We start from the raw sequence: 115,343 nt of genomic DNA, 5'->3' as shown, positions 1-115,343 counted from the left end.
AGTCCCTTAAACAATGCCTGTACTGTTGAATTAAATCCGTTATCTGCCATTATAATACCTCCCTTATACTCTTATAACTTTTCTTAAACTCTTTTAGTTCTTCACAAAAATAAACTTTTATCAATATCTTAAGCAGGACAAATACTGTTACTCTGCCTTTTATTTCTATATCACTTTCAAATACCCGTTTTTCAAAATCAGGTGTGACACACGGCATTATTCCTGCCGCACCGCAGAATGCTGCTATAACTCCGAGCACCTGTCCCGTCACCGCCGGGTCATCAAAACCTATAGTCATATCAATTCTTAAAAGCTTTGGTTTTATATGTCTCCATAAATGTAACACATTATCCCTCACAACGCAAACAAAATCAAGACACTCCCTGCCAAAGACAAACTCCTTTACAAGAACGGCTTTTTCCTTACCGCTCCTTACGGCTGCAAATATTTTTTTTACGGCATCTGATACTTTCTTAAATGTATTTGCGATTTTTTTAGGAATCTGCATCAAACCTTTTAACTTTGATACGATATTTTTCCACAAAGATTTTTTTTGCTTATCTTTATTTTTCTGCTTATTGTTCTTTTTATTTTGTTTAATGTCTTTTTTTGTTTCTGTTTTATTTTCGATAATTTCAATGTTATTCTGTATTTCTGTTTTATTTTCAGTAATCCCCGTGTTGTGCTCTGTCTCTGTTTTATTTTCGCCTAGTTCAATATCCGGTTTTATATTTTCCTTATTTTCGTTTATCTCAATATCAGGTTCTCTCTCTGCTGTTTTCAAAGGATATGTTTTATCTTCTATGTCTTTTTTTAAGTCAACTTTCTGCACATCTTCCAGCTTTTCCTCTCCTGCATCTGCTCTGTCCGCATCATTTTTTCTTAAAAAATCTTTACCGCTCTTTACAACACTATCTTTGCTTTCATTTTCTGCGGTAGTCTTGTTACTCTTTCGAGTAGTCGTTTTATTTTTATGTTTTGCCCCCGCTTTTTGTTTACCTTTCCGCTCCTGTTTCTCTTTTATTTTTCCCGGCAGTATCTTTATCCCTGCTATCCTTAGTATATACGGTGTTTTACCGTCCCTATACAAAAATCTCAATGAGATAAAATGAATAAGCCACGAAGCTTCACCATCTGCCCTTATATCATCTCCATGATAACTGCCGCTAAAATCATATCTGACCGGAACGAATAGGACAAGCCCTGTGACAAGTAAAACAAGCAATAAAAGAAAGAGCAATATTTTTAATATCGTCAGTAATATTTTTCCTATTATCGCCAATATCGTAAAAAACATTGCTCTTTCCCCCTTTATCTAAAATATTCGGATACTGTTTTTGAATTAAACTCCCCTTTTTCACTTATTATGTCAGATACTATTCTTTCAACCAATCCTACCGCCCCGTTATAATCGGCTGCAAGACCTACTATTTCTATCCCAATTTCAGCCTGGTATTTGAACCAGAATTCCCTTGATGAATATATGTCAAGTGCATTTTCATTATTTGCCGGAAGTGATATACAAAAACATTCAGGTATAAGTTTTCCTCTTTCTATCCGTCGTCTGTACTTTATCGGCTCTCTGTGCACTTTTTCATCCATATATATCTTTTTGTTCCATATCACTGAAGAATTTTTGTTTTTCTGTCTTTTTATCATAGCTAAAATCCTTCCCGGGCAATAAATTAGAACATCATTTCCATAATAAGCTGTTTTGACGCATATTTCTCCGCCTCATCGTCACACTGTTCAAGCGACATTGTGACATACTCTGCTACCTCCTGCGGACTATTAAAAAATACCGGAAGCTTGTCTATCGTATTTGCCATAATTGCACGCCTTACCATACGGCTGCTTTTCTTTAAGTGCTCCTTTATCTCGACCGTAAGTTCATCTGATATTTTCAAAACATCATCTGCCGTCACTTTACTGTCATCTGCAGCTCCGTTTATCTCGGCAAAAATACTGTTTGAGCCAAGCTGTGACATCTGTTTTAAATAGTTAAATTCATCGGTCAGTGAAAGCTCCTTAATAACATCTTTCTGGGTGTCCATAGTCTCCTCAAGTATCGCACCTGCCATGTTCATCCCCTCAAAAAGCTGTTCCTGTATTCCCTCTATCTGTGGGAAAAACTCTCCAAGCCAGTAAAGTTTTGCCTCCTCGTCAGATAAATCTTCTTTAGACAAATTCCAGATATCACTCTGTTTTTCCATAAACAATGAGTTTATCCCCCTTATAACAATCTGCTGTGGAGTGTTTTTCTCTGTTTTTTCAACATATTTTGACGACACAGTAATGATATAAAGCTCATTTATTATCTGTCCAAGCTGCATATACAAATCTGAAATATCGTTGAGCTTTACAGCATTGTTTGTTATCTTTTCGGCATAAATATCATACATTTCTTTTGTGATATTTTCGTAATCAAGCTTTGAGAGTTCATCAAGCACCGGAACAAACTCCGTAAAATACTTATCCATATCACCATTTTTGTAAAGCATAGCATTTGTTCTGAACATATATATGAAACTTTCAAGCGAACTCATATCGCTTCCATCATATACAGATATTGCATTTCTTATTATATCTATATATCTCGATCTCGTCATACGCATTGGAAGCTGCCCTATTATCTCATGTATGCTGTCATTTATGGCAACATTGTCTTTTGAGCCAAAAATAAACTTTACAACATCCTGTGCAAATTCAGTATCATCGGGAAGTTTCTTCATCTCCTCAAATCTGTATTGAATCCTGTTCAATATGTACTCATACACAACAAAGCAATCAACATATGCAGTGAGCACCTGCATTTTGTCCATAACAATCTGTCTTAGTTTTAAAAGCCTTTCTGAAAGTCCTGACCTTTTTTCATCCGTTATGCCACTTTCATATATTTCATATATTATCTCATTGACTGCATCTGTTGTATCTTTTGCAGACTCTATATACGGATTTATCCCCTCCGTTATCATCTCATAATACATATAGTAATGCATCATAAGTTTTAAACCTGCATCCTCATTGTTCATATGCATACATTTATCCACATAGTCAGGAAGCATATTTCTAACATCTTTATTTTCATCCAATGCTTTTACGCACTGTTTTATCGACTTACTCATTCTAATCTCCATTTCCGTAACAATACTCATTTCTAAGTGGCACCGCAAATCTGAAATCTGCGGTTGCCGTAAAAACTGTGTCTGTGCATCTCAACTTTATGCAGACAACTTATTGTTCTTTACCATGTCTGAACAAGAACCCATGTACTGAACCACTTAAGGAATTTATTTGCATAATCCACCGTTATCGGATAACCCGACAATACCGGATAGAACAGTGCAAAAAGTCCTATCGCCACCGCCACATATACATACACGAATTTCTTCATCTTAGGCTTGTACCGGACTATATTATAAAAACTGTAACCGAGCATTACCGTGATAAACGGAACACTTGGAAAATAATGATATATAAATACAGTTCTTGTGACTAAGAGCCACGGTGCATACTGTGACATATATCCCAGTGTAAGAAATGCCGCCTTTTTATCCCTGTCTTTATATATAAGATAGAGCATATAAATAAACGCAGGTATTCCTGCCCACCATACAAGTGGATTTCCAAATGCACTTATCCCCTCTCTAAGATCGTTTGCTGTCACTCCCGAATAATACCACATCGGTCTATACATAATAGGCCACTGATACCATCTTGATGAATACGGATGTGAATCCTTTAAAGCACTGTGATAATTAAACATCGTTTTCTGAGCCTCGATAACCTTTGTTATAAGTCCCCTGTCCGTTCCGTCACTGAATGGTATATACGATAACACATATATTATAACAGGAATCACTACAAAGAATATACAGCAGAACCCTATCGTTTTCATAAACAATTTATAAAAATTGTCGGCTATATATTTATGTTCTATTCCGTCTGAACTGCCCTTTATATTCTTGTTTGCATACTGATATTCCCTGAATCTCTTGAACATCTGCACAAAGAATATCACACAAAGCCCTGCTGACGAATAAATTCCCGTCCATTTACTTGCCCAGCCAAGTCCCATTGCTATACCGCAAAGACCAAGCGGTATAAATGTCTTTTTAAGCGGTGTATCGTAGAAGCTTAATTTCGTGTAGCAATACATAAAATAATATGACAACATTATAAACAATGTTACGAACACATCTATTGTTGCGATTCGTGTCTGGACGAAGTGCATAAAGTCAAACGCAAATAACAATGTCGTTACTATACATATCCATGTCTCATTAAAAAACTTCTTTGCAAAGTTGTAGATTACCGGAAGCATGAGCACACCAAACAGTGTTCCCATAAATCTCCAGCCGAACGGACACATACCAAATATAAGTACACCAACAGCCATTATGACCTTGCCGAGTGGCGGATGTGTATTCTCATAACAATACAGATGATGTATCATCTCGTATGCCGTTCTCGCATGATAGATCTCGTCGAAATATGTTCCGTTAAGATTTGTCGCTCTGCCCTCAAATAAATCCTGTTCATCAAACAGCGCGGCATACTGACCTGAATTTACAGGTGTAAGTTTATTTCCATCAGCATCCGTGAGTACAAGCTCCATAATACTGTCCTCACCGTTGTTTGCCGACGGACTTATCCTGAAATATCTCGCCGTTACATTTATATCCTTTTCATTCCACTTAAATACTGAACCTGCATCCCACTCTGAGCCCTCACCGCACAGTGTTGTCCATGCTCCGTTCGGGTCACTTGTATATTCGATATAGTATGTAGGATTATTCTGGTATCCAAGAAAATCCCATAGTTTTGCGACAGTCACATCCTGTCCCATATCGAGAGTCACCGTGCCCTCTTTTACAACTGAATACGGTGTCTGCGGTGCGTTCATCTCACCGAGCCTTGCAAATGCTATGACTGCATAGACAAGAGTTATCACTCCCAGTGCGATAAAATCTCTTTTTGTCATTTTTGCAAGTATTCCCGATTTTTTGATAGGACTCTGTTTTACTTTGTCTGTCTTTTTCTCTTCTCTTTCTTTTTCAAGCTGTTCTGATACAGCCTTAATCTCCTGTCCCTCATTAGCAGGTGCAAAATATGTCTTTGCAGTCACATAGACCATATACGCAACTGTAAGAAGCAGACCTATCGAGATTGCAATAGGTATCGGTGCTTTAGGGTCAAAGTTATTAACATCATATATAAACAATACATATGCCGCATTGTAAAATACCACTGCACATATAAGCGAATAAAGTATATAAATCTCTTTTCTGAGCCTTACCGCAAAAGCTGCGATAAACATTACCATGGCAGGGAAAAGATACCTCTCGTGCATACGGACCGCAAATGCGAACACAACCGTTACGACAAATCCACCGATATAATAATATTTTCCTGAATTTTTTTTGCATCTGTAACTTATGATAAGTGCTGCTATGACCGTAAGTATTATGGCTATAGTTCCCCATGTCTTATACTGGATACCAAGCAGCTTGTCATACTGGCTTGACCAGTTAAGTCCCAGCATATTCCAAAAATTGTATGCATTTATAGAAGCATATTCGTAAGAACCAAGCGTTCCCGTGTACTGCTTAAGTGCCTCTGAAAATCCGAACGGTATCATAAGTACACCTATCATCAGTATCGCTGCTACTCCAAGACCAAGATTTTTGAAAAACTTTTTCCAGTTAAAATCTTCAAGAAATACCTGGTCTATGATACCGCATATAAGAACCGGAGTGAAAAACAATGACTGCGGTTTTATAAGTATTCCTATCGCAAATACAAAATATGACAGTATAAGTTTTTTCTCACTAATAAGATAACACATAAGAAGCATAAACACGGTAAATACAGAATCAGTCTGTCCCCATACCGCACTGTCGAGAATAATCATAGGACACAAAAGATACAGTGCAGATACAAGAGCTGCACCTGTCTCTCTCATTCGTTTGCAAGCTATCTTATATATAAGCCAGCCCGTTACCATATCTGCGATTATGGCAGGCATTTTTGTGAGAACAATGCTTGCCGTGCTATCCCATGCCCATGAAAACAATGCCCTTATTGCTCCAACAACATAAAGTATATACATATATCCAGGTGGATAATCATGGAATGAATCCGACAAATAAAATTTCTTTAATCCGTCTGTAAACACACTCTGTGACCAGAGCAGGAAACAGTTCATATCAGTCTCATTTCCCTTATATATTGCCGCTGCTATAAGTCTTATGAGCAATGCAACTGCAAACAGAAATATAAATATCATAAATCCTGTTTTTGCATCAGCCGCACCATATGACACAGCAGACTCCTTTTTACCTGAGCCATTTTTCCCGCCATATGCGGCTTCCTTTCCTCTGATAAAGCTGCATACCGGCTTGTAGCATAAAAGCATTGCAATCAGTCCGGCTATCGCAACAAAATTAATAGCTGCCATTTTTTCTTCTCCTTACATAAATTTTTTTACATGCTGATGTGTAAATAAATGATCTGAACAATATTCATAATTGCCGTCACATTTTGAGCAAAATCTGAAATCAAGATTTTCATCATCAAGCTCTGTTCTTCCACAAACTGCACAGCGATGTCTTGGTCCTGCTTTCGGTGCACTCGCTTTTTTCTTGAAACTTCTTCGTCTGTGTATATCCTTAGGCGAAACTCTCCTATAATTTCTTGTGCTAAAAAAGAATATGAGAAAGTTTGCCATAGCGACTATTATCGCAATCCCCATTGAGATGTAAGCACCGCCTCCTGTGCTTTGTCCTGCCCTGAAATATATGATTCCATAATAAAAACTCTGGACTACCTGATAGAGCATATATGCTGCGTCAAGAAGTGCAAGCCACTTTACCTTTATCGGTATGACAAAGTACAGCAAAAACTGCATATCCGGATTTAATGCCGCAAAAGCAAAAAACATCGACCAGTAGATATACTGAAATCCCGAATAATAAATCGCACTGTGCAGCGGTGATATATACAATATAAGTGCAGCTATTATATTAAACAGATAGCCGCTTAAGAAATACATATTAAATCTGAATGTTCCCCATGCCTGCTCTAAAGATCGTCCAAACAAAAAGAACAACTGAACCTGTATCACAAAAAACAAAATACTGAGTAACATTCCCATTCCACTTGAAAAACCGTAAGGCTCAATAAGAAATGTAAACAGTCTCCATATCTGCCCTCTAAACACCGCTGACATATCAAGACAGAGATAATTATAATATATCCGGGGATTTATCATGCCGATGACTGCTCCCGCACAATACAGCACTATAACATATCTGATAAGATCAGGTATCGCATATCTTCCAAACTTTCTTTCAAGTTTATTAAGAAAATTGTTCATAAAATCAAAATATCCTTTCAAAATGTATATTCGGATGCCTATTGCAAAAAACATAAACTTTGCAATATATTAGTAAACATCATGCTTTGATTATAGTTATCGTTTATGCCTTTGTCAAACTATTCTTTCTATCAATAAAGCAGAGGAAACAACCTATATTGCCATCCACATCTTCGTTGTAAACAGCAAAATCCCCTGCTTTATAAATATATTTATTATTTTTGATTTTTATTCATTATTTTTCTTTCACAAAATACACAAGTCCCGGCAGGATATAGATGCCTTTTAAACCATTCTTATTTAAAAATTCATTCAAGTCACATTCAGATTTATTAAACACATCAAACAGCGTATCTCCCGGCTGTGCAACATATTTAACCCATTTATCATCATCTGAAACCTTATTTTCGGACATTCCAGCAGACCTTGCATCCGTCCTTGTTCCCAAAACCTTATCCGGAAGATCCATACTCTCTGACATATCCATACTCTCTGACATATCCATGCTCTCTGACATATCCATATTATCTGACATTCCCATATTTCGTCTGTTTTCTGACATTTCACCTGACATTTCTGTGCTCTGTCTTGTTCCTGTCATATCATCTAACATTCCCATATTTCGTCCTGTCCTTGTCATATTGTCTGACATTCCTGTGCTCTGTCTTGTTCCTGTCATATTGTCTGACATTCCTGTGCTCTGTCTTGTTCCTGTCATATTGTCTGACATTCCTGTGCTCTGTCTTGTTCCTGCCATATTGTCTGGCATTTCTTTGTTTCGTCTCGTTTCTATCGTACCATCTGATACATTAAGATTTCCTGTTATGTTATTTTCCATACCCATACCGTTATTCATGCTGCTGTCATTGTCCTCTGACACACCTCTATTTCCACTGATGCACGGCTTTTTGCAGCATTTTTTCTTCATCGGTATGCATATTGTATCCCCCACATTAAGTCTGTAAACATCTGCATAAGGGTTCGCATGGAGTATCATTGCAAGCGGCACATCATATTTTCTGCTTATTCCATACAATGTATCCCCCTGCTTTATGGTGTATGTCAGCCCATCACAAGTATCATAATTCATAGAAAACCTCTGCGATATAATAAATATAATAAATATGCGTCATAAAACGACCGGCTTCTTCATATTTAATACAAATATCATATTTCATATTTCAAACTTTCTTTATATTATATTCATAAGGATTTAATTTTGACACAAAAAATTTAAGACGGCTGTCAGACACTGCCACTTGAAATAAGAAATAGTTTGTCATATAATAGCAGAATATGGCGACTTTTGGCTATGATATAGAAAGAGGTACACGATGAAATTAGATTTTAACACACTTGGTATTGATATTGGTTCAACTACTGTTAAGATTGCTATATTGAACAAAGACGGCGAGATAATCTTTTCAGATTATCAGAGACATTATGCCAACATTCAGGAAACTTTGGCTAAAATCATAGATGAAGCATATGAGGAGTTTGGAGATATACCTGTCTCACCTATGATAACCGGTTCAGGCGGACTTACTCTGTCTAAGCATATGGAAATTCCTTTTGTACAGGAAGTAGTAGCCGTCGCTACATCTTTAAAAGACTATGCACCAAGAACTGATGTTGCAATAGAGCTTGGTGGCGAGGATGCAAAGATAATCTATTTTACCGGCGGTATCGACCAACGTATGAACGGCATATGTGCAGGCGGTACAGGTTCATTTATCGACCAAATGGCTACTCTTTTAAAGACTGATGCCGCAGGTCTTAATGAATACGCTAAAAATTATAAGGCTATATATCCTATCGCCGCAAGATGCGGTGTATTTGCAAAAACAGATATTCAGCCTCTTATAAATGAAGGTGCAACTAAGGAAGACCTTTCCGCATCCATCTTTCAGGCGGTCGTAAACCAGACTATAAGCGGACTTGCCTGTGGTAAACCTATAAAAGGAAATGTTGCTTTCCTTGGTGGTCCACTTCATTTCCTTACTGAGCTTAAACAGGCATTTATAAGAACGCTCGGACTTGAGGGAGATGCCATAATCGCACCTGAGCACTCACATCTTTTCGCCGCATCCGGTGCTGCAATGAATGCCCATGCAGATGTGCAGTCCTCTCTCGGAGAGTTAAAAGAAAAACTTTCACATAAAATAGAACTTGAATTTGAAGTAACAAGAATGGAGCCTTTGTTTGCTTCTGAAAAAGAATACGAAGATTTCACTGAAAGACATAACAAACACAATGTGAGGAAAGGTGATTTTGCATCATATAAAGGTGACCTTTTCTTAGGTATAGATGCCGGTTCGACTACAACAAAAGTCGCAGTTATCGGCGACGATGGTTCATTATTATACTCATTTTATAGCAGCAACAACGGAAGTCCGTTAAAGACTGCATTAAAAGCAATGAAAGATATATACTCAAAAATGCCTGAGGGTGCAAGAATAGTACGCTCATGCTCAACCGGTTACGGAGAGGCACTTCTTAAATCAGCACTTCTTCTTGACGAGGGCGAAGTAGAAACTGTCGCACATTATACTGCTGCCGCATTCTTTGACCCTAATGTAGACTGTATTCTTGATATAGGCGGTCAGGATATGAAATGTATCAAGATAAAAAATAACTCGGTCGACAAAGTCCAGTTAAATGAAGCATGCTCATCGGGTTGTGGCTCATTTATCGAAACTTTTGCAAAATCACTCAACTATGAGGTAGCTGACTTTGCAAAGATAGCTTTATTTGCCGAAAATCCTATCGACCTCGGTTCAAGATGCACGGTATTTATGAACTCAAAAGTCAAGCAGGCACAGAAAGAGGGAGCAAGTGTTGCCGACATTTCAGCCGGACTTGCATACTCCGTTATCAAAAATGCACTGCTTAAAGTTATCAAACTTACAGACCCTAAAGACCTCGGAAAACAGGTAGTCGTTCAGGGCGGTACTTTCTACAATGATGCCGTACTCAGAAGTTTTGAGCGTATATCAGGCTGTGAAGCGATAAGACCTGACATAGCAGGTATCATGGGTGCTTTTGGTGCAGCACTTATCGCAAAAGACAGATATACGGGACAGAAAAGCACAATGCTTTCATTTAAGGAAATAAATGAGCTTCGTTTTAAAACATCAATGACGAGATGTCAGGGATGTATAAACCATTGTCTGCTCACGGTAAATGAATTTACGGGTGACCGCAGGTTTATTTCAGGAAACCGCTGTGAGAAAGGACTCGGACTTGAAAAGAACAAAGAACAGATTCCAAATCTTTTTGAATATAAAAATGAGCGTGTATTCAGACATTACAAACCACTTAAAAAGGCTGATGCCCCTAGAGGAGTTGTCGGAATCCCACGCGTATTAAATATGTACGAAAATTATCCATTCTGGTTCACATTCTTCACAAAACTCGGTTACAGTGTAAAACTTTCTCCTGTATCAAGCAGAAAGATTTATGAACTCGGTATCGAGTCGATTCCAAGTGAGTCGGAATGTTATCCTGCAAAACTCGCACACGGTCATGTTACATGGCTTATAAGACAGGGACTTGAATACATATTCTACCCTTGTATTCCTTATGAGCGTGTCGAAGTGCCTGACGCAGGAAACCACTACAACTGCCCTATCGTCACATCCTACGGTGAAAATATAAAAAACAATATTGAGGAATTGCGTGATGATAAGATAAAATACCAGAATCCGTTTATCTCTCTTGAGAGTGAGGAAATACTTACAAAGCGTCTTGTGGATTTCTTCCGTAAAGAAAACGGTATCCCTGCCGCTGAGATAAAAGCAGCAGCACACGAGGGCTGGCTTGAAATGCAGGCTGTTCGTGAAGATATGACCAAAAAGGGAAAAGAGGTACTTCAATATCTCAAAGAAACAGGCAGACACGGCATCGTGCTCGCAGGCCGCCCATACCACAGCGACCCTGAGATAAACCATGGTATTCCTGACCTTATCACATCATACGGTGTTGCAGTTCTCACAGAGGACAGCATTTCAGAACTTTCCGAGGTTGACCGTCCTACTATCGTAATGGATCAGTGGATGTATCATTCAAGACTGTATAAGGCAGCTTCATTTGTTGCCAAAAATGACAATCTTGACCTTATACAGTTAAACTCATTTGGCTGCGGTCTTGATGCCGTTACAACAGACCAGGTGAGCGACATTCTCACAAAACAAAATAAGATATACACTGTATTAAAGATAGATGAAGTAAACAACTTAGGTGCGGCAAGAATCCGTATCCGTTCACTCCTCGCCGCCGTAAAAGACAGGGAACGCAAAAAAATCGAGGCTAAGCGTATTGACACTGCACACCACAGAGTTATATTCACGGAACAGATGAGAAAAGACTACACCATACTCGTACCCGATATGTCTCCTATCCACTTTGAGATACTCGAATCTGCACTTGCTTCCTGCGGTTACAAGGTAGAGGTATTAAAGGCAGACAGCAAATGTATAGATTACGGTCTTAAATATGTAAACAATGATGCGTGCTATCCGTCACTTATCGTTGTAGGACAGTTTATGCAGGCACTTTTGTCAGGAAAATACGACCTCCACAAAGTTGCCCTTATCATCACGCAGACAGGTGGCGGCTGCCGTGCAACAAACTATATAGGATTTATCAGACGTGCACTCGAAAAAGCTGGAATGGGTTATATCCCTGTCATCTCAATGAGTGCCGGAATTGAGAAAAATCCAGGCTTAAAGGTAAATCTCGAAATGGCAAACAAGGCACTCCAGGCACTTATATACGGTGATGTGTTCATGCGTGTGCTCTACAAGACAAGACCTTACGAAAAAGTAAAAGGCTCTGCAAATGCACTCCATGAAAAATGGAAAAAGATTGCTATCGAGTCAGTTAAAAAGGCAAATAAGAAGCAATTTAAGAAAAACATCCAGAATATCGTTAAGGAATTTGATGAACTTGAACTTGTTGACATAAAGAAGCCAAAAGTAGGTATTGTAGGTGAGATACTTGTTAAATTCATGCCGCTTGCAAACAACTTTATAGTTGAGCTTCTCGAAGAAGAAGGTGCAGAAGCCGTATGCCCGGATCTTATCGACTTCTTTATGTATAGCTTATACAACGCAAACTTTAAGGCTGAATACCTCGGCAAGAAAAAATCAAGTGCGAAGATAAACAATTTCCTTATATGGTTTATCGAGAGATACCGTAAATGTGCAAATGACGCACTTGCCGCAAGCAAACGCTTCCACCCTACCGTTCCGATTCAGAAACTTGCAGAATACGCTTCACCTATCGTATCATGTGGTAATCAGACAGGTGAGGGATGGTTCCTTACGGGTGAGATGATAGAACTTATAAAATCAGGCGTTCCAAACATAGTCTGCACACAGCCGTTTGGCTGTCTGCCTAACCATGTCGTAGGTAAAGGTGTAATAAAGGAACTCCGTCACCAGTACCCTGACTCAAACATTGTAGCAGTTGACTACGATCCGGGAGCAAGCGAGGTAAACCAGCTTAACAGAATTAAACTTATGCTCTCAACTGCCGGAAAAAACCTGATTGCAGAATCAAAAGATAATGAAGAAACAGCTTAAAAACGGAGTTTTCTAATGAATATACTGATTTGCAGATGGGATATTTTCGTATATCCCGATATACTGGATACTATGAAAAATGAGGGACATCTTTGTGATGTCCTTGATTTTTCTGCAATAAAAATGAGTGATGAAGATATTGCATCTTTTTCCAAAGTGCTTGAAGATAAATTATGTGAAAAAACATCAGAAAAAGAAACAAAATATGATGCTGTTTTTTCAGTAAATTTTTTTTCATATATAGCTGAGGTCTGCCACAGACAAAACATCCGTTATATATGTTACAATGTAGACTCTCCTCTTTTAAATATGCAGCATCCGTCAGTAAATTACAAAACCAACTGTATATATACATTTGACAGCAGTGAAGAAAAACATTTTAACAATAAGGGAACAGATACCGTTCATTACCTGCCACTATGCACTAATACAAAGCGTGTGCAGGCACTTATTGAAAGCAGTCACCATATATCAGATTTAACAGACAATTACTTTATAAAACCAAAAATGTCTGAGTCGACTGCATACGAAAATGTTACTATAAAAAACACAAATTTAAAACAAACAGAAAATTATACAGTTACAAAGTCTGAATACACAAAAAGCTATAAATATAAGTACGATATTTCATTTGTGGGAAATCTCTACGATAAAAACCGCTATGACGAAATGGAGCATATACTCCCCGACTACCTCTGCGGCTACATGGATGCCGCTATCGAAGCACAATTAAATGTAAGTGGAGGTAATCTCTTAAAAAATATGCTCACACCTGAAATTATTGATATGCTCTTGAAATATACAGATATAAAAACGAGCACACAATCCCATGCGGATTTAAAATTCCACTTTGCAACAAGTGTACTCTCACACAAAGCAGCCGCTAAAATGCGTACAATGACACTTAACAGGCTTGCCATGAAATATCCTAAGAATGTCCATCTTTTCACAACAAGCGACACCTCTGCCCTCTTTCCCACGCTCATAAAACATAAAGCCGTGGATTATCTTTTAAAAGCACCGCTTGTTTTTGCAAGTTCTAAAATAAATATAAACATGACAGCACCAAATATCGAAACCGGAATACCTTTAAGAGTATTTGATATACTCGGAGCGGGCGGCTTTCTCATTACTGACTGGAGAGAGGATTTAAAAGACTGTTTCACGATTGGAAAAGACCTTGAAGTTTACGACGGCATAGATGACCTTCTCGAAAAAACGGACTATTATCTGAAACATGAAGATAAACGGACAGCGATTGCAATGCATGGTCTTAAAACGGTGCAAAGCAGGCATGATTATAGTGTGAGGATAAGGGAGATTCTGGGGTAAGAAATACCATCAGGGATGCGTAAATTTATATTTACACATCTATTGATTTCACAACACACTTTTTGTATAATTCATTTAAATAATACATTTTTTGACATTTATTAGTTTAAGTGTTGCCACCATAAATAGTTATAGAAAGGACAGGTGAAATCTATGAAAAAACATCTATCAAAGTTACTTTCATTTTTCTTGTGCATGAGCTTTTTTGTGACAATTTCAAATAAAGCAAATGCAGCAGAAGAAATCATCCCGGTCAACATCTCAGTACAATATGGTCAGACGGAAGCCAGGACAATCCTTGACATGATAAATGAGATGAGAACGAGTGATGATGATGCCTGGTGTTGGGATGAAACCAATACCAAAAAAGAAGTATATTGGGGAGATGCTCTTACTTATGATTATGATTTGGAGAAACTTGCAATGAAGCGTGCAGCGGAACTTGTAATACGGTACGATCATGACAGACCAAATGGTGAATACTTTTCCAGCATTTATAAAGAAGAAAATGTCACTGATTGGCAATCTGTAGGAGAGAATATTGCAATAGGCTATCACTCAGCACAAGCAGTAAATACAGCATGGCGTGAAGATGGTGAAAAATATAACGGACAAGGACACCGCAGAAATATGTTAAATCCTAAGTTTAACTGCGTTGGAATCGGTCATGTAAAATACGATGGCTGTGACTACTGGGTGGAAGAATTTGCATACAGACCTTCTGTCAATACAACTAAAACATCAGCAATTGACAACGAGCAGATTACGGCTATTTCATTAATTAAGAACAAGATTAAAAATATTGAACTATGTTTTGATAAAGATTCATATATTCTTAAAACCGGAGAAACAATAACACCAAATATAAAAACTATGATTAATTATCTGGGAGGTAAGGCATTTGTGGCAGATATACCGGACATTTCTGTCACTGATTCTTCGATTGCCACTTATAGTGATGGGAAAATTTCAGGTGTCAAAGAGGGTAACACAACATTAACGGCATCGTTGTACGGGTTGACAATAACAGATATGCCAACAATAACTGTACATGAATGTGATAATCATTGGAATGATGGTGAAATCACAACAGAACCGACCTGTATAAAAGAAGGCGTAAAAACTTTTACCTGTACCATCTGTGGCGATACTAAAACCGAAACAATAAGCAAGGCAGCAGACAAGCATCTTCACAGCGAAATCCGTGATAAAAAGGACGCTACCTGTAAGGATGAAGGCTATACCGGTGATACTTATTGCACCGATTGCGGTAAGAAAATCTCATCAGGTAAGACGATTGTCAAAACAGACAATCACAACTGGAATACAGGTGAGATTACAACAAGCCCGACCTGTAAAGATACGGGTGTAAAAACTTTTACCTGCACTATCTGTGGCAATACTAAAACTGAAACAGTCAAAAAAACAACAAAACATCTGCATACCGAAATCCGTAATAAAAAGGACGCTACCTGTAAAGATGAGGGTTATACCGGTGATACTTATTGTACCGATTGCGGAAAGAAAATTTCATTAGGTCAGGCGGTTGCCAAAACAAACAATCACAGCTATGATGATGGAAAAATCACAACAGCACCGACCTGCACAAAGAAAGGCACAAAAACTTTTACCTGCACTGTCTGTGGCAATACTAAAACCGAAACAGTCAAGGCAACAGGACATCAGCATACTGAAATCCGCAACAAAAAGGATGCTACCTGTAAGGAAAAAGGTTATACCGGTGATACTTATTGTACCGATTGCGGAAAGAAAATTTCTTCCGGTAAATCGATTGCTAAAACTGAAACTCATAGCTACGATGACGGAAAGATTACAACAAAACCTACCTGCACAAAGAGAGGTACAAAGACATATACCTGCACCATATGTGGCAATACTAAAACTGAAACAGTCAAGGCAACAGGACACAGCTTTGGAGAATACAAGGTTGTAAAAGAACCGACAGCCACTAAAGACGGACTGAAATCCAGAACTTGCACTGTATGTGGAAAAGTAGAGTCTGTTAGAATAGCTAAGACAACTTCTGATAAACAGAATACAAATACTTCAGATAAACAGAATACAAATACTTCAGATAAAAATTCAAATCAAAACACAAATACACAGACAAGCCAAAAGACAAAGACCACGAAAAAGATAAAACTAAACCGCACTAAATTGACTTTGAAAAAGGGTAAAACTTTTAGATTGAAAGTTACTCTAACACCGATAAACAGTCGGGATAAGATTATTTACAAAACTTCAAATAAAAAGATTGTCACTGTCAGCAAAACCGGAAAAATCAAAGCCAAAAGAAAAGGAAAAATCAACATTACGGTAATTTCAGGTAAAAAGAAAATCGTGTGCAAAGTAACAGTAAAATAAAAGACAAATGAATACAAGTATCAATGGCATTTTAACACCCCTGCTTCTCATGATTGAGCGGCAGGGGTGATTTTTGTTTAATAATTTTAAGAAATTGTATTATTGTTTAAATTTATTTGCAGATATAGGAAAAATATTTTCTTCCCTGCTCTTGTTCAGCACCAATTTACGCAACTGCAAAAAATGTCTTATGTGCCATTTTCTTAACAACTCCATTTTCTTCAAAAAAAATCTCATTTTATCAAAAAATGCATTAAATAAAATGGTCTAAACATTAAATTATCTTCCATACCCACATCTTTCTGCGATATTAAATATGCCTTATTAACATTTTGAGAATAAATCGTAGCAGTATTATCATTTGGATGCACAGCAATCTTTTTACCTTCAAATTCTTTATCTAAATAAACATCTATCCTCTTTCTACCTGTATAAAACAATATTGGGAGCAAAGTTATTCTGCCCCCAACTAAAATCACTAATCAGCATATTTCCACGCACTTCTTATATTTTCTAACTTATATTTCTTAAAACAAGATACCTTACGACCCAAAATAATTACTGTCAAAGCCTGTCTTTTCAGGTTCTTTTGGTGCGTTTTTATTTACTTCCGCATTGCTGCTTTCCTGTTCTGCCACTTTGTTATTATTTATGTCGCATCTGTTTTCTCCATCTGCGTTACCGCTGAATATATCTTTTACATCCCTGTTTTTATCATATCCGTTTGGATTTCCAAATATATCGTCACCGGACATTCCCATCTGGCTCTCCATCTCTTTTCTAAGTTCTTCAAATTCAATCTCATTCTGGCTCGGCTGCTCGCTCTTTTCTATAAGTTTTCCTTTGCTGTCAAGGTGTTTGCCTACGATAAATATTGCAATGATAAGCACTATCGTTATCGCAAAACCGCCCTCCATTCCAAAACTTCCACCGTTTATAACAGATGCACCGCCCTCTGCTGATGTCGATGTAAAGATAGAACTTGTAATCTTATTTCCGCTGACGCTTATTCCGTAAAGATTGCCCTGAACAAAATTCCATACACTGTGGAATGCTCCAACTATCCATATATTTTCGCAATCTACAAATAAGAGTGCCGCAAACAATCCATATAAGAAAAGATTAAACATTGCAAGACCGTCAACACCACTGTTCATGCCATGAAGCATTGCAAAGAAAAATGCACTAAATATAGCAGCGTTTATCACATGGTATCTCCTTGTCAATGACACGAATAAATACCCTCTGCAAAGAACTTCCTCTGCCATTCCCTGAATCATATAACCAATAAAATAACCTATGATATAAATTACCGGGATATTTTGTGCTATGCCATCAAAAGTAATGCTTCTTGTGAGGATACAGATAAGGTATGCCACCGAAAATGCGACAAGTGATAAAATCATTCCTTTAAAATAGCTTAAAATTGCACCTTTTTTCTTAAAACCGAGTGTGTTTAATTTTCTCTTTTCAACAAACCTGCAATACAGACATACTACGACTATTATCAACAATTCTGAAATAAGTGTTACTATAGTCATCCACTCAGGCATATTTGATACAAGCTGCATCATCTTGTTTATATCAGGCTGACCTGATGTTATCATATCTATATACTCATTATTTCCAAGCATATTTGCCATCATTGCAGGTACCTGAATAATACCGCCTGCCATAGAGCCGACAATAAATAGTGCTATCGCAATACAGATTTCTGCAAATATTCCATGCCCTCTTTTTACTGCTGCCGCCTGCATAAATTTAGGTTTTCTGATTTCTTTCATAATGTTAAAACTTTTGTTCCTCTCTTTAAATTTACTTTTTTACTTTAACCTTCTTAACCGTTGACCACTTACCATACAAACGCTTTCCTTTTTTCAGCGTATAACCTCTTACTTTTATATAATAAGTTTTTTTCTTCTTTAGCCCTGACAAAGTGTAAGAACATTTCATTGTTGCTTTTGTCTTTGGTTTTCTAAAGCTTTTATAAATAGAATATTTAACCTGATAGACAAGTGCTTTGCTCTGTTTTTTCCATGTAAGCTTTATCTTCTTTTTTGATACATTTTTTGCCTTTGTTATCTTAACTTTTCCCGGTGCAACAATTTTTTTGTCAACAACAGTTATGCTTTTTTTAGTCGTTACAACCGTAGGCTTTGTAGTTGGTGCATTTGTCACCGTCACATCTGCTCCAGGTGTTGTCCTCGGTGTAAGCGTCGGAGCCGGATTTGTCGGCACCGGATTTGTTGTAGCAGGTGTATATGTAACAGACGGTGAAGTTGACGGCATAGTCGTTTTGTCAGGATTAGCCGGTTCTTCCGTTGAAATGACTGTTGCTGTCGGCTCTGGTGTAAATATTGTTGATGGCGTAGTTGTAACTGTCTCCCCCGATGACACGCTTGAACCTGATGTCGCCATTACTTTATAGCTTCCGGTGCTTTCTGCCGCTTTTACACTCCAATCCGGTGCAAACTGTGGCAAAAGACCTAATATAATACAAAATGTCATAAACAATGCTGTTATTTTTTTATCCTTTTTTTTCATAACTGCCTCCGTAAATTCTTTTTTAGTTAGTCCCTCACGCATTTTGCATGGTGCTTTATCTTAAACATTTCCTTCCATATAGCAGGATGGAAAAGTATAAGGAGCGGGAATAATTCAAGTCTTCCTGCAAGCATATCAAATATAAGTACCAGCTTTGACAATACATTAAAATGACCGAAATTGCAAGTCGGTCCCACAAGGGCAAGTCCCGGACCTATATTATTCATTGTTGCCGCTACCGCCGTAAAGTTTGTTATAAGGTCTTTATCTTCAATTGACAATACAAATACCGATGCTGCAAATAATATAAAAAATGTTATAAAAAATACATTTACCGAGCGAACGACCTCGTGCTCTACCGGTTTTTTGTCAATCTGAATTTTTCTTATACATTTAGGATGTATATACGACTCTAAATCTTTTATAATTGTTTTTATGAGTATTATAAATCTCGATACTTTAATTCCTCCGCCTGTACTTCCGGCACACGCACCGCAAAACATCAGAAATACGAGAACAGTTTTACAGGTCTGCGACCACTTGTTGAAATCAATGCTTGAAAATCCGGTTGTTGTGATAATTGAGGCAACCTGGAATGATGCCTGCGTAAGTGCCTCAAAAAAGGACTTTGTTGTATCTATGATATGACAGCATATAATTCCTACTGCCGCTATTATGATAAGAAAATAATACCTTACTTCCTCCATCTTAAATGCTTTTTTAAACTGTTTATACAAAATATAATAATATGCATTGAAATTTACGCCAAATAATATCATAAATATTGTAAGCACCCACTGTATATATGTCGAATAACTTGCTGCACTGTCATTTTTGATACCAAATCCACCTGTTCCTGCTGTTCCAAATGCCGTCGCAAGTGAGTCAAATAAAGGCATCTTTCCTATACATAAGAATATTATCTGAACAACCGTAAGTGTAATATAGATTATATACAATATCTGTGCGGTATGTTTTACTTTAGGCACGAGTTTGCCAACAGATGGACCCGGACTTTCAGCTCTCATAAGATTTATTCTTGAGCCGCCTCCAAGTGGTATTATTGCAAGCAGAAATACAAGTACACCCATTCCACCGAGCCAGTGTGTAAAACTTCGCCACATAAGCGTGCAATGAGAAAGTGCCTCAACATCGCTTAATATGCTCGCTCCCGTTGTCGTAAAACCTGATACCGTCTCAAAAAGTGCATCTATAAGAGATGGTATCTCGCCTGTCAATATAAACGGAATGCATCCAAAAAAACTCATAAATATCCAGCTCAGTGCCGTAGCCACACAGCCCTCTTTAAGATAAAATACAGAACTGTTTGCCTTTTTGTGAGTCATAAGCATACCGAGTAAAAAAGTGACAATGCCAACACCCAGATAGACAAACCCTTCTTTTTCCATGTAACAAAGTGCAACAATGCACGGAAGCAGCATAAATGCTGCTTCCACCTTTAAAACACTGCCTAAAATATATCTTATAATCGACCTGTTCATTTTTTAATCTCCCCGAATTAAAAAATCTTAATTCTTATAAATATTTATACTTTTCAAAATCTGAAAAAACTTAACATACACCAAAAATCACTCTAAAATATCAAGAATAGTATTAAATCCGGTCTGCGTTGTGATTATCATAACGGTGTCATTTACCTGTATAAAGTCTTGCCCTGTCGGTATGATTATCCTGCCGTTTCTGTTTATAAATGAAATAAGCACTCCTTTTTTTATATTTAGATCCATAATTGCTTTATTTGTCACCGCTGAGGCTTCTTCCACTGAAAATTCTATAGCTTCTACTCTTGAATCACAAAGCTGGTAAAGTGTCTGGATATGATTGCTCTTTGAAGCATTTTTCGCCCTTACATAAGCTATTATCGCCTCTGATGTAATATATTGCGGATACATTAAGCTTCCGAGGTCAAGATTGTTTATAACACTTTTAAAATTTGTTCTCGTTATCTTAGTGATAACTTTCGCATTTGAAACCTGCTTTGCATGAAGCGTGAGCATTATGTTCTCTTCATCTATTCCGGTAAGAGGTATAAATGATTCAACATTTTCTATACCCTCCTCAAAGAGCACTTCCTCGTCTGAACCGTCAGCGTTTATTATGACCGCTTTTGGCAGAAGAATACTTAGTTCCTCGCATCTTGCCTTGTTCTGCTCAATTATCTGCACTGAGATTCCCATACCAAGAAGCTGGTTTGCAAGATAATATGCAGCCTTTCCACCGCCTACTATCATCGTATTTTTAACCTGTTTAGTTTTTAATCCGAATTTCTGCATAAAACTCTTTACGGTCTTTCTGTGAGCCACAAATGACAAAATATCACCTTTCTGCATCACAAAATCTCCCCATGGGATATAAACTTCACCGGCTCTTTCTATCACACAGATAAGTACATTTGCAATACCTCTTTTTCCAAACTCCTGTATTGAAATGCCATCGAGCATACTTCCCTCTGTTATTTTCAATTTGATAAGTTCAGCCTGTCCGTGTGCAAATGAGTTTACCTCAAGTGCTGTCGGCAGACAAAGAATCCTTGTCGCTTCTATGGCGGCTTCAAGCTCCGGATTTATTATCATCGTAAGTCCTAACTTTTCCCTTAAATAGCTTGCCTCCGTACTATAATCAGGTGTTCTTACCCTTGCTACCGTATCACACCGGCTTACATGTTTTGCGACTGTGCAGCACAAAAGGTTAAGCTCATCAGAATCCGTGACTGCAATGAGCATATCAGCCGCTTCAATCCCTGCCTCCATCTGTACACTGTAACTGGCTCCATTTCCCGCAAGTCCCATAATATCGTACTGATTTGTTATCTCCATGACCTTTTCACGGCTTCTGTCTATAATGGTAATATCATGTCCCTCTTTGCTAAGTTGTCTTACAAGTGCATTTCCAACCTTTCCACATCCTACGATTATGATGCTGAGTCCTGATTTTACCGGTTTCTTAAATTTCATTATCTTCTTAACTCCTTTTTTAAGATAAACTTTTCAGTCGAATATTCGCAATCCGTTCTGCAATTTGCTCATAACATATGATAGACTTATCCTAGTACATAATATGCGTTTTGTCAAAGCCAAAAATAAGTTTTATGAATATTTCTGTCAATATCCATAAAACTTACCCTTTTTAATACTTTTTATATTTCTTTTCTAATGTATCTATCTCTCCATATACTGTTTCCCTTACCTTTTCACTATCACACTCGATTCCGTTTTTTCCCATAATGAAAATCTTGAAAAAAAGTCCGAGACTTATCGATGCAAATATGTTTATAAGTGAGAGTATCTCATCATCACTTTCCACATTCAGACTGTTTTTATCTATATACTTAAACATTATTCCTTTGGGCGTTTTTGCTTCTTCTAACTTTCCTTTCATCCTGTCACTCACTATCATGTCAAACACCCACGGCTGTGAAAACATTCTTTTCATGCCATTCATTTTTTCGCTAAATCCTGCCGAGATTATACAGTCAATTGCCATTCTCATAAATGCAAATATATCACCATTGCAGTCTTTTATGAAATTTTCAACAAAATCAAATGCTTCATTTTTATGCGTATCAACAATATATAGAAATATATCTTTTTTATCCTCAAAATACTGATAAAAACTTCCTCTTGGTATCGCCGCCTCTTTTATTATTCGGTTTATGGATGCCGCCTCGAATGAATTTTCAAGAAACTCACGCTCGGCAGCAGCCATTATCCTTTCTCTTTTTTCATCAGGCAGCCTGTAAAATGTTTCCTTTGGCATCTTTACTCTCCATCTGTCAGATAATCCTGTGCTTCATCAGGTATATCATCCATATCATCACTTCCTGTATCTATATCCTTTGGCTGTTTACGATATAGAATATCATACATTATAGGCACTATGTAAAGTGTCATAAATGTTGAATAGATAAGACCAAAGCATACGACTATCGCCATACCCTGCTGCATTGCATTTCCTGCATCCTGTGAGAATACCATAACACTCATTGACAGAATTGTCGTAAGTGCCGTCATAAGAATAGGACGCATACGAGTCTTACCTGTTCCTACAAGTGCCGCACGCTTCTCAACACCGCCAATCCTGAGTTTGTTTGCATAATCAACAAACACGATACCATTGTTTACGACTGTTCCCATAAGTATCATAAATCCCATCATAGACATTGCCGAGATTGACTGTCCGAATGCGAGAAGTCCTAACATACCACCCGTAAATGCAAGCGGTATCGTAAAGATAATGATAAATGGCGAGAGTAAACTCTGAAACTGTGCCACCATTACAAGGTATATGAGCAGAAGTCCGAGTGCAAGTGCCTGAACAAGCTGTGCCATCATATCATTTACCTGTGTTGACGAACCGCCTATCTCAGCAGTATATCCATCCGGCATCTTATACTTATCTATCTTTTTCTGAAGTTCTCTTGAGAGAAGTGCCGCATTCTCATTTTCGTCTACATCAGCCGAAACAGTTATCATCTGGGACTGATTTTCTCTTGAAAGAGTCTGTGCGGCCTTTCCCTCATCTTTCTTTGCAAATTTTGTAAGTTTGTAAGTTTTTTTCTTGTCATTACCATTTGAGTCCTTTGTTGTCGCCGTAACTTCGGCTTTCATAAGATTTTCGTATGTAAGTTCATCTGTCTTATTTACAAGTTTTACATCTACATCCGTATCATCAACATTTAATGTTATTGAGGTTTTGTCTGTATTGATGCGTGTCGCAAGCTGCTGGTATATTCCTGCAACCGTAAGTCCTGCGTTTGCAACCTTGTTTTTGTCAAGTGTAAGATGTATCTCTTTGTCTGAGTCCTCAAGACCATTTTTTGCATTACTGCATCCGTCAATGCTGTTTAACATCTTCTTATAGTCATTGCTCAACTCGACAAGTTTATCCATATCGTCACCGTAGATATTGACTTCAAGCCCCTGACTCATCATGCTTCCCATACCTCCGAGTGCTGATGATGAAACCGTAAGTTCCTTACACTTTATGTCTTTTGTGTTTTTCTCAATAGTCTTTCTTATCTTCTTAAACTGCTTTGTAGTCTTAATATCACTCTTTGTTATTATATTGAAAGTAAAACTTGTGTAATTGTCTGATGCCGCACCAAGCGAACCGGACATAGCACTTGCATTTCCGTCCGTAACACCGACTTTGTCAATTCCATCAACTTTCATTATAGCTGCCATAACCTTATCGGCAGTCTTATATGCACTCTTCTTGCTGGTTTTCTTGTCAACTTCAAGACTTACGGAAATCTGGTTACTCTCCATGCTGTCCATCATTACAAGTCCCATTCCTGAAAGTTTCCACACACATACCACTAGAAGCCCTATTGCAATGATAAGCGGTATTGCTTTATGTTTAAGGAAAAATTCAAGCGACTTTCCGTAGGCATCTTTTATTTTATCAAAAAGTTTGTGCTTAGGATTCTTTACTTTCTTAAGCATTATAGAGCCCATAGTAGGTACTACCGTTATCGCAACAAGAAGTGAAGCGATAAGTGAATATGATATTGTGAATGAGAACGGTATGAGCATCTGGCTTACAGTTCCTGATGTATATACCATAGGCAGAAATACACATATAGTTGTTATGGTCGATGCTATGATAGGTCCAAGCACCTGTTTTGTTCCCTGTACTGCTGCCCTCGGTGCTGATAGACCTTTGTTTCTAAGTCGATAGATATTCTCCATAACTACAACCGAGTTGTCAACAAGCATACCTATTCCGAGACAAAGACCTGCAAGCGACATTACATTTATGTTTATTCCGGTGAAGTACATTATAACAAGTGCAAAGAGTACACTGAACGGAATACTAAATGCCACGACTATAGTTGGTCTTACATCCTTAAGGAACAACGCAAGCACGATAATCGCAAGCACCGCACCCATAACAATACTGCTTAAAACACTTGAAATGATATTTTTTATAAAGTCACCCTGATTACTTAACGGTGTTATTGAAAGTCCTTTATATTTTCCCTCAAGTTCCTTAAATGAGTCTGTAAGTGCATTTGTTACATCACTTGTACTCGCCGTACTTGATTTGTATATAGCAAGCATAACTGAATCCTTACCGTTAATCTTTGCATACTGGTCACCCACATTGTCAACTGTAACAACATTTGCAACATCAGATATTCTTATTGAACCAACACCTTTTACTTTTGTGAGCACCATGTTTTTAATCTGTTTTGCATTCTCATAGTTTTCACCTATCTGTATAAGCCACTGGTCATCATTTTTGTCATCAATATATCCGGCAGGCATTGAAAAGTTCTGTGCCGTGATAAGCTGTGACAATGTATCAAGTGTAAGAAGCGAATCAAGATTTGCATTTTCAAGTGCTGCATCTTTTGATTCGTCAAGCTGCTTCTGTGCATCTTTAAGTTCCTTCTTTGCATTTGCTATCTCTTTTTTAGCCGCCTGCATCTGAGCCTGTGCTGAACCAAAGCCCGCTGATGCCTGATAGCCTCCGGCAACTGCCTGCTCCTGTTTTTTATCCATGCCTTTCATCTTCTCATTAATCTTGTCAACCATTGCCTGTGCAACTTTAATCTCAGTCTTTAAGTTGGCAAGTTCCGTGTTTATCTGAGGCATCCTTACTTCAGCAATATCATAAACCTTTTTCATTGATGCAACAGTGAGTTTCTTTACAGAATCTCCCTGACCCATCTTTGTGAGCCAGCTCTTAAATTTGTTAAACTCATCCGGATGGTTTATAGCATCTTTGACACTTGTAGGAATCGTTATATTGCTCCTCTTAGCTGCATCACCTAGTTTTTCGTTAAATGTCTTAAACATTCCATTTAATGATTTATATGTGGCAGGGATTTTTGCATCATTATAAGCTTTTTTCTCAGCCATAAGAGCCGTTTTATTTGCCTTAAGACTTGTGAGTGATGACTCATAAGATGCCTTCATTGCCTGAGCCTGATTCATTGCAACAGAAGCTTTTGCGAGTTTGCTCGTCGTGTTCTCCTGCTTGCTGCTTAAATTTCCCTCCTGCTCTTTTAACTTAGCATTTCCCTCATCTAATTTCTTTTTAGCTTTGTCTATCTTCTTCTGTGCATCCCTCAATTTTTTATTTGTGTGCATCAGAATATCCTCATTGACTTTATCAATCTTTTTCTGGTTTAAGCGTACCTCAATGGTATCATTTATATTTCCTGTCTCCGTGATACTTGCCACACCGTTCTGTCTCTTTAGATACGGAATGACAACTTTGTCGGTAAACGCTGTAACATCTTTAATATCCTTGCCGTCATAACCAACACTTACCGCCATCGTAGCCATCATATCGGCACTTATCTCCATAAGATTCGGCGTGCCGCAATCATCCGGAAGGTCAAGCGAATTAAGTGCCTTAGATACCCTTACAAGAGCGGCATCCATATCGGTATCATCCGAAAACTCAAGCATTGTCATGCCGTAGTTACTGCTTGATGTACTAGACACCTTATTAACACCACTTATCGTTCCAAGTGCATCCTCGACAGGCTTTGTCACATTGTCCTGCACCTTCTGAGGTGAAGCACCCATCTCCGTAGTAATAACTGCAAGATACGGCATCTCCATATCCGGCATAAGATTTGTCTGCATCTTACTGAGGCTGACACCACCAAATGTCAGAACTATAACAATAGCCACCAGCGTAAGATACGGCTTCTTAACAAACATTTTTGTCATGGTCTTTAACTTTCCTTTCTTAATAGGCTACAAAGCGAAACTGTTGTAAGCTGTGTTGATTGAGCAGATATAACATATAATAAAGTAAAATGACAGTTTCGCATATACTTTATAGCATATAAATTAAACACACTATATAGTCTACTTATTTAATCTGCCAATATGACAAGGTGTCATATTCAACAAACGCAATTATATATGACACCCTGTCATATGTCAATAAAAAAAGTGCTAGTTTATCTTAATTTAACAAACTACCACTTTTATTGATATTTTTTTATAATAGGTACTTAAGGTGCGTTTTTTTACATTTATGTACCGCTACGCAGTTCTCCGAGGCGAGAGCCGTCTATTTGTCGTATAATATCCACCTCCCCGGCGTCCGTTGTTCATCAGTCAATCATCTCCCCTATCTCCCGCTCCGTCTTTTTTATCTCCTGCTCAAATTCCCTCGCCGACATCCTGTATGCCCCCGAACCTATTACTATCATCTGCTCCAGTCCATCCGATGTTGCAACTGTTACATTGTGTTTTTTCCCTATCTCATGCGTTACTTTTTCTATATACATATCTGCCGTCTCCGCCTCTTTTGTATAGACCACATTTATATTGTGGTATTTTGATACTTCTCCGGGATTTCCCTTTACTTTGTAAGCATCAAATACAAGTATAAGTTCGCACCCCTTAAACCCCTGATAATTGCATAATATATCCATGAGTTTTGTTCTTGCCGCTTCAAGATTTTCTTTTGACAGGTCATTTAATTCTTTCCACGAGAAAATGATATTATAACCGTCTACGAGAAGATACTGTTTTCCTGATTTTTGGCTTTTTTCATGTCTTTTTAAATACTCCACGCCTCCAGCATCATAAACTGACTCTTTCGGCTTTTTAGACCATTTTTTTCTCTCATAGCCAAATCTGCCCTCAGTGTCACTTCCACCACCTTTTCCAGATGCACTTTTTCCAAATGTTCTCTCGAATATGGCCTCTAGCTCCTTATCCTCCTCTATAGAACCTCCGGTACTCCCTTTAAATGCACCGCTGCGTATTTTTGCTGCCTTATATATCTCCTCATCAGATATAACACTGTCATTCTCATCATCTCCCATATCTACGGCAGCTTCAAGATGCATATAATCTTTTACTTCATACCACGGCACATAAAATCCCGAACCGTGTGCACAGAACACCGAACCAGTCGGATTGTTTATATCAGCATCAGGATCATACATTTTTTCCGCCACTATCGCATCCTGGTCTTTACATGGTCTGTAGCCTTTAAGCGTACAAGTGAGTCTGCCTTTTCCCGCCGTATATGAATTTACCTGCATCATATAACCGCTCATCTGTGCAACTGGAGCTATTCCCGTAAACTCAGAGTTTTCACCCTTTTGGAACGGTCCCTCAAATTTAGCACCCATTCTGTCAAGATCAGTCATTGCTCTGCCTACGCTGTCTGCCGGAACTTCAAGCTTGAATGAATAATAAGGCTCTAAAAGTACATTTTCCGCCTGCATAAGACCTTGTCTTATCGCCCTGTAGGTTGCCTGTCTGAAGTCACCGCCCTCCGTATGCTTTTCATGTGCTCTCCCAGACATAAGCGTTATCTTTATGTCAGTTATAGAAGAACCTGTAAGAACTCCCGGATGTTCCCTCTCGTCTATATGCGTCATTATAAGTCTCTGCCAGTTCTTATCAAGCTTATCCTCGCTCGCCTGCGTTTCAATCGTTATGCCGCTGTCAGGCTCTCCGGGTTCAAGTTTCAAGTGAACTTCCGCATAATGTCTCAACGGTTCAAAGTGTCCTACACCCTCAACCGTGCTTGCTATCGTTTCCTTATAGACTATGCTTCCCTCACCAAACTCAACTCTTGTATGAAATCTGTCCCATATGAGATTTTTGAGTACATCTATCTGAACCTCACCCATTATTCCCGTGTGGATTTCCTGAAGTTCTTCATTCCACACGACATGAAGTCCCGGCTCTTCCTGTTCAAGAGTTTTCATATCATCATAAAGTTTATGTATATCGTCATTTTCCTGCGGTGTGACCTTGTATGTCATAACAGGCTCTAATACAGGCATCTCAGAGTTTGTTTCTATTCCGATGCCCATACCCGGATATGTCTTTTCAAATCCAGTCACCGCACATATCCGACCGGCTCTAACTTCATCAACAGACATGAATTTATTTCCTGAATATATCCTTAACTGATCTGCTTTTTCATCAAGCTGTTCAATATACATTTTTGACTTGAGCACACCACCCGTCACTTTCAGATAAGTTAGCCTTTTATTTTTGTCATCCCTCGAAACTTTATATACTTTTGCTCCAAATTCTTTGGGATATTCTTTTTTTAATGTGTATCTTTCTAGTCCGTCAAGAATTTCCCCGACACCATCAAGTTTCAGAGCTGAACCAAAATAACATGGAAAAAGTTTTCTCTCGGAAATAAGTTTTTTTATATCATCATCATCTATATTTCCGCCATCCATATATTTTTCAAGCACTTCCTCGTCACAGACCGCTATATTCTCAAAAAATGTGTCATTTTTTTCAGCCGAAAAATCCACACATTCACTTCCAAATCTCTCCGTGATACCTGACATTATATCTTCTTTATTGCAATCTCCAATATCCATCTTATTAACAAAGATAAAAACCGGGACATCATATCTTTGTAATAGTCTCCACACAGTCTCCGTATGACTCTGTACTCCGGCAGGTCCGCTTACAACAAGCACCGCATAATCAAGCACTTGCAAAGTTCTCTCCATCTCTGCCGAAAAATCCACATGTCCCGGTGTGTCAAGCAAGGCTATGTCAAGGTCTTTCCACCCAAACATAGCCTGCTTAGAAAATATTGTTATTCCTCTGTCCTTTTCCATAGAATATGTATCAAGAAAAGCATCCTTATGGTCAACCCTGCCGAGCTTTCTTATACTTCCGGAAAGATATAACATAGCCTCCGAAAGAGTTGTCTTGCCCGAATCAACATGGGCAAGCATCGCCAAAACAATATTATTTTCCAAAATATTCCTCCAATTTATCTCAATGTCCTTTTTAATTCAAACCTAACGCTTCTTTTGCAAGCATATCTGCCATATCATTATATTTATCATTTGAATGACCTTTTACTTTTATAAAACGGACATGGAGTTTATCTTTTATGCCGTCATAAAATGCTTTATAAGCCTTTGTCCCCTCTTTATTTGTCTTCCAATCACCGAGACACCATCTTGCAATCCCCTCATAGTCATGATAAATAGCTATATTGTCAAAACCATTTTCAATGGCATAACGCATAGCCGCCTCAGCACCCTTTATCTCCCCTGCAACATTTCTCATCGCTGCAAGCTCTTTATCATTCATTTTTTCGTTAAATTTGATTTCTTTTCCTTCATTTAAAATAACCACACCATACGAAAATTCTTTCGTAACAGAATTATAACTTCCGTCTACATATGCCACAAGTGCTTCAGATGTATCTTCACCTGCAATGCCATCATTCAAATATGCCGTCGCATCCTGCATACTTGTAAAACTTTTATACTTTGCTCCAGAATATCCGTCAACCTGTTTTTTACACTCAGCCCAGCTTGCAAATACTCCGGTACTTCTACCCTCTTTTACTGCATAAAACTTTCCAGCCATACACTACCTTTCTCTTTCTTTCCTTATATAATAAAAAATCTAAAACATTTTACCTGAAATCATCACTCATATGTTCAAGTTCTGCAACAAGTTCCATAGTATCTATAGTCTGCTCATCAAGAAGCCGCCTAAGATTTTTCTGTGTATCATACAAATCGATAACATTTTTCACCCTTTTTTGTACTATCTGCGGATAAAAAGGTTTTGTAATAAAATCACTCACACCATACTCAAATGCTTTCATTTCATTTTCATAATTTGCTTCTACTGTTACAATAATAACCGGTATTTCAGATATAAAGCCATAATCTGACATAAACTCAAGTACATCAAATCCGGATTTTTCAGGCATTATAAGATCTAACAATATCAGGGATATATTTAACTGCTGCTCATCGATTATATCAATAGCTCTCTGTCCGTTTTCAGCCTCAATTATATTGTAATCGTCTTCAAGATACCGTTTAAGTAATACTCTGTTGGTCAATGCATCATCGACTATTAAAATGGTCTTTGTTTCCATAATTTCTCCTATTTTCTCTGACACCGGATGATTTAGCTTTAATTTCTATCCATTTACTATATTATCATAAGTCTTTTTTTCATCAATAAGTCTTTCGTAAGTCGGACTAAGTCCATCAATCATTCCATTTCTCAAGGGCTCAACAAGTTCAACAACTATGTCAAGCATTGAATCAAGTCCCATGTTTGCAGCGAGTCCCTTCAAAGTATGTGCACTTTCAAAAGCAGCTTTTACATTTTTCTGCTCAAGAGCTTCGCCCAGTTCCCTAAAACTTGAATCACCTAACATCTCTATGAGGCACTTTTCATAAAAATCTTCATCACCTAAAAACCTCTCCAAAGTCGTATTCATATCACAACCGCATTTTGAAAGTTCATCCGTAATCCGGCTCATAACATCACCTTCCTTTATCTTTTTGTTCTAAGATACCCGGATATATAAATTATTCCGGGTATCCTTTCTTATGGTATATATAACTTTTACTGTGCGATAACTGCGTTTATCCTCTCGTTCATCTGCTCCTCGCCCATAATGTGTACAATAGACCAAAGGTCAGGTGTATTCACACGGCCTGTAATAGCGATTCGCACTATCTCCGCTATGTCTGAGACATTTCCTTTATATTTTTCAGGATCAGCCTTGTATGCTTTCATATCAGATGCATAACCAAGCTTATCTGCTATCTCTTTAAGTTTGTTAAACCATTGCGAATTGTCATCATCGTGGCTGTAACTTGCCTGATATTCCCTAAGCACTTCATCAACCGTAGCCTTATCTGCCTTAAACTCATCTTTCTCCTGTTGCTGCTCAAGATCAAAGAAATAAGCTATCATCTCAAATACCTGTCTTGCATAAACAAGGTCTTTTCTTCTGCGTTTCATGCCAACACCCATGTAAAGTCTCAATATTGCAAGCATTTTTTCCTTGTCTGCAAACCATACCTTACACTTTTCAGGCTCATTCTCGCAAGCCCAGTCATATAAGAAATCATAAACTTCATCTTCTGAGAGCTTTGAAAGTTCATTCTTGCAAATGTTGTGAAGCTTGTCCTTATCAAACAAAGCACCTGATTTACTCATATTGTCTACTGAGAATGGGAACTCATTTATATCCTTGTCAGGGAATTTGTCATGCCACTCCTCAAAGTTTGAATTGAGAAGAGTGAGAAGATAAACTTTCATGCAATATGGATGGTAACCGTCTTTTCTGTAGTAATCGAGTGAAAGTTCAGGGTCTTTTCTCTTTGAAAGCTTTCTCTTTCCACCTGTCTCCTCATCAAATTTCATAAGATGTGCCGTATGTCCGTACTTTGGCATCTTAAATCCAAGAAGATGGAAAAGCTCATAGTGTGTAGGCACTGATGCGAGCCACTCACCACCTCTGATTACCATGGTAGTTCGCATAAGATGGTCATCAACTGCATGTGCAAAGTGATAAGTAGGAACTCCGTCCTGCTTTAATATGACAATGTCGTGTATATTCTCAGGAAGTTTTATCTCTCCTTTTATGCTGTCGACAAATGTAATCTCTTTGTCAGGCTGTCCCTGTGAGCGGAGTCTTACGACATAAGGTTTGCCATCTTTAATATTCTTTTCAATCTCTTCATATGAGAGATTGCGGCAGGTTGCATATTTTCCGTAATATCCTGTAAGCACCTTGTCTTTTTCCTGCTGTTCTCTTACTTTTGAAAGCTCGTCCTCTGTGCAGAAACAAGGATAAGCAAGCCCTTTCTTCACAAGTTCCTTGACATAAGTGTGATATATCTCAACTCTCTGTCTCTGGAAATAAGGTCCGTAAGCATTGCCCTCGGCTGAATCCTCAAAGCCTGCTCCCTCATCAAATTCAATATCAAAATAGCGAAGTACATTTATGATAGTCTCGACCGCTCCCTCTACTTTTCTCTTTGCGTCAGTATCTTCTATACGAAGATAAAACACTCCTTTTTTTCTGTGTGCGATACGCTCATCGGCAAGTGCACTGTAAAGGTTGCCAAGATGAATAAATCCTGTAGGACTTGGTGCCATTCTCGTTACTTCTGCACCCTTTGGCAGTTTTCTATATGGAAATTTTTCCTCGTAATATTCCGGTGTCTTTAACTCCTCCGGAAATAATAAATCTGCTAATTTCTGATTGTCCATTTTATCTCTCCATTTCTAACTGTTTTAAAATATGCATTATATCTTTTCTCAGATATTTAACTTATATAATTTATATATAATCTATTTTACACATACGCAGGCGGTTTGTAAAGAACGACAGCAAAATCAATGTCCTTTTCTATTTTAGTTTATCCTAATAAAATTTTACGCAGCTTGCAAAATCATAAAGGCAGTGTTGTTTATGTTTCTCATCTATATTGACTTACGATATTTTTGTGGGGTCATACTCATTTTCTCTTTAAACACCCTGTAAAAATAACTCATATTTCTAAAACCACAGTCGTAAGCTATGTCCGTCACACTTTCCTCTGTCTCCCTCAGCCTTGAACACGCATATTCTATTCTTATCGCATTTATATACTCCGTCGGTGTCATATGATATGTTTCTTTAAAAATCCTCAAAAAATGTCTCTGCGAATAACCTGCTTTTTTTGAAAGTTCCTCCACCGATAAATCCTGTCTGAATTTTTTTTCAATCCATGTTATGACCTCGCCGAACTTTAACGGCAGTATCTTCTTTTCATTTTCATCACTGTTTAACCTGTAAATCCTGGAAATCGTCACCAATAACTCCATAAATTTTGAAGTCAGCAATGTTTTATATCCTTCTTTTTTTAATTTATATTCATTGTTCATAACGGCAATCTCTGCCTTTATTTTCTCAAATTCTTCTTTTCCAAGTGACATTCTTCCGGTGAAATGATGATTTTTCACAAGCCCCGGTTCAATATAAAACAACGCCTGAAACCCACTCATCCTGCTTATGTCATATTTTCTCAGATTAAAATATTTCTCCCTGAACATGATATTGCATATCCTGAAATTATGCGTATCAAGATAACCATGCTTCGTATCGCCGTGCACGATAAAAACCTCGCCCTTTTTAACGGTCATCTTCTCATCCTCAACGACATGGCAGGCCTCACCCGAAAGAACTATCGTAAGCTCCGAAAAATCCCGATGACTGTGAACAGACAGACTGTCCTCGTGCCTGCCATACTGGATAAAAAACGGAAAATCACTGTCACTTGTAAACTCACTTAATTCATAAACCTTAAAATTCTCCACTCTAACTCCTCCTTGTGAGATTATCTTAATCTGTTATTAACTTGCACAAACTACAATAAGTTTCGCAGCTTTAAAATTTCATGTCCGATTTGTATATTTTTGTGTCATAATAATTGATGAAAACCTATATTTTAACTGCTATCTTATTTGTATAGTAAGTTTATCTTAAAAATAAAATTTTTACAAGATTTTTCACAAGCGTAACAGTTCAGCCATAAAAAGATAATCAATAATACAATGAGCTTGTTCATTGTATTATTGATTATCTTTTTATGGAAGAATAGCCTTTCATTTATTATATGAAATAAACAAAAGCTGCAAAGCAGCGACTGACAGCTTGCTGGCAGGTTTATGAATGTAATAAATAAAAGGCTGAACTGTTACTCACAAGCAAGATTTGTGTCTGTGCACACTTGACACAAATCTTATATGTGAAATATGACATATTTCACATTATGCACAAAAAATGTGTGCAGAAATGAGGTTTTTATGAAATACTTAAATCCAGTAGTAAGAGGTTTTTATCCTGATCCAAGTATCTGTGCCGCAAACGGAAAATACTACATGGTTTGCAGTTCAATGCACATTTTCCCCGGTGTTCCGCTTTTTGAAAGCACTGACATGGTAAACTGGAAACAGATAGGTCACTGTCTCACAAGAGCTTCACAGATAGACCTTTACAATGTCCGCAGTTCAGGCGGTGTTTTCGCCCCGACAATCAGATACAATAACGGCAGATTTTACATGGTTACGACTAATGACAGCTATCACCAGAATTTCTATGTATATACCGATGATATTTATGGAGAGTGGTCTGAACCTGTTATCGTAGACCAGGACGGCATCGACCCATCGCTTTATTTTGAAGATGACAAATGTTATTTTATAAGCAACGGAAATGACTCAGACGGCAGAGGCTGTATCCAGATGTGCCAGATTGACATTGAGACGGGAAAGAAACTTTCAGAAAGCAAATTCCTCTGGCATGGAACAGGCGGCAGATTTCTTGAAGCACCACATATATATAAATTCGGTGAATATTACTATCTGCTTGAAGCCGAGGGCGGTACAGAGTACGGTCACATGGTAAATTATTCACGCAGTAAAAATATATGGGGTCCTTACACGCCATATCCGAATAACCCTGTTCTCACAAACAGAAACTTAGGCGGTTATCAGATACAGGCAGCAGGTCACGGTGATATACTTGAGGACAACGACGGAAACTGGTGGTTTGCACATCTTGCTTTCAGGCAGATACATATGTGGCAGACATACCACCATCTCGGCAGGGAGGTCTGCCTTGTTCCCGTAAAGTGGAGAGATGACGGCTGGTTTGAGATTGGTGTAAACGGTACGACACCTATCGAAGTTGAACTTCCTGACAATATCAAATTTACCCCTCAGAAATTTTCTTATGACAAAACATTTGAAAATCTTGATGAAAAACTCGACTGGTGCTATATAAGAATACCACACATGGAAAATTATAAATTTGATAAAAACGGTCTTGAACTCAAAGGAACTGATGTGACTATTGATGATGTTGCATCTCCGACTTTTGCAGGTATAAGACAGACTGAATTTGACCTCGATATTAACTGCGATGTAATACCGGGTGCTGAAAAATCAGGCATATCATTTTATATGGATGAGAAACATCACTATGAAGTAGTTGTTGAGAAAAACGAGTCAGGAACATTTGTGTATAGCAGACAGACTATCGGCTGTATATGGCAGGAAAGCAAACATCATAAGATAAATGCGGATAAAGTCACTCTGCATATAAAATCAGAAGCAATGCAATATCATTTCTTCTTTAAAGATGAAAATGGAAATGATGTTTTCATCAGTGATGCGGAAACACGCTATCTCTCATCAGAAGTTGCCGGAGGATTTACAGGAACTATTATCGGACTCTTTGCGGTCAATGAAAAAGGTGACGGAGTCAGCAGATTTGAGAAATTGTCAGTGAAACATGAGGCTTAAGATTTCCTTGATTTAAGTGTGACTAACGGACGGTTATTGGCTAACGGACGCAGAAAAGACAGTAAGTTTTTTTCTTCGGGGACACTTTCGTTTGAAGAACATCGTAGCAGTACATAAGCGGGTAAAATACACCCGCTAAGTGCTGACGATGTTCTAACACCCCTCAGATAATAAATCTTACTGTCTTTTCTGCTGTTTGTTGGCAATATGATATTTAGTTTTAATCATGACTAAAATATTATAGCTATTACTTGCTTTTCTATTGTTTATTAAATTCATAGCTCAATTACTGAAGTTATCAAATACCGGTTTAGTTGTTAAAACTGCTGACAATGTTTTGAGGTCACTGCCATAGTTTTCTGATGGCAGCGGTGCTGTTTTTTTGTCATTATCTTTTTCTTTGTCTTCGTCTATTTTTATTTTCTTTCCTTTTGTTCTTTTTTCCTCCGCTTTTCTATTTGTGTCCGGCAATGCTGCATACTGTGGTGTTTTTCTTATATTCTGTGCTTCATAAGATATTGCCGCCTGTATATATTCTTTCATCGGGTCTTTATCAGACACACTCATGTTATTGCTTACAAGTGTCTGAAATTCTTCTTTTGACTTACAATGTTTTGCCTGTTCTGTAAATCTTTTTCGACACATCTCCACGCGGAGTGCTACCTTATACATCTCAGGGTCATGTATCTGAAGATAATTTTTCTCTGCCGTTGTCAGCCTGCGTCCCTGTTTTAACTTTCTGAGTATTTTGTTGTGATATTCTTTTTCGTCTTCTTCTGACATTTTGCTTGTCGGGTCTAAGATGTCATTTAATGCTTTTTTCCATATCTCAGCCGTGATATTTTGACCGTTTTCTGATTTTTCCGTTGTGTTTTTCTCATTTAACAAGTCATTCTTTAATTTTGCGACACTCTGAATATTTAAAGTTTGCATTTTTATCCTCCCTGCTTATACTAAAAATCTTCTTTAAATATATATCGTATCTGTTTTAAATTTTATGAGCCTGCTTCTGAGTTTGTTTCTCTGCCATACTTATTCTACTCTGCCTTAATCCGCTCTATCAGTATGTCATACTTTTTTCCCTATCCTAGTGCCACATCCAGCACCATCATAAGTGCAAAACCTACTGCCGTCCCTATCGTTCCTATATTACTATGTTCCCCGTTTTGTGCCTCCGGTATCAGTTCTTCTACTACCACATATAGCATTGCTCCTGCCGCAAATGAAAGAAAATATGGAAGTATCGGTGATATTTTTCCTGCAATAAGTATTGTTATAAAACCGCCTATCGGTTCTACAACTCCTGACATGACACCATAGAAAAACGCTTTCTTTTTTCCTATGCCCTCACCGCATAATGGCATTGATATTATCGCTCCCTCCGGAAAGTTCTGTATCGCAATGCCTACCGCAAGTGCAAGTGCCGCCGCCTTTGTGATACCGCTGCCCTCCATTGCCGCTCCCGCAAATGCTACACCGACTGACATTCCTTCCGGAATATTGTGAAGCGTGACAGCAAGAAGCATCATTGTCATTTTTGACGCCCCAAGTGACAATCCCTCCGGCTTATCACTCTCAAGATGAAGATGTGGTATAAGTGTATCAAGCAAAAGTAAAAAAACTATTCCAGCCATAAATCCTACAAGTGCCGGAACCCATTCTATGATATGTTGTTTTTCTGCCATTTCTATTGACGGTATCAGAAGCGACCAAACGGATGCCGCTATCATCACACCTGCCGCAAATCCCAGCAACAACTTTTCAAATTTTGGTGCTATCTGTTTTTTTAAGAAAAATACCATTGCCGCTCCAATCGAAGTTCCCAAAAAAGGAATCGCTAATATTATAAATTCATTCATTATCCTATATGCCCCTTTCCATTTCTAACTTAACTAGGTATTTGCGAAACTATCATAAATCTTGATTAAATTATGCAGATATAACATATAGTTAGTTTCACAAACACCTATCTGACTGAACAACAAAAAAGCATATATACTAAAATATATGCTTTTTATAATATCGTGTTACAGCAACAGTATAGCATTATCTTTTATGTAAACAAGTGAAACTTGCATTGTTGAATAATTTTTTCATAAAAAAAGCGTTTTGCTCCTAGTGCCACACTACTTTATGAACATTTTTCTATAACATAAAATAAAACTCCATGGCTATATCTGATAAAATATAACCATGGAGCATCATTTGCATAATATTAACACATACATGTAAATATTAACATATTTTAATACCCACTTTAAAATTTAAATTTTGAGCATTATTGATTATTTCTGAGGACCTGCTGAAACTAATGCTTTTCCTGCATCATTTCCTTCGTATTTAGCGAAGTTCTTGATAAATCTTTCTGCAAGATCATCAGCCTTCTTTTCCCACTCAGAAGCATCAGCGTATGTGTCACGAGGATCAAGGATACCTGTGTCTACACCATTAAGCTCTGTAGGTACTTCAAAGTTGAATACAGGAATAGTCTTTGTTGGAGCATTGTTAATGTCTCCGTTAAGGATAGCATCAATGATTCCACGAGTATCTTTGATAGAGATACGCTTTCCTGTTCCGTTCCATCCTGTGTTTACGAGATAAGCCTTAGCTCCGCTCTTCTCCATCTTCTTAACAAGCTCTTCAGCATATTTTGTTGGATGAAGTTCAAGGAATGCCTGTCCGAAACAAGCTGAGAATGTAGGTGTTGGCTCTGTAATTCCACGCTCTGTACCTGCAAGCTTAGCTGTAAATCCTGAGAGGAAGTAATACTGTGTCTGCTCAGGTGAAAGAATAGATACCGGTGGGAGAACTCCAAATGCATCTGCTGAAAGGAAGATAACATTCTTTGCTGCTGGTGCAGAAGATATAGGACGAACAATGTTCTTGATATGATCGATAGGATAAGAAACACGAGTGTTCTCTGTTACGCTCTTATCATCGAAATCAATCTTACCATCTTTGTCAAGTGTAACATTCTCAAGAAGAGCATCTCTCTTGATAGCATTGTAGATGTCAGGCTCTGACTCTTTGTCAAGGTTGATAACCTTAGCGTAGCATCCACCTTCAAAGTTGAATACACCCTTGTCATCCCAGCCGTGCTCATCATCACCGATAAGAAGTCTCTTAGGGTCTGTAGAAAGTGTTGTCTTACCTGTTCCTGAAAGACCGAAGAAGATTGCTGTATTCTCACCGTTTAAGTCAGTATTTGCTGAGCAGTGCATAGAAGCCATTCCTTTAAGTGGAAGGAAGTAGTTCATCATAGAGAACATACCTTTCTTCATCTCTCCGCCGTACCATGTATTGATGATAACCTGCTCTTTGCTTGTGATGTTGAATGCTACACAAGTCTCTGAGTTAAGACCTAACTCTTTGTAATTCTCAACTTTAGCTTTTGAAGCATTGTAAACTACAAAATCAGGCTCGAAGTTCTCAAGTTCTTCTGCTGAAGGCTTGATGAACATATTTGTAACGAAATGTGCCTGCCATGCAACTTCAACGATGAAACGGATAGCCATACGAGTATCTTTGTTTGCTCCGCAGAAAGCATCTACTACGAAAAGTTTCTTGTTGCAAAGCTCTTTCTTAGCAATATCCTTAACAACTGCCCATGTATCTTCTGTCATTGGATGGTTGTCATTCTTGTACTCATCTGTTGTCCACCATACAGTGTCTTTTGAGTTCTCATCAACAACGATGTATTTGTCTTTAGGTGAACGACCTGTATAGATACCTGTCATTACGTTTACTGCACCGAGTTCACTTTCCTGACCAACTTCATATCCTTCAAGATCTGCTTTTGTCTCTTCCTTATATAATGTCTCATAAGAAGGGTTGTGTACGATCTCTGTAGTTCCTGTAATGCCATACTTACTTAAATCAATGTTTGCCATCTTTTTAACCTCTTTTCTTAAATTTTGCTTTAATCCATATAATGATATGGAGTTCAGACATATAAGCCTTATATCACAATATGGACTTTTCGCCTACATAAATAATTATATACAAATAGTCGAAAAAAGCAATATAATAGAGACTGTTTTTTTTATTGTACAATAAAAATTCATACTTTGTTTATTTATTTTACATCTTTTTACATTTAAATAAGTCCCCATCCCTGTCTTTTTCCAGGAAGCTCCTCTCCATTTACCCCATCAGCGTACTTAGTTATATATGCAATCAGCTTCTCCCCGTACATATTTTCATCATTTCTATTTACGATTCCCCACTCCATGATACACGCTGCATATCCCGAAACAAGCGGTGCCGCAAATGAAGTTCCCGTTTTTCTCACATACCCTCCTCCGTACCCTGCTGCCAAAACATCAACACCAGCCGCCACGACAAGAGGTACAAGTCTTCCGTCAGCAGTAAATCCTCGTCCCGAAAAAGCTGCCACACTTTCCGTTGTTTGATTATATGCCCCTACTGACAAAACTTTAAATGCCGTCGCCGGAATGGTTGCCGTTGTGTCTGATGACGGTCTTAAAAAGCCTGTTGACAGACCTATTGCTTCTATTGTGGGAAGCCACATATCCACAACTCCACATTTTATTTTACCCGATACCTCAAATTCAATACCCCATATACCGGGCAGCACATAATTTAAGTTTTTTCCTGCTCTAAACTGCACCTCTATAAGCTGTTTTCCATTGTATGGTGTCGGCATCACCATGACGCTGTCTATATTTTCACGCTCCGAATTTATACTCACGCTCTCCAAAATATTTATTCTCTTTCCTGATGGAGTATTTAAAAATATTTCAAATTCATCCTGAAAATATTTCCAGATAAAAAGCCGCATATCTCTTTCATTTTCGCCTATTGCAAACTCCGTCCTGCTATTTTCCGCACTTTTCACTATAGTCCTTACATGATGTCTTGACTCCCCCTCATTTCCTGCCGCAATAACTATCATATTTTTCCAGATACCGTTTATGTCAGCTATATAATTTTCAAACAATGTATTTCCGTCATGTGCTCCCTCGTTCGTGCCGTAGCTTAAGTTTATGACTATTGGTTTTTGCAATTCTATCGCTTTTCTGAGTGTATAATCTATCCCCTCCATTATATCTATAGTTCTTGTATATCCTGTATTTCCATCACCCACTCTTTTTAATTCCACAACGATAAGTTCAGCCCTATAAGCACTTCCTCTTATAATATTTCCCCTGCTGTCCGTTCCATCACCTGCCGCTATCGATGCTACCGCCGTCCCATGTCCACCCATACCATCGCTTGCAGGAACTATCTTCTGTGCAAATTGCCTGTTTTTTGTCTCTATCGCATTGTTTATGTCCGTGCTGTCATATTCCGCACCAAAACCATAACCTGACGGGCTTCTCCCCTCGGCTGCCTCACCCTCTATATTTTGATTCCATAGGTAACTTATCCTCGTCTTTCCATCACTGTCCCTAAATGCCGGATGAAAATAATCAATCCCACCTCGTGTTATATTTTAAATTCACAACTTTCCTGCCGCCACTGTTTTGCTCTTTGGTGCAACTGATAAATCATATATTATATTTTTTCAATAAAGACTGCATTGTCTGCAAATTTATATCTTGTGCTTTTTAATAATATTCCTTATTGTACTCTCATTCCATCTCTTTAGTTCAGCATCCTTTCCACCTTCTGTCATTATTTCACCGCTTTTCATAACTTCTCTACTTTTCAGATATTCACCAGGAGGATTTATCCTTTCCATATAAAGCATATCTGCTATCTCTTTTATGCTTCTTCCATCATCATACATTTTTAGTATCTGCCTGACTATTCGGTATGTCATTTCCTCTCTCCTTAAAACCCTTATATCATTTTCATATACTATCTTATAACCATATGGTGCTCTGCTGCCAAGATAATTACCCTCTCTTTTCTTAAGTTCTTTTGCATATTTTACTTTCACCCCTATATCGTATGCGTATAGTTCATTAACGAGATTTTTAAGATTTACAGCAAACTCCTTCTTTCCAAACATATCCGAAATCGAATCATAACCATCCGACACGGCTATAAAACGCACACCGAGCAGTGGAAATATTTTTTGCAAAAACTCACCCGTATCAATATGATTCCTGCCAAATCTTGACAGATCCTTAACTATCACACAGTCAATTTTCTTTGCAAGAATATCCTCATACATCCGCTTAAAACCCGGTCTGTCATAATTCATGCCGCTCTTGCCAAAATCACTATAACACCCAATAATCTCAATATCATCCGTGACCTTTGCAAACCCTCTGCATATAAGGAACTGATTCTCAATCGACTCAGCCTTTCTCTCACTCCCCCTGACAGAAAGCCTTGCATAAATACCTGCTCTATAAATCTTCATTGCAAACAATTCACCTTTTCAAACAACTCCCTATCCACTATCGCAAGTTCCCTCTTTTCACACCTTATCCTATCTCTCTCCTCCGTCTTAATCATTTTTTTTATCTTATAATTCAGCTTTTTACTTTTTGACTGCACAAGCACACCTGCATATATCTCATTTGTAAGTATTCTTTTTATCATCTGCGGATACCATTTCTTTTTAACACTTTCAGTTTTTTGGAGAGCAAATGGTGTTTTATAAGCACATTCCTTGCTTTTTCTATACTCAAACGGTGTCATTATATTCATTTCATTTAATCTGTCCGCTATCGCCTGCAATGACTTTTTATCTGCCCTTAGCATAAATATCATTTTTATTATGTCTGTTACTTTATCATCAGGTACAAGTTTCTTTTTGTCCTCAGAACTTTTCAGATAACCGTAAGGTGCAAATGCCCCAACATATTCCCCATTCCTCATGCACACCTCAAGACCGGTTCTTACTTTTAACGATATATCCCTTGAATACTCATCATTTACTATGCTTTTCATATACATATAAAACGGCGAATATAGTTCGTTGTCACAATGCTGTGAGTCATAGCCGTCAGCAACCGATATAAAACATACATTTTTTTTATTGAAATAAAACTTTATCATTCTTCCAACTTCTATATAATCTCTGCCAATTCTCGATAAATCTTTTACAATTATACAGTTTATAATTCCGTTTTCAATATCGCACAACAATCTTTTATACTGTGGTCTTTTGGCATCAAGTCCACTATAACCGTCATCTATATAGAAATCCTTTAAAATTATGTCTTTTCTCTTTTTAACATACTCTTCAATTATTTTCTTCTGATTGTATATGCTGTCACTGTAATATCTGTTTTCTTTTCTGTCAGCCTTGCTAAGTCTTATATACCCTGCAGCTTTATATACAATGTATTCATCAGGCACAACATTTTCATTATATATGGCAGTTTTATTATTCAATACATTTTTATCATACTCGGCATTTTTATTACACAAAGAATTTTTACTGTATTCACCTGTTTTATTATTACTAATATATTTTTTAACACAATCCCCCGAATCCACAATCCCCACAAGTACACCTTTGCCGCTAAGCCTGTTTTCCTGTATATTCCCCTGCATTATACCAGGTTCGTTTTGCGTATCTGACGCACTATTTTTTTCCGTGGCAGATATCTTTGTTATTTCTCCCGTTGGATAAACTCTCCTCGGTTCTTCAATATATATCACCTCAGGCACATTTCTTAACTCATCAAGATATGCGGCATCTATATCCACAACTGCATATTGTGCGAGCAGTTCAGACACCTTTACATCATCTGCTATCGCCCGCACACCATCAAGACTTCCATAATATTTGACTATTACTTTCACATCTGCCTCCAAAATATCTTACTTTTTTATACGCCAGTATATGATAACTTTTTCAGGCTCACTGACATATATCCTCTTTACAAATATATTCAGCAACATCTCTCTGTCTACATCTGTTTTTATATTTTGGCAAAGTTTTTCAAAAAGCTCAATCTCTCTGTTTCCTATCTGCCCTGCGGTCTTTTTTTCTCTGTCACCACAACATATCTCACCATAAAATACCACCTTAAGCCTGTCAAAAAAAAGCTGATACAACCTCCCGGTCATTATCAGCTTTTTTTCTTTTCCATTACATTTTCTGCAGCATAGCCAGCCTTTCTTTGCCCTGTCTGAACAAAGAGCATTTCCACATATCCCACATTTTGTAATACCGTGAAAAATATGTCTTGCATTGTTTTTTCTGTGACTTTTTCCATAATATCTCACTATATCATCGGACAGCATCGACTCATCAATGACTGCTATGTCGTTTTTATCATCTGACACCATTTTCCACTGCTCAGGCATTTGTTTTACCCGCCTTTTTAATGGAAGAGACTCGATTTCATATCTGTGCCACACATGAAATCCAAGATATGCTGGCTCATGCAATATCCTCCACACCTGTGATACTGTCATATCATATAATTTCGAGATTTCTTCGTATGTACTTCCCTCCTTACGCCTTTTATAGATATTTCTGATAAGTTCAGCCTTGTCTTTACGACACACTACTTTTGAATCTTTTATCTCATACCCAAACGGCAGTTTCGCTACGGCATACTCTCCCGAACTTTTCTTTGCTTCAAGTGAACACCTGACCTTCCTTGAAATATCACTGCAATAAAATTCATTAAACAGCGTCTTAAACGGATATATTATACCGGTGTTTTCATCACTCAGACTGTCATAGCCGTCAAGCACTGCAATAAACCTTATCTGCTTTAAAGGAAAATATTTTTCCCTCAGTTCAGATATAAGAAGATGATCCCTGCTAAGCCTTGAAAAATCTTTTACTATTACAGTATCTATTTTCTCAAGTTCCACCCATGCAAGCATCTTCATAAATGAAGGTCTTTTCCTGTCTGTTCCACTGTAACCGTCATCCGTAAACTCATGTATATCTTCCTGTTCGCCACAAATGGCATTATCAGAAACATAACTTCTTAAAAGAAACAACTGATTTTCAATAGTATTGCTTACCTTTTGCACTCTCTTATCCTTTTTTGATATACGGGCATATAAGGCTATCACTGTTTTCCTCCGCAATATGTTTCCTTATTATATATTATGTTTTTTAATTATTACTATTACTGTTATCAGATGAATTCTGAGCGTTTCCCAAATTATTGTTATCATCAGGCTTTCCCATCTTTCTATTATCCTCTCTGATAAGTACCTTAGTAACATTATCCCCATCAAATGCGAATCCGATTATACTTCCCTTTTTAATATCCGATACTGTTGCATCTGTTTTCGTCTGATCCATGCCTGACTTCTGAACAGTCACACTACTGCTTATTGTTACTGTTGATTTTTTACCTGTGCTCTTAAACCCCGGTATTCCACCACCTTTTTTCATATCAGGAGCACCACTCCCCTGTGGTTTTTCACCGTTCTTTGCGTCAGGTGCTCCGCTCCCCTGTGGTTTCTGTGGTTTTTCACCATTCTTTGCATCAGGTGCTCCGCTTCCCTGTGGTTTCTGCGGTTTCTCACCGTTCTTTGCATCAGGTGCACCACTTCCCTGTGGCATCTGCGGCTGACTACTGTCTTTTTCTAAGACCTCATAAGTTACTTTGCCGTTGCTTACTTTAGTAACCTTTCCATACACCGTATATTCACTTTCATCTGAATTTGCATTTGTATTATTGTTTGTACTATTGTCTGAATTTGATGAACTATCTGAACCTGTATTTGATGAGGCATCCTCATTTGATGATTCCTCTACTGAAGCAGAAGACTGGCTGCTCTCTGAATCTTTTGAATTTCCACATCCTGTTATCATTGACACAGTAAGCACAAAGCTCATCACTATTGTTAAAAATCTTTTTCTCATATATTTTTTCCACCTTTCTTGTTTTATGATGCAAAGAATCGCTATGCAAACATCTATTGCATATATGCAATGCCACCTGCTTTTGACTTTTACATCATTTTATAAGATGATTTTATATGAACATTTTTAACAAAAAGTGATGAATGTGTGTTTTTTCTGTGTTTTTGAAAGACTATTCTATCAATCTTTTATTTTCTTTCCTCTAATTCAACATATTCTTTATGGTGACCGACATATTTGTATGCAGGTCTTATAATCTTTTCTTTATTTACAAGCTCCTCAAGCCTGTGAGCACTCCAGCCTGAGATTCTTGAAAGTGCAAACAACGGAGTAAACAACTCCTCAGGTATTCCAAGCATTGTATAGATAAGTCCACTATAAAAATCAACATTGGCACATACCGGTTTTATAACATGTCTTCTCGCCATGATAAGTTCAGCCGCTATCCTCTCAACTGTATCGTGAAGTAAAAACTCATCCTGCATTCCCTTTTCATTTGCAAGTTTCTCTGCGAATCCTTTAAGTATCAGCTCTCTTGGATCTGAAATCGTATATACGGCATGTCCCATACCATAGATAAGTCCTGAACCGTCAAATGCTTCTCCCTTAAGAACTTTCTTTAAATATCCCTCAATCTGTGAATCATCTTTAATATCACTTACATTTTTCTTGAGGTCTGCAAACATCTGCTGAACTTTTAAGTTCGCACCACCGTGACGAGGTCCTTTTAGTGAAGCTATAGATGCCGCAACTGCCGAATATGTATCTGTTCCTGATGATGTAACAACATGGTTTGTAAATGTAGAGTTATTTCCACCACCATGCTCCGCATGAAGAACGAGTGCTGCATCAAGAACTCTAGCCTCAAGCTCTGTATATTTTCCGTCAGGCCTTAACATCTGAAGTATATTCTCTGCTGTTGAAAGCCCCTTTACAGGCGGTTTTATTACAAGACTATCTAAAAAGTTAAAGTGTCTGTATGCATGATAATTATATACTGCTATCAATGGAAGTTTTGCAATAAGCTGAAGCGACTGTCTGAGTACATTCGGAATCGAAATATCATCAGGGTTACTGTCATATGAATATAATGTAAGTACACTTTTCTGGAGTCCGTTCATAAGATTTGCACTAGGTGCTTTCATTATAACATCTCTTACAAACTGTCCTGACAACTCCTGAAGGCTTGCAACCACCTCTATAAAGACCTCTAACTGTTCTGCTGTAGGAAGTTTTCCAAAAAGAAGAAGATATGTTGTCTCCTCAAATGCAAACTTCTTTTTTATCCCCTCACCGACGAGTTTCTTGACATCGTACCCCTGATAAAAGAGTTTTCCGTCAGCAGGCTCTTTTACACCATTTACAATATCATAACCTGTAACATCCGAAATTTCAGTAAGACCTGTCAATACACCTTTACCAGAGCTGTCTCTAAGTCCTCTTTTAACATCATACTCCTGATATAAATTCAGATCTATCGCACCTGAAACCAAACAGTTTTCAACAAGACTGTCAAACTCAACTTCAAGCTGTTTACTTAAAGCCATCATAGATTCATTATCCATTATGGCACCTCCATTCACTTTTTCTCATCATTTTACCTCAAAATGATAGTAATCGTCAAGTTTTTCGTCTTGTAAATATTCATATATGATGTATATTTATACATCTAACTCAAATTTTATACATATTTACCATTATGAGGCATTTCGTGTTCGATATTCCAGACGAAGTTTGTCCGTAAGTAAGGCTATAAACTCTGAGTTTGTCGGTTTTGTTTTCTTGGAACATATCGTATTACTGAAAATCTCTTCAAGCACCTGTCTGTTTCCCCTCCTAAAGGCAACTTCTATTGCGTGCCTTATCGTCCTTTCCACGCTGCTGGATGTCGTCTTATACTTCTTTGCAATAGTCGGATAAAGACATTTTGTTATGTAATGAAGCATATTTTTGTCATAAAAAGAAAGCATTATGCCCTCTCTTATATACTGGTAGCCCTTTATATGTGCCGGTATTCCGATTTCCAGAAGCAGATTTGTCACATCAATCTCAAGATTTCCTGAACAAACATTGTTTATTGCCCTTGCCGGCTCATATTCTCTTGCATTTTTTCTAAATATATTTCCTAAACTGCCTTCACTCTCTCTTGTATATCGCTTACTTACGAGCTGCATTACCCTATTTATAAGCATCTGGTTTGATACCGGTTTCATCATATAATAATCAGCTCCAAATTTTATTGCCTGCTCTACCAGGTTTTCCATTCTCAAAGCTGTCTGGATAATGATTATCGGTTTCTTTTCGCAGATATTACGGCTTTCCTCTAAAATTCCTATTCCGTCTACCCCTGACAGAACCATATCCATAACCACGATATCCGCTTTTCCATCATTAATTACTTTAAGCACTTTATTTCCATCTCCTGTCGACAGAATAACTTTCATCCCCCTTGCTTCCATAGAGAGCTGTTTGCTCTCTCTTTCCTGTAGATTGCTGTCTGCTATTACTACTTTTAACTGCGTATTTCTCATTTTCCACTCCTTTTCGATATACTTTTCCTCTACCCACTTTTGTTCTCCCCACCTCTATCAAACAAAATATATGACTGTTTTACAAAAATAAACTTTTTATTCAGTCCTACTATATTATTATACTCACTAAAGTGGAACACTTATGTATTTAAAAAGGAATTGAAATGGAATTTTTAAATATATTTTGACAAAAGTGCCATTCTTTCTTCAGCCCAGCTATACTCTAACATATATTCTCCGAAAAACTTTTCTGCTGCCTTTTCATCACCATCTACAAGATCATAAAAATCGCATCGGAATTCTGAAGTATTTACCCTCTTTATTCCTCTTGCTGATACAAGTATATGCTCTATATTATTTTCTTTTAATTCTTTTTCAAGTGTTTTTCCTATCTTACTGCATAAATTCTGTGTGTATTGGTCATTCAGTCTTTCCTCCCATAAAGTCCCTATTATCTGATCTGTTGTAACTGTCCCACCACGCCTGTCGACAAGCAGTGCCAAAAGTTCTTTTGCTTTATGGCTTTTAAACATGATAGGCTCGTCATCCACAAAAACATCAAAATGTCCAAATGTTCTCACAAAAATTTTTTTCTTTCCTCTTTTTGAAAGAAGTCTCGCTGTTTCAACAGCATACTCAAGCTGTGCACTCGAAAAGGGTTTAACAAGATATGCCGCCGCATGAAGTTTTATTGCTTCATATGCATACTTTTCATAACCTGTTATGTATATTAACATTATTTTGGGATTTAGTCTTCTAAATATGTTTCCGAGATTTATCCCGTCTATCCCATGCATCTCTATGTCAAGTATGGCTATGTCTATTTTATTTTCTTTAACATACTCTACTGCCTCCTCTGCATTTTCAAACAGTCCCTCGACTTCAAGTTCAGGTATGTTCTTTGCCTCCTCCATAAAGGTCATTAATGCAATCTTCTCGTCATCTACTACAATAGTCTTCATATGCATTCCTCCATATCTTCAAGCAATATCCTGACTCTTGTTCCCATGCCTTTTTTACTCTCAATCACAAATTCAGAATGACACAGTTTCATTAGTCTGTATTTAGTATATGATAACCCTCCAAATTCTTCTAAAAATTTTGTATTTTGTTTTTCAAAACCTATACCATTATCTTCAATGTAAATCTCTGCACCATAATCCACAGCCTCTGCCGTTACTTTTACTTCAGCTTTTTTTCCCATATCATTTTTTAGTGGACGAACTCCGTGTTTTATTGAATTCTCCACAATAAACATAAGTGACATTGCCGGTATTTGATAATCTTTAATCTTTTCCGGCACTTCCTTTATATCTATATCAATGTATGAAAATCTTGCCATTTCAAGCCTTGTATATGCTTTTAGATGTCTTATCTCTTCCATAAGACTTACAGTACGGTTGTCATCACGAAGCGTATTCAAACGGTATTGCATATAATCTGACAGATCATTTATCATTGAACAGGTGTTTTCTGAACCCGTAATAACCGCACCTTTTATTGTATTTAAAGCATTAAAAACAAAATGTTGTCCAAGATTATCTAAAATATAATTTTTATTTTTTTCGTCATAATCAGTTTTTTCATTTATAACATTTTTTCCAATCGTATCTTCATCAAAAATCTCATCCTGCTCTTTTATCGTCTCACTTATAAGAGAAAACAATTCTTTATAATTTATGGGTTTTGTAACATAACCATTCATTCCTGAGTCTTTAGCTTTGTTTCTATCCTTTGCAAAGATATTGGCTGACAATGCATATATTGGAACTTTTTCTGCATCATTTCTGCTAAGAACCCTTATTTTTTTTGATACCTCATAACCATTCATGTCGTACATATTTATATCTAAAAATACAATTCTATACTCATTTTCCCCTGAATGTTTAAATCTCGCAATTCCTTCACTTCCGCTTAATGCAGTGTCAACTATAAGTCCTCTGTCCTCTAATATAGTTTTGACAACAAACAGATTTGTATCATTGTCATCAACTATAAGTATCTTTTCATTATTAAAATGTCCATACCCCTCAATTTCATCCTGCAATACATATTTCACATTATTCCCCCTTTTCATATAAATGTACTCTCTGTATCTTCTCAAAACGAAGAATTCCGAGAATACATATAACACTATTTTAATAAAAAAGCATCATAATGGTCAACAATTTTTTTATGCTATATAATTATCCGTATGCCATCTTTCGACAAAATAAAGCCCTTTCCATAAATATTCTGTATGCATCCTCCCTTGCCAGCAAGCTTTCGCCTCAACTCATAAATGGCATTATACAAATTAGATTTTGTCTTTTCGTCATATACTCCCCACATTTCTAAACAGATTTCCTCTGTAGATACTATCTCATCCCTGTTATATAATATTGATATAATATCTGCTTCACGCTTCTTTAAATTTATCTTCTCCTTATCGTATATAATCATAAGTTCTTTTGTATCTATTATCATTTCCCCTGCTTTTTCTATTTTATTTAATAATGCTCTTATTCTCTCAACTATAATAAAAATATTTCTCTTTCTCCATTGAAAATCCACACATCCCTGCCGGATATAATAAATCTCTTCATTATCATCGTTGCTGTCCGATATTACAAACACACTGACCTTTTCAAAAAATATTTTCTCATCGACTGTATTATTTTTTAAATATTCCCTCAGTTCTATTAATGAGCATACAAGCATTATGCTACTTCCGTCTTCCGTTAGTTTATCTTCAATTTCTGCTATACTTTCAACAACCACCGTCTGTATATTCCTATTTATTGCTTCATCTGTAAACTTTTCAGCCCATTTAGAATTGTGGTCGCATAAGACGATGTATCCTCCCATACAATAATTCCTCCTCCGGCACCGGTATATAATCGCCTTTGTCCTGTCCGATTTCAAAACCGCTGTCCACTACTTTTTTCTTTATCCTCTCAACATCATCTCCGGTGAAGTTTTTGAGATGAATTTTTTTATTGTAAACATTGTAATATTCTTTTATATCATCAGTGCAAAGTTCTACATTTATCTCTCCCGCACCTGCTTCTAAAGACTTTTTTCTGCCATCCTGCATTACATCATCAAGTATTGTATCTGCCGTTATCATTGCTCTTGGAAGCATAAGTCTCGCTATAGCCATAAGATATAATGTCATATCACCGTTGCCGCTTCTTTCATGTTCAAATCTTGTATGGATTGTCGGCATAAACGGAACTATATGAACTATCTGTGGGTCAAGCTGTTTTAAAAACAAAAGATCTTCAACAACATCCGCTACCATCTGATATGGAGACCCCACCATAAATCCTGTGCCGACCTGATACCCTATGCTCTTTAATTCCCATAGTGACTGTTTTCTTGTAAGCAGTGACATTTCAGGTGGATGCAGTTTTTTAAAATGATTTTCAGCCGCCGTCTCATGACTTAGTTCATATCTCACCGCACCCGCTTCAAACCATTTCCTGTATGTTTTTTCACTCCTTTGACCTAATGACAACCCTATCTGGCAATCACTAAATTTATCTTTAAGCATGGTTATAAAATCTGCCACTTTTGCTTCAGTGAAATTATAATCATCGCCCCCAACAAGCATAAAAGACCGGACGCCCCTGTCGTATCCTGCCTCACAGAATCCCAACAAATCTTTCTCGTCCAGTCTGTATCTTGGTATAAATATATTATCCCTTCTAAGACCACAATAATAACAGTTATTTTTACAATAATTTGTAAGTTCAACAATGCCTCTCAGATAAATACTCTTTCCATAAAATTTTTCTTTCACAAGTAATGCTTTCTCAAAAAGGTACTCTGTTGTTTCATTGTTTCTAAACTTGAGCAGTTCACTAAACTCATCTTTAGACAAGCTGTTATTTGCAGATAATTTATTCACTAAATCTGTCATGCAATTTCCCATTTAATATCATACTCCATAACATTTTTATTCTAATTTTATTTATAATATCAGATTATCACCTGATTTGTTAAAAGTAAAGAACTTTTATCAAATTTTATAACAATTGTAACAGTTCAGCCATAAAAAGATAAGTCAATAATACATGAGCTTGCTCAATGTATTATTGACTTGTTTTTTGGGGCAGATTAGCGTTTCATTTATGAAATGAAGTAAACTCAAGCTGCATAGCAGCGACTGACATAAGCATTATCATGCTTATATACATTCAAACTGTTTTACAATCCCTTTTATACATTCATTCAAATCAGGTTTTAACTGTTCAAGTGATACCGGCGATGAATATAATATCGCATTGTAACAGGTTGAATTTACAAGCTCAACTATCATAAACATCATCATATCTTCATTTCTGAACTGCCTTCCCGACTTTTCTATAAGTTCATGAAATATATCCATGCAGCTCTGGTTTTCATGCTGTCCTATGCGGATATTTGAAAACATCGCCCAGCTTAAGTTTTTTGAGATAAACCTCATCAAAGCCTGATTGTTGCTAAGCTGTTCAACAATATTATCAGCTATAAACAAAATACAGTCTTCAAGGTTTTTACAATCACTTTTTTCAAGCTCGACATTCGCATTCTCAAAAAGTTTGTCTGCCTTATGCGTGATAAGTCTGTCTCTTATGTCATACTTATCCTTAAAGTAAAGGTAAAATGTTCCCTTTGCCATTTTTGCATTTTTTACTATCTCTGAAATCGATGTATTGTTGATTCCTTTTTCCGTAAATAATTTGAATGCCGATGCAAGTAACGCATCCTGCTTATTTTTCTTTTTTTCTTCTATTTTACTCATCTGCATCACCTGCTTCTGCCGGTCTATTTATCATCATCTTTCTCTATTGATGCTGTTGACATTACGAACTTAACGCTTCCTTCCATTCCGTCTGAAATCTTTGAGAAACTCTTATAGTTATTTGATGCCTTTACTATCTTGTCAAGTCTGTCTCTGAAATCATCACCTGAATCAATAACCTCATTTACTGTTCCTGTAAGTTTTTCGATTCCATCCTCATTAAACTCTACGACGCCATCCTTAAGATCACCTGCTCCATCTGCAAGCTTGCCAATGGCATCTGATACATCACCTGTTTTTGATACAAGTGTTGAAACTCCGTCAAAGAGTTTAACTGCACCTGAAGCAAGTGATTTAGCACCGGTTCTTAATTTATTGCTGCTTGATGTAACTTTCTTTGAGTTCTTTGTGATTGTCTTTTCATTCTTGATAAGCTTATCTGCTGCCTTGTCAAGCTTTTTATTGTTTGATGTAAGCTTTGTTCCTGCTTTATACATCTTCTTTACACTCTCATCAAGTTTCTCAACACTAGGATTAAGCTGCTTGCTGTATGCTGTTGAAAGTGCACTTCCCGCATCTTTAAGCTGTGTGAGTTTATCACTTATTCCGTTAAGCTCTGAATCCTCTGATTTGGTATTTGTGCTTGATTCCATCTGCGTAAGTCCTGCATTTACCTTATCAAGTCCACCGTCTACTCCGTTAAGTCCTGTATCTACTGATGTAAGTCCTGCTGAGACAGTGTCAAGTCCTGTGCTTAGACTATCCATTCCTGCTGAGAGACTGTCAAGTCCTGCTGATGTCTTATCAAGTGTCGAATCCATCGTGTCAAGTCCTTTTACAAGAGCTGATGAGTCGGATGTTGAATCTTCTATTGTTTTTCCTACTGTCTGTGAAGCTTTTACATACTTCTCTATTGCTTCAATCTTTGCCTTGTCTGCGTCTGATGCTGTTGCCTTAAGTGTCTCTAACTCTGCGAGCATAGTATTTACGGTATCATCACTTACCGCGATGTTTTTAGCACCATCATTTATTGCTTTAACTCCTGATTTTACAGAAGATACACCGCCCTTTACGCCTGTTACAGCTTTCTTTAATGTGCTATCTGAGTCGCCTGAAATGCTGTCTTTAGCCCTTTTGACTCCGGCTTTAAGTCCGTTGTCTCCTGTTACACCTGTCTGTAATGCTGAAACTCCGGCTTTAATCTTTTTAACTCCTGCCTTAAGTCCTTCTTCGCCTGTCACACCGTTCTGAAGTGAGACAACTCCACTGTGAAGTGTATCTATTCCCTGCGCAAGTGTGTCAACGCTGTTAAGAGATGTGTTTACCGTAGTAACATATGTGTTAAGGTTCGTATCAAATGTCTTAGAACCCTCTGAAAGCTTTGAAGTTCCTGTCTTTTGGAGTGTTCCCACTGCATCTACTATCTTTTTCGTATTAGAAGAATAAGTTTTTACACTCTTTGAAAATGTCTTTGTTCCTGCAACATATGTGATAACTCCGTCAAGAAGTTTGTCAGTTCCTTTTGTGTAGGTCACGATACCGTTTTTAAGTGTGTTGCTTCCGCTCTTTGCTGAACTTACGCCACTCTTGAGTGTATCCATACCATCTGAGTAATCACCGAACTTATCATTCAATGTATCAAGATTTGTGCTGAGCTTATCTGAACCGTCGATAAGTTTCTGTGTTGCATCTGTAAGGTCATCAAGTTTGTCAGAAAGGTCATCCATATTTCCTATATCATCAAGATCCATGTCTGAGAAGAACTCAGATGTTGCAACTGTGTATGTTGATTTCATCTCAAAGTCAGTAACATCCGCCTTTATAGTAACCGTATCAGTCACTTTATCATTTATCTTGCTAAGGTCTATATCAACATCATCACCGAGGTCAAGATTGTCAAGGTCAAGGCTTTCTGAAAGTCCCGGCATACCATATGCCATTACTATATTGTTCTCACCCTCTGATACTACACTTCCGTTATCTATCGTCAAATTTTTGAAATTGTCAACAGGAAGTATCATACCTGTAACCATAACGAACGGTGTGTAGATATCTACATCTTTTTCACCAATCTTTTCTGTCTTTTTTGAAGTATTAGTATATTTAATCTTCATCTCAAGCTTTCCGCTTTTTCCAGCGAGATCCTTTGCTGCAATTTCCTTGCCGTCAAGTTTGTAGGTTATTGACATTCCGACAGGCATTTCTTTATCAGTTTTTCCCTGATAATAAATATCATCACTTTCGGTATTCCAGTTTACTGTATCTCCGTCCTGTGTGAATTTTTCATCACCCTTTGTATTTGTTATATCTTTAAGGTCTGAAGAATCTTTTACTTCACCCTTATTTGCTGCATTTTTAAGCCAGTCAGAAACTATAACATCTGTTTTCTTTCCATTTGCATCGAGTGTTGCATAAACAGTCTCCTGCTTTGAAACATCTTCTGAATCAAGTCCTGACTTTGAAGAAGTCTTAACATCTTCTTTTACTTTATCTACCTGTTTTGCAACTACTTTGTTTGTAAGAACAAACATATGAGATGCATACTCTACACTACCAACGAGCAGTCCTGCTGCTAAAAGTCCTGTAACACCGATTTTGGCAACTTTTTTAATATTTTTTCTCATGATACTGCCTCCTATATATTCTAATGCGTGTCATATTAATAAACGATTTTATATATTTATGCCGGGGACCTATATGTCTGCCCCATGCATCATTACTCTGTTCTATTTTGCCTCAAGTTTCTTTTGCGCATCATTCTTTGCAACTCCTGCTTTTATCATATCCCATGAACTTCTTATAATGATAGGATCAAATATCCAGAGCATTGCAGGAAGTATGCATATAACAACTATCATACTTATAATCGCACCTCTTGAAAGAAGATTACATATAGCACTTATCATATCAATAGCTGAATATGCCGTTACACCAAATGTTGCGGCGAAGAAACAGAAACCACTTGTAAGTATTGATTTAATTGAAGTTTCATGTGCTATCCTTATCGCATCTTTCTTACTGCATCCGTTTACCGTTCGTTCCTTATGGTATCTGTTTGTCATAAGTATCGCATAATCGACTGTCGCACCAAGCTGGATAGTACCGATAACGATACTTGCAACGAATGCCAGTGACGTATTTGTATAGTATGGAACCGCCATGTTGCAGGCAATCGCAAACTCAATAACCGATACAAGGATGATAGGTATTGAGATTGATTTGAATGTTACAAGTATGATTATAAATATAGCAGCTATAGATATATAATTAACAGTCTTTAAATCTATATCTGTAGTGTCCTGAAGATCCTTCATAAGAGGAGCTTCACCGATAACCATCGCATCTTTCTGATAGCCTTTTACAATTTTCTGCATCTCATCAAGCTGTGCATTTACTTTGTCGGTTGCCGAACTGTAATCTGAGCATACAAACTGTAATTCATATTTATCAGTTTTTAACATACTCTTTACATCTTCAGGTATCATCGTTTCAGGGAAGTTTGGTCCTACAAGTGAGTTAAGACCGATAACCCATTTAACACCGTCAACCTTTTCAATCTTCTTAATCATCTGGTTCTTGTCTTTTGCACTAAGACCGTCTTTTAGGAGAACCATATGAACATTACTCATATTAAAGTGTTCTTTAAGTTTGTCATTTGCTTCTGCACTAGGAATATTCTTTGGAAGTCCCTGGTCAATGTTGTAGTAAATCTTGTAATTGCTGTTTCCGTATATCGCAGGTCCGAGCAGTACAAGAAATACAACGATAGCAATTTTATAATGCTTTACAATAAAGTCAGAAACCTTTGTAAGTGGCGGAATAAGAGCCTTGTGTGTAGTCTTTTCTATTGCATTATCAAATGTAAGAATCATTGCCGGAAGAACTGTTACACAAGTTATAACACCGATTACAACACCTTTAGACATTACGATACCGATATTTGCACCGAGTTTAAATGTCATAAAGCACAGAGCCACGAAACCGGCTATTGTCGTAACAGAACTGCTTGATACTGACTTAAATGTGTTTGATATTGCATGAGCCATTGCTCTCTTTCTGTCATCTGGAAATCTCTTTTTATTCGCTTCATAACTCTCAAGAAGGAATATCGAGTAGTCCATCGTGACCGCAAGCTGAAGTACCGCCGCAAGTGCCTGTGTGATATATGATATTTCACCTAGAAAAATATTACTTCCAAGGTTGAACACTATTGCCATTCCTATATTTGCAAGGAATATAAACGGTGTAAGGAATGAATCCATCGTGATAAGAAGAACCACAAGTGATAAAACTGCTGCGATAACCACATATATCGGCATCTCCTGTAAAGCAAGGTTCTTTATATCAGTAACGATGCCTGACATTCCGCTTGCATAAACATCTTTTCCAACCGTCTTACGGATATTTGTGATGGCATCCATCGTATCGTCCGCTGATGTTGTATCATCAAACAAGGCTATCATCATAGTTGCATTTCCGTTGAAAAACGCTTCTTCAAGATTTTTAGGAAGCATCTCCGTCGGTACGCTTATATCAAGCATATCATCATACCAAAGTACATCTTTAACATGGTCGATACCCTCAATCTTTTTCTCAAGTGCTGCCGCCTGTTTATTCGACATATCCTCAACAACTATCATAGAAAAAGCACCCATTCCAAATTCATCAACAAGTGTATCCTGACCCGATACTGTTTCAAGAGTATTCGGAAGATAAGATAATACATCGTAGTTTACTCGTGTGCTTACATATCCAATCACAGATGGAACAAGCAAAACACACGCAATAAGCAGGATGATGTTCTTATGCCTTGTAATCCATTTTCCTAACATTTTTTCTCGTCCTTTCTTTATCCTGTCCGACTAACAGTAAACAAAGCAGCATACCGAATCGAACCTTAATTGACCGATTTTATCATTTAGTGACCATCGGTCATTTCTATAGTCCATATACTACAACAAAAATGACCAACAGTCAACATCAAATTTGACTATTGGTCATTTTTATCAAAAACACACAAAATTCACATATTTTATGGAATTATTATATCCATAACTCACAAAACAATCATATTTTGTAACAACAATACAAATATCAGACAATCATAATCTTCCATCAAGCTGCTAAAATACAGTTATCAAACAAAACAAACTTATTAACAACTTATCTAAATCTTTTTATCATCAATCTTTTTATCATCGCCAATAAAAGTAAATTGGAGTTTGACACCATAATAAATAATATTAATCGGTATTATGTCGTCGTCAGTACTTAAGGGTGGTATTCTCACCCTTTATGTACTGTTACGAACGACAGCATAACGAAAGCGTACCGATGTTATTATTTATTATGAGGCAAACTCCTCATAATGTGGTTTATTTAGCAAGCAAAAGCATAATCTCATTACTTCTGTTTACAAACTCCGTCATCTCCTCTGCCTTAAGCGGATGGTTCGCAAGTACGGCAAGGTCATAGAGCTGTTTGCAGAACATATCAACATTTTCTGCATCCTTATTATTAAGAATATACTGCACAAGTTTGTTTGATGAGTTGAGTACAAGTGTTGCAGAGTCTCCAAACATATCCATGTCCATTCCTGCTCCGCCTGCACTATACATCTTCATCATATCCTGCATACGGCGTGTCTCCTCTGAGAGTGTGAGCATTGATGAAACATTCTCATTTTTAAGTTTCTCTACTTTTACTTCAAGATTTTCCTTTCCGAGTGCTTTCTTAAAGATTTCGCTAAGTTCCTCGGTCTCTTTCTTGATAGTCTCCTCGTCCGCATCGTCCTTCATCGTATCATTAAGACCTGCATCTATACGCTTGAAGCTTACTTTTAAATCACCCTGCTCAAGCTGTGAAATAAATGCCTGGTCAATATTATGACTCAATATAACTGCATTTATATTCTGCTCCTTGAACATATTTACATACTGGCTCTGCTGCTGCATATCAGTTACATAGTAAACTGTCGTTGGTTCTTCCTCGTTTTCACCGTCTTTATTTTCTGATGCATCTGTGTTTTCCGTATTTTCAGCAGTATTTTCCTTTGTATCTCCGTCTTTTTCTTTGACTGCATCGACATATTCAGGAAGCGTGATATATTTATCATTTAAGTCCTTAAAGATGATATAATCTGACATCTTTTCTCTGAACTTACTGTCTTTTAAGCATCCGTATTTGATGAATGGGCTTATATCTTCCCAGTATTTCTCATAATTTTCTTTGTCTACTTTATACATTCCTGAAAGCTTGTCGGCAACTTTCTTTGTAATATAATCAGAAATCTTCTTTACAAAACCGTCATTTTGCAATGCACTTCTTGAAACATTGAGCGGAAGGTCAGGACAGTCGATAACACCCTTAAGAAGCATCAGGAACTCTGGAATAACTTCCTTGATATTATCAGCGATAAATACCTGATTATTGTAAAGTTTAATAACACCCTCAAGATTGTCATACTCCGTATTTACCTTAGGGAAGTATAAGATACCTTTAAGGTTGAACGGATAATCCATATTCAAATGAATCCAGAAAAGAGGCTCCTTGTAGTCATTAAAGACTGATCTATAAAATTCCTTGTATTCATCATCTGTGCAATCATTAGGATGTTTCATCCAAAGCGGAGTTGTCGTGCTGATAGAAACAGGTCTTTTATTTATCTTTACTTTTTCTTTGCGTGGTGATACCTCGACAACTTCTTTTTCTCCGTTCTCATTTTCTCTTTCCTCTGTCTTTGCTTCCTCGACAATGTTTTCAACTACAACATCATCTTCACGGAGTTCTTCCTTATCTATAGTCTCATACTCCTGCTCGGCTCCCTCTTTTGAAAGGAATATCTCTACAGGCATAAATGAACAGTATTTTGTAAGAACCTCTCTTACACGGTACTCATTTGCAAATTCTAAGCTGTCCTCTGAGAGGTAAAGTGTGATAGTCGTACCTATCTCTTTTTTGTCTCCCTCTGACATTTCAAAGTTGATTCCACCCTCTGACTCCCAGCGTACAGGTGTTGCTCCCTCTTTCCATGACAATGTGTCGATAGTAACTCTGTCGGCTACCATAAATGCTGAATAAAAACCAAGTCCAAAGTGTCCTATTATCTGCTCCTCATTTGCCTTGTCCTTATATTTTTCAAGGAAGTCAGTAGCACCTGAAAATGCGACCTGATTTATGTACTCGTCAACCTCATCCTCAGTCATACCAAGACCGGTATCAGTGAATGAAAGACTCTTTCCTTCAGTATCAACAACAACCTGAATACTTGGCTTGTAATCATCAGGAAGTGTGTATTCTCCCATAATATCAAGCTTTTTAAGCTTTGTAATCGCATCACATCCGTTTGATACAAGCTCACGGATAAATATATCATGGTCTGAATAAAGCCATTTCTTTATAATAGGAAACATATTTTCTGATTCAATTGATAAACTGCCTTTTCTGCTCTGCATAATAAAATCTCTCCTTTACTTTTATATTCACTATAATCAGCCCTTTTCCACAGGACTTTTATCTACGATTTATTTCGTCAGCAATCATTGTCATCGACTGCTAACAGCTTTCACAAAGAGTATAATAATACGATATTAAAAAAATGTCAAGAAAAAATTAGCACTCTTTTGAAAAGAGTGCTAATTTATGTTTTTCTGATTAAAGACGGCTTGTTCCCCGCCTGATTATTATCCTATGCAATATAAACATAAAATTTTCCTAATTGTCTTAAAATAGCGTTGTAACTTCTCCTACAACTTTTTCTCCACAATTCCCCTTAGAATCATATGCAGTAACCGCATACTCGTAAGTAGTACCTGAATTTGCAAAAATATCGTTGTAAGACTGTGCCGTATTTGTGTTGAGCATTGCTATATAAGTCCATGTCTTAGTGCCTTTAACTCGTCTATAAACATTACAGTAAGATGTATATGAATTTGCCATCCAGCTTATCTTTACACCATCCATTGTTGCCTGAAGTCCAGTTATCGCTGCCATTGAATTTTTAGAATATACTGTAAGTTTCTTTTTCCGGCTTCCTACCGTAAATTGAAGCTTTGCGTTAAACACCTGATTTTCCTTAAATTTAACAAGCCATTTATCATATGATATGGCACCGCTCTTGGCATTCACCTTAAGTTTCTTTGTTTTCCATGTTGGAAATATCTTTGCAACAACATTCATATTTTTTACTGCAGTTCGGTTTATCTTGCTTATATCTGTATATCCGTCCTGGCTTACAAGTTTTATTTTAACTTTGGTTGACGGTTTCTTTACATATCCGAGTACATAACATATATTGTTTGCCGCATCTCTTCCAAGTTCATTATACGCAAGCTGTGTATAATGTATTGTACTGTGTATTTGATTTAATGATGTAGGCAGTTTCAATGATTTACTTCTTGTCTTATTATATGAAGTATATTTCGCATTGGTTTTATACTTATTTTTGAAATAACTTTTTACTGTATTATCCGTAAGCCACACTTCTGACAACTGGCTTGCGAGAAAAATGTCCTTATATGCCGCTTTACCTGAATTACACATATAATACTGTGCTTTTCTAGGACCTGTCAGCTCAAGGTCAGCAAGTGATGTCGGTTTTCTGTGCGATCTTACCATAAGTATTCCGCCAAACTCAAGTTTCTTATTTACATACTTATAATCTTTCGCACTGCTTCCCTTAAGCTGTTTCTTTAATGCTCTGTGCATTTTCATATAATATGTGAGATATTTTCCGGCTTTCATCTTAAAATCCTGTTCTCCCTGAAGCCAGAAATATCCTTTATGGCTGAGCTTATAATGTCCGGCTTTTATCTCATTATTAAGGGTACGCTCACAGGCTTTATAAAGTGCTACAGCCTGCCAGAAATTATTATCTTTTCCCGCTTTCGGCTGCCATGTAGTAATAGAACTTCCGCCATGTGCCGCATTTACAACCCATACTTTTTCCTTTAATTTATTTGTCCACTGGTTTGCCAATGCACTGTCAATACCTGATTTTGCCTTTGCCCCGCTTGCAGAAGTAAGATTATTTGTCCTGCACCACTCATAATCCGAACTGTTATCGGTAAGAGATTTTGGAACAAACTTCGATGCATTTGCGACTGAAAGTGCCGGTGATGTTTTACTCCAATTTGCAACTCTTTTATAATGAGAACGACATGACGGACCATATGTATTATAAACTTTTCCTGCACTGTTTAATATGGCATTATTTGTATATTCTGCATTCGTTTTATCATCACTATGGCTTCCCTCCATATTACTCTGACCTATAAGTAACAAAAGACTTATCTTTGCCGGCCTGACTAATACTCCATAAGTTGTTCCATCCTTAAGCTCAACTACAGCTTTTCCACAACCTACCGCAAATATCTTTTTATGGTTGCTGTTTGCCACACTAACAATTTTTCTGTCTTTTTGTCCTGTTGTAGCATTAGTCGATACAACATTTTCTGTAGCTATTCTTCTTATCTCTTTATTAAAGGTATGCCTGTCATCATATTTTAATGTAATTTTCTTTTTTGTCTTGGCATAACTCACTAATGGAGGAAGTGTTGTGTTCTCCGGTTCTGCCGTCGGTTCCGGACTCGCTGTATTCTCCGGATTTTCAGTTTCCGAAGGTTTCTTCGTCTGTACCACTATATCATTATCGGTATCTGCTGATGCCTTTTGGTTATTCAAGATATATCCTGCCACTCCGAATAACATACATATTGCTGCTATTAAAATAATCTGTTTTTTTAATTTCATAATAATATTTAATCCCTATCCCTTTATTTCTTAATTATCATAAATACTGAGGCTGAAATGATATTATCAGCCTCAGCTTGAGTTTAATCTTAGTATATATTTATGTCATTTTTTTGCAAATCATATGACTTTATTTTGCCACTATGTTTTAGTGTTTGCCCCGTGCGGTACAAACACTAAAGATTACAGCCTGTTTTAAATGCATCTTCGATGCATGAGGCTGTAATCTGACAAAAATTTAATTCTTTGGCGTATAGCCTGACAGCAAGTGTCAGGCTTACGGATTTATTTTGCCACTATGTTTACAATTCTTCCCGGTACATAAATTTCTTTGATGATGTTCTTTCCGTCAAGTCTGTCGCCAAGTGCTTCTTTTGCTCTCGCAAGTACATCGTCTTTGGCATCGTCTTTTCCGATTGAAAGTGTTACTTTTGTCTTTCCGTTTATCTGAACGGCTATCTCTACGGTTGACTCTACAGTCTTTGCTTCTTCATACTCAGGCCATGACTGCTCGTAAAGTCTGCCCTCACCTCCTATTATCTCCCAGATTTCTTCTGTTATATGAGGTGCTACAGGATTGAGAAGTGTGATGAGCGTCTTGTACTCGCCAAGTGTAATACTGTTCTTCTTATAAAAGTCATTTATAAGTGCCATCATTGCGGCTATAGCAGTATTGTACTTGAGGTTTTCAAAGTCACTGCTTACTTTCTTTATTGTCTGATGCATCTTTGTCTCAAGGTCTTTTGAATAACCGTCATTGTCTTTATCAAGCATTGTCTGAAGTTTCCATACTCTGTCGAGGAAACGGCGGCATCCTTTTACACCATCATCTGACCAAGATGCACTGAGGTCAAATGCTCCGATGAACATCTCGTAAGTACGAAGTGTATCTGCTCCGTATTCTTTTACAATATCGTCAGGATTGATTACATTTCCGCGTGATTTACTCATCTTCTCGCCGTTTTCACCAAGGATCATACCATGAGATGTTCTCTTCTGGTATGGTTCAGGAGTAGGCACAACACCCTCATCATAGAGGAATTTATGCCAGAAACGGGAGTAGAGAAGATGGAGTGTAGTATGCTCCATACCACCGTTGTACCAGTCAACAGGAAGCCAGTATTTAAGTGCTTCAGGGCTTGCAAGTGCCTCTGTATTTGTCGGGTCAGTATATCTCAAGAAATACCATGATGAACCCGCCCACTGTGGCATTGTATCTGTTTCTCTCTTTGCAGGACCTCCACAGCAAGGGCAAGTTGTATTCACCCAGTCTGTCATTGCCGCAAGCGGTGACTCTCCATTGTCAGTAGGCATATAGCTGTCTACCTCAGGAAGTAAAAGAGGAAGTTCACTCTCATCAAGAGGTACATAACCGCATTTATCACAATGTACGATTGGAATAGGCTCGCCCCAGTATCTCTGTCTTGAGAATACCCAGTCACGGAGTTTATAATTTACCTTGCGGTTACCAATCTTTTTCTCTGTAAGGAAATCTTTTACTTTCTCCTTAGCTTCTTCTACTGTAAGTCCTGTAAGGAAACCTGAATTTATCATCTTTCCTGTTGCCACATCAGTAAATGCAGCCGCATCTATATCCACAGGTCCCTCACTTCCCTCAACAACCTGAATCATAGGAAGTGAGAATTTCTTTGCAAATTCCCAGTCACGGTCATCGTGTGCAGGAACTGCCATGATAGCACCTGTTCCGTATGTCATAAGTACATAATCAGAAATCCAGATAGGAATTTCCGTATCATTTATAGGATTTATAGCTGTAAGTCCATCAAGAACAACACCGGTCTTGTCTTTTGCAAGTTCTGTACGCTCAAAGTCAGACTTTCTTGATGCCATCTCTCTGTATTCCACAATGGCATCCCAGTTTTTAATCTTATCCTTATACTTGTCAATGATAGGATGCTCAGGTGAAACGACCATGTAAGTCGCACCAAAAAGTGTGTCAGGTCTTGTAGTATAAACACGAAGTTTATCCTCTTTATCTTTAATTCTGAAATCAACCTCCGCACCCTCTGAACGGCCAATCCAGTTTCTCTGTGAAGTCTTTACTCGCTCGATATAATCTACATCGTTAAGTCCCTCTAAGAGTTTGTCAGCATAATTTGTAATCTTAAGCATCCACTCACTCTTAACCTTGCGGACTACCGGAGAACCACATCTCTCGCATACACCGTTTACAACTTCCTCATTTGCAAGTCCTACCTTACATGATGTACACCAGTTGATAGGCATTTCTTTTTTATATGCAAGTCCTGCATTAAAGAGTTTGAGAAAAATCCACTGTGTCCATTTGTAATAATCAGGGTCAGTCGTGTTTATCTCTCTGTCCCAGTCAAAAGAATAACCGAGTGAATGAAGCTGCTCTTTAAATCTTGCAACATTCTTCTTAGTAACCTCTTTTGGATGAACTTTATTCTTGATAGCATAGTTTTCAGTAGGAAGACCAAATGCATCCCATCCCATAGGATATAATACATTGTATCCCTGCATTCTGCGTTTTCTTGCTACTATATCAAGAGCCGTATATGGACGAGGATGTCCTACATGAAGTCCCTGTCCTGACGGATAAGGGAACTCAACAAGTGCATAAAACTTTGGCTTTGTATAATCATTTTCTGTCTTAAAAGCCTTTTCGTCGTCCCATATCTTCTGCCATTTTTTCTCCACCGTATGGTGGTTATACATATCTGCCATTTTATCCTCCATTTCTATTTCATGTACTCCCGGAATCATACTACAAAAGTAAAAATATAAACATAGCCATACTGCACACACAACCAATGACTGCACCTGCGATAACATCTTTAGGAAAATGTACTCCCATGATAACCCTGATAATTGCAAGAAACAGTCCCATTATAAGAATTATTGTTCCTAATATCTTATTTATAACCCATATCGAACCGCCTATGACAAATATCGAGAATACATGGCGGCTCGGAAAAGAAAGACCATTTGTATCTTTCTTTATAAGAGGTTTAAAGCCGTACAGTTCATATGGTCTTTTAGCATTTATCTTTTCCCTTAACTTGCTCAGCAAAACAAAGAACAGTGCCGGAACTATGATAAGTCCTGCGACAAGTTTATATTCCCTGCTCACAACAAGCCAGCCTATCTCGACAAAATATAAAAATGCAGTAAGAACCGTAAGTATCTTTCCAAATATATCTATAACTATCGGGACTGCTTTTTTTCTGCCAAGCAGTCCTATTATCTTTTCATATGTCTCTTTTTTCAAAACATCCTCCGGACTCATACTCATATAACAATCTTAATCATTATTGCTGCTCACACACTGCGATGTGACGTTAGCCATATAACATTTAACTGCCATTACTGTTCACACACTGCGATACGACTATCATCATTATAACAACTGCAAATTGTTACCAGAGTAATATCATGCTTACTGTTCCTGCTCCGATTTTGCAATTTCAAGACTGAGTTCCTCAAGCTGCTTGTCATCGACAACATTAGGGGCATCTGTCATAAGACATGACGCATCCTTAATCTTAGGGAATGCAATAACATCTCTGATGCTGTCCTCGTGTGCCATTATCATGACAAGTCTGTCAAGACCATAGGCCAGTCCTGCGTGTGGCGGTACTCCATACTTAAACGCATCGAGAAGGAAACCGAACTGCTCATGTGCTTTCTCATCAGTAAATCCAAGTGCACGAAGCATCTTCTCCTGAACATCATCCTGATGGATACGGATAGAACCTCCACCAATCTCTGTTCCGTTAAGAACAATGTCATATGCTCTCGCACGAACTTTTTCAGGATTTGACTCAAGGTACTGAATATCATCCTCGAACGGCATAGTGAACGGATGGTGCATTGCAAGGTATCTTCCCTGTTCTTCTGAATACTCAAACTCAGGGAACTCTGTAACCCAGAGGAATTTGTAAACATTCTTGTCAAGAAGGTCAAGATTTTTTGCAATCTCAAGTCTTAAGTTTCCAAGTACATCCCATACTATCTTATTCTTGTCGGCTGCAAATAAGAGAAGGTCACCTGGTTCACCCTCCATCGCATCAACAAGAGCCTTAAGCTCATCATCAGTCATAAATTTAGCAAATGATGACTTGTATGTTCCATCCTCATTTATTGCAAGGTATGCAAGACCTTTTGCACCGAAGTCCTTTGCAAACTTAACAAGTGCGTCAATCTTCTTACGAGGCATACCGCCCTGTCCCTTTGCATTGATACCACGGACTGAACCTCCGTTTTCAAGTGCTCCGGTAAATACGCCAAAACCGCATCCCTTAACTACTTCTGAAACATCCTTTAACTCCATTCCGAAGCGGAGGTCAGGCTTGTCTGAACCAAATCTGTCCATAGCCTCCTGCCATGTCATTCTCTGAATAGGAAGCTCTATATCAACATCAAGAATTTCCTTGAAAAGTTTCTGTAAAAGTCTTTCATTTACATCCATAACATCATCTTCATCTACAAATGAAAGCTCCATGTCAACCTGTGTAAACTCAGGCTGTCTGTCTGCTCTAAGGTCCTCATCCCTGAAACATCTTGCAAGCTGGAAATATCTGTCATAGCCAGAACACATAAGAAGCTGCTTAAAAAGCTGTGGTGACTGTGGCAGTGCATAAAATGTTCCCGGATGCACACGGCTTGGCACAAGATAATCTCTTGCACCCTCAGGTGTAGACTTTGTGAGCATAGGTGTCTCTATCTCTAAAAATCCCTCATCGGCAAGAAACTGACGAATCAATGTTGCAACCTTACTTCTCATAATGAGATTTCTCTGAAGATCAGGTCTTCTAAGGTCGAGATAACGGTATTTTAATCTGAGTTCCTCTTTTGTCTTGCTGTCCGCTTCGATAGGGAACGGTGGTGTATCTGACTCAGAAAGAACACGCAGTTCTTCTGCACGAAGCTCGATGGCACCTGTGGCAAGATTTTCATTAACCGCACCTGAACGTGCCGTAACCTTACCTTTAACAGCTATGACAAACTCACTTCTAAGCTTCTCTGCCTTTGCGAAATCAGCTTCATTTATCTCTCCATCTTCAAAGATAACCTGTAATATTCCTGAACGGTCACGCATATCAACAAAGATGATACCACCTTTATTTCTCTGCTTCTGAACCCATCCCATCATAGTGACTTCTTCACCAATATTTTTTTCACTTAACTCGGCACATCTGCAAGTACGCTTCATGCCTCTCATTGATTCAGCCATTTTGTCTTGTCCTCCAATATCTGTAACTCTTAATTGTCTAATAAAACTCTCTAATCTAGCAGTATAACAGATTTTTTACTGTTTGTGAAGTGGCGAGAAATGGATTTTTTAATACAAAAGACTTCTCGTAAATCCTACAAGTTCCTCCCTATATCCGTTTACATAAGCTTCCCACATTGGTGTATCGTACTAATCAACGAACTACTTCACGAGCATTTTTCTATACATTCAAAAAGCCCATTCGATTTACAAATGAGCAAAAACTTTCTAAAATAATAACACTTCTTTCTCAAACATACCCAGTGTTTCCATTTGCAATCCATCTGACATCTCCTGAAGTCTTTTTGTCTCCGGAAAATCATCGGCATGGAATACACGCTGAAACGCAAGAAATACTTCCATATCATAGTCCTCTACTTCATCTATCATTATCGCCATTGCCGTTTTAGGATCAAATGCCTTTCTATAACTTCTGTCTGTTATAAGAGCCGAAAATACATCACAGGTTCTAAGTATCCTAGACATTTCAGGGATATTTTTTCCCTTAAGACCATCTGGATACCCGGAGCCATCATAATTCTCATGGTGATGATATACTGCTTCTATTATATTTTCAGGGTAATCTTCACCTTTTAATATATCTCTGCTGTATGTCGAGTGCATCCTCACATACTTCATTTTCTCAATAACAAGTGTATCATCCTTTTCATCAGAATACACATATCTGTTTACCCTTAACTTCCCTATATCATGCAAGACTCCTGCAACTGCAATATCATCACGGAATTGTTTGTCTTTTCCCAGTTCTTTTGAAATAAGAACAGCCATATTGCTCACCTCAAGTGCATGGTGCATTTCTGAGCAGACTGTTTCTTTTATCTGTTTAGGAATTTTTTTATTCTCCAAAATCCTATCAAAATAGTTTTCCATAGTAATCTTCATTTCTGCACACATTTTTTGTGCATATCAAGTTTGTGTCAAGTGTGCACAGACACAAATCTTGTGTGTAAAAAATTAGATTTTTCACACTAAAACTCCATTTAGTTTCTTGTCATTATGATATTTATTATCTAAACCTCAATTACTCCTCTGAAAATAACTGCCTTTTTCTTTCTATCATCTCATCAACCCTCGATATATAAGATGTAATATCCTTAACATTCTCGCAACGCTTTACTTTCTCATCGGCAAGCATTTTCTTAGTGCTCGCTCCTGCTCCCGCTGCAAGTATTCCCTGCTTTTCCTCCATTATAAGAATATTGTATATACACTCTTTTCCTTTTCTCGCATATCCGATATTTTCCTGACCGCTGCTGCCAAAGTGTCCTGCCGAGTTTTTCTGGCGGTACATATAGTAAGGTTCATATCCCTCACTCTTTGCAAATTTCTGGCCTATATCGAGCATCTTTTCCATAACAGCCGCCTTGTCATTTTCAGATAATATTCCATCTGCCTTGCCGCTGTTTTTCTTTTCTTCTTCATCAAGTACACTGCGAAGCCTTGAAGCCCTTTTTACAACAAGTGAATGTATAGTCAGACTGTCAGGATTTAATTCTTTTATCCGGTGCAGGGTATCTCTGAAATCATCTTCATTCTCCCCCGGAAGCCCGATTATGAGATCCATGTTTATGTTGTCAAATCCAACCTGTCTGGCAAGCCTAAAAGCTTCTATTGTCTGCTCCACCGTATGTTTTCTTCCAATAAGGTCTAATGTCTTTTGCTGCATCGTCTGTGGATTTACTGATATTCTTCTGACACCATGATTATACATTACTTCAAGTTTTTCTCTTGTAATGCTGTCAGGTCTGCCTGCCTCTATCGTAAATTCATATCCAAGTTCCATAGGAAAGTTTTCTTTTATGCAGCTTATAAGTCTGTCTAGCTGCATTGCCGTGAGCGTGGTCGGTGTTCCGCCGCCAACATATATACTTGTCACATTTCTATCTTTATAAATGTTCGCAAGATACTTTATCTCTCTTTCTAACGCATCAAGATATTTTTCCGCAAGATGACCGAATTTTTCATATGGATATGATGTAAATGAACAGTAAAGACAAGTAGTAGGACAGAACGGGATACCTATATAGAGACTGTAACCGGTTTTGTAATCACATTTTTCAAGAATTTCTGCTTCCTTTTTTGCAATTTCAAGACCAAGCTCAATTTTTTCCTCACTACAGCAGTAAGTATCTCTAAGTTCTTTTCTTACTTCATCCTCCATTTTTCCAGACAATAGCTCATTCATGGCTATCTTTGCAGGTCTTACCCCTGTCATTGTCCCCCATAAAGGTATTACTCTCTTTAATAAGTGACCGTCTGATATATCATTGAGTTTTTCAGCCGGTATATCTCTAAGCTGCTCAAAAATGAGCTTTTTCAGTACATTTTTATAATATGTTCTGTACGGATGTGTTGTCTTATCTTTATTTTTATGCCAGTCTTTTTCACCTGTTACCTCTTCCGTTTTCTTTAAGTCGTAATCTCCACAGATAACTTCTACAGCTATCTGTTTCATTGAAAGACTGATATTTACCGTGAGTAAAATATCATCCGCAAACTCATACTCACTTCTTTCCTCACCGCAGATAACCACAGCACTTCTCTGTCCCGGAAAAAAACTGTTTACAAGAGCCTGTATCTCATAGTCAAAATCACGCTCTGACAAATTTATCTCTATCATAATAACACCCTATTCCACGGCAAAAGGATTGAGCATCTTCTCATCCTTAATATTTGTCATCATTCCATGTCCCGTATAAACTCTTACATAATCAGGAAGTACAAAAAGTTTCTCTCTTATAGAACGCACTATCTCACCCATGCTTCCTCCCGGAAAATCTGTTCTTCCGACCGACTGCTGAAAAAGCGTATCTCCTGAGAACAATATTCCACTACCTGTAAAGTAGTAACACATTCCGCCTTTTGTATGACCCGGTGTCAGCAGACATCTTACTTTCTCTCCAAGTAATTCTATCTCCTGACCGTCATTTAAAAACTCATCAGCTTTTACCGTATATCCGCTGCCAAACTGTGATGAGAGGTTTATATCAGGATTTTCGAGTGTTTCTTTTTCCGCTGCTGCGGCATAAACCTTTATGCCATATCTGTTTCTTATCTCATCGACTGCACCGATATGGTCAAAATGACCATGTGTAAGAAGTATCGCAACCGGTTTTAACTCTTTCTTTTCTATAAAGTCTGCTATATTCCCTGCTTCTTCGCCAGGGTCAACTATAACACATTCTCTTGTATCTGTATTACTCAAAAAATAACAGTTTGTCTGAACCGGTCCTACAACCTTAAAATCACATTTTAACTGACTCATCATTATCTCCATTCCACTTATAAAATATATTTCCAAAGCTGCGGCCGTCTGCCACACCCTGAAATAAACAGTACATATCAAAAAACTTGATACAATCCGCTACGCCTGTGTTCTCTGTATATCTTTTATTCCTTCTATCTGTCTTATCTTCTTTGTAACTTCATGTAACGCTTCAACTCCACAGATTGCAAAACCTACATTTATCGTTGCTATTCCCTGTTTGCTCGTTCTTATGTTCATCGACTTTACATCTATCTTCAACTCTGTAAATACTTTTGTTATCTCCAGTAAAAGTCCCATTCTGTCATTTGCATAGATGATTATCTCAGCATCATAAAGCTCATTGTCCTTGCCCTCAGGACTTACCTGCCATTCTGCTTCTATTATACGATGCCTGTCCGCCTCTGAAAGATTCATCATATTTATACAGTCAGTTCTGTGTATCGAAACACCTCGTCCTCTTGTGACAAATCCGATTATCTCATCACCCGGAACCGGATTGCAGCACTTAGAGAATCTTACTGATACATCATCTATTCCCGCAACAACTATACCATTTTTAGAACGAACCGATGCCGCTTTATTTTGCTGTGCTCCAGCAGTTGCCGTACTTCCATTTACAGCTTCAAGTATATCCTTATCAGTAGGTGATGTAGGATTTTTCTTTCTGTAATCACTCTGAAGCTTGTTTATAACCTGACCTTCCTTTAAACCACCATGTCCTACCGCTGCAAGAACTGAATCCCAATCCTTAAATCCATATTTCTTCTTACAGGTATCTGTATATTCAGGTTTTATAAGCTCATACAGGTTTATTCCCTGTGCTTTACAGTAATTTGCAAGCAGCTCTTTTCCTTTTATTATATTTTCTTCTTTGTACTGCGAGCGGAACCACTGGTTTATCTTATTTTTAGCCTGTGTACTCTTTACAATAGAGAGCCAGTCACGACTTGGTCCTCTTGAGTTTTGCGAAGTGATTATCTCCACTCTGTCACCATTTTGTAATTTATACTCAATAGGCACAAGATTTCCATTTACCCTTGCACCAACCATCTTGTTTCCTACAGCACTGTGAACCGCATACGCAAAATCAATAGGTGTAGAATCTGCCGGAAGATTTTTAACATCACCATCTTTGGTAAAACAGTAAACATGGTCTGAGAAAAGATCCAGGTCACTCTTTAAAAGACTTAAAAATTCCTTATTGTCAGACATATCTCTCTGCCACTCAAGAATTCTTCTGAGCCATGCGAGTTTTTCCTCCTCGCTGTCGGCAGTATTGTGTCCGTACTGGTTTTCCTTATATTTCCAATGTGCAGCAATACCGTACTCAGCAGTTCTATGCATCTCATAGGTTCTTATCTGTATCTCAAAAGGCTGACCCTGCGGTCCGATAAGAGTTGTATGAAGTGACTGATAATTATTTGGTTTCGGCATAGCTATATAATCTTTAAAATGCCCTGGAATAGGCTTATATATCTCATGTATGACACCAAGAGCCGTATAACATTCTCTCTCAGTATCTACGATTATCCTCACGGCAAAAAGGTCATATATCTGTTCAAGTTTTTTGTTCTGCGTTATCATCTTTTTGTAGATGCTGAAATAATGCTTTGCCCTGCCATCGATAGTTGCTTCTATACCGGCCTCTTTGATATGTTTATCTACCTCGGAAACTATCTGCTTGATAAATTCCTCTCTCCTGCCCCTGCCCTTATCTATCCTCTCAACAAGGTCATTATATACATCCGGCTCAAGATATTTGAAAGCAAGATCATCAAGTTCAACTTTAACTTTAGAAATACCAAGTCTGTCTGCGATAGGTGCATAGATATCGAGTGTCTCCCTTGATTTTTCCTTCTGCTTTTCAGGCGTCTGATATTGCATTGTTCTCTGATTGTGAAGTCTGTCTGCAAGTTTTATAAGGATAACTCTTATATCCTTTGCCATTGCAAGAAACATCTTTCTTAAGTTCTCTGCCTGAACTTCTACCTTGTCGGCAACATAGTTTAACTGTGTAAGCTTTGTAACTCCATCGACAAGAAGTGCAACCTCGTCACCAAACTCAGCCGCTATCTCCTCACTTGTCATAACCGTATCTTCAACAACATCGTGAAGCATACCTGCAACTATAGTCTCCTTATCAAGCTCCAGTTCGGCAAGTATGATACAGACACACACCGGATGGATGATATATGGCTCACCCGATTTTCTAAGCTGTCCGTCATGTGCTTTATATGCTATCTTATATGCTTTTTCAATCTGTGATATATCTCCTGACGGATGATATCTCTTTATCATGGCTATCAATTTGTCATAAAGAATCTGCGGATCCGTAAAATCTTCCGGTATCATACTGGTTTTTAATTCCCCATTATCTATCTTCAGCTCCATACTCTTTTTATCAGTCTTATCCATATGCTGCCTCCATCCTGTGTAATATAATTTAAACATTCACAAAGCATTTGATTTCTATTCCTGTGAATAACTCCATGCTGCCTTAATCTGCTTTATAATCCTTCCGATACTCCACCGCTTCTTTGAATTGGCGATACTATTCGGATCATTTATAAGAAGCTTTCCTTTAGAATCAATTCCTTTTATTACTATAAAATGTCCCTGGGTCGTAAAATCCCCCGGTGACATACTGCATATCATAGGTCTTTTCTGTTTAAGTTCTGCTTTTATTGAAGCAGCATTTAACGAAACTTTCTTTACTGAAAGTTCAAAGTCCTTTGCCCCCTCCGTCATAAGTGTCCATGATGTTCCTGTATCATCATTATAATAATTATTATTTGAACAATATTCCGCTATATCCGCCGGTGTCATTGCCGTATCTTTTGTTATCCCTGCATAGACCATTGCAAGGCAGGTAGGACCACAGCCATTAACTGCAATCATCGAGTTCCCGTATTTTACATATCCCCATCTGGTATCCCACTGCTGTAATAAAGGTATCCCTTTTTTTAACTCATTTGCACTTATCCTTCCATTTGCTTCAATGTCCTTATCATGCTTAGGGTAGCCTGCCACAAACTCTATAGTTTCGTGATTTTTTATCGCAAGATTTAATAGTTCCTTAGGATATTTTGATATGTTCATAAGTATATCTTCAACACCGTCATATCTGCCCTTTAACCTCACAAGGCTGTTATATAGTTTTTCATACCCATTTGGCACATTTGCAGGTACATCTGCTTCATCATCTGCCGGCTTTGCAGTCGCTTTCTTCTTTTTCACCTCAGGTGTCTGTTTATTTTCTGCTTTTGGTTCATAAGTCTGCTCCGCCATTTTCGGAGTTTCCTTACTGCTCTTTTTTGAACTGCCATGTCCGCCTGTAAGTCCTCTTACTAAAGAAAAAACGCCAAACAAGGCAAAAAGCATAACTATAAGAAGCACAGCTCTTGCTATCATAACCTGCCTTCTTCTTTTTCTTCTTCGTATTCTTCTCTCTAGGTATCTTCTGTACTCTATCTCCTCACGCGTCACTCTATCAAAGCCCCTCTCTGGTTGTCTGTCACACCACGGATGTGAACATTAACCCTCACTTACTTACCCTACATATCAAATTCCATAAGCTTTGCCATAAGCTCATCAAATTCATCTGAAGTGATATTCTCATTCTCAAACTCATCTGTTATAAGTTCCTCTATCTCATCCCACTCATAGCGGCTCTTATTGTCAGCCAATTTATCAATCTCTTTATTCCACTTTCTATAAAAACTGCTCTTATCTTCCTTACCCATATATTTCCTCCGTATCCGTTTCGCTAATCAGACCTTTGTGAAACTGTCTTTATCCTTGATAAATTGCACAAATATAACAAATAATGTTTCACAATAACCTGTGTTTAGATAATAATACATTATACACCCATGTCCGTCAAATTTTCAAACCATTTCATTAAGATAAAACTTATTTTTTTGTAACATATGCTCCCCAAACTGCGAAATCGTCATTTTTTTGTACTTATCATTTCTATTTTCATCACAAAAATCACTTTGTGTATCATTTTTCTCACTGTACTCTGTCACCATACTTTTTCTTCCAAGGTGTATATTCCACTTTCCATTATTTTCTTCTATAAAATCATCTTCTATTTCAACATACATATTCTCTTCACACTCAGTTGTGAACATTTTAACAAAACTTTTTATATTGATTACCCTCGCCATAAGAAGCTCAAATGTCTGTCTTTTTAATATTTTTTGACCCCCTTTAACATTTCTTTCATCATTAAGGATTCTATCGACAAAATATGCCTCATCAAATTTAAGCTTTGATATACCTTTTTTCTGCATATCACCTTTGCGGTATGAATATTCAAAAAGTGCATCAATATATTTTTCTGTACCGTCTCTCTCATCAAATATCACTGTCTCAACAGTCTCCGGATTATCTTCACATATATACATCACATACCCCGTGATTTTACCGGCTTTCACAAAAACAGCCAGCTCACCGCCACAGGCTTTCATCTCACGGTTTTTCTGTTCAAAATAAAACTCATCTCTCTTTACATAACAATCAAATATTTCTGACATTATCTTTTCAGACCTGATTATAAATTCCGACTTCTGTTTTTCTGACAATTCAGCATACCCGATAACCTCAATTTCATTTGATGACATTTCAGCATAAACAGCAGCTTTTATTTCATTTTGTGCTATTTTGTCATACCCTGCCGCCAACAATTTATTGTCAATATTTTTTCTTTCACCATTCCTCGAAACAATCTCAAATGAATTTACCGTATAAACATTTGTAAAATCATATGGGAGATAGATTTTTTCATCAGCCGGCATAAGATAAACAAACGGTGCATCCTTTTCATAAAGATATCTGAAACTCTCTCTTAAGAGTGCATCCATATATCCCCTGTGCCTGTATGCCTTGTCGGTACAAACTCCCACAATATAATATATTGTTTTTTCACTGCCGAAAAGCTGCATACGGTACGGATTCAGATGCAGCATACTCTCTTCACCGTAAATAATCGTCGTGCTCTCTTTCCATCTGTCTGAAAAATAAAACGATATATATTCTGTGCTGTCATCAAAATTATTTTTCCACAACCTCCTGCATACTTCCTCCAGTTTTTTTGTACGCTCACAAGGCTTTATAATTTTCACCTTGGCTTTATCATATCTACTCATGCTTTTTTCCAATCTCCCTGTTTACCATCATATCTAAAAGAATATTTCCAACCGGTCCCTGTCCTGCCTTACAATAGAACATATTTTTCACTCGTTCCCTGTCTTTTCTTCCGTAATCTCCACCGTTTTCAATGACTCCTTTTATCTGTTCAAAAAGTTCGTCAAAATTCTCCGCTTTCTCTCCCGGCGTTACGTCCTCATATTCAAAATACATTTCCCTGTCTTTTTCAAGATAATGCTTATAATCATAGCAATAAAACAGTATAGGTCTGTCAAGCAGCAGATAATCAATATAAATACTTGAATAGTCTGTTATCAGTGCTTTTGATTCGATTGTAAGTATCTGTGTGTCTATATCCTCTCTTGTAATATCAATAATATGAGGATATTTTTCAAGATTTTCAATTTCCTCCCTGTGATAAAAATGTTTCTTTATAACAAGATAATAATCTCTCCCTGCAAGGTATTTTTCAAGTTTATCCAGTTCAAAAATCTTTTCAATATGAATAGGTTCTTTTCCTTCATTTCTATGTGTCGGGCAATAAAGAATTATATTTTTACCCGGAAAATAAGGCTTCGGTTTTTTCTCATCAAAAAAAATATCACTTCGTGGCTGTCCCAGACATATTATCTGGTCTTTTCTTCTTCTAAACGCACTCTGATAAATAGGCACAAACATCTCACTTGTCGCAACAAAGTACATTTTTCCAAGCGGTATATAAATAAGACTGTCTCTTAACTTCTGTTTCGGACTGTCCCAGTTTTTTTCATATTTGTTGTCATAAACTACTTTTTTAAGCGGTACACCATGCCAAAGGTCGATTATTATCGAATTTCCGAGAAATGTATGTTCAAGGTCACTTATACCATTTGAGATAACTGCATATCCTGCACGAAGCTGAACTTTTCTTGCTTCTTTTGTTCCCCACAGGCAAGCCTCATATCCCATTTTTCTTATTTCATCAACAATAGTTTTGTCTTTTGTTATCCATACTGCCCTTATATCATCCCTGTCTGATGCCTCTATAAACAACTGTTTTGAGTTGTCTGCAAACCTCTCCCCAAGCCATGCTCCAAATACACACAGCTTGTAATCTCTGGGCATGAGCATTGTAAGAAACATAACAATATACTTAAATACCACTTTAACTGCTTTTAATACTTTTATCATCACTACCCCCAGATAACCTGCATTATTTTTCTTATAGTTCCATTTTTCCAGATGTGATTTTTCTTATAGAACATAATACGATACAATTTCGCTCTGCTGCCAAGAGAAGCATATCCGCTCATAAGCTCATATTCTTCACAATACTTTTCTGCAGCTAATTCTTTTCTGTATATCTCCACAAAAAATTTCACCTGATTTCTTGATGTTTCCATAGCTTCTTTATAACTTTTTCTGCCATTTGCAAGCCTTTTTAAAAGATATACCGGATTATTATTATTTTTAGCACCGACACTGTTGCCTGAATGCTGCCTGTAACTAAGCAGCGGCTTCTTTATAACTTCTATCTTTCCAAAAACCGATGCATATAATGCTGCAAGATAGTCGTGCATGATTATATATTCAGAAGACGCATATTCTGATATTCCGGCTATAAGTTTTTTGTTACACATCATCGTACATCCGGTCACATGATTTTGTATAAGTATCTGTGGCAGTTTTGAATCTGCATTTATATGTGACATTTCAAACATTGAATCTGCATTTATATTTCCGTTTTCATCAATAACTTCCACATCACCATGAACAAGCAGAGGAAAGTCTCTGCCATATCTTTCCTCTGCCTGTTTCATCTTATTAAATGTAATTTCTATCTTGTCCTTTTTCCAAATATCATCCTGGTCGCAGAACATAACATAATCAGACTCTTTCGCATCATTTATCAAAAGAGCGAAATTATTTTTTGCGGAGCCGCTCGGTTTTTCATTTACTTTAAATATTACTTCCTGCTCAACTTCATCTGAAAACTTTTTAACTATCTCCGCCGTTTTGTCACTACTGCGGTCATCCCTTATGACAAGTCTCCATTCTGTATATGTCTGGTCTTTCAGCGACTCAAGCTGTTCTCTTATATATTCCTGTCCATTATAGACAGCCATTATAATAGTAATCACAATAAATCAATTCTCCATTTCCACATATTTCCTTTATCATATGACTTCCACACCATGTGTGCAGCGGGCAGCCACTTATGGTCTTTCCACGATAGAACCATATGCATCATAACCTGTTGTACGGTTTGCCCATTCCGTACTTAAAACCGGTTTGCCCTTAGATGTAAATCCTGTAACCCTGTAACCCGTAAACATTTCAACATGATATACACCTTTATATCTTCCGTTTTTTGCACCCGGCTTAAAAATAAGATCACCTGCTCTAAATTTCATCTTCTGTATCTGTCCCTCAGTCATTTTTCCACTTACTTTTTTGTGATGTATCATACACCACCTGCATATGTCAGCGGCAACAGGTGCATATGATCTGGCTCCAAAATAAGTTCCATACCTTGAGTAAGCACGCCATACAAGTGAACTGCAGTCATAATAACCTCTCTGCATTCTTTTTGGCTGACTATATGTTCCCTTTGCTATTGATTTTGCCTTTCTTATAACTCTATATGTCTTAGGAGTTACAACGGACACTGCACAGCCTACTTTTGCTCCTCCTATATTTGCAATTATGACTGATGTCCCAACTTTTCTTGCTTTTATCTTTCCTTTGCTGTTTACCTTCACAACAGAAGATTTTAAAGATTTCCACTTAATTCCTTTTGATATTCCCTTTATTGATAATTTTGAGCTTTTTCCTTTTATCAATACAAGATATGTCCTGTTTATTTTTACCTTAATAACATTAATATAAACATTAAAAGTTGCTCCATATATTGTAAATGTAACTGTTGTTTTTCCAGGTTTATATGCCCATATAGAAACAACATTATTTTTTAACTTTGCTGAAACTGACATTGATGAATTTGATGACTTATAATCAAAGTCGATATTTTGATTTTCTCCGTCTAAAGCAATGTCACTTTTCAACTTAAAATCAAATTTTGTATTGTAATCATATGAAGACATATATTTAGTCTGGCTTGAAGACTCAAGCTCAACATTTGACATATCAGGATATACAAAAACACTAAATGTAAGTCTGTCATAATATGTAGACTCATCATATGTATTATCCTCACTGTCGTCTGTATCTTCAGCACTGTCAGATATTATTCCCGTTCCCTTGATTGTAATATCCGCATACACATCAACTTTTCCTGAAGAAAGTGCCTCATACTGTGCACCAAGATTTTCTATATCAGTGACTTTCATAATATTTTCATCACTGACACTCCACTTGACCGATTCGACATCACCTTTTTCACTTGTATAATTTACAAGTGTAAATACACCTGAGTCATGTATCGAAACATTATAATCCTTAATATTCTCAACATCAAACTCAATATTTTTTTCTTCCGCAGCTGCTTTCCTGTAATTTCCCGCAAATGACATCAGACTTACGCACATTACAAACACCAAAAATATACAAATTCCTTTTTTGCTCTTATTATAAACTTCATCCATTTTGTTTTTCAATAATCTGTCCTCCTATAAACTGTCTATTATCTTATCTGCTACCTGAGAAGGAGTACATCCGTCAGTCTCTATCACTATATCCGCAGCCGCATTATATTTTGGTGCCCGCTCCTCCATAAGTTTTTTTATGTATGGTATATTCATATTGCCATTTAAAAGTGGTCTGTTGGTACTGTCTTTCACATGAGAATATATTGTCTCCGGTGTTGCCGTAAGAAGTACCACTTTACCTATTTTTTTCATCTTTTCCACATTTACTTCTCTCATCGCCATACCTCCACCGCAAGAAACGATACACGGTTCAAGTTCGGCCAACTTATCTATAATGCCTGTTTCTGTTTTTCTGAAGTATTCTTCTCCCTCGTCAGCAAAAATCTCTGCAATACTTTTTTTCTCCTGTTTTACAATCATTGCATCAGTATCTTTTTCCTTAACCCCAAGTTTTTTACTGAGAATCCTTGAAGTGCTCGTCTTACCGACCCCCATAAAACCGATCATAAAAATATGTTCCTTTAATCTGTTCATCTGTTCTCTCCCTTTGTCTTTATATTGTAGCCATGCGTTTGCGAAACTGTCATAAATCTTGATTAAATTGTGCAGATATAACAAATAGTGTTAGTCGGAATTTTTGTTGTCATCAGCACTTTGTACTCTAAATGAATGCAATTTTCAAACTAAAAATAATGTATGCTTGCATACAATTATTTTTAATGAAAATTATATGAGTGAAACGAACAGCGAGAAAATTTTATTTTCGAGCTGTAGCATTCATTTATATGGCAGCGTTTTTTGCTGATTTATGTACTGCTACGAACGACAACATAGCGAGAGCGTGCCGACGATATTATTTGTTATATCTGTGCAATTGACACAACATATAGTTAGTTTCGCAATTACCTATTTTATCATAGGATATTTAAAATCGCCCTCAAATCATCAACATTTATCTGCCCCGGTGCACTTGCCTTTCCAAGACAACCAAATGTCACTGCAGAACCAAAACTTTTCCCTGCCACTCTGCTAACTTTGCCATAGTCTCCCATCGACATTGTTATGACCGGCAATCCGACATTTTTACTTACAAAATCCTGCGTCGCTTCCATCAATGTAAATACATCATGCCTGTTTTGCGGCATACAGGCTAGTTTTGGTATCGAAACACCCTGGGATTTCATAAAACATAATCTTTTGATTATCTCATCATAAGACGGTGTCTTGTCAAAATCATGATACGAACCCACAACAACAACATTTTTTTTAAGAGACTTTACAATGTCCTCCGTGTTTTTTTCGTCCATAAAATATACTTCTATATCGACCATATCAATATCACCGCTCTCTGAAATAGCTATAAGCATATCTTTATATGCAGACTCTTCTATCTCTTTGTTTCCGCCCTCGTTCTTTGTACGGAATGTTGCAAGCAGCGGTTTCTTTCCAACGACGGTTCTCAGCAGACTCGCTGTCTGAAGAATTTTTGAAATATCAGAACTTTCATCATAAAAATCTATTCTCCACTCTATAAGGTCAACACCCTTACTTAATGCAAGTTTTTCTCCCTCCTCAAGTATATCCTCCTGTGTCACTTCCACCACAGGTGCACATATCTTTGGACTCCCCTCTCCTATCGTTATATCTCTAACTCTTATCATCGGTCATTTCCTTTCCTGCCGGATTTTATTCATCATCTTTAAGTGTATCTTTAACTCCTGCCGTAACAGCCACTACTGCTGCCACTACTACAACTACCGCTATAACAACGATTCCTATTACTCCTGCTATAAGTACCATATTACTCCTCATTTCTGCACACTTTTTTGTGCATAGTGCGAAAGTTTTTGACTTTCGCACATAAGATTTGTGTCAAGTGTGCGCAGACACAAATCTTGTGTGTGAAAAATCGGATTTTCCACACTAAAATCCTGCATATATGGATTTTCCACACTATCATCCTAAAGTAAAACGGATATTCACAACCTGCTCATAACGCTATTATAAAATAATATTAACTCCTTGTAAAGTTTACATACCCATATTGTCAAAAAAGGAGCACACCGGCATAAAGCGATGTACTCCTTTTATTTATAATCATGTCATATGTACTAATTTATATTATAAGATGCACGCATCATTATATTTCAAAAATTAGTTGTTGATGAGTTTGTCTCCCTCATTGTTCCAGCTATAAAGCTTACGGATTTCTTCTCCGACTTTCTCTGACTGATGCTCAGAAGCAAGTTTTCTCATAGCCTTGAAGTGAACCTGACGTCCTGCCGGTGACATATCGAGAAGGAATTCTTTTGCGAATGTACCATCCTGAATATCCTTAAGAACCTGTTTCATAGCTTTCTTTGTATCTTCTGTTACAATCTTAGGTCCTGTGATGTAATCGCCATACTCTGCTGTGTTAGAGATAGAATATCTCATTCCTGCGAAACCTGACTGGTAGATAAGATCTACGATAAGTTTCATCTCATGGATACACTCAAAGTATGCATTTCTTGGATCATATCCTGCTTCGCAAAGTGTCTCAAAACCAGCCTGCATAAGTGCACAAACACCACCACAAAGTACAGCCTGCTCACCGAAGAGGTCTGTCTCTGTCTCTGTACGGAATGTTGTCTCAAGAACACCAGCTCTTGCTCCACCGATACCAAGTGCATATGCAAGTGCCATGTCAAGTGCCTTACCTGTTGCATCCTGCTCTACTGCTACAAGACAAGGTGTTCCTTTTCCTGCCTGATACTCAGAACGTACTGTATGACCAGGTGCTTTAGGAGCGATCATTGTTACATCTACATCCTTTGGAGGTACGATACATCCAAAGTGAATATTAAATCCATGAGCAAACATAAGCATATTTCCTGCTTCAAGGTTTGGCTCAATGTCGGCTTTATACATATCTGCCTGCTTCTCATCATTGATAAGAATCATGATAATATCAGCCTTCTTTGCAGCTTCTGCTGCTGTATATACTTTAAAGCCCTGCTTTTCAGCCTTTGCCCAAGATTTTGAACCTTCATAAAGACCGATAATGACATCACAACCTGACTCCTTAAGGTTGAGTGCATGAGCATGACCCTGACTACCATATCCGATAATGGCGATTGTCTTGCCATCCAATAAAGATAAATTACAATCATCCTGATAAAAAATTCTTGCTTCTGCCATTTTATTTTCCTCCTGTGAAAATTAATTAATATATGTGAAGTACAGACTATCGCCTGCGCTATCGACAATTTTAATCTGCTTAATCGAAATCATCAAGCATTACCTCAGCACCTCTGCTTAGTCCTGCAATACCTGTTCTCACAAGTTCCTTGATCTCATAACCGTCAAGAAGTTTGATAAATGCATTAAGCTTTGTCTGATTTCCGGTAAGTTCTATCATCATAGTGTCAACTCCGACATCTACTATCTTACCTCTGAATGTATCAGCTATAGCTATTATCTCAGGTCTGTTTGATGCCTCTACACCAACTGTAATCAAAACCAGCTCCCTGCATACTGAATGTCCGCTCTTAAGTTCCTTGACACATCTTACATCCTCAAGCTTTGCAAGCTGTTTTTCAATCTGGTCAAGGATGTGGTCATCTCCCCTGACTACGACAGTCATGCGTGAATACTCAGCATTTTCTGTTTCACCAACCGTGAGACTGTCTATATTGTAACCACGTCTGCTGAACAATCCCGATATACGGCTAAGTACACCTGACGTGTTATCAACCAATATTGATAATACTTTCTTTTTCATAAGTTTCCTCCAAAACAGGATTTTAAATCGATAACAGTCCGTCAATATTTAATATTTATAATCGTGTAAATATTAAATGAACTTTATCTTAACTACCATGTTTCATTTTAGCAATATGACAATGGTTTGTCAATAAACTAAAAAATAAAAAAACATATTTATATCATTCCACTTTTCTTTACTTTGAGCAAACCGCTTTTTACTTTACTTTTTTTAGTATTTTTCACTACATACTTAATTTTACCTGATGAATACTTTAATTGTGTTATATAGTATGAATTTCCGTATTTTTTAACGGGACTCCATATAAGTTTTGCATTTTTTTCTTTGTAGTTAAAAATATAAAGCCTGTTATAAGCCGTATAATAATACTTATTGCTGTTAAACTTTATAAAACAACTGCCTTTTACTTTTAACAGACATTTTGCTTTTCCGGAACTGATATGTGCCCTTTTATATATTCCTGAAGTGTTCATAAACACCCAGTAACTTCCCCTGTAATCAAATGCACTCGTCACTTTCTTAAAATAAGCCGTATCATAAATTTTGCTGTTCACACCAGATGAATCAAACCCTGAATACCCATGATTTTTCATATATTTATCACTCGCAAGAAAATACTTGTGATACACCACTCCATCCTGATTTTTGCCGTTGTCACTGTCAACAGAATCATCCCATGTAACATCAACATTATACCAGTTTGAACCTATCTTAATCTGATTCCACACATGATCCATATACTCCGAATCAACGAAATGCACTGAGAATCCCAGTTTTTCCATAACCGCAGCATATGCAAGTGAATAACCCTGGCAGTTTCCTTTATGTTTTACCAGGACACCATACTCGGTAAGTCTTGAATTATTTGAACCCTTATCCTCATATGAAGTATCCTTTGCTATCTGGTCATGAACAAAAAGAGCCTTGTCAACACTGTTCATCCCAGGCTTTATCTTAGAAGTTATCTTGTTTATCTCTTTATTTAGCTTTGCTGCAGCTTTTTTTATAGCAGCCTCTTTTACTGAACCGTTTGTTTTTTTATATTCTGATGCATAACCAAGTTCTATCTTTGTTATTTTTCCGGTTGTCCCTGTATATTCCAGAGAATAGCTGTGATTGTTATAAAATATCATTGTTGTCTTATTTACAACCTCAGTCATAATCTCTTTTATAGTGCTTTTATCACTGTCAACATAAAGTTCAAAAGAACTTACATCCACTTCTGTTTTATAATTTTTGTATGCCTGTATGACTTTTGTTTTCAACCTTTCATAATCCGTCTTTTCCATTGCCGATACTCTTTGCCCAAGAGCATCTGAAAAACACATGAGCATACATATAAGCATACAGCAGATGTATATACATCTGCTGTGCCTAAAACATATGTCTTTCTTCAACATAAACATATCTGTGATATATTTTTCTCTTTTCTCATTTAATATCTCTTTAGTTCTTATAGCAATACACCTGCCTAACCATTGATAATCCTGCGTGCAGAAATATACCATCTTTTAATCATCTGCAACACCTATAAGATGGTTGATAAACTGCTGCGCCGTACGGCCTGAAATACCGCCGTGGCTTAATTCCCACTTGTTTGCCTCAAGCCTTAACTCGTCCTCTGTAAGCTTAATCTCAGGATATTTCTTTGCAAGATTGATAACAATATCAAAATATTCCTGCTGTGATGGTCTGTAGTAACCAATCGTAACACCAAATCTTGCAACAAGCGATAACTTCTCCTGCATGGTATCTGAGCGGTGAAGTTCATCCTTCGACATATCGGAACGGTCGCTCCATGTCTCTCTTATAAGATGTCTTCTGTTTGAAGTTGCATATATAAGAATATTGTCAGGTTTCGTTTCAAGACCGCCCTCTATAACAGCTTTAAGATATTTATATTCAATCTCAAATTCCTCAAATGAGAGATCATCCATATAGATTATAAATCTATAATTTCTGTTCTTTATCTCAGAGATTATCGTCGAGAGATCTTTAAATTCATGCTTATAAACCTCTATCATTCTAAGTCCCTGACTGTAATATTTATTTAAGATAGCCTTGATACTCGTTGACTTTCCTGTACCTGCATCACCGAAAAGAAGAACATTGTTTGCTTTCTTTCCCTTTACGAATGCCTCAGTGTTTTCAATAAGTTTCTGTTTCTGTGACTCATATCCTATAAGGTCATCAAGTGACATATTTCCCGTTGTCGTGATAGGCTCTAATATCTCACCTGCCTGTCTCGTATTCTCATTGTGATTTACTCTGAATGCCTTATTAAGACCAAACTTTCCGACACCGTAAGTCCTGTAAAAATCTGTTACTATCTTATACATCTCAGACTCATCTTCTGCCTTTTCAATATCAGTGCTAAGCTGCTGGACTTTCTCGCTTACGCTCTTATTAAATATCTGCTCACTTTTAACGATTGCCTTATAATTTAACACGACACTGAAACAGTCGATTCCAAGCTCTTTTTCAATAGCCGAAAAATCATAGTCAAAAAGCTGTTTGAATATGGCAAAATCTCCCTTTGCAAACTCGTTTACCGTACCCTCGTTCGCTCCAACTTTCTCAGAGACGAGAGTGAATGGATTTTCACTCATCGCAAGGAGAAATGCAAGGTAATTATGCCAGAGATTTTTGTCAAAACCGTAGCGTGTTGAAAGGTCAAGAAGATTATGTATCTGGTCATATATCTCCGTAATAAGATCCTCTTTCACATACTGACCTGTTGAAAACCTCTGAAAAATGTCGGCAAGCTTAAATAAAATGCTGTCTTTTCCTATATTTCTGTAAATTACAAGTTTTGATGTCAAACGATACATCGAAAAATCGCCTCCAATTTTTAACTTCTGTTATTTATTTCTAAAACCAACTCTTAGCTGTATATCTTATGCAATTACGATTGCACAAATTTTTAACATCTAATCATAGTTACATTTTAATTTATAAATTTAATTTTTTTACATTCTCTCAGGTGCTTCAAGTCCTAAAAGATCGATAGCTGTTTCAAGAACTTTTCCAACCAATGCACTGAGTTTTATATATGAGTCTCTCTGCTTTTCATTTTCATTTGTCACTATCTTATTTTCATGATAGAACTTATTGAATGTATCTGAAAGTTCATATACGAACTGGCATATCTTGTGCGGTGCGTGCTCCTCAAATGCAGCGTTTACTGTCTCTGACCACTTTGTGAGGGCGAGCATCACATCTGTCTCAGATTTGCTGTCAGCAGGCTCAATAGCTGATTTTTCATCAACAGTTATATTCTGTGCTTTTACTTTTGCAAGAAGTGATTTTGTGCGGACTATCGTATATAAGATATATGGTCCTGTATTTCCCTCAAATGATGTAAATCTGTCAACATCGAATATATAATCTTTTGATGCCTGATTGCTTAAGTCACCGTATTTGATGGCTGCAAGGCTTATCTTAGCTGCCGCATCATCTATCATATCCTTGTCCATATCCCTGTCTTTCATCTTGTCAAGTACCTGTTCATTTACATCTTCAAGAAGTTTTTCAAGCCTTAACACTCCGCCGTCACGAGTCTTAAATGGTTTGCCGTCCTTGCCGTTCATAGTACCGAATCCTACGAACTCAAGTTTTACATCTTCACCGATTATCTTTGTCTTTCTCGCACATCTGAATACCTGCTCGAAGTAAAGCGACTGTCTCTTATCAACTACATAGATTATCTCATCAGGATCAAAAAGTCTGCGTCTCTCAACGATAGTCGCAAGGTCAGTTGTATTGTAAAGAGTTGCTCCGTTTGATTTAAGAATCATACAAGGTGGTATTTCTTTTGTGTCAGTCTCCTCTTTTACATCAACGACAAGTGCCCCCTGATCGATGTGTGCATATCCACCGTCTTTCATATCCTGCACCATCTGTGGAATATATGGCTGTGCATCAGACTCTTTCTTCCAGAGGTCAAACTCTACATTTAACTTTGTATAAATCTTCTTTAAATCTGCAACAGACACATTGATAATGTGCTGCCAGAGTGCAAGATAACCTTTTCTTCCCGACTGGAGTTCGGCTGTTGCTGTCTGTGCTTCCTCTTTATACTCCGGATGCTCTTTTGAATAACCTGATGCATAAGGATATATCTCCTCGAGGTCAGACATTGTAAATGGAGGCTCTGTAGGATATTCCCCGTCAAAACTCTCATCAAAATATACAAGTTCAGGTTTGCGGTGTTTTAACTCTGTAATGATAAGACCTATCTGAAGTCCCCAGTCTCCAAGATGAACATCACCGATTACCTTATGTCCAAGATAACGCGCCGTTCTCTTTATGCTCTCACCGATAACTGCTGAGCGAAGATGCCCCACATGGAGTGGTTTTGCAACATTTGCTCCGCCGTAGTCGATAACTATTGTTTCCGGATTTTCGGCTTTATCAAGACCGAGTGTCTCTGATGCCGCCATCTTATTTATGTAATCAGCAAGAAATCTGTCACTTACACTCATATTTATAAATCCTGGTGCCTGTGCAGCTATCTCCTTAAAACTTTCACTGTCTTTTAAAAATTCAACAACTTCATTTGCCATCTGTATAGGAGCTTTGTGGTACTCTTTAGCTGCCGCAAGCGCTCCGTTACACTGATACTGGCAAAGATCAGGTCTGTTTGAAACACCAACCTTTGCATATTTCTTATCATAGCCCGCTTTTTCAAAAGCAGCACTAAGTTCTTCCTGTAATATCTCGATTACTTTTTTCATTAAAATTTATTCCTCCAATCTGTCTATTTCATCAAAAAATCCCGCAAATGTCTTTTTACAGCACATAGGATTTAATATTGTCATTCCATCACCTGCAAGTCCGGTAACCGCAAATGACATTGCAACTCTGTGGTCATTATATGTCTCTATATTTGTGTTTTTAGGTGTATCGGGATGTATCTTTACACCGTCAGGCAGTTCATTACATAATATCCCCATCTTAGCCAGTTCGTCAACAATAACTTTTATCCTGTCGGATTCCTGACCTCTTATATGTGCTATCCCCGTTATAGTAACTTCCGAGTCAGCAAAAGGTGCTATCGCCGCAAGCGTAAGAGCCTGGTCTGAAAAATCTGACATTTTAACTTCCATTCCTTTTAACTTACCGTCAGGTCCCTTAAGCCAGAGATTTTGTCTGCCATCACGCTCCCAGCTTACAGTGCATCCCATCTTTTCAAGCAGTTTTATAAACTTCATGTCACCCTGAAGCGACTCTTTACGCATACGCTTAACCATAGCCCACTTTCCTGTCGCCGCCGCAAGTGCATAAAAATAACACGCCGCCGATACATCAGGCTCTATATCATAATCTCTTGCAATATAATCTCCACCTCTTACACGGTAGCTGTCATTTTCAAGTTTTTCAACACCCCTATGCCCAAACTGTTTCATCATCTGCTCAGTCATCTCAACATATGACCTTGCCTCTCTCGTCCCTGTCATTTTAATAGTAACATCATCAAATGCAATCGGTAAGACCATCAAAAGTGCACTTAAAAACTGACTGCTCCTGTCTATGTTTAGAGCAACAGCCTTAGGCTCATTTATTCTTTCTATATTTAATAATTTTTTCTTAGGTTCATCTGCCTTATCATTATTTAATTTTACTTTTCCTGATATATCAGTCCTGTTTTTTTCAGGTTCATCCGAATATATCTCAGCTTTTTCTTTAACATCTCCGACAGGATTTCTTCCATATAAAATACCTCTTACTTTCATTGGGAAAGTATATTCTTCACCGAGCCATGTAAACTCTGCCCCAAGACTTTCAAGTGCCTCAAGCAGTTCACGCATAGGCCTTTTTCTCATCTGGTCTGACGAATCAAGCACATACTCACCATCCCCCATTGCCGTAAAAGCCGTAAGAAACCTTGCCGCAGTTCCTGCACTGCCCACATATATCCCGGCAGTTTTATTTGGAATATTTCCTCCATGCCCCTCGATTATGACAGTGCACCTTTTCTCATCAGCTTCAACTTTAAATCCCATACTTTCAAGTGCCTTTAAAAAGTGAACCGAGTCCTCACTAAACGCTGCTCCCTCAAGCCTCGATGTTCCGTCTGCCATCGCAGCGAGCAGAAGTGCCCTGTTTGTCATGCTTTTTGAACCTGGAACTTCTGCCACTATATCTTCTTTTAAATATTTTTTTACTTTGTAACTTGTCATTATCTTAATCCTTGTTTTTATGATGTTTAATGTATTGCATTATTAATATTTTCCAAATAAATTTTTAATCCTCACATCATTTTTATTTATTAGAAATTGCTATCTTATAGTGTACGATACAGCAAAGATTTAGTCAAATTATTTCTTTATAGCTATTATCTTACATAATTTCTCCACCGTTTTTTCTATATTACTCTCTTCGACACCGAGATAATTCATCACAAATATATGCTCTGTTCTGTTTTCTTTCAGATGGTAAAAGCCCGACAGCGGTGACATTTTTATCCCCTCTTTTGCTGCCCGTCTTACAAATTCTTCATCACTGTATTTCGTTTTTATCTCCATCAAAAACTGCAGCCCTGCATCCTCTTCATGCACTGTAACATATTTGTTGAGTTTACTTTTCTTTATAGCCAAAAACAGTTTTTTTCGCTTGTCCGAATAATATTTTCTCATTCTGTTTATATGCTTCTCAAAACACCCCTCGTCTATAAACTTTGCAAGCGTGTACTGTTCAAAATTTGACACTGTACATGAATAGAAAAACAGCGTTTTATAAAATTTATCCAACAATTTTTCCGGCAGTACCATATAACTAATTCTGACTGTTGACGAAAGTGTTTTTGTAAATGTATTTATGTAGATGACTTTCTCCGACACATCTATACTTTGCAATGCAGGTATTGGCTGTCCGTTCAGCCTAAGCTCACTGTCATAATCATCTTCTATTATATATCTTTCTTCATCCTGATTTGCCCATCCTAAAAGTTCATATCTCCTGCTTATCGGCATTACTATTCCTGTCGGGAAATGATGCGACGGTGTGATATGAAGTATGTCTATCTTTTTTTCACTTATCTGCGATGGAATAACACCGTACTCATCCATTCCTATATAATCCTGTTTTACACCGTGACACCTGTAAATTTTTGAAATCTTATCGTATCCGGGATCTTCAACACCATATTTCTTGTCCATTCCAAGAAGCTGTATGATAAGACCATAAAGATACTCAGTACCCGCTCCGACTATTATCTGTTCGGGGGCAACTATCATTCCCCTGAACTCCTTAAGATGCTTTGCTATTGCCCTTCTAAGCTCCATAGCACCACCACTTGGTGGATTTGTCATAAGTGCATTTTGCTGTTCTGATAAAACCTGCCTTATCAGTTTTGTCCATATGGTAAAAGGAAACATATCGGAAATCATTCTGTTTTTTGTAAAATCCGCAATATATCTTCCCTCTGTCCGAGCCTGTGAAATTGCAAATTCCTCATCAATCCTGTCACACATTTTTTCTTTCACAAGATTTATATGCTCAACACCATTTTTAATAGAAGTCTTTTCCCTCTCATTTTCCATTGCACTACTGTCCCAGATATAACCACTTTTAATATCAGAAACATAATAGCCTTTTTTGGAAATCGAATATATATATCCCTCGGCAAGCAACTGGGCATATGCATTCTCAACCGTAATGACGCTTATACCCAGATTTTTTGCAAGACTTCTCTTTGACGGAAGTTTTTCATTTTTCTCCAAGACCCCTTTTTTTATATCATTTTTGATACATTTATATAAATGTTCATAAAGTGAATCTGAACCTATATCTGCAAATGAATATGTAAGCATATCTGTTAATCCTTTCAAACTGACCTTTTTGAATATGTTTATTTTGACGATTTTTTTATATCCAGATACTATTATAATCTTGTGTATGCTGAATGTAAAGAATATTACATTTTAATACAAAGCTGTTGGGGGCAAAAGGTATTTTGACCCTAACTGATGCTCAGGATTGCTTCATTGCTACGCAATTTTCGCAATCCTGCTAACATCATACAAATTTAAAATAAACATTTAAGAAATTTGGAGGAAAAACGATGAATAAAAGATATGAACTTAATAAAGAACTTGCACAAATGTTAAAAGGTGGAGTTATCATGGATGTAACTACTCCTGAACAGGCAAAGATTGCACAGGAAGCCGGTGCCTGTGCTGTTATGGCACTTGAGAGAATCCCTGCTGACATAAGAGCAGCCGGTGGTGTTTCAAGAATGAGTGACCCTAAAATGATAAAAGGTATTCAGGAAGCAGTTTCAATCCCTGTAATGGCAAAATGCCGTATTGGTCACTTTGCAGAAGCCCAGGTACTTGAAGCCATTGAGATTGATTACATAGATGAAAGCGAAGTATTATCGCCAGCCGATGATGTTTACCATATCAATAAGAGAGATTTCAAAGTTCCTTTCGTATGTGGAGCAAAAGACCTTGGCGAGGCACTCAGAAGAATCAACGAAGGCGCATCTATGATTAGAACAAAAGGTGAACCGGGAACAGGTGACATCGTTCAGGCAGTAAGACATATGCGTATGATGAACAGTGCAATAAGAAAGCTCACAAGCCTTAGAGAAGATGAACTTTTTGAAGCAGCAAAACAGTATCAGGTACCTTATGAACTTGTAGAGTATGTTCACGAGAACGGTAAACTTCCTGTTGTAAACTTCGCAGCCGGCGGTGTTGCTACTCCTGCTGATGCAGCACTTATGATGCAGCTTGGTGCTGAAGGTGTATTCGTAGGTTCCGGTATATTCAAATCAGGAAATCCTGCAAAAAGAGCCGCTGCTATCGTAAAGGCAGTAACAAACTATACAGATGCAAAACTTATAGCAGAACTTTCAGAGGATTTAGGAGAAGCAATGGTCGGTATCAATGAACAGGAAATTGCACTTCTTATGGCTGAAAGAGGTAAATAAGGAGAAAAAATCATATACGCAAATTTTTTCACTAAATAAATTTGAAAATCAGAAAAGAGGGATACGGCTATGAATATTGGAGTCTTAGCTTTACAGGGTGCTTTTATTGAGCATGAAAAGGTACTTGATAAACTTGGTGTTGATTATACGGAGCTTCGTCAGAAATCTGACCTTGATACCAAACTTGACGGTATCATTCTTCCCGGCGGTGAGAGTACGGTTCAGGGAAAACTTTTAAGAGAGCTGGATATGTTTGAGAATATAAAAGAACAGATTGAGGATGGTCTTCCCGTTCTCGCCACTTGTGCCGGTATGATTCTTCTTGCTAAGGATATTGAAGATGATGACACTAAACACCTCTCAACACTTCCTATCACAGTTAAAAGAAATGCTTACGGCAGACAGCTCGGAAGTTTTTATACGGAAAGTGATTATGAGGGACTTGGTGAAATCCCGATGACTTTTATACGCGCACCCTTTGTTGCCGAGGCAAAACCGGAAGTCGATGTAACGGCTGTTGTCAATGACAATATCGTAGGAGTTGAATATAAAAATCAAATTGCCATCTCTTTCCATCCTGAACTTGATGAGAGTACGAAAATTCATGAAAGATTTTTGAAAATGTGTGAAAGTCCCACTGTTGCACAAGCATAAATTTGAGATATAATGTAAAATCATCTATACTCAATAAATAAAATACACTTTATGTTGCAAATTAAAAAGCTGCTTGTTTTAATTTTAACAGGCAGCTTTTATTAAAACTGTAAAATTATTAAAATTCTCCCCACTCAAACCCATTTGTTTTTATGATACACAATCTCTCACTTAGTATATTTCTATACATATTATCTTAATACAAAAATATATACACCTGAAATAATTCCGCCCACAATTTTGATGTTAAAATATTACATCCATCTATAATCATGCATCCTGTTTTCTCAACTCCCTGACTTTCTGCATAAACACCGGCTTATTGGCAAATACAAAACTGCGCTTACTGTAATTATAATTTATCACATCAAGCATATCATCTTCCGTTCTCAATATGCAGTCATTTATATCTATGTAAATCTTTTCTCCTGAAAGGTCGTCTATATCAAATATATTATCACATATGACTATCTCTTTTACACCAGCCGCCGCTTTTTCGCACCACTTTATGTCATATCCCAAATTCTTTGCAAGAATTCTTACTCTCTCTGCCATTACGGAATGTTCATTTTCATTTATATAAAAACTGTCTGCACTTTCAAAAAGTTCCCTGAAAGGCTTCTCATTGAAATCAAGTTCAAATATTCTGTTTTCACCTGCTTTTCCGGTAATTCCATGAATGGCATCATCGTATGCGAGCATTACCGTTTTTGCCCGGTTGTATTCGCCATTGTGAAGTCCCTCATATACTATCTGGAACATTGAATTTAAAAATGTGTCTGTCATTCTGTCTAGGTCTTTTTCAGTTGTGTACTTTACAAAGAAATTTATCCAGTTTCTCCACGCATAATATGTAGGAAATGTGTTTACAGTTTCCTTTTTTGCCCCCATTGCATGAAGTGCTTTTGATGTTCCTACAGATGCCACTTTCATTCCTGACTTATTGCAAAGATAACACCACTCCGTATCATCCCAGTAAAGAAAATTTTCTTCAGGCATAAATCCAATCTTATCTATCGTGCTTCTTCTTATCATAAGCGAGCAGGCAGCTACACTGTCTACATAAAGATAATCAGGCATGGATCCATCCTCATACATATCAAGATGAGGTACATCCGTACAGAAATATTCAAAATCTATCGTCTGTCCGAACTGCTGAATATAATCAGGTGCTTCAAGATGATATATCTTTGATGCCGCCATACCCACTTCGTCATGCTCCTCAAGAAATTCATATAGATTTCCTATTGCATTTTCATCGAGCATCGCATCATTGTCAACACACATAAGATATTCATATCCCTCTTTGTATGCCGCACGAAGTCCTGTATTAAATCCGCCCGAACCACCAAGATTTTCTTTATTTACAATAAGTCTTACCTTATCACCGTATTTTTCCTTAATAGCCTCCGGTGCACCATCTGTTGACGCATTGTCAACCACATACAGATCATAATCAGTAAATTTATTTTCAAGGATACACTGAATACATTCAAGCACCTTGTCAACTTTATTAAAATTACATATTACTATACCTATTTTCTTCAATATTATATCCCCTTTCCGATTATTCCTTCCAGTTCATTAAATAACAAACTGTGATATGTGCCTATAGTACCTTTCCCTACACTTTTTATATCGGTCGAAACACCGGTATTCTTTGCTGTTTCTTTCCAGACTTTTCCTGCTGAGTATGCCGTATAAAAATACTTCTCACTTAATCCATGTTTTCTGTCATATTTACTTCCATTTATTCCAGTTTCTGTTTTATTGTCCGCTGTTTCTGCAAATTGAATTTTGCTCCTATCGCCCGCCGCAGATACATGAGACAAATATGCCCCCGCTGCAAACAATGCACAGAGAGCAGACAGCATACATCCCGTTCCGCTGACTTTTCTCATCCTGCTGTCCCCACCATCTATTTTTAACACATTTTCCCCATCGGAGATAATGTCAATATTTCCACTTATAAAAGCAACCGTATTATATTTACCGGCAAGAGCCATTGCTGCTCTTTCCTGTTCCTCCTCCGACAGTTTTATACTACTCTCCACTCCGTTTGATTTGATTTTTATATTTTCTTTATCTTCTGACAACCCTATTTTATTTTCAGAAAAATCACTCTTTAATCTTTCTTTAGTGCTAAAATCTGCTTCTTCTATGTTAAGTTTTTCAAAATCAAATAAATTCTTTGCTTCTCTGCCAAAATTTTTAAATTCAAGCAAAATCTTTGCCTCTTCCTGGTTACATCTTATTATGTCAGGGTGCACATTTGCAAGTATGTCCTTTGCACATTTTTTTCTATAATTACTTGCACCGACTCCGACAGGGTCAAATATCACCGGATGTCCGAGTTTATTTGCAAATTTTCCTGCCGCAATATATGCCGCTATCTTTTCATCAGACGGCACTCCCATATTTAAAAGCGTTGCCGATGTAATCTGCGTTATCTCCTCCATTTCCTTTATGTCCTGTGCCATTATCGCACTTCCACCTGCTGCAAGCAGCATATTTGCAACATCCTGCATAGTCACAACATTTGTAAGGCAGTGCACATTTGGAGCTGTGCTTTTTATATACCCGATATTTTCATTTACTATATTTTCCAGGGCTCGTTTGCTCTTTATGACACTGCTTTTGATACTGCCACTTTTTGTAGTATCATTCTTCGCCTCATCTTTCTTAAACTTTTCACCAAATTTATTTTTTTCATTATCTGAGTCTTTAGACTTTTCATCTATCATCATAATAAACTTCCTTATTTTTATACAATATGTTCATCACATCTACTCAAAAAACTCCGTCACTCCACTCTTTTTAAGTGCAGTCACAAGTACAAATGCAAGAATACTTCCTGCTACAGTTGATATAAGAAACGGAACAACATACACAAACATTCCTATATCCTGAAGTCCCATCGCATATTTTGCCACCGGATAAGCCGCTATTCCACCAAGCACACCTGTTCCAAATGCCTCGGCAACACAGGTAGGAAGCACCTTTTTTGAAAATTTATAGACAAGACCACAGCATAAAGCACCGACCATACTTCCCGGAAATGCAAGAAAACTTCCAAGCCCTAAGATATTTCTGAGCAAACTTGCCACAAAAGCAATACCAACACTGTAACCGGGTCCTAAAAGAACCGCCGACAAAATATTTATCATGTGCTGAACAGGTGCACACTTACTTGATGCAACAGGCACACTAAGCATACTTCCCACCACCGCAAGAGCCGTAAAAACACCTGCCATAGCTAGTTTCTTTGTTGTTTTTGATTTCATTTTTATCCTCTTTTCTTATTATATGTACTCTCGGTATCTCCTCAAAACGAGTCATTTATCCCTCAAAAAAACACTCCCAAAGCAATACTTTTTCGGGTTTAATACAAAATTTACTCATTTACACAAGTCTGGCAGTCACTGTCAAACCATTGAATAAATAACAACCTTTAGGGTATTCACTTTGAGAGTGTATATATTTACTTGTAAATATATTTTTAGACTGTAAACATAAATGTACTTAATGTATCATTGAGCCCGTACACCAATTATATTAAGCCATAAATTCTTTAACTTTTGCGTAGATACCTTCACTGTCAAGACCGTATTTCTTGATAAGTTCTACTGCAGGACCAGACTCGCCGTAAGTATCATTTACACCAATCTTAAGAACCTTAGTTGGTGCTTTTGCACTGAGACAATCACATACTGCACTTCCAAGTCCACCAATAACAGAGTGTTCCTCAATAGTAACAACTTTTCCTGTCTCCTTAGCAGCCGCAACTATGAGTTCCTCATCGAGAGGTTTGATAGTATGAATATTGATAACTTTCGCATCAATTCCATCTGCTGCAAGTTTTTCTGCTGCCGCAAGTGTCTCAGAAACCTCAAGTCCTGTTGCAACAAGTGTTACATCTTTTCCTTCGCGGAGAACAACACCTTTTCCAAGTTCAAATTTGTAATCAGGTCTGTCGTTTATTACAGGTACGGCAAGTCTTCCGAAACGGATATATACCGGACCTTCATGGTCAAGTGCTGCCTTTACTGCTGCTTTTGCTTCAACATCATCTGATGGATTCATAACTACCATTCCCGGAATTGTACGCATAAGTGCAAGGTCTTCACAACACTGATGTGTCGCACCGTCTTCACCTACTGAAATTCCTGCATGAGTTGCACCAATCTTTACATTGAGTTTCGGATATCCTACTGAGTTGCGAACCTGCTCAAAAGCACGTCCTGCTGCAAACATTGCAAATGAACTTACAAATGGGATTTTTCCTGTTGTTGCAAGTCCTGCCGCAATACCCATCATGTTACACTCAGCAATACCACAATCTATATGTCTTTCAGGATAAGCTTTCTTGAAGATACCTGTCTTTGTTGCTGCTGCTAAGTCAGCATCAAGTACAACAAGATTTGGATACTGCTCTGCAAGCTCTGTCAAAGCATTACCATAGCTTTCTCTTGTAGCAATTTTCTTTACTTCTGCCATTTTTTCCTCCTATCTGCTTATTTCAAGCCCTCACCGATTTTTTCAAGGTCAGCCATTGCCTGTGCATACTGCTCATCATTTGGAGCTGTACCATGCCAGCTTACATTGTTCTCCATGAAAGATACACCTTTACCTTTCACACTCTTCATAATGATAGCCGTAGGCATTCCTTTAGTTTCTCTTGCTTTCTTAAATGCATCTGCAATCTGTTCAAAATCGTGTGCATCAATCTCAATAACATTGAAATTAAATGCCTTAAACTTGTCTGTAATAGGATATGGTGAACAAACATCCTCAATCTTTCCGTCAATCTGAAGTCCGTTATTATCAACAATAACACAAAGATTATCAAGTTTTCTTGCTCCGGCAAACATAGAAGCCTCCCAGACCTGTCCTTCCTGAATCTCACCATCACCAAGAAGTGTATATACTCTGTATGATGCATCATCAAGCTTTGCTGAAAGAGCCATACCAACTGCTGCTGATATACCCTGTCCGAGTGAACCGCTTGACATATCAACGCCCGGAATATGCTTCATGTCAGGATGCCCCTGAAGATATGAACCTACATGACGGAGTGTCTTTAAATCTTCAACTGGGAAAAATCCTCTCTGTGCAAGTGTTGAATATAAACCTGGTGCGATATGACCTTTTGATAAAACGAAACGATCTCTGTCTGCTTTCTTAGGATCTTTAGGGTCGATATTCATCTCCTCAAAATATAAATATGTTAAGAGGTCTGCTGCAGATAAAGATCCACCCGGATGTCCTGATTTTGCGCTGTGTACTGCTGTAACAATGCCCTTGCGGACTTCATTTGCAGTTTTCTTTAATGCTAAAATATCCATGATATCTTCCTTTCTCTCAAAATTATTTTTATATGCCATACTCAATCTGTTATTACGGCACTTTCAAGTTTGTGCAAAGCACAAATCTTGTGCATGAAAATTTATTTTCATGCTTTATTCTCCAAAAACAGCTATGCTGTCATTTCCGGTATTCTCAGCTTACTATTTACCAAAGACAGCTATGCTGTCACTTCCGGTATTCTCAGCTTACTATTTACCAAAAACAGCTATGTAGTCCTTCTGGAATTTTTCAATACCCTGATCTGTAAGAGGATGCTTTGTCATCTGTTCTATTACACTGTAAGGAACTGTTGCAATGTCTGCACCTGCAAGTGCACAGTCTGTTACATGGATAGGGTTACGAACGCTTGCTGCAATTATCTCTGTCTTAATCTCAGGATAGTTTGCAAAAATATCTGCAATGCTCTGGATAAGATCGATACCAGGTGTTGAAATATCATCAAGACGGCCGAGGAATGGTGAAACATAAGCTGCACCTGCTCTTGCTGCAAGAAGTGCCTGGTTTGCTGAGAAGATAAGTGTTACATTACATTTAATTCCCTCACTTGAAAGAACTTTTGTTGCCTTAAGACCTTCAACTGTCATAGGAATCTTAACGATCATGTTCTTGTGAAGTTTTGCAATTTCTCTTCCTTCTTTAATCATTCCCTCTGCATCTACTGTTGTAGCTTTAACCTCTCCACTGATAGGTCCGTCAACGATTTCAGCGATTTCTTTTAAAACTTCTTCCTGGCTCTTTCCACCCTCTTTTGCGATAAGTGACGGATTTGTTGTTACACCACAGATAACTCCCATATCATTGGCTTTCTTAATGTCCTCAATCTTTGCTGTGTCTACGAAAAATTTCATACTCTTATTTCCTCCTTAAAATATCATTGTTTATTTTTTTTTAAATTATTATATAAAACTCTAAACGAGTTTGTTAATGTGATTATACAACTTTTACTACCTAAGGTCAACGATATGATTAAATTCATTTGACAAAATTTTAATTTGCCGCATTTTCTCCTCAGCCGGCTTATAACCTTTAACATATATTTTACAGAAAAAATCAATAAAACCAGAAGTTTTTCCAGTCATTCTTATATACCCTGTAAGGTCTGCCGCCGGTTTTAAAGCCTTTTATCAGCTTTCCTGCCGAATCAGTTTCAATAAACTTTCCTTTATCACTGCAGCAATATATATATCTGCTGTCTCCTTTTATTATATTGCCATTATTTGATGTTTTTTCAAAAGCCTTTTTTTCCGAAACACGATAATTTTTTGCAGATTCATTTACCTTAAACTGGTAATAATATGACTTATCATTTGATTTCTTTGCATATTTTCCTGCATTATTGTTCAACATTGTTATCAGAGTGCCTGACGAATTGCTGGTAAGTGCATTTTGTCCATACTGTGATCTAAACGGATCAGGCTTTTTCTTTCCCTGATTTAAAATAGACTCTATACTGTCAGTATCGTCTGTTGCTGAAGGATCTGCAGTTGCCGACTCATCTGCATCATCTTTAGAATATTTCTTAAGAACTTTTTTCTTAAGATTTTTACATTTTGCCCATATGTCCTTATCGGCAATAATGTAATCAAGCTTTGGAAGCAGACTTCCCACATTGCTGACCTTAAATATACTTGACAGCGATTTTGAACTTATAATAAGTTTGTTCGTTCCGCAGACCTGAACTGAATTTATATCTATCCAGTTTGCCTTTTTACCGGATTTTTTATACATCTCTGAAAGAAAATTATCAAAATCAAGTGCAAGACTTACTTTTCCCGTCTCAAGCTCAAGGCTCATTATCCTGCTGTTTCTTGAAGTCTTTTTTCCGAGTGCACTAGCTATAAAATATATATTTCCATAACCGTCATAAGCAAACTCTCCATCCTGCTTATATCCGTTTACCTGATAAATTCTTGTAACCTGACCGAGATCATTTATCCTTGTAAATTTATTTGCTGAACACGGATAAACAATATTGTCATATATTATCTGCATATTTTTTGCCACATTAGCTTCAAGCGGCATCTCACTCCTTAAAACTCCTGAGTTGTCATACATTGCAATAACATTTTTTCTGACTTTCTTTGTAACTGTCTTTTTGACACGCTTTGTTACTTTTTTGCCATTCTTTGTAACTTTTTTTGTAACAATCTTTACTGATTTTTGTGCTGTCGTCCTTCCATTACCAAATACCGTATAAAGACCATTGCTTATTTCCTGTCTGCTTCTTCCATCACATGTTGAAATTCTTGTTTTCGCCTGTGTAGCACTCTTAGGTATATCTACCGCATATACTATACTTTTTGATAACTGGTCTTTTCTGTTGTACAGCTTTAATGTTATGTAATTTCTCATTCCCGGAACAAGACCTATAAGCTGATATTCATGCTCTGTTGATACATTGCCGCTGCCGTCTGCTATAAGTGTTCTCGTAAAATCAGGAATTTTGCGGTCTTTAACGGAAATCGTATATTTACAATAACATCTTCCATCCGTCTTAAAATACACATACATAGAACAATAATTTGTTCCATAAGGATTATATGCCCACAGTGCATCTTCAGGCGTATAATCTTTTGCTTTCTTTTTGATATTTGTGATATTCTCCTCAGCTCTTGCTGAATTGCTCTGATTATAAACATCTTTAATTGATTTATAATTTATCGTAACCACATTTTTATGTCGTCCTGACAGATAAAGATTGTTTATATCAAGCTGCTTTACATCATCTATTGCCTTTCCATGTTGATCGGCAAGCAGGTCTTTTTCTTCTTTTATCTTTGCCTTATCTTCGCCACTAAGTCCGTTTGATATGTCACTCATTTTCCATACGAATATTCCCATACCTGCAAGCATAACTATACTTGTGATCAATATCGTCATCAATTTTTTCTTCATCTTTGTATGCCCTCATTTCTCTAAAACTTAATTTCTGCCGGTCATGCTATAGCCGCAAATGGCAGCACCTAATCTAATACTAAGCAATCTTTATAAATCAACCTCTTCTTTTAATCTTTTATATATATCAGGATAATTTCTTTTTATATTGACTGGTTTCATATCCGCATCAAGCAGACAATGCTCACTTTTTCCCGTTGTGACAAGCTCCCCAGCCTCATTTGTAATATTGTACTCCACACTTAATTTCATACCATTATATTTTACAAGTCTTGAGCTTATAATTGCTTTATCTCCAAAATGAAGCGGTTTAATATATTTACACTCTACTCCAAGCACAGGCATTATAAGTCCCATATCCTCGACTTTTTTATAATCAAGTCCTATTTTCTTTAGATAATCTATTCTCGCTTCTTCAAAAAAGCGTATATAATTAGAATGATGTACTATCCCCATTCTGTCAGTCTCATAATAATTTATTGTGTGCTCATACACAGTACCCTTTTCATCCATAACTTACTGCCTCCCAAAATAATGGTTTTCTTTTGCACCCGCAGTGCTGACAATAACAAATAGTTGTTGCTTTACTTATCCATACCTATTATAATTATAACTTATTAAAAGTTGCTTTGCAATAACAAAGGACATACATTTATAAACTATTAACAAGTGTGCATTACCGATTATTGTTTTGTGACGGCTTTTCTAAAAAATTTACGGCTGTCTTTAACCAAAAACATAAACAATAATCACTCAGTACACGGAAATGAGGATTTTATGAATCTTATTACGGCAGAACATCTCACACATTCATATACCGAAAGGCTTTTACTCGATGATACTTCATTTAGTCTGGGAGAAAACGAAAAAGTCGGTATTATAGGAATAAACGGAACAGGCAAATCAACTCTGCTTAAAATACTCGCCGGAATTGTTGAGCCTGACAGTGGAAAGATAACGATGGGGCGAAACTTAAGAATAGGCTACCTTTCACAGAAACCTGAATTTGCAAACAAAATAACTGCTCTTGAAGCAGCACTTCCGCTAAAAAAGGATATAGCTGATTCTCCGGCAAATTACGAACCACAGGCAAAAAATATGATGAACAAACTCGGTTTTAAAAATCATACCCAGCCGATAGAGGAACTCTCCGGAGGCCAGCGCAAAAGAATTGCTCTTATCAGAACACTTCTCACACCGGCTGATATACTTATTCTTGATGAGCCAACAAACCACCTTGACAGTGCAATGAACGAATGGCTTGAGGATTATCTGAAAAAATACCGCGGTGCACTCATTATGATAACACATGACAGATATTTTCTTGATACTGTTGTAAACCGCATCGTTGAGATAGACAAAGGAAAACTCTACAGCTACGAATGTAATTATCTTGGATTTCTTGAGCGAAAGGCACAGAGAGAAGAAATCGCAAATGCAACCGAGAGAAAAAGACAAAGTCTGTTAAAAACCGAGATTGCATGGATGATGCGTGGTGCAAGAGCGCGTTCCACAAAACAGAAAGCTCACATACAGAGATATGAAAATCTTCGTGACATGAAAGCCCCTGCCACTGACAGCACCATAGAGATAAGTTCAGCTTCGTCAAGACTTGGAAAGACAACGATAGAACTTGAACATATCTCAAAATCATATGACAACATCCCTGTAATTTCCGATTTTACATATTTCTTTTTAAGAAATGACCGTGTAGGTATCATCGGTCCAAATGGCTGCGGCAAATCAACACTTATGAACATCATCACCGGAAATGTCACTCCTGATTCCGGTATCGTCACCATCGGTCAGACCGTAAAAATAGGCTATTTCTCGCAGGAAAATGAAGCGATGGACGAGTCTTTAAGAGTTATTGACTATGTAAGAGAGGGCGGCGAAGTGATACATACGAAAGACGGCACTGTATCAGCATCCGTAATGCTCGAAAGATTCTTATTCCCGCCCGACCAGCAGTATTCCATTATCGGCAAACTGTCGGGCGGTGAAAAAAGACGGTTATATCTTCTTAGAATACTTATGGAAGCACCTAATATACTTATACTCGACGAGCCTACTAACGACCTTGATATAGCTACTCTCACACGACTTGAAGATTATCTCGATTCTTTTGAGGGAATCGTAATCACGGTCTCGCATGACCGCTATTTCCTTGACAGGGTCGTTTCAAGGATATTCTGCTTTGAAAACGGCACGATAAAGCAGTATGAGGGCGGTTACACAGATTATCTCAATCACACAACACATAAACTTGATGTAACTGATGCAGGCATTTCTTCATCTGAGAAAAATTCACCTGATGACGATACAGCAGAGGAAACAGACAAACCTAAAGTGACAAAAGATAACTGGAAAGACGGTCAGACAAAAAAACTTAAAATGTCTTATAAAGAAGAAAAGGAATTTGAAACGATAGAAAACGATATTGCAACACTTGAACAGCAGATTGAAGATACTGACAATGAAATGTTAAAAGCTGCAAATGATTTTGTCAAACTCGGAGAATTATCAGCCAAAAAAGAGGAATTGCAAAAAGAGCTTGAACACAAAATGGATCGCTGGATGTATCTTGAAGAACTTGCAGATAAAATAGCCGGCAACGCGTGAACAACAGATGCCGTTTTTGCGGTAAAATAAAGCATTACAGTGTAAAAATGCGTTGACACTAATCATTTTATATGATAGATTTAATGTGTCGGCGGGTATATAAATCCTCTGACAGCCCAAGTCGTGCCGCCCACGGCATGACACAAATATTTTTTAAAGTTTTAGGAGGCAGTACAATGAAGGGTACAGTTAAGTGGTTTAACGCAAAAAAGGGTTTTGGTTTCATTTCAGATGAGACAGGCAAGGATGTATTTGTACATTACTCAGCACTTCAGATGGATGGTTTCAAAGTTCTTGACGAAGGTGAAGAAGTGGAATTTGACGTAGTAAACGGCGAAAAAGGACCACAGGCTTCAAATGTTGTAAAGATTGGCTAATTCATCTTTACATTTATTATAATCGAAGCATGGATCCATTCTTATTTTTATAGATAAACAAAATTTATTTTAATATTTTTGATTTTTTGACAAGATTATAATGAGACATTAAAAAGGAGCTGCCGCTGATGATGCGACAGTTCCTTTTTAATATTATGATGTTAGGTTCAAAACTATTTAAGTCTCATTCTATAGACAACCGGCTTATCACTCTTTACAAATGGAGCTTTTATTATCATTCTGTCATCTTCCCTGATAAACTCAGGCTGCTCATCATAACCGAGTACGGTAAATTCTTCAATGATACCGTGGAAGTCTTTGCTGTTTTCTCCCATGCTCTTTACGATTATGTCCTCTCCATTCTGCTTCATAGGGATTATGTAGATGCAGTCCGCCTTACAGGTAAATCTTATATCCTCAGATGTAAAGTCTTTTCTGCCCTCCTCCGAGAACATTCCCTCTACTACCTCGGTACTTCCCTCCTCCTGCACTCTCCACGGATGAGTTCCATATATTGCTTCACCGTTTACATCCATCCACTCTCCGATTTCTTCCATTATCTTTATTTCTTCATCACAGATGGTTCCATCTGCTTTCGGTCCTACATTGAGTAAGAGGCAGCCGTTCTTGCTGACAATATCAACAAGATCCTGCAAAATATCACTTGATTTCTTAAATCTGTTCTGCTCAGTATAACACCATGAATTAAATGCCATTGATGTGTCAGCCTGCCAGTAGAATGGCTTTGCTTCTGAAAAGTGACCTCTCTCCATATCAAGTATTCCCGTTCCCAGCATCATTGCATCATGCTTGTATGAAATACCTACTTTCATGTTCCATTCCTCTGCACGATTATAATAATATGCGGCAAATTTCTTTAAATACTCTTTTACTGAATCATGTTGTATCCACCAGTCAAAATAGACCATTGACGGCTTGTATTTTTCAACAAGCTCACAGTTTCTTGCAAGCCAGTCCTCAAGAAATTCCTTTGGAGGTGCAGGACTGAAAAGATCCTGATTGTCAGGTTCAGGCATTGCCGGCCAGTAAAAGTCACCAAGTTTCATAGGCTGTTTTATATCACTCTCAAACTCGCAGCCATGTCCCATAAAGAAAGCGTGCTCAACTCGATGATTTGACTCGCAGAAAACAAGTCCCTCATCCTGTATTGCCTCTTTAAGTTCTCCTAAGACATCCCTTCTCATAGCCTTTTTTACGCTTGTCCACTCACTTATCTCACTGTCATACATCTGAAATCCGTCGTGGTGCTCGGCAACAGGCATAATATATTTTGCCCCTGCTTTTTTGAACAATTTAACCCACTCTTTAGGGTCAAACTTTGGTGCAGTAAACATTGGTATAAAGTCCTTATATCCAAACTTTGTATGCTCACCGAAAGTTTCTCTGTGGTGTTTCCACTCCTCCATATCCTGAATATACATATTTCTTGAATACCATTCATTGTTGAAGGCAGGAACACTGAAGAGTCCCCAGTGGATAAAAATTCCAAACTTTGCATCCCTGAACCACTTTGGTGCTTCATATTCAGACAAGGAAACCCAGTCAGGCTTATAAGGTCCTTTTTCTATTACTTCGTCAACAATCTTTAAATATTTTTCCTGTATTGTCATTCAACTCCTCATTTCTGCACATGCTTTTTTGTGCCTATCAAGTTTGTGTCAAGTGTGCACAGACACTATTCCAAATATTATCTTACACCTTATACAGCCTGCCATACTACATAAATAATTCAAAATATTTTATATTAAATTTATTTGCTCTCTTCTTTAACTCGAATAAGGTTCATAATCTCCGGTTTCTCGCTCAGAAGTATCCTAACAAGTTCTCCCGGATGAGGGCAGCTCTCGACTTTCTCACCTTTTTCATTTTTCATGTCGAGCACTTTTACCATCACATTTTCACCCGATGGCTTCATTATCTCTATCTCATCACCAACACAGAATTTATTTTTCTGTTCAATAAGTGCATATCCTTCTTTATCAATATCCCTTATTATTCCTAAAAATACATATCCCCTTACATATGTGTTATTGTCATATATCTGAGTCTCATGAGTAGTAGGTCCATAGAAAAATCCTGTTGTGAACTGTCTGTAAGTACATTTTGAGATTTCTTCCATATAATATTCTTTCTTTGACTCATAAAGCTTTGGTGACTCAAAATAATCGTCAATCGCCTGACGATATGTTCTTGCAACATCTGCAACATATAATGCTGTTTTCATTCGTCCCTCTATCTTGAAACTGTCGATACCCGCATCTACAAGGTCAGGAATATGTTCTATCATGCAGAGGTCTTTTGAATTAAAGATATATGTTCCTCTCTCATTTTCTTCGATAGGGAGATACTCACCCGGTCTGCTCTCCTCAACAATATGATATTTCCATCTGCAAGGGTGTGTGCAGGCTCCGAGATTTGCATCCCTGCCCGTAAAATAATTGCTCAAAAGACATCTTCCCGAATATGAGATACACATTGCACCATGAACAAACGTTTCTATTTCTAAGTCATCAGGAATATTTGCTCTTATCTCCTTAATCTCTTTTACGGAAAGCTCTCTCGCCGAAACAACTCTCTTTGCACCTAATCTCTGCCAGAAAAGATAATCGGCATAATTTACATTATTTGCCTGTGTGCTTATGTGAATTTCAATCTCAGGACATACTTCCTTTGCTATGGTAAACACACCGGGGTCTGAAATTATAAGTGCATCAGGATTTATCTCTTTTAATTCCTCAAAATATTTTCTGACACCCTCAAGATCTCTGTTGTGTGCCGTGATATTTGCCGTTATAAATACTCTTTTTCCGTACTTGTGTGCAAATTCTATTCCGGCTTTTATATCCTCGTTTGAAAAATTCTTTGCCTTTGCCCTTAATCCATACATTTCTCCGCCGATATATACTGCATCTGCACCATACATAACGGCAACCTTTAAAACATCAAGACTGCTTGCAGGTACAAGCAGCTCCGGTTTTCCATTTGCTAACATATATTTTCCCTGCTAAAATTTATAGCTTTTCCTTTCTTTAAATCTTATGATGTTTGATTTTTTCTCAACTGATGCCAAAGATTATTTTTATCCCTGCATCATTTTGCCAGTTTCCATGTCTTATTCTTTTTTTCTGTCCGCCCGGATTACCTGTGACAAAGCCGCCCCATCACCAACAGGCAATACTACCGTCTTAAACCTTTCCGAATGTGTCAGAAAATAAAGATACTCTCTCATCCTGCCGTGTATCGTCCTGTCACGCTTTGTGATGGCATACCTTGACTGTATTATATCTCCATCCTGAAGTACATTGTCTGTCACTAAAAGTCCATCATCAGTAAGCATATCAAGAACCGGTTCAAGGAAATTAAGATACTGCCCCTTAGCTGCATCCATAAAAATAAAATCATATTTTCTTCCCTCAGCGGCAAGCTTTTTAAGAACATCAACCGCATCTCCCTCATACAAAGTTATCCTGTCATTCTTCCCGTATCTCTCAAAATTTTCTTTAGCACATTTAATCCTTATCGGAACTTTTTCTATCGTATCTATAATTGTATCTTCCGGCACATATTCACTCATAAACATACTTGAAAAACCGACTGCGGTACCTATCTCAAGCACGGCATTCGGTTTTTTCATTTCTAAAAGGAATGATATAAGTGACTGCATCGAACGCCTTATTATAGGCACTTCATCAGCTAATGCCGCTTTTTCAACTTCCTTTAAATATTTTGGTATGTCCCATGATATTGAATCAATATATGTCGATAATCTTTCATCGATGATCAAAATCTTTTCCTCTCTTTTTATTCACTTTGAGTAAGAATGTCAAGTATCTCCTCATATCCCATGCTCGTATTTAATGTATAAATTCCAGGTTTTAACTTAATCTCATCCTTGTCCATCAATCTTGTTCTAGCATAAAATGAATATTTATTTACTATGAGTCCTTTATTATAAAGAGTGTCCGCAACTTTATGCATAGATTCACCTTTTGACACGGAAAACTCTTTATCCGTCCCCGGTGCTTCCTCCACCACAACAGGCCCATATATCTCATAACCAAGATTGTAAAATGCCCTGCAGGCGTGAAAAAGTATAAAAATTATAATCAAAAATACAAGTATATTTACAAGAAGCAGTAAACCTCTGCATAAAAGCTTCAATGCCTGATCTGATTTTTTGTTTTTTTCCATACCTATCCCTCCAAAAAATCAGTCTCGATATTTATCTGTTCGAGATAACGCTCCTGAATTTCTCTTATCATCATACAATATTGATGTTCTGCTGCAAAATATTCATTTGAAAGCCCTATATTTAGCAGATCAGAAAAACGTTTCTGCAGCTCATTATTTTCCTGAATAAAATTTTCATTATCCGAAAGCTGCAGGGCGAGGCTCTGTCTTCTATAATCACATATTCTGCCATATAATTCCGGCTCATTTTTTACTTTATTTAAAAGTGTCTGATACTGATTATATTCTTTTGTTGACTTTATAGTATCTATCAATGTGTTTAAAGCATCCTCAATCTCTCTCATAAAACCTTTTCCTCCCCACAGCTCTAAAATCAGGCTACAATAAAAATGTTACCGTTCGCACCTATGATGCGGGCAATACAAAAATCTACTCAACTTCCATGATTATAGGTAATATCATTGGATTACGCTTCATCTTCTTCCAGAGATAATCACTAAGACTGTCTTTTATCTCTGTCTTTATCTTGCTCCAGTCTGAAACCTTATTGTCAAGGCATCTCTCAAGTGCCGCATAAACGATACTCTTTGCTTCATCCATAAGATACTCTGACTCCCTTACATAGACAAATCCTCTTGAAACAATATCTGGTCCTGCAAGAAGCTGGTTTGTATATTTTTCAAGTGTAAGCACGATAATGATAAGACCATTTTCTGAAAGATGCTGTCTGTCTCGTAAAACGATATTTCCAACATCGCCTACACCGAGTCCGTCAACCATGATTCCCTGTGCCTGTACTTTACCGATGAGTGTTGCTCTCTCCTGTGTGAGTTCAAGAACATCACCTGAAGATAAAACTATTGTATTTTCCTTTGGTATGCCCATCCCCTGTGCAAGCTCTGCATGAGCTTTAAGATGCTGATATTCACCGTGAACCGGAATAGCATACTTAGGTCTTGTAAGAGAATATATAAGTTTTATCTCCTCCTGCGAAGCATGACCCGATACATGAGTATCCTGTACGATTACTTTTGCACCTTTCTGTGCGAGTTCGTTTATAACCTTTGATACATTTTTTTCATTTCCCGGAATTGGTCGTGAACTGAATATAACAGTATCTCCCGGCTCTATGCTGACTTTACGGTGAAGATTTGCTGCCATTCTTGAAAGAGCCGCCATAGCCTCACCCTGACTTCCTGTTGTTATAAGTACAAGTTTTTCCGGCGGATAATTCTTCATCTGCTCCATTTCTATAATTATATTTTTAGGAACATCAAGATAGCCGAGCTCTGCCGCTGTTGAGATAACATTTACCATACTTCGTCCCTCAACGACAACTTTTCTTCCGTATTTTTCGGCTGAATTTATTATCTGCTGTACTCTGTCAACATTTGAAGCAAATGTCGCTACTATAATCCTGTGCTTTTCATTGTCTGCAAAAATATTATCAAATGTCTTTCCCACTGTCCTCTCCGACATTGTGTAACCCGGCTTCATTACATTTGTACTGTCACACATAAGTGCGAGTACACCTTTTTTACCAAGTTCCGCAAATCTCTGAAGATCTATAGTTTCTCCGTTTACAGGAGTATAATCTACCTTAAAGTCTCCGGTGTGAACTACTATTCCTGCCGGTGAGAATATCGCAAGTGCTGCTGCATCTGATATACTGTGGTTCGTTCTGATAAATTCTATTCTGAAACATCCGAGATTTATCGACTGACCGTACTTTACAACTTTTCTCTTAACCGGTTTTGGAAGAACATGCTCCTTTAACTTGTTTTCGATAAGTCCCATAGTCAGCTTTGTCGCATATACAGGTACATTTATCTCTTTAAGCACATAGGGAAGTGCACCTATATGATCCTCGTGTCCGTGTGTTATCACAAAACCTTTAACTTTATCTATATTTTCTTTAAGATATGTTATATCCGGTATAACAAGGTCTATACCAAGCATTTCATCTTCCGGAAATGATAACCCGCAGTCTACTACAACTATGCTGTCATCATACTCAAATGCCGTGATATTCATTCCGATCTGTTCAAGTCCGCCAAGCGGTATTATCTTAAGACCTTTGCCAAGTGGTGCATCTTCTTTTTTCTTTGCTCCCCTTGTCTGTGTTCTTTTTACTGCTGCCGGTTTATCATTAGTTGTCTTTCTTCTTGGTCTTCCCGGTCTTTTGACAACTTTTTCTTCAACTTCAATATTCTCATTTTGAGAATTTTCTGTCTCCGGATTTTTATTATTACTATTCAATCTTTTTCCCTGCCTTTCTGTACTAACCTTCAAAGTCCACATCATCTAATAATTCCGCAAAAACCTTTGAAAGTGCATTTATTTTTTCTTCATCTTCGACCATCTCGTAAAAACTGTCGTTTTCGTTTTCAGAAACTTCTCTAAATATATATGCATCCGCCTCATCTTCCTCACTGTCCGTTACAAGAAGATAATTTTCACCTGCTATCTTAGTTTCTTCTACCACAAAAAAAGGAACTTCCTCTCCCTCATCTGTTGTAAAATAAACAACTTTGCTTTCCTTGTTTTCTTCCATATTTAATTGTATCCTTTCATTAATTCCGTTCTAAACCGTCTAAATAACTCTGTAAGATCAATGATGCCGCCATCTTGTCAATATACTGCTTTCTGTTCTCTTTACGAACTCCTCCCTCAGCAAGTACATTGTCAGCCTGAACGGTCGTAAGCCTCTCATCCTGATAGATAACCTCAAGACCACTTCTTCTCTCCACCATCTCGCCAAACTCTCTCGTCTTTTCGCAGCGGTCACCCTCCTCATTATTGAGTTTTTTAGGCAGACCGATAACAACCTTATCAATATCATAATCTTTCATAAGGCTTTCGATTCTTGCAAGAGTCTGTCTGAGTTTAGCAGGTCGCTCGCGCCGTATCGTTTCGATAGGCTGTGCCGTAAGAAGCATCTCATCACTTATCGCAACACCAACCGTCTTTGCACCATAATCAAGACCCATTATTCTCATAAATTCACCCATTCAATCTTTCTATATATTCAATTTTATAAATTCGCACTCATTATCTGTTTTACGAAGCTTTGCAGAAACTTTTTAATATCTTGTACCTGTTATATGCACTTATACCGAACGAAGTTTCGCAGAAACTTTTTAATATCTTGTACCTGTTATATGCACTTATTCCTAACGAAGTAACGCAGAAACTTTTTAATATCTTGTACCTGTTATATGCACTTATTCCTAACGAAGTAACGCAGAAACTTTTTAATATCTTGTACCTGTTATATGCACTTATTCCTAACGAAGTAACGCAGAAACTTTTTAATATCTTGTACCTGTTATATGCACTTATACTTAACGAAGTTTCGCAGAAACTTCTAATAACAACAACTTTACTTAAAGTTGTTGTTTATATAGTCCTCCAGCAAAAGCTCGATTATCTCATCTCTCTCTACACGCCTGATAAGACTTCTGGCACCCTTGTGGCTTGTGATATATGTCGGATCTCCACTCATGACATAACCGACTATCTGGTTTACAGGGTTGTACCCCTTTTCTGTAAGAGCTTCATATACTCTTGCTATAACATCTTTAACTTCTATTACCTGGTCTTTCTGTACTTTAAAATATTGTGTATTGTTTATTTCCTGCATAAAGGCAACTGCCCTCCATTTCTTTTCACGTTCAAAATATATATTTATATACTAATATATCCCGTAAAAAAAAACAACATAATTTTTTAAATGTTATCATTTATTTTTCCAAGAATTATATCATCATCATCTGCTTTTCCGATGATTTCAACATCAGTTATAGTATTGCATTTACTCTGTGCATCCTTGATTTCATCGGCATTTACGGCAATTCTTATATATCTCTCATTATATCCTATGATATATTTTTTACCGCCAATTTCTGTTATCTCCTCAAACAAAACTTTTTCATTTTTCTTAAGTGCCCTATCCATATATTCATTTTCCAGACGCTTTTCACATTTAAGAAGTCTATCACTTCTCAATGATTTTTCATGTTCGGTTATCTGTCCGTCCATCCTGTCTGCGACAGTCCCCTGTCTTCTTGAATACTTAAACACATGAATCTGTGCAAAACGCACCTCTTTGGCAAACTGAACAGTTTCTAAAAATTCTTCCTCTGTCTCCATCGGAAAACCTACTATTATATCAGTCGTTACTGCCGGATTTTCAAAATATTTTTCTAATATCTTTACACCGTCTAAATATTCCTGTGGTGAATAATGTCTGTTCATCCTCTTCAAAACGCTCTCACTTCCGCTTTGTAGTGAAAGATGAAAGTGAGGACAAATCGTTTTTATCTTAGAAAGTCTGCTTGCAAACCCGTCAGTGATTATCCTCGGTTCAAGCGAGCCAAGTCTTATCCTCTCCACACCCTCAACGCTGTCTATCGTTTCAAGTGCTTCAAGCAGCGGTTTACCGGCTTTTTCAAGAAATTCCCCTAATTTTTTTCCATTTACTCCATATGACGAGAGATGTATTCCGGTTACAACTATCTCTTTATAACCTGCTGCCGCAAGCTTTGTAACCTCATCCCTTATATCCTCAAGAGACTTACTTCTCAATGGTCCTCTCACATATGGGATTATGCAGTATGTGCAATACTGATTGCAGCCATCCTGTATTTTAATATACGCTCTTGTGTGTTCCTCTTTAATTGCTGCTTCAGACATATTTTCATGAACTAAGCTGTTTAACTGTATATCTGCATGACAATTATTTTGAGCATCCTGTTCTAAAGTCTGACCGTTTATCTGATAGAATCTTTCTAAAACTATCTCTACAAGATTATCCTTGTCGCTATTTGATATAAAAAGGTCAACACTCTCATCCACTTCACCCTTTGCCCTTGCAGAATCAACATAACAGCCGGTGGCAACTACGACAGCTTCAGGATTTAAGCGTTTTGCCCGGTGAAGCATTTTTCTGGATTTTCTGTCAGCTATATTAGTAACCGTGCAGGTATTTATTATATAGGCATCTGCTTCCTCATCAAAAGCTACAACGCTGTGACCTTTTTTTTCAAAATTAATCTTCATTTTTTCCGTTTCGTAAGAATTTACCTTACATCCTAATGTTAAAAAAGCTACACGCACTTTTTTCCTCCTGATATTTTATATGTAAACTATTTTTTACAGTTCAACCTCACATTTTTCTGTAAACTCTACTATATTTTTCACCTTATTTTTGTAACATATCACAAATTTTTTTGTTCTTTCCGTATTTATTGTCGTTCTAATGGTAACTATACACACACTACAGACCATTTTTTTGGCAACATTGTATATTGACTTTTCACTGTTCAATGTCTAGTATTATATGTGAACAAAATATAAGGGAGGTAGTTAGTATGAAAACCGTAAAGATTTCTTTAAACTCTATCGACAAAGTAAAGGCATTTGTAAATGATGTAACTAAATTCAACACAGATTTTGATTTAGTTTCAGGAAGATATGTTATCGATGCAAAATCTATCATGGGAATTTTCAGTCTTGACCTTTCAAAGGCTATCGACTTAAACATTCACGATGATGACAACATGGATGATATCCTTAAAACATTAGCACCTTACATCGTTGAGTAAAAGAGTTTGTCAACAATGACACAACAGTTTATACTAAACACCGGGAAGGCTACGCCTTCTCAATTTAAAATTTAAAATGTAATTTCAGAGAACACCTTATGATACATATTATTCATATCTTTGGTGTTCTCTTTTATCTGTTATTCTTTATAATTTTTCTTTATGAATTATATATTATTATTTTCCGATTTCGATTATCTCAATAGTATCAAGAGCTTCTTTTACCATCTCATCAATCTTCTCGGTAAGATTTTCCTCTGATTTGTTTATCGCTTTAAGATTTGGTTTTGTGACAGGATGTTTTGCAACAAATATCGTACAACAGTCTTCGTATGGCTGTATAGAAGTCTCATATGTTCCGATTTTCTCTGAAATGTCAACTATATCCTGCTTGTCAAATGCTATAAGCGGTCTGTAAACCGGTATGTCACAAACTTCATTTGTAGCTGCAAGACTCTGCATAGTCTGGCTTGCAACC

89 protein-coding genes (2 of these 89 cut by a window edge) are annotated in these 115,343 nt (G+C 37.4%); 9 read left to right on the top strand and 80 right to left on the bottom strand.

Features of this window, described 5'->3' with window-relative positions:
• The 7 genes from DWZ63_RS00645 to DWZ63_RS00615 form a co-directional block, all read right to left on the bottom strand.
• A protein-coding gene (locus tag DWZ63_RS00645) for a GerW family sporulation protein (RefSeq protein WP_055943786.1) crosses the window boundary here: on the bottom strand, positions 1–50 show its beginning. Its footprint begins 415 nt before the window's first position; only the first 50 of its 465 coding nucleotides appear in the window; the start codon lies at positions 48–50; the stop codon falls past the left edge of the window.
• Positions 50–1,297, bottom strand: a complete 1,248-nt coding sequence (locus DWZ63_RS00640; protein WP_118498215.1) for a DUF2953 domain-containing protein — start codon at positions 1,295–1,297, stop codon at positions 50–52. Before DWZ63_RS00640 ends, DWZ63_RS00645 begins: the two co-directional genes overlap by 1 nt.
• 14 nt (positions 1,298–1,311) lie before the next feature.
• A complete protein-coding gene (locus DWZ63_RS00635; RefSeq protein WP_022015603.1) occupies positions 1,312–1,659 on the bottom strand; it encodes a hypothetical protein in 348 nt (115 codons plus the stop codon).
• Between the two features lie 26 nt (positions 1,660–1,685).
• Complete coding sequence (locus tag DWZ63_RS00630; protein WP_118498213.1) at positions 1,686–3,125, bottom strand: hypothetical protein; 1,440 nt, start codon at positions 3,123–3,125, stop codon at positions 1,686–1,688.
• A 119-nt stretch (positions 3,126–3,244) separates the two neighbouring features.
• Positions 3,245–6,460 carry a glycosyltransferase family 39 protein gene (locus tag DWZ63_RS00625; RefSeq protein ID WP_118498211.1) on the bottom strand — a complete coding sequence of 1,072 codons (3,216 nt, stop codon included), beginning with the start codon at positions 6,458–6,460 and terminating at the stop codon, positions 3,245–3,247.
• Between the two features lie 12 nt (positions 6,461–6,472).
• Positions 6,473–7,378 carry a hypothetical protein gene (locus DWZ63_RS00620; RefSeq protein WP_022015600.1) on the bottom strand — a complete coding sequence of 302 codons (906 nt, stop codon included), beginning with the start codon at positions 7,376–7,378 and terminating at the stop codon, positions 6,473–6,475.
• Between the two features lie 235 nt (positions 7,379–7,613).
• A complete protein-coding gene (locus DWZ63_RS00615) occupies positions 7,614–8,468 on the bottom strand; it encodes a LysM domain-containing protein (RefSeq protein WP_118498209.1) in 855 nt (284 codons plus the stop codon).
• A 244-nt stretch (positions 8,469–8,712) separates the two neighbouring features.
• Between DWZ63_RS00615 and DWZ63_RS00610 the strand changes: the two genes are divergently transcribed.
• The 3 genes from DWZ63_RS00610 (at position 8,713) to DWZ63_RS00600 (ending at position 16,680) form a co-directional block, all read left to right on the top strand.
• Positions 8,713–12,963 carry a 2-hydroxyacyl-CoA dehydratase gene (locus tag DWZ63_RS00610; protein ID WP_118498207.1) on the top strand — a complete coding sequence of 1,417 codons (4,251 nt, stop codon included), beginning with the start codon at positions 8,713–8,715 and terminating at the stop codon, positions 12,961–12,963.
• A 15-nt stretch (positions 12,964–12,978) separates the two neighbouring features.
• Positions 12,979–14,295, top strand: a complete 1,317-nt coding sequence (locus tag DWZ63_RS00605; protein ID WP_118498205.1) for a glycosyltransferase — start codon at positions 12,979–12,981, stop codon at positions 14,293–14,295.
• Between the two features lie 207 nt (positions 14,296–14,502).
• Entirely contained in the window at positions 14,503–16,680 is a 2,178-nt protein-coding gene (locus tag DWZ63_RS00600; protein ID WP_182431401.1) for an Ig-like domain-containing protein, read from the top strand.
• 233 nt (positions 16,681–16,913) lie between these two features.
• On the opposite strand, the gene DWZ63_RS00595 is transcribed toward DWZ63_RS00600, so the two are convergent.
• From DWZ63_RS00595 to DWZ63_RS00535, 13 genes are all read right to left on the bottom strand, one after another.
• Positions 16,914–17,159 (bottom strand): hypothetical protein, encoded by a 246-nt coding sequence (locus DWZ63_RS00595; RefSeq protein WP_147353187.1) that lies wholly within the window; start codon positions 17,157–17,159, stop codon positions 16,914–16,916.
• Positions 17,160–17,222: 63 nt separating this feature from the next.
• The gene (locus DWZ63_RS00590) at positions 17,223–18,464 is read right to left on the bottom strand and encodes a CPBP family intramembrane glutamic endopeptidase (RefSeq protein WP_118498200.1); all 1,242 of its coding nucleotides are present in this window, start codon (positions 18,462–18,464) and stop codon (positions 17,223–17,225) included.
• A 31-nt stretch (positions 18,465–18,495) separates the two neighbouring features.
• Positions 18,496–19,224, bottom strand: a complete 729-nt coding sequence (locus DWZ63_RS00585) for a hypothetical protein (RefSeq protein ID WP_118498198.1) — start codon at positions 19,222–19,224, stop codon at positions 18,496–18,498.
• Between the two features lie 26 nt (positions 19,225–19,250).
• Positions 19,251–20,726, bottom strand: coding sequence for a TrkH family potassium uptake protein (locus DWZ63_RS00580; protein ID WP_118498196.1), 1,476 nt, complete (start codon positions 20,724–20,726; stop codon positions 19,251–19,253).
• Positions 20,727–20,813: 87 nt separating this feature from the next.
• Positions 20,814–22,199, bottom strand: coding sequence for a Trk system potassium transporter TrkA (trkA, locus tag DWZ63_RS00575; RefSeq protein WP_118498194.1), 1,386 nt, complete (start codon positions 22,197–22,199; stop codon positions 20,814–20,816).
• A gap of 172 nt (positions 22,200–22,371) precedes the next feature.
• Positions 22,372–23,001, bottom strand: coding sequence for a TetR/AcrR family transcriptional regulator (locus DWZ63_RS00570; protein ID WP_118498192.1), 630 nt, complete (start codon positions 22,999–23,001; stop codon positions 22,372–22,374).
• 2 nt (positions 23,002–23,003) lie between these two features.
• Complete coding sequence (locus DWZ63_RS00565) at positions 23,004–26,933, bottom strand: efflux RND transporter permease subunit (protein WP_118498190.1); 3,930 nt, start codon at positions 26,931–26,933, stop codon at positions 23,004–23,006.
• Positions 26,934–27,325: 392 nt separating this feature from the next.
• Complete coding sequence (locus DWZ63_RS00560) at positions 27,326–29,968, bottom strand: TetM/TetW/TetO/TetS family tetracycline resistance ribosomal protection protein (protein WP_243020433.1); 2,643 nt, start codon at positions 29,966–29,968, stop codon at positions 27,326–27,328.
• A gap of 31 nt (positions 29,969–29,999) precedes the next feature.
• Complete coding sequence (locus tag DWZ63_RS00555) at positions 30,000–30,590, bottom strand: ribonuclease H family protein (RefSeq protein ID WP_118498188.1); 591 nt, start codon at positions 30,588–30,590, stop codon at positions 30,000–30,002.
• Between the two features lie 49 nt (positions 30,591–30,639).
• Entirely contained in the window at positions 30,640–31,113 is a 474-nt protein-coding gene (locus DWZ63_RS00550; RefSeq protein WP_118498186.1) for a response regulator, read from the bottom strand.
• A 45-nt stretch (positions 31,114–31,158) separates the two neighbouring features.
• Positions 31,159–31,506, bottom strand: a complete 348-nt coding sequence (locus DWZ63_RS00545; RefSeq protein ID WP_118498184.1) for an Hpt domain-containing protein — start codon at positions 31,504–31,506, stop codon at positions 31,159–31,161.
• Positions 31,507–31,592: 86 nt separating this feature from the next.
• Entirely contained in the window at positions 31,593–33,251 is a 1,659-nt protein-coding gene (gltX, locus tag DWZ63_RS00540) for a glutamate--tRNA ligase (RefSeq protein ID WP_118498183.1), read from the bottom strand.
• A gap of 213 nt (positions 33,252–33,464) precedes the next feature.
• The gene (locus tag DWZ63_RS00535) at positions 33,465–34,340 is read right to left on the bottom strand and encodes an AraC family transcriptional regulator (protein WP_118498181.1); all 876 of its coding nucleotides are present in this window, start codon (positions 34,338–34,340) and stop codon (positions 33,465–33,467) included.
• Positions 34,341–34,829: 489 nt separating this feature from the next.
• Between DWZ63_RS00535 and DWZ63_RS00530 the strand changes: the two genes are divergently transcribed.
• Positions 34,830–36,329, top strand: coding sequence for a glycoside hydrolase family 43 protein (locus DWZ63_RS00530; protein WP_118498179.1), 1,500 nt, complete (start codon positions 34,830–34,832; stop codon positions 36,327–36,329).
• Positions 36,330–36,611: 282 nt separating this feature from the next.
• On the opposite strand, the gene DWZ63_RS00525 is transcribed toward DWZ63_RS00530, so the two are convergent.
• The 41 genes from DWZ63_RS00525 to DWZ63_RS00320 all read right to left on the bottom strand — a co-directional run bounded on the left by DWZ63_RS00525 (position 36,612) and on the right by DWZ63_RS00320 (position 92,008).
• The gene (locus tag DWZ63_RS00525) at positions 36,612–37,262 is read right to left on the bottom strand and encodes a hypothetical protein (protein WP_118498177.1); all 651 of its coding nucleotides are present in this window, start codon (positions 37,260–37,262) and stop codon (positions 36,612–36,614) included.
• A 149-nt stretch (positions 37,263–37,411) separates the two neighbouring features.
• A complete protein-coding gene (locus tag DWZ63_RS00520) occupies positions 37,412–38,188 on the bottom strand; it encodes a ZIP family metal transporter (protein WP_055943862.1) in 777 nt (258 codons plus the stop codon).
• 426 nt (positions 38,189–38,614) lie between these two features.
• Positions 38,615–40,219: a phosphoenolpyruvate carboxykinase (ATP) gene (pckA, locus tag DWZ63_RS00515; protein WP_055943864.1), complete on the bottom strand. Its 1,605-nt coding sequence runs from the start codon at positions 40,217–40,219 to the stop codon at positions 38,615–38,617.
• A 206-nt stretch (positions 40,220–40,425) separates the two neighbouring features.
• Complete coding sequence (locus DWZ63_RS00510) at positions 40,426–41,766, bottom strand: S8 family peptidase (RefSeq protein ID WP_270392924.1); 1,341 nt, start codon at positions 41,764–41,766, stop codon at positions 40,426–40,428.
• A 117-nt stretch (positions 41,767–41,883) separates the two neighbouring features.
• Complete coding sequence (locus tag DWZ63_RS00505; protein ID WP_118498176.1) at positions 41,884–42,663, bottom strand: recombinase family protein; 780 nt, start codon at positions 42,661–42,663, stop codon at positions 41,884–41,886.
• Complete coding sequence (locus tag DWZ63_RS00500; RefSeq protein WP_118498174.1) at positions 42,660–44,057, bottom strand: recombinase family protein; 1,398 nt, start codon at positions 44,055–44,057, stop codon at positions 42,660–42,662. Before DWZ63_RS00500 ends, DWZ63_RS00505 begins: the two co-directional genes overlap by 4 nt.
• Positions 44,058–44,075: 18 nt before the next feature.
• Positions 44,076–45,290, bottom strand: coding sequence for a recombinase family protein (locus DWZ63_RS00495; RefSeq protein ID WP_055943874.1), 1,215 nt, complete (start codon positions 45,288–45,290; stop codon positions 44,076–44,078).
• 43 nt (positions 45,291–45,333) lie between these two features.
• Positions 45,334–46,092 (bottom strand): hypothetical protein, encoded by a 759-nt coding sequence (locus tag DWZ63_RS00490; protein WP_055943877.1) that lies wholly within the window; start codon positions 46,090–46,092, stop codon positions 45,334–45,336.
• Positions 46,093–46,280: 188 nt separating this feature from the next.
• Positions 46,281–47,657 carry a citrate/2-methylcitrate synthase gene (locus DWZ63_RS00485; RefSeq protein WP_055943879.1) on the bottom strand — a complete coding sequence of 459 codons (1,377 nt, stop codon included), beginning with the start codon at positions 47,655–47,657 and terminating at the stop codon, positions 46,281–46,283.
• Positions 47,658–47,789: 132 nt separating this feature from the next.
• The gene (gene spo0A / locus DWZ63_RS00480) at positions 47,790–48,623 is read right to left on the bottom strand and encodes a sporulation transcription factor Spo0A (protein ID WP_055943882.1); all 834 of its coding nucleotides are present in this window, start codon (positions 48,621–48,623) and stop codon (positions 47,790–47,792) included.
• Between the two features lie 173 nt (positions 48,624–48,796).
• The gene (locus DWZ63_RS00475; protein ID WP_182431400.1) at positions 48,797–49,585 is read right to left on the bottom strand and encodes a response regulator; all 789 of its coding nucleotides are present in this window, start codon (positions 49,583–49,585) and stop codon (positions 48,797–48,799) included.
• A complete protein-coding gene (locus tag DWZ63_RS00470; protein ID WP_055943888.1) occupies positions 49,582–50,682 on the bottom strand; it encodes a response regulator in 1,101 nt (366 codons plus the stop codon). Before DWZ63_RS00470 ends, DWZ63_RS00475 begins: the two co-directional genes overlap by 4 nt.
• Positions 50,683–50,801: 119 nt before the next feature.
• Positions 50,802–51,470, bottom strand: a complete 669-nt coding sequence (locus DWZ63_RS00465) for a winged helix-turn-helix domain-containing protein (protein ID WP_055943891.1) — start codon at positions 51,468–51,470, stop codon at positions 50,802–50,804.
• Entirely contained in the window at positions 51,433–52,527 is a 1,095-nt protein-coding gene (hydE, locus tag DWZ63_RS00460) for a [FeFe] hydrogenase H-cluster radical SAM maturase HydE (protein ID WP_172794165.1), read from the bottom strand. Before hydE ends, DWZ63_RS00465 begins: the two co-directional genes overlap by 38 nt.
• A gap of 267 nt (positions 52,528–52,794) precedes the next feature.
• Positions 52,795–53,391: a TetR/AcrR family transcriptional regulator gene (locus DWZ63_RS00455; RefSeq protein WP_022015567.1), complete on the bottom strand. Its 597-nt coding sequence runs from the start codon at positions 53,389–53,391 to the stop codon at positions 52,795–52,797.
• Positions 53,392–53,414: 23 nt separating this feature from the next.
• Positions 53,415–56,015 carry a hypothetical protein gene (locus DWZ63_RS00450; protein WP_055943893.1) on the bottom strand — a complete coding sequence of 867 codons (2,601 nt, stop codon included), beginning with the start codon at positions 56,013–56,015 and terminating at the stop codon, positions 53,415–53,417.
• 102 nt (positions 56,016–56,117) lie between these two features.
• Complete coding sequence (locus DWZ63_RS00445; RefSeq protein WP_055943895.1) at positions 56,118–58,223, bottom strand: MMPL family transporter; 2,106 nt, start codon at positions 58,221–58,223, stop codon at positions 56,118–56,120.
• Between the two features lie 543 nt (positions 58,224–58,766).
• The gene (gene htpG, locus DWZ63_RS00440) at positions 58,767–60,845 is read right to left on the bottom strand and encodes a molecular chaperone HtpG (protein WP_055943897.1); all 2,079 of its coding nucleotides are present in this window, start codon (positions 60,843–60,845) and stop codon (positions 58,767–58,769) included.
• Positions 60,846–61,113: 268 nt separating this feature from the next.
• The gene (locus tag DWZ63_RS00435; protein WP_118498168.1) at positions 61,114–63,141 is read right to left on the bottom strand and encodes a sialate O-acetylesterase; all 2,028 of its coding nucleotides are present in this window, start codon (positions 63,139–63,141) and stop codon (positions 61,114–61,116) included.
• A gap of 285 nt (positions 63,142–63,426) precedes the next feature.
• Positions 63,427–65,850, bottom strand: coding sequence for a leucine--tRNA ligase (gene leuS, locus DWZ63_RS00430; RefSeq protein ID WP_055943903.1), 2,424 nt, complete (start codon positions 65,848–65,850; stop codon positions 63,427–63,429).
• 40 nt (positions 65,851–65,890) lie between these two features.
• The gene (locus DWZ63_RS00425) at positions 65,891–66,394 is read right to left on the bottom strand and encodes a phosphatase PAP2 family protein (RefSeq protein ID WP_055943906.1); all 504 of its coding nucleotides are present in this window, start codon (positions 66,392–66,394) and stop codon (positions 65,891–65,893) included.
• Positions 66,395–66,562: 168 nt separating this feature from the next.
• A complete protein-coding gene (aspS, locus tag DWZ63_RS00420) occupies positions 66,563–68,359 on the bottom strand; it encodes an aspartate--tRNA ligase (protein ID WP_055943909.1) in 1,797 nt (598 codons plus the stop codon).
• 267 nt (positions 68,360–68,626) lie between these two features.
• Positions 68,627–69,289: an HD domain-containing phosphohydrolase gene (locus DWZ63_RS00410; RefSeq protein WP_055943912.1), complete on the bottom strand. Its 663-nt coding sequence runs from the start codon at positions 69,287–69,289 to the stop codon at positions 68,627–68,629.
• Between the two features lie 151 nt (positions 69,290–69,440).
• Complete coding sequence (gene hemZ / locus DWZ63_RS00405) at positions 69,441–71,039, bottom strand: coproporphyrinogen dehydrogenase HemZ (RefSeq protein ID WP_118498166.1); 1,599 nt, start codon at positions 71,037–71,039, stop codon at positions 69,441–69,443.
• 9 nt (positions 71,040–71,048) lie between these two features.
• Positions 71,049–71,720 (bottom strand): MBL fold metallo-hydrolase, encoded by a 672-nt coding sequence (locus DWZ63_RS00400; protein WP_243020432.1) that lies wholly within the window; start codon positions 71,718–71,720, stop codon positions 71,049–71,051.
• A 63-nt stretch (positions 71,721–71,783) separates the two neighbouring features.
• On the bottom strand, positions 71,784–74,102 hold the full coding sequence (locus DWZ63_RS00395; RefSeq protein ID WP_022013838.1) for a bifunctional (p)ppGpp synthetase/guanosine-3',5'-bis(diphosphate) 3'-pyrophosphohydrolase: 2,319 nt from the start codon (positions 74,100–74,102) through the stop codon (positions 71,784–71,786).
• 54 nt (positions 74,103–74,156) lie between these two features.
• Positions 74,157–75,173, bottom strand: coding sequence for a C39 family peptidase (locus DWZ63_RS00390; RefSeq protein ID WP_118498165.1), 1,017 nt, complete (start codon positions 75,171–75,173; stop codon positions 74,157–74,159).
• 68 nt (positions 75,174–75,241) lie between these two features.
• A complete protein-coding gene (locus tag DWZ63_RS00385; protein ID WP_118498163.1) occupies positions 75,242–75,430 on the bottom strand; it encodes a hypothetical protein in 189 nt (62 codons plus the stop codon).
• Between the two features lie 144 nt (positions 75,431–75,574).
• Positions 75,575–76,840 carry a GNAT family N-acetyltransferase gene (locus DWZ63_RS00380; RefSeq protein ID WP_118498161.1) on the bottom strand — a complete coding sequence of 422 codons (1,266 nt, stop codon included), beginning with the start codon at positions 76,838–76,840 and terminating at the stop codon, positions 75,575–75,577.
• On the bottom strand, positions 76,833–78,011 hold the full coding sequence (locus DWZ63_RS00375; protein WP_118498159.1) for a CDP-glycerol glycerophosphotransferase family protein: 1,179 nt from the start codon (positions 78,009–78,011) through the stop codon (positions 76,833–76,835). Before DWZ63_RS00375 ends, DWZ63_RS00380 begins: the two co-directional genes overlap by 8 nt.
• Before the next feature lie 2 nt (positions 78,012–78,013).
• Entirely contained in the window at positions 78,014–78,961 is a 948-nt protein-coding gene (locus DWZ63_RS00370) for a glycosyltransferase family 2 protein (RefSeq protein ID WP_147353186.1), read from the bottom strand.
• Between the two features lie 75 nt (positions 78,962–79,036).
• Complete coding sequence (locus DWZ63_RS00365) at positions 79,037–80,437, bottom strand: NlpC/P60 family protein (protein ID WP_118498157.1); 1,401 nt, start codon at positions 80,435–80,437, stop codon at positions 79,037–79,039.
• Between the two features lie 12 nt (positions 80,438–80,449).
• Complete coding sequence (locus tag DWZ63_RS00360) at positions 80,450–80,962, bottom strand: shikimate kinase (protein ID WP_118498155.1); 513 nt, start codon at positions 80,960–80,962, stop codon at positions 80,450–80,452.
• Between the two features lie 380 nt (positions 80,963–81,342).
• Positions 81,343–82,089 carry a type I 3-dehydroquinate dehydratase gene (aroD, locus tag DWZ63_RS00355; RefSeq protein WP_118498153.1) on the bottom strand — a complete coding sequence of 249 codons (747 nt, stop codon included), beginning with the start codon at positions 82,087–82,089 and terminating at the stop codon, positions 81,343–81,345.
• Between the two features lie 493 nt (positions 82,090–82,582).
• Positions 82,583–83,608, bottom strand: coding sequence for a ketol-acid reductoisomerase (ilvC, locus tag DWZ63_RS00350; RefSeq protein ID WP_055943945.1), 1,026 nt, complete (start codon positions 83,606–83,608; stop codon positions 82,583–82,585).
• Between the two features lie 79 nt (positions 83,609–83,687).
• Positions 83,688–84,191, bottom strand: a complete 504-nt coding sequence (gene ilvN, locus DWZ63_RS00345) for an acetolactate synthase small subunit (RefSeq protein WP_022014761.1) — start codon at positions 84,189–84,191, stop codon at positions 83,688–83,690.
• A gap of 158 nt (positions 84,192–84,349) precedes the next feature.
• On the bottom strand, positions 84,350–85,702 hold the full coding sequence (locus DWZ63_RS00340) for a transglutaminase domain-containing protein (RefSeq protein WP_118498151.1): 1,353 nt from the start codon (positions 85,700–85,702) through the stop codon (positions 84,350–84,352).
• A 3-nt stretch (positions 85,703–85,705) separates the two neighbouring features.
• Entirely contained in the window at positions 85,706–87,025 is a 1,320-nt protein-coding gene (locus tag DWZ63_RS00335; RefSeq protein WP_022014759.1) for an ATP-binding protein, read from the bottom strand.
• 138 nt (positions 87,026–87,163) lie between these two features.
• Positions 87,164–88,930 carry an arginine--tRNA ligase gene (gene argS, locus DWZ63_RS00330; RefSeq protein ID WP_055943951.1) on the bottom strand — a complete coding sequence of 589 codons (1,767 nt, stop codon included), beginning with the start codon at positions 88,928–88,930 and terminating at the stop codon, positions 87,164–87,166.
• Between the two features lie 6 nt (positions 88,931–88,936).
• A complete protein-coding gene (locus DWZ63_RS00325; RefSeq protein WP_118498150.1) occupies positions 88,937–90,376 on the bottom strand; it encodes a 3-phosphoshikimate 1-carboxyvinyltransferase in 1,440 nt (479 codons plus the stop codon).
• Positions 90,377–90,514: 138 nt separating this feature from the next.
• On the bottom strand, positions 90,515–92,008 hold the full coding sequence (locus DWZ63_RS00320; RefSeq protein WP_118498461.1) for a PLP-dependent aminotransferase family protein: 1,494 nt from the start codon (positions 92,006–92,008) through the stop codon (positions 90,515–90,517).
• Positions 92,009–92,259: 251 nt separating this feature from the next.
• On the opposite strand from DWZ63_RS00320, the gene pdxS reads away from it, so the two are divergent.
• Both pdxS and pdxT read left to right on the top strand, forming a co-directional pair.
• Positions 92,260–93,132, top strand: coding sequence for a pyridoxal 5'-phosphate synthase lyase subunit PdxS (gene pdxS, locus DWZ63_RS00315; RefSeq protein WP_022014755.1), 873 nt, complete (start codon positions 92,260–92,262; stop codon positions 93,130–93,132).
• 69 nt (positions 93,133–93,201) lie between these two features.
• Positions 93,202–93,786 (top strand): pyridoxal 5'-phosphate synthase glutaminase subunit PdxT, encoded by a 585-nt coding sequence (gene pdxT / locus DWZ63_RS00310; RefSeq protein WP_022014754.1) that lies wholly within the window; start codon positions 93,202–93,204, stop codon positions 93,784–93,786.
• Positions 93,787–94,056: 270 nt separating this feature from the next.
• On the opposite strand, the gene DWZ63_RS00305 is transcribed toward pdxT, so the two are convergent.
• The 8 genes from DWZ63_RS00305 to DWZ63_RS00270 all read right to left on the bottom strand — a co-directional run bounded on the left by DWZ63_RS00305 (position 94,057) and on the right by DWZ63_RS00270 (position 102,561).
• Entirely contained in the window at positions 94,057–95,334 is a 1,278-nt protein-coding gene (locus DWZ63_RS00305; protein ID WP_055943958.1) for a glycosyltransferase family 2 protein, read from the bottom strand.
• A gap of 2 nt (positions 95,335–95,336) precedes the next feature.
• A complete protein-coding gene (locus DWZ63_RS15580) occupies positions 95,337–96,533 on the bottom strand; it encodes a hydroxyethylthiazole kinase (protein WP_055943961.1) in 1,197 nt (398 codons plus the stop codon).
• A 39-nt stretch (positions 96,534–96,572) separates the two neighbouring features.
• Positions 96,573–97,070 (bottom strand): energy coupling factor transporter S component ThiW, encoded by a 498-nt coding sequence (thiW, locus tag DWZ63_RS00295; RefSeq protein ID WP_055943964.1) that lies wholly within the window; start codon positions 97,068–97,070, stop codon positions 96,573–96,575.
• 271 nt (positions 97,071–97,341) lie between these two features.
• Positions 97,342–98,283, bottom strand: a complete 942-nt coding sequence (locus DWZ63_RS00290; RefSeq protein WP_022014750.1) for a transketolase family protein — start codon at positions 98,281–98,283, stop codon at positions 97,342–97,344.
• 17 nt (positions 98,284–98,300) lie between these two features.
• Complete coding sequence (locus tag DWZ63_RS00285; RefSeq protein WP_022014749.1) at positions 98,301–99,131, bottom strand: transketolase; 831 nt, start codon at positions 99,129–99,131, stop codon at positions 98,301–98,303.
• 210 nt (positions 99,132–99,341) lie between these two features.
• Positions 99,342–100,001, bottom strand: a complete 660-nt coding sequence (fsa, locus tag DWZ63_RS00280) for a fructose-6-phosphate aldolase (protein WP_022014748.1) — start codon at positions 99,999–100,001, stop codon at positions 99,342–99,344.
• Positions 100,002–100,203: 202 nt separating this feature from the next.
• Positions 100,204–102,048 carry an aryl-sulfate sulfotransferase gene (locus tag DWZ63_RS00275; protein ID WP_022014747.1) on the bottom strand — a complete coding sequence of 615 codons (1,845 nt, stop codon included), beginning with the start codon at positions 102,046–102,048 and terminating at the stop codon, positions 100,204–100,206.
• A 90-nt stretch (positions 102,049–102,138) separates the two neighbouring features.
• Positions 102,139–102,561: a thioesterase family protein gene (locus DWZ63_RS00270; RefSeq protein WP_022014746.1), complete on the bottom strand. Its 423-nt coding sequence runs from the start codon at positions 102,559–102,561 to the stop codon at positions 102,139–102,141.
• Positions 102,562–102,825: 264 nt separating this feature from the next.
• Between DWZ63_RS00270 and DWZ63_RS00265 the strand changes: the two genes are divergently transcribed.
• Positions 102,826–104,670: an ABC-F family ATP-binding cassette domain-containing protein gene (locus DWZ63_RS00265; protein WP_022014745.1), complete on the top strand. Its 1,845-nt coding sequence runs from the start codon at positions 102,826–102,828 to the stop codon at positions 104,668–104,670.
• A gap of 176 nt (positions 104,671–104,846) precedes the next feature.
• Entirely contained in the window at positions 104,847–105,047 is a 201-nt protein-coding gene (locus DWZ63_RS00260; RefSeq protein ID WP_022014744.1) for a cold shock domain-containing protein, read from the top strand.
• Positions 105,048–105,220: 173 nt separating this feature from the next.
• Here DWZ63_RS00260 and DWZ63_RS00255 read toward each other — a convergent pair whose 3' ends face one another.
• The 10 genes from DWZ63_RS00255 to mtaB form a co-directional block, all read right to left on the bottom strand.
• On the bottom strand, positions 105,221–106,678 hold the full coding sequence (locus DWZ63_RS00255) for an alpha-L-fucosidase (RefSeq protein ID WP_022014743.1): 1,458 nt from the start codon (positions 106,676–106,678) through the stop codon (positions 105,221–105,223).
• A 140-nt stretch (positions 106,679–106,818) separates the two neighbouring features.
• Positions 106,819–108,060, bottom strand: a complete 1,242-nt coding sequence (locus tag DWZ63_RS00250) for a U32 family peptidase (RefSeq protein ID WP_022014742.1) — start codon at positions 108,058–108,060, stop codon at positions 106,819–106,821.
• A 120-nt stretch (positions 108,061–108,180) separates the two neighbouring features.
• On the bottom strand, positions 108,181–108,852 hold the full coding sequence (locus DWZ63_RS00245) for an O-methyltransferase (RefSeq protein ID WP_022014741.1): 672 nt from the start codon (positions 108,850–108,852) through the stop codon (positions 108,181–108,183).
• Between the two features lie 17 nt (positions 108,853–108,869).
• Positions 108,870–109,259, bottom strand: coding sequence for an endolytic transglycosylase MltG (locus DWZ63_RS00240; protein ID WP_022014740.1), 390 nt, complete (start codon positions 109,257–109,259; stop codon positions 108,870–108,872).
• 2 nt (positions 109,260–109,261) lie between these two features.
• Positions 109,262–109,603, bottom strand: a complete 342-nt coding sequence (locus DWZ63_RS00235) for a YlbF family regulator (protein ID WP_022014739.1) — start codon at positions 109,601–109,603, stop codon at positions 109,262–109,264.
• 85 nt (positions 109,604–109,688) lie between these two features.
• Complete coding sequence (locus DWZ63_RS00230) at positions 109,689–111,326, bottom strand: ribonuclease J (RefSeq protein ID WP_055945594.1); 1,638 nt, start codon at positions 111,324–111,326, stop codon at positions 109,689–109,691.
• 214 nt (positions 111,327–111,540) lie between these two features.
• Positions 111,541–111,813, bottom strand: a complete 273-nt coding sequence (locus DWZ63_RS00225) for a DUF1292 domain-containing protein (protein WP_118498148.1) — start codon at positions 111,811–111,813, stop codon at positions 111,541–111,543.
• Between the two features lie 19 nt (positions 111,814–111,832).
• Positions 111,833–112,270 carry a Holliday junction resolvase RuvX gene (gene ruvX, locus DWZ63_RS00220; RefSeq protein WP_022014736.1) on the bottom strand — a complete coding sequence of 146 codons (438 nt, stop codon included), beginning with the start codon at positions 112,268–112,270 and terminating at the stop codon, positions 111,833–111,835.
• A 371-nt stretch (positions 112,271–112,641) separates the two neighbouring features.
• A complete protein-coding gene (locus DWZ63_RS00215; RefSeq protein ID WP_022014735.1) occupies positions 112,642–112,902 on the bottom strand; it encodes an IreB family regulatory phosphoprotein in 261 nt (86 codons plus the stop codon).
• Between the two features lie 86 nt (positions 112,903–112,988).
• The gene (gene mtaB / locus DWZ63_RS00210; RefSeq protein ID WP_118498147.1) at positions 112,989–114,377 is read right to left on the bottom strand and encodes a tRNA (N(6)-L-threonylcarbamoyladenosine(37)-C(2))-methylthiotransferase MtaB; all 1,389 of its coding nucleotides are present in this window, start codon (positions 114,375–114,377) and stop codon (positions 112,989–112,991) included.
• Between the two features lie 254 nt (positions 114,378–114,631).
• Here mtaB and DWZ63_RS00205 point away from each other — a divergent pair, with 254 nt between their 5' ends.
• A complete protein-coding gene (locus DWZ63_RS00205) occupies positions 114,632–114,865 on the top strand; it encodes a PTS HPr phosphorylation site (RefSeq protein ID WP_022014733.1) in 234 nt (77 codons plus the stop codon).
• A 177-nt stretch (positions 114,866–115,042) separates the two neighbouring features.
• Here DWZ63_RS00205 and thiI read toward each other — a convergent pair whose 3' ends face one another.
• Positions 115,043–115,343, bottom strand: the 3' end of a protein-coding gene (thiI, locus tag DWZ63_RS00200; RefSeq protein ID WP_118498145.1) for a tRNA uracil 4-sulfurtransferase ThiI. Its footprint extends 881 nt past the window's final position; only the last 301 of its 1,182 coding nucleotides appear in the window; its start codon lies beyond the right edge, outside the window; the stop codon is at positions 115,043–115,045.

It is taken from the genome of Clostridium sp. AF34-13, assembly GCF_003477845.1.
In the GTDB taxonomy this organism is placed as follows: Bacteria; Bacillota; Clostridia; order Lachnospirales; family Lachnospiraceae; genus Butyribacter; species Butyribacter intestini.
The sequence above is the reverse complement of the archived record's forward strand: the minus strand, read 5'-3'. Positions and strand labels throughout refer to the sequence as shown.

Excerpts from the sequence above, each read along its gene's own strand:
- trkA (WP_118498194.1), bottom strand. The coding sequence starts at position 22,199 with ATGAAATTTAAGAAACCGGTAAAATCAGGACTCAGCATCATAATCGTA.
- ilvC (WP_055943945.1), bottom strand. The coding sequence starts at position 83,608 with ATGGCAGAAGCAAGAATTTTTTATCAGGATGATTGTAATTTATCTTTA.
- DWZ63_RS00565 (WP_118498190.1), bottom strand. The coding sequence starts at position 26,933 with ATGACAAAAATGTTTGTTAAGAAGCCGTATCTTACGCTGGTGGCTATT.
- DWZ63_RS00320 (WP_118498461.1), bottom strand. The coding sequence starts at position 92,008 with ATGCTTACATATTCATTTGCAGATATAGGTTCAGATTCACTTTATGAA.
- DWZ63_RS00250 (WP_022014742.1), bottom strand. The coding sequence starts at position 108,060 with ATGTTAGCAAATGGAAAACCGGAGCTGCTTGTACCTGCAAGCAGTCTT.
- DWZ63_RS00520 (WP_055943862.1), bottom strand. The coding sequence starts at position 38,188 with ATGAATGAATTTATAATATTAGCGATTCCTTTTTTGGGAACTTCGATT.
- DWZ63_RS00635 (WP_022015603.1), bottom strand. The coding sequence starts at position 1,659 with ATGATAAAAAGACAGAAAAACAAAAATTCTTCAGTGATATGGAACAAA.
- DWZ63_RS00380 (WP_118498161.1), bottom strand. The coding sequence starts at position 76,840 with ATGAGTAGATATGATAAAGCCAAGGTGAAAATTATAAAGCCTTGTGAG.
- DWZ63_RS00550 (WP_118498186.1), bottom strand. The coding sequence starts at position 31,113 with ATGGAAACAAAGACCATTTTAATAGTCGATGATGCATTGACCAACAGA.
- DWZ63_RS00475 (WP_182431400.1), bottom strand. The coding sequence starts at position 49,585 with ATGAAGACTATTGTAGTAGATGACGAGAAGATTGCATTAATGACCTTT.
- DWZ63_RS00445 (WP_055943895.1), bottom strand. The coding sequence starts at position 58,223 with ATGTTAGGAAAATGGATTACAAGGCATAAGAACATCATCCTGCTTATT.
- hemZ (WP_118498166.1), bottom strand. The coding sequence starts at position 71,039 with ATGATAGAGATAAATTTGTCAGAGCGTGATTTTGACTATGAGATACAG.
- DWZ63_RS00545 (WP_118498184.1), bottom strand. The coding sequence starts at position 31,506 with ATGAGCCGGATTACGGATGAACTTTCAAAATGCGGTTGTGATATGAAT.
- htpG (WP_055943897.1), bottom strand. The coding sequence starts at position 60,845 with ATGCAGAGCAGAAAAGGCAGTTTATCAATTGAATCAGAAAATATGTTT.
- DWZ63_RS00275 (WP_022014747.1), bottom strand. The coding sequence starts at position 102,048 with ATGAAGAAAAAATTGATGACGATATTGATCACAAGTATAGTTATGCTT.
- DWZ63_RS00270 (WP_022014746.1), bottom strand. The coding sequence starts at position 102,561 with ATGGATGAAAAGGGTACTGTGTATGAGCACACAATAAATTATTATGAG.
- pckA (WP_055943864.1), bottom strand. The coding sequence starts at position 40,219 with ATGGCAAACATTGATTTAAGTAAGTATGGCATTACAGGAACTACAGAG.
- DWZ63_RS00555 (WP_118498188.1), bottom strand. The coding sequence starts at position 30,590 with ATGGCTGGAAAGTTTTATGCAGTAAAAGAGGGTAGAAGTACCGGAGTA.
- hydE (WP_172794165.1), bottom strand. The coding sequence starts at position 52,527 with ATGACAGATTTAGTGAATAAATTATCTGCAAATAACAGCTTGTCTAAA.
- DWZ63_RS00620 (WP_022015600.1), bottom strand. The coding sequence starts at position 7,378 with ATGAACAATTTTCTTAATAAACTTGAAAGAAAGTTTGGAAGATATGCG.
- DWZ63_RS00525 (WP_118498177.1), bottom strand. The coding sequence starts at position 37,262 with ATGCAAACTTTAAATATTCAGAGTGTCGCAAAATTAAAGAATGACTTG.
- pdxS (WP_022014755.1), top strand. The coding sequence starts at position 92,260 with ATGAATAAAAGATATGAACTTAATAAAGAACTTGCACAAATGTTAAAA.
- DWZ63_RS00325 (WP_118498150.1), bottom strand. The coding sequence starts at position 90,376 with ATGACAAGTTACAAAGTAAAAAAATATTTAAAAGAAGATATAGTGGCA.
- argS (WP_055943951.1), bottom strand. The coding sequence starts at position 88,930 with ATGAAAAAAGTAATCGAGATATTACAGGAAGAACTTAGTGCTGCTTTT.
- DWZ63_RS00590 (WP_118498200.1), bottom strand. The coding sequence starts at position 18,464 with ATGAAAGAAATCAGAAAACCTAAATTTATGCAGGCGGCAGCAGTAAAA.
- DWZ63_RS00630 (WP_118498213.1), bottom strand. The coding sequence starts at position 3,125 with ATGAGTAAGTCGATAAAACAGTGCGTAAAAGCATTGGATGAAAATAAA.
- DWZ63_RS00465 (WP_055943891.1), bottom strand. The coding sequence starts at position 51,470 with ATGGGAGGATACATCGTCTTATGCGACCACAATTCTAAATGGGCTGAA.
- DWZ63_RS00385 (WP_118498163.1), bottom strand. The coding sequence starts at position 75,430 with ATGGGTAAGGAAGATAAGAGCAGTTTTTATAGAAAGTGGAATAAAGAG.
- thiW (WP_055943964.1), bottom strand. The coding sequence starts at position 97,070 with ATGAAATCAAAAACAACAAAGAAACTAGCTATGGCAGGTGTTTTTACG.
- DWZ63_RS00255 (WP_022014743.1), bottom strand. The coding sequence starts at position 106,678 with ATGACAATACAGGAAAAATATTTAAAGATTGTTGACGAAGTAATAGAA.
- ruvX (WP_022014736.1), bottom strand. The coding sequence starts at position 112,270 with ATGGGTGAATTTATGAGAATAATGGGTCTTGATTATGGTGCAAAGACG.
- DWZ63_RS00435 (WP_118498168.1), bottom strand. The coding sequence starts at position 63,141 with ATGAAATTAAAAAAACAGATTATTTTAATAGCAGCAATATGTATGTTA.
- DWZ63_RS00340 (WP_118498151.1), bottom strand. The coding sequence starts at position 85,702 with ATGGTATATTTCTGCACGCAGGATTATCAATGGTTAGGCAGGTGTATT.
- fsa (WP_022014748.1), bottom strand. The coding sequence starts at position 100,001 with ATGAAATTTTTCGTAGACACAGCAAAGATTGAGGACATTAAGAAAGCC.
- aspS (WP_055943909.1), bottom strand. The coding sequence starts at position 68,359 with ATGGCTGAATCAATGAGAGGCATGAAGCGTACTTGCAGATGTGCCGAG.
- ilvN (WP_022014761.1), bottom strand. The coding sequence starts at position 84,191 with ATGAAAAAGAAAGTATTATCAATATTGGTTGATAACACGTCAGGTGTA.
- DWZ63_RS00360 (WP_118498155.1), bottom strand. The coding sequence starts at position 80,962 with ATGAACAGATTAAAGGAACATATTTTTATGATCGGTTTTATGGGGGTC.
- DWZ63_RS00530 (WP_118498179.1), top strand. The coding sequence starts at position 34,830 with ATGAAATACTTAAATCCAGTAGTAAGAGGTTTTTATCCTGATCCAAGT.
- pdxT (WP_022014754.1), top strand. The coding sequence starts at position 93,202 with ATGAATATTGGAGTCTTAGCTTTACAGGGTGCTTTTATTGAGCATGAA.
- DWZ63_RS00455 (WP_022015567.1), bottom strand. The coding sequence starts at position 53,391 with ATGAGTAAAATAGAAGAAAAAAAGAAAAATAAGCAGGATGCGTTACTT.
- DWZ63_RS00640 (WP_118498215.1), bottom strand. The coding sequence starts at position 1,297 with ATGTTTTTTACGATATTGGCGATAATAGGAAAAATATTACTGACGATA.
- DWZ63_RS00450 (WP_055943893.1), bottom strand. The coding sequence starts at position 56,015 with ATGAGAAAAAATATTAAAAAAGTTGCCAAAATCGGTGTTACAGGACTT.
- DWZ63_RS00580 (WP_118498196.1), bottom strand. The coding sequence starts at position 20,726 with ATGAACAGGTCGATTATAAGATATATTTTAGGCAGTGTTTTAAAGGTG.
- DWZ63_RS00290 (WP_022014750.1), bottom strand. The coding sequence starts at position 98,283 with ATGGCAGAAGTAAAGAAAATTGCTACAAGAGAAAGCTATGGTAATGCT.
- DWZ63_RS00225 (WP_118498148.1), bottom strand. The coding sequence starts at position 111,813 with ATGGAAGAAAACAAGGAAAGCAAAGTTGTTTATTTTACAACAGATGAG.
- DWZ63_RS15580 (WP_055943961.1), bottom strand. The coding sequence starts at position 96,533 with ATGATGATAGATGAAAAGTCTAAAGACTCAGATAATGAAAAAAATAAA.
- DWZ63_RS00375 (WP_118498159.1), bottom strand. The coding sequence starts at position 78,011 with ATGATAAAAGTATTAAAAGCAGTTAAAGTGGTATTTAAGTATATTGTT.
- spo0A (WP_055943882.1), bottom strand. The coding sequence starts at position 48,623 with ATGAGAAATACGCAGTTAAAAGTAGTAATAGCAGACAGCAATCTACAG.
- DWZ63_RS00570 (WP_118498192.1), bottom strand. The coding sequence starts at position 23,001 with ATGCCAAAGGAAACATTTTACAGGCTGCCTGATGAAAAAAGAGAAAGG.
- leuS (WP_055943903.1), bottom strand. The coding sequence starts at position 65,850 with ATGGCAGATATGTATAACCACCATACGGTGGAGAAAAAATGGCAGAAG.
- DWZ63_RS00240 (WP_022014740.1), bottom strand. The coding sequence starts at position 109,259 with ATGGAAAAAAACAAAAAATCAGATCAGGCATTGAAGCTTTTATGCAGA.
- DWZ63_RS00395 (WP_022013838.1), bottom strand. The coding sequence starts at position 74,102 with ATGGATAAGACTGATAAAAAGAGTATGGAGCTGAAGATAGATAATGGG.
- DWZ63_RS00205 (WP_022014733.1), top strand. The coding sequence starts at position 114,632 with ATGAAAACCGTAAAGATTTCTTTAAACTCTATCGACAAAGTAAAGGCA.
- DWZ63_RS00505 (WP_118498176.1), bottom strand. The coding sequence starts at position 42,663 with ATGAAGATTTATAGAGCAGGTATTTATGCAAGGCTTTCTGTCAGGGGG.
- DWZ63_RS00585 (WP_118498198.1), bottom strand. The coding sequence starts at position 19,224 with ATGAAAAAAAAGGATAAAAAAATAACAGCATTGTTTATGACATTTTGT.
- DWZ63_RS00260 (WP_022014744.1), top strand. The coding sequence starts at position 104,847 with ATGAAGGGTACAGTTAAGTGGTTTAACGCAAAAAAGGGTTTTGGTTTC.
- DWZ63_RS00485 (WP_055943879.1), bottom strand. The coding sequence starts at position 47,657 with ATGGATAATGAATCTATGATGGCTTTAAGTAAACAGCTTGAAGTTGAG.
- DWZ63_RS00605 (WP_118498205.1), top strand. The coding sequence starts at position 12,979 with ATGAATATACTGATTTGCAGATGGGATATTTTCGTATATCCCGATATA.
- DWZ63_RS00285 (WP_022014749.1), bottom strand. The coding sequence starts at position 99,131 with ATGGATATTTTAGCATTAAAGAAAACTGCAAATGAAGTCCGCAAGGGC.
- DWZ63_RS00615 (WP_118498209.1), bottom strand. The coding sequence starts at position 8,468 with ATGAATTATGATACTTGTGATGGGCTGACATACACCATAAAGCAGGGG.
- aroD (WP_118498153.1), bottom strand. The coding sequence starts at position 82,089 with ATGATAAGAGTTAGAGATATAACGATAGGAGAGGGGAGTCCAAAGATA.
- DWZ63_RS00215 (WP_022014735.1), bottom strand. The coding sequence starts at position 112,902 with ATGCAGGAAATAAACAATACACAATATTTTAAAGTACAGAAAGACCAG.
- DWZ63_RS00265 (WP_022014745.1), top strand. The coding sequence starts at position 102,826 with ATGAATCTTATTACGGCAGAACATCTCACACATTCATATACCGAAAGG.
- gltX (WP_118498183.1), bottom strand. The coding sequence starts at position 33,251 with ATGGACAATCAGAAATTAGCAGATTTATTATTTCCGGAGGAGTTAAAG.
- DWZ63_RS00610 (WP_118498207.1), top strand. The coding sequence starts at position 8,713 with ATGAAATTAGATTTTAACACACTTGGTATTGATATTGGTTCAACTACT.
- DWZ63_RS00490 (WP_055943877.1), bottom strand. The coding sequence starts at position 46,092 with ATGAGAAAAAGATTTTTAACAATAGTGATGAGCTTTGTGCTTACTGTG.
- DWZ63_RS00335 (WP_022014759.1), bottom strand. The coding sequence starts at position 87,025 with ATGTATCGTTTGACATCAAAACTTGTAATTTACAGAAATATAGGAAAA.
- DWZ63_RS00235 (WP_022014739.1), bottom strand. The coding sequence starts at position 109,603 with ATGAGAGAGATTGAGGATGCTTTAAACACATTGATAGATACTATAAAG.
- DWZ63_RS00625 (WP_118498211.1), bottom strand. The coding sequence starts at position 6,460 with ATGGCAGCTATTAATTTTGTTGCGATAGCCGGACTGATTGCAATGCTT.
- DWZ63_RS00410 (WP_055943912.1), bottom strand. The coding sequence starts at position 69,289 with ATGGAAAACTATTTTGATAGGATTTTGGAGAATAAAAAAATTCCTAAA.